Origin of the sequence: Mesorhizobium marinum (assembly GCF_040813675.1) — a bacterium.
Lineage (GTDB): Bacteria > Pseudomonadota > Alphaproteobacteria > Rhizobiales > Rhizobiaceae > Mesorhizobium_K > Mesorhizobium_K marinum.
In genome coordinates, this window is sequence record NZ_JBFOCI010000001.1 from 395830 (window position 1) to 511172 (window position 115343).

General features: G+C 67.2%; 89 protein-coding genes (2 of these 89 only partly in view). 43 read left to right on the plus strand and 46 right to left on the minus strand.

Translation table 11 applies throughout. The annotated features are described in order from the left end of the window. From ABUE31_RS01970 to ABUE31_RS01980, 3 genes are all read right to left on the minus strand, one after another. A protein-coding gene (locus tag ABUE31_RS01970) for a Glu/Leu/Phe/Val family dehydrogenase (RefSeq protein WP_367721804.1) crosses the window boundary here: on the minus strand, positions 1–114 show its 5' end (the start). Its footprint begins 1152 nt before the window's first position; 114 of the gene's 1266 nt are visible here — the first part of the coding sequence; it begins with the start codon at positions 112–114; the stop codon falls past the left edge of the window. 73 nt (positions 115–187) lie between these two features. Further along, positions 188–1441: a D-amino acid dehydrogenase gene (locus ABUE31_RS01975; RefSeq protein WP_367721807.1), complete on the minus strand. Its 1254-nt coding sequence runs from the start codon at positions 1439–1441 to the stop codon at positions 188–190. Then, positions 1438–1959 carry a GreA/GreB family elongation factor gene (locus ABUE31_RS01980; RefSeq protein ID WP_367721808.1) on the minus strand — a complete coding sequence of 174 codons (522 nt, stop codon included), beginning with the start codon at positions 1957–1959 and terminating at the stop codon, positions 1438–1440. The genes ABUE31_RS01975 and ABUE31_RS01980 overlap by 4 nt, the downstream gene beginning before the upstream one ends. A gap of 363 nt (positions 1960–2322) precedes the next feature. Between ABUE31_RS01980 and ABUE31_RS01985 the strand changes: the two genes are divergently transcribed. Next, on the plus strand, positions 2323–3936 hold the full coding sequence (locus ABUE31_RS01985) for a GMC family oxidoreductase (protein WP_367721810.1): 1614 nt from the start codon (positions 2323–2325) through the stop codon (positions 3934–3936). A 47-nt stretch (positions 3937–3983) separates the two neighbouring features. Here ABUE31_RS01985 and amaB read toward each other — a convergent pair whose 3' ends face one another. The 9 genes from amaB to ehuB form a co-directional block, all read right to left on the minus strand. Then, positions 3984–5510 (minus strand): L-piperidine-6-carboxylate dehydrogenase, encoded by a 1527-nt coding sequence (gene amaB / locus ABUE31_RS01990; protein WP_367721811.1) that lies wholly within the window; start codon positions 5508–5510, stop codon positions 3984–3986. Between the two features lie 77 nt (positions 5511–5587). Beyond that, positions 5588–6193 carry a dihydroxyacetone kinase subunit DhaL gene (gene dhaL / locus ABUE31_RS01995; RefSeq protein ID WP_367721812.1) on the minus strand — a complete coding sequence of 202 codons (606 nt, stop codon included), beginning with the start codon at positions 6191–6193 and terminating at the stop codon, positions 5588–5590. A 5-nt stretch (positions 6194–6198) separates the two neighbouring features. Next, positions 6199–7158, minus strand: coding sequence for a dihydroxyacetone kinase subunit DhaK (locus ABUE31_RS02000; RefSeq protein WP_367722503.1), 960 nt, complete (start codon positions 7156–7158; stop codon positions 6199–6201). Between the two features lie 209 nt (positions 7159–7367). After that, on the minus strand, positions 7368–8360 hold the full coding sequence (locus ABUE31_RS02005) for a cyclodeaminase (RefSeq protein WP_367721814.1): 993 nt from the start codon (positions 8358–8360) through the stop codon (positions 7368–7370). Beyond that, entirely contained in the window at positions 8350–9357 is a 1008-nt protein-coding gene (eutB, locus tag ABUE31_RS02010; protein WP_367721815.1) for a hydroxyectoine utilization dehydratase EutB, read from the minus strand. Before eutB ends, ABUE31_RS02005 begins: the two co-directional genes overlap by 11 nt. After that, on the minus strand, positions 9354–10175 hold the full coding sequence (ehuA, locus tag ABUE31_RS02015) for an ectoine/hydroxyectoine ABC transporter ATP-binding protein EhuA (RefSeq protein ID WP_367721816.1): 822 nt from the start codon (positions 10173–10175) through the stop codon (positions 9354–9356). The genes eutB and ehuA overlap by 4 nt, the downstream gene beginning before the upstream one ends. Beyond that, on the minus strand, positions 10175–10843 hold the full coding sequence (gene ehuD, locus ABUE31_RS02020) for an ectoine/hydroxyectoine ABC transporter permease subunit EhuD (protein WP_367721817.1): 669 nt from the start codon (positions 10841–10843) through the stop codon (positions 10175–10177). The genes ehuA and ehuD overlap by 1 nt, the downstream gene beginning before the upstream one ends. 3 nt (positions 10844–10846) lie before the next feature. Then, the gene (gene ehuC / locus ABUE31_RS02025) at positions 10847–11512 is read right to left on the minus strand and encodes an ectoine/hydroxyectoine ABC transporter permease subunit EhuC (RefSeq protein ID WP_367721818.1); all 666 of its coding nucleotides are present in this window, start codon (positions 11510–11512) and stop codon (positions 10847–10849) included. A 111-nt stretch (positions 11513–11623) separates the two neighbouring features. Beyond that, on the minus strand, positions 11624–12472 hold the full coding sequence (gene ehuB, locus ABUE31_RS02030; RefSeq protein ID WP_367721820.1) for an ectoine/hydroxyectoine ABC transporter substrate-binding protein EhuB: 849 nt from the start codon (positions 12470–12472) through the stop codon (positions 11624–11626). A gap of 193 nt (positions 12473–12665) precedes the next feature. On the opposite strand from ehuB, the gene doeA reads away from it, so the two are divergent. Genes doeA through ABUE31_RS02045 form a run of 3 tightly spaced genes read left to right on the plus strand, consistent with a single transcriptional unit; the run spans position 12666 to position 15795 of the window. Further along, complete coding sequence (gene doeA, locus ABUE31_RS02035; protein ID WP_367721822.1) at positions 12666–13850, plus strand: ectoine hydrolase DoeA; 1185 nt, start codon at positions 12666–12668, stop codon at positions 13848–13850. A 2-nt stretch (positions 13851–13852) separates the two neighbouring features. Next, complete coding sequence (gene argE / locus ABUE31_RS02040; RefSeq protein ID WP_367721823.1) at positions 13853–15016, plus strand: acetylornithine deacetylase; 1164 nt, start codon at positions 13853–13855, stop codon at positions 15014–15016. Next, complete coding sequence (locus ABUE31_RS02045) at positions 15013–15795, plus strand: GntR family transcriptional regulator (protein ID WP_367721825.1); 783 nt, start codon at positions 15013–15015, stop codon at positions 15793–15795. Before argE ends, ABUE31_RS02045 begins: the two co-directional genes overlap by 4 nt. A 10-nt stretch (positions 15796–15805) precedes the next feature. Here ABUE31_RS02045 and lpdA read toward each other — a convergent pair whose 3' ends face one another. The 4 genes from lpdA to ABUE31_RS02065 are packed head-to-tail and all read right to left on the minus strand — an operon-like array spanning position 15806 to position 20737. Then, a complete protein-coding gene (lpdA, locus tag ABUE31_RS02050) occupies positions 15806–17203 on the minus strand; it encodes a dihydrolipoyl dehydrogenase (RefSeq protein WP_367721827.1) in 1398 nt (465 codons plus the stop codon). Positions 17204–17207: 4 nt separating this feature from the next. Continuing rightward, entirely contained in the window at positions 17208–18485 is a 1278-nt protein-coding gene (locus ABUE31_RS02055; protein WP_367721829.1) for a dihydrolipoamide acetyltransferase family protein, read from the minus strand. 1 nt (position 18486) lies between these two features. Beyond that, complete coding sequence (locus ABUE31_RS02060; RefSeq protein WP_367721831.1) at positions 18487–19500, minus strand: alpha-ketoacid dehydrogenase subunit beta; 1014 nt, start codon at positions 19498–19500, stop codon at positions 18487–18489. Position 19501: 1 nt separating this feature from the next. Continuing rightward, on the minus strand, positions 19502–20737 hold the full coding sequence (locus tag ABUE31_RS02065) for a 3-methyl-2-oxobutanoate dehydrogenase (2-methylpropanoyl-transferring) subunit alpha (RefSeq protein WP_367721832.1): 1236 nt from the start codon (positions 20735–20737) through the stop codon (positions 19502–19504). Between the two features lie 428 nt (positions 20738–21165). Between ABUE31_RS02065 and ABUE31_RS02070 the strand changes: the two genes are divergently transcribed. From ABUE31_RS02070 to ABUE31_RS02090, 5 genes are all read left to right on the plus strand, one after another. Further along, positions 21166–21990, plus strand: coding sequence for a cytochrome c oxidase subunit II (locus ABUE31_RS02070; RefSeq protein WP_367721834.1), 825 nt, complete (start codon positions 21166–21168; stop codon positions 21988–21990). 82 nt (positions 21991–22072) lie between these two features. Further along, positions 22073–23845, plus strand: coding sequence for a cytochrome c oxidase subunit I (gene ctaD / locus ABUE31_RS02075; RefSeq protein ID WP_367721835.1), 1773 nt, complete (start codon positions 22073–22075; stop codon positions 23843–23845). Then, positions 23842–24546 carry a cytochrome c oxidase subunit 3 gene (locus ABUE31_RS02080; protein ID WP_367721836.1) on the plus strand — a complete coding sequence of 235 codons (705 nt, stop codon included), beginning with the start codon at positions 23842–23844 and terminating at the stop codon, positions 24544–24546. The genes ctaD and ABUE31_RS02080 overlap by 4 nt, the downstream gene beginning before the upstream one ends. 12 nt (positions 24547–24558) lie before the next feature. Next, entirely contained in the window at positions 24559–25275 is a 717-nt protein-coding gene (locus tag ABUE31_RS02085) for a heme-copper oxidase subunit III family protein (RefSeq protein ID WP_367721837.1), read from the plus strand. 32 nt (positions 25276–25307) lie between these two features. Continuing rightward, positions 25308–25664, plus strand: coding sequence for a cytochrome C oxidase subunit IV family protein (locus tag ABUE31_RS02090; protein ID WP_367722504.1), 357 nt, complete (start codon positions 25308–25310; stop codon positions 25662–25664). A 70-nt stretch (positions 25665–25734) separates the two neighbouring features. On the opposite strand, the gene ABUE31_RS02095 is transcribed toward ABUE31_RS02090, so the two are convergent. Then, positions 25735–26541 carry a DUF2189 domain-containing protein gene (locus ABUE31_RS02095; RefSeq protein ID WP_367721838.1) on the minus strand — a complete coding sequence of 269 codons (807 nt, stop codon included), beginning with the start codon at positions 26539–26541 and terminating at the stop codon, positions 25735–25737. 416 nt (positions 26542–26957) lie between these two features. On the opposite strand from ABUE31_RS02095, the gene ABUE31_RS02100 reads away from it, so the two are divergent. After that, a complete protein-coding gene (locus ABUE31_RS02100; RefSeq protein WP_367721839.1) occupies positions 26958–27344 on the plus strand; it encodes a c-type cytochrome in 387 nt (128 codons plus the stop codon). A gap of 65 nt (positions 27345–27409) precedes the next feature. Here the strand turns inward: ABUE31_RS02100 and ABUE31_RS02105 are convergent, their stop codons facing one another. Beyond that, positions 27410–28336, minus strand: coding sequence for a heme o synthase (locus ABUE31_RS02105; RefSeq protein ID WP_367721840.1), 927 nt, complete (start codon positions 28334–28336; stop codon positions 27410–27412). 143 nt (positions 28337–28479) lie between these two features. On the opposite strand from ABUE31_RS02105, the gene ABUE31_RS02110 reads away from it, so the two are divergent. Continuing rightward, positions 28480–29934, plus strand: a complete 1455-nt coding sequence (locus ABUE31_RS02110; protein ID WP_367721841.1) for an amidase — start codon at positions 28480–28482, stop codon at positions 29932–29934. On the opposite strand, the gene ABUE31_RS02115 is transcribed toward ABUE31_RS02110, so the two are convergent. Beyond that, positions 29913–31583, minus strand: coding sequence for an amidohydrolase (locus ABUE31_RS02115; RefSeq protein WP_367721842.1), 1671 nt, complete (start codon positions 31581–31583; stop codon positions 29913–29915). The genes ABUE31_RS02110 and ABUE31_RS02115 overlap by 22 nt on opposite strands. Before the next feature lie 131 nt (positions 31584–31714). Between ABUE31_RS02115 and ABUE31_RS02120 the strand changes: the two genes are divergently transcribed. From ABUE31_RS02120 to ABUE31_RS02160, 9 genes are all read left to right on the plus strand, one after another. After that, on the plus strand, positions 31715–32830 hold the full coding sequence (locus tag ABUE31_RS02120; protein ID WP_367721843.1) for an ABC transporter ATP-binding protein: 1116 nt from the start codon (positions 31715–31717) through the stop codon (positions 32828–32830). Positions 32831–32832: 2 nt separating this feature from the next. Further along, a complete protein-coding gene (locus ABUE31_RS02125; protein WP_367721844.1) occupies positions 32833–33756 on the plus strand; it encodes an ABC transporter permease in 924 nt (307 codons plus the stop codon). Then, on the plus strand, positions 33749–34552 hold the full coding sequence (locus ABUE31_RS02130) for an ABC transporter permease (RefSeq protein ID WP_367721846.1): 804 nt from the start codon (positions 33749–33751) through the stop codon (positions 34550–34552). The genes ABUE31_RS02125 and ABUE31_RS02130 overlap by 8 nt, the downstream gene beginning before the upstream one ends. Positions 34553–34578: 26 nt before the next feature. Further along, positions 34579–35613, plus strand: a complete 1035-nt coding sequence (locus ABUE31_RS02135) for an extracellular solute-binding protein (protein WP_367721847.1) — start codon at positions 34579–34581, stop codon at positions 35611–35613. Positions 35614–35852: 239 nt separating this feature from the next. Then, entirely contained in the window at positions 35853–37088 is a 1236-nt protein-coding gene (locus tag ABUE31_RS02140) for an NAD(P)/FAD-dependent oxidoreductase (RefSeq protein ID WP_367722505.1), read from the plus strand. Between the two features lie 69 nt (positions 37089–37157). Then, on the plus strand, positions 37158–37490 hold the full coding sequence (locus ABUE31_RS02145) for an ArsR/SmtB family transcription factor (RefSeq protein WP_367721848.1): 333 nt from the start codon (positions 37158–37160) through the stop codon (positions 37488–37490). Positions 37491–37533: 43 nt separating this feature from the next. After that, positions 37534–38049: an arsenate reductase ArsC gene (locus ABUE31_RS02150; RefSeq protein WP_367721849.1), complete on the plus strand. Its 516-nt coding sequence runs from the start codon at positions 37534–37536 to the stop codon at positions 38047–38049. Further along, positions 38046–38735, plus strand: a complete 690-nt coding sequence (locus ABUE31_RS02155) for an aquaporin (protein WP_367721850.1) — start codon at positions 38046–38048, stop codon at positions 38733–38735. The genes ABUE31_RS02150 and ABUE31_RS02155 overlap by 4 nt, the downstream gene beginning before the upstream one ends. A 74-nt stretch (positions 38736–38809) precedes the next feature. Beyond that, a complete protein-coding gene (locus ABUE31_RS02160) occupies positions 38810–40171 on the plus strand; it encodes a Xaa-Pro aminopeptidase (RefSeq protein WP_367721851.1) in 1362 nt (453 codons plus the stop codon). Here ABUE31_RS02160 and ABUE31_RS02165 read toward each other — a convergent pair. After that, positions 40168–41211 (minus strand): Gfo/Idh/MocA family protein, encoded by a 1044-nt coding sequence (locus ABUE31_RS02165; protein ID WP_367721852.1) that lies wholly within the window; start codon positions 41209–41211, stop codon positions 40168–40170. The two genes, ABUE31_RS02160 and ABUE31_RS02165, sit on opposite strands and share 4 nt — an antisense overlap. A gap of 257 nt (positions 41212–41468) precedes the next feature. Here ABUE31_RS02165 and ABUE31_RS02170 point away from each other — a divergent pair, with 257 nt between their 5' ends. Together ABUE31_RS02170 and ABUE31_RS02175 are read left to right on the plus strand one after the other, a co-directional pair. Further along, a complete protein-coding gene (locus ABUE31_RS02170) occupies positions 41469–42170 on the plus strand; it encodes a GntR family transcriptional regulator (protein WP_367721853.1) in 702 nt (233 codons plus the stop codon). 93 nt (positions 42171–42263) lie between these two features. Then, complete coding sequence (locus tag ABUE31_RS02175) at positions 42264–42881, plus strand: DJ-1/PfpI family protein (RefSeq protein ID WP_367721854.1); 618 nt, start codon at positions 42264–42266, stop codon at positions 42879–42881. Positions 42882–42891: 10 nt separating this feature from the next. Here ABUE31_RS02175 and ybaK read toward each other — a convergent pair whose 3' ends face one another. The 4 genes from ybaK to ABUE31_RS02195 all read right to left on the minus strand — a co-directional run bounded on the left by ybaK (position 42892) and on the right by ABUE31_RS02195 (position 47097). Continuing rightward, entirely contained in the window at positions 42892–43371 is a 480-nt protein-coding gene (gene ybaK / locus ABUE31_RS02180) for a Cys-tRNA(Pro) deacylase (RefSeq protein ID WP_367721855.1), read from the minus strand. Next, positions 43372–44541: a cystathionine gamma-synthase gene (locus ABUE31_RS02185; RefSeq protein ID WP_367721856.1), complete on the minus strand. Its 1170-nt coding sequence runs from the start codon at positions 44539–44541 to the stop codon at positions 43372–43374. It abuts the gene before it with no gap. Next, positions 44538–45956, minus strand: a complete 1419-nt coding sequence (locus ABUE31_RS02190) for a pyridoxal-phosphate dependent enzyme (protein ID WP_437344057.1) — start codon at positions 45954–45956, stop codon at positions 44538–44540. The genes ABUE31_RS02185 and ABUE31_RS02190 overlap by 4 nt, the downstream gene beginning before the upstream one ends. Positions 45957–46074: 118 nt before the next feature. Continuing rightward, a complete protein-coding gene (locus tag ABUE31_RS02195; protein WP_367721857.1) occupies positions 46075–47097 on the minus strand; it encodes a LacI family DNA-binding transcriptional regulator in 1023 nt (340 codons plus the stop codon). 172 nt (positions 47098–47269) lie between these two features. Here ABUE31_RS02195 and ABUE31_RS02200 point away from each other — a divergent pair, with 172 nt between their 5' ends. Genes ABUE31_RS02200 through ABUE31_RS02220 form a run of 5 tightly spaced genes read left to right on the plus strand, consistent with a single transcriptional unit; the run spans position 47270 to position 51786 of the window. Continuing rightward, a complete protein-coding gene (locus tag ABUE31_RS02200) occupies positions 47270–48346 on the plus strand; it encodes a fatty acid desaturase family protein (protein WP_367721858.1) in 1077 nt (358 codons plus the stop codon). Between the two features lie 39 nt (positions 48347–48385). Next, positions 48386–48700 carry a MocE family 2Fe-2S type ferredoxin gene (locus ABUE31_RS02205; RefSeq protein ID WP_367721859.1) on the plus strand — a complete coding sequence of 105 codons (315 nt, stop codon included), beginning with the start codon at positions 48386–48388 and terminating at the stop codon, positions 48698–48700. Between the two features lie 51 nt (positions 48701–48751). Further along, a complete protein-coding gene (locus ABUE31_RS02210; RefSeq protein WP_367721860.1) occupies positions 48752–49552 on the plus strand; it encodes a 3-methyl-2-oxobutanoate hydroxymethyltransferase in 801 nt (266 codons plus the stop codon). A gap of 39 nt (positions 49553–49591) precedes the next feature. Further along, positions 49592–50668: a Gfo/Idh/MocA family protein gene (locus tag ABUE31_RS02215; RefSeq protein ID WP_367721861.1), complete on the plus strand. Its 1077-nt coding sequence runs from the start codon at positions 49592–49594 to the stop codon at positions 50666–50668. Next, positions 50665–51786 carry a Gfo/Idh/MocA family protein gene (locus ABUE31_RS02220; RefSeq protein WP_367721862.1) on the plus strand — a complete coding sequence of 374 codons (1122 nt, stop codon included), beginning with the start codon at positions 50665–50667 and terminating at the stop codon, positions 51784–51786. Before ABUE31_RS02215 ends, ABUE31_RS02220 begins: the two co-directional genes overlap by 4 nt. Before the next feature lie 4 nt (positions 51787–51790). Here ABUE31_RS02220 and ABUE31_RS02225 read toward each other — a convergent pair whose 3' ends face one another. Further along, positions 51791–52879 (minus strand): hypothetical protein, encoded by a 1089-nt coding sequence (locus tag ABUE31_RS02225; protein WP_367721863.1) that lies wholly within the window; start codon positions 52877–52879, stop codon positions 51791–51793. A gap of 229 nt (positions 52880–53108) precedes the next feature. On the opposite strand from ABUE31_RS02225, the gene ABUE31_RS02230 reads away from it, so the two are divergent. The 5 genes from ABUE31_RS02230 to ABUE31_RS02250 all read left to right on the plus strand — a co-directional run bounded on the left by ABUE31_RS02230 (position 53109) and on the right by ABUE31_RS02250 (position 58959). Then, on the plus strand, positions 53109–54296 hold the full coding sequence (locus ABUE31_RS02230) for a Gfo/Idh/MocA family protein (RefSeq protein ID WP_367721864.1): 1188 nt from the start codon (positions 53109–53111) through the stop codon (positions 54294–54296). Between the two features lie 80 nt (positions 54297–54376). Further along, positions 54377–55402, plus strand: a complete 1026-nt coding sequence (locus ABUE31_RS02235) for an ABC transporter substrate-binding protein (protein ID WP_367721865.1) — start codon at positions 54377–54379, stop codon at positions 55400–55402. 70 nt (positions 55403–55472) lie between these two features. Beyond that, on the plus strand, positions 55473–57005 hold the full coding sequence (locus ABUE31_RS02240; protein WP_367721866.1) for a sugar ABC transporter ATP-binding protein: 1533 nt from the start codon (positions 55473–55475) through the stop codon (positions 57003–57005). After that, positions 57005–57976, plus strand: coding sequence for an ABC transporter permease (locus ABUE31_RS02245; protein WP_437344058.1), 972 nt, complete (start codon positions 57005–57007; stop codon positions 57974–57976). Before ABUE31_RS02240 ends, ABUE31_RS02245 begins: the two co-directional genes overlap by 1 nt. Further along, positions 57973–58959 carry an ABC transporter permease gene (locus ABUE31_RS02250; protein WP_367721868.1) on the plus strand — a complete coding sequence of 329 codons (987 nt, stop codon included), beginning with the start codon at positions 57973–57975 and terminating at the stop codon, positions 58957–58959. Before ABUE31_RS02245 ends, ABUE31_RS02250 begins: the two co-directional genes overlap by 4 nt. A 39-nt stretch (positions 58960–58998) precedes the next feature. On the opposite strand, the gene ABUE31_RS02255 is transcribed toward ABUE31_RS02250, so the two are convergent. Genes ABUE31_RS02255 through ABUE31_RS02265 form a run of 3 tightly spaced genes read right to left on the minus strand, consistent with a single transcriptional unit; the run spans position 58999 to position 62171 of the window. Beyond that, positions 58999–59868 carry a MurR/RpiR family transcriptional regulator gene (locus ABUE31_RS02255; RefSeq protein ID WP_367721869.1) on the minus strand — a complete coding sequence of 290 codons (870 nt, stop codon included), beginning with the start codon at positions 59866–59868 and terminating at the stop codon, positions 58999–59001. Between the two features lie 27 nt (positions 59869–59895). Next, entirely contained in the window at positions 59896–61389 is a 1494-nt protein-coding gene (locus ABUE31_RS02260; protein WP_367721870.1) for a mannitol dehydrogenase family protein, read from the minus strand. Beyond that, a complete protein-coding gene (locus ABUE31_RS02265) occupies positions 61386–62171 on the minus strand; it encodes an SDR family oxidoreductase (protein ID WP_367721871.1) in 786 nt (261 codons plus the stop codon). The genes ABUE31_RS02260 and ABUE31_RS02265 overlap by 4 nt, the downstream gene beginning before the upstream one ends. A 132-nt stretch (positions 62172–62303) precedes the next feature. Between ABUE31_RS02265 and ABUE31_RS02270 the strand changes: the two genes are divergently transcribed. The 6 genes from ABUE31_RS02270 (at position 62304) to ABUE31_RS02295 (ending at position 75900) form a co-directional block, all read left to right on the plus strand. Further along, positions 62304–64541, plus strand: coding sequence for a CHASE2 domain-containing protein (locus ABUE31_RS02270; RefSeq protein WP_367721872.1), 2238 nt, complete (start codon positions 62304–62306; stop codon positions 64539–64541). Between the two features lie 135 nt (positions 64542–64676). Then, complete coding sequence (locus ABUE31_RS02275) at positions 64677–66065, plus strand: TolC family outer membrane protein (RefSeq protein WP_367721873.1); 1389 nt, start codon at positions 64677–64679, stop codon at positions 66063–66065. A gap of 50 nt (positions 66066–66115) precedes the next feature. Beyond that, positions 66116–68302 carry a type I secretion system permease/ATPase gene (locus ABUE31_RS02280; protein WP_367721874.1) on the plus strand — a complete coding sequence of 729 codons (2187 nt, stop codon included), beginning with the start codon at positions 66116–66118 and terminating at the stop codon, positions 68300–68302. Then, complete coding sequence (locus ABUE31_RS02285; RefSeq protein WP_367721875.1) at positions 68295–69599, plus strand: HlyD family type I secretion periplasmic adaptor subunit; 1305 nt, start codon at positions 68295–68297, stop codon at positions 69597–69599. Before ABUE31_RS02280 ends, ABUE31_RS02285 begins: the two co-directional genes overlap by 8 nt. Before the next feature lie 174 nt (positions 69600–69773). After that, positions 69774–74483: a VCBS domain-containing protein gene (locus tag ABUE31_RS02290; RefSeq protein ID WP_367721876.1), complete on the plus strand. Its 4710-nt coding sequence runs from the start codon at positions 69774–69776 to the stop codon at positions 74481–74483. A 31-nt stretch (positions 74484–74514) separates the two neighbouring features. Continuing rightward, positions 74515–75900 (plus strand): L,D-transpeptidase scaffold domain-containing protein, encoded by a 1386-nt coding sequence (locus tag ABUE31_RS02295; protein WP_367721877.1) that lies wholly within the window; start codon positions 74515–74517, stop codon positions 75898–75900. Here the strand turns inward: ABUE31_RS02295 and ABUE31_RS02300 are convergent. The 11 genes from ABUE31_RS02300 to ABUE31_RS02350 form a co-directional block, all read right to left on the minus strand. Further along, positions 75888–81437, minus strand: coding sequence for a GAF domain-containing protein (locus tag ABUE31_RS02300; RefSeq protein ID WP_367721878.1), 5550 nt, complete (start codon positions 81435–81437; stop codon positions 75888–75890). The genes ABUE31_RS02295 and ABUE31_RS02300 overlap by 13 nt on opposite strands. A gap of 296 nt (positions 81438–81733) precedes the next feature. Continuing rightward, positions 81734–82213, minus strand: coding sequence for a copper chaperone PCu(A)C (locus ABUE31_RS02305; RefSeq protein ID WP_367721879.1), 480 nt, complete (start codon positions 82211–82213; stop codon positions 81734–81736). Positions 82214–82316: 103 nt separating this feature from the next. After that, entirely contained in the window at positions 82317–82688 is a 372-nt protein-coding gene (locus ABUE31_RS02310) for a DUF2946 family protein (RefSeq protein ID WP_367721880.1), read from the minus strand. Between the two features lie 99 nt (positions 82689–82787). Beyond that, entirely contained in the window at positions 82788–83666 is an 879-nt protein-coding gene (locus ABUE31_RS02315; protein WP_367721881.1) for a transglutaminase family protein, read from the minus strand. Between the two features lie 20 nt (positions 83667–83686). After that, positions 83687–86080, minus strand: a complete 2394-nt coding sequence (locus ABUE31_RS02320) for a circularly permuted type 2 ATP-grasp protein (RefSeq protein WP_367721882.1) — start codon at positions 86078–86080, stop codon at positions 83687–83689. Positions 86081–86205: 125 nt separating this feature from the next. Further along, on the minus strand, positions 86206–89574 hold the full coding sequence (locus ABUE31_RS02325; RefSeq protein ID WP_367721883.1) for a transglutaminase family protein: 3369 nt from the start codon (positions 89572–89574) through the stop codon (positions 86206–86208). Positions 89575–89688: 114 nt separating this feature from the next. After that, on the minus strand, positions 89689–90423 hold the full coding sequence (gene hutC / locus ABUE31_RS02330; RefSeq protein WP_367721884.1) for a histidine utilization transcriptional repressor HutC: 735 nt from the start codon (positions 90421–90423) through the stop codon (positions 89689–89691). A gap of 44 nt (positions 90424–90467) precedes the next feature. Beyond that, positions 90468–91823 (minus strand): formimidoylglutamate deiminase, encoded by a 1356-nt coding sequence (locus ABUE31_RS02335; protein ID WP_367721885.1) that lies wholly within the window; start codon positions 91821–91823, stop codon positions 90468–90470. A 160-nt stretch (positions 91824–91983) separates the two neighbouring features. Further along, on the minus strand, positions 91984–92790 hold the full coding sequence (locus ABUE31_RS02340; RefSeq protein WP_367721886.1) for a class I SAM-dependent methyltransferase: 807 nt from the start codon (positions 92788–92790) through the stop codon (positions 91984–91986). Between the two features lie 108 nt (positions 92791–92898). Then, positions 92899–93789: a DUF930 domain-containing protein gene (locus tag ABUE31_RS02345; RefSeq protein ID WP_367721887.1), complete on the minus strand. Its 891-nt coding sequence runs from the start codon at positions 93787–93789 to the stop codon at positions 92899–92901. A gap of 49 nt (positions 93790–93838) precedes the next feature. Continuing rightward, complete coding sequence (locus ABUE31_RS02350; protein WP_367721888.1) at positions 93839–94315, minus strand: hypothetical protein; 477 nt, start codon at positions 94313–94315, stop codon at positions 93839–93841. A 224-nt stretch (positions 94316–94539) separates the two neighbouring features. Between ABUE31_RS02350 and ABUE31_RS02355 the strand changes: the two genes are divergently transcribed. Then, positions 94540–95334, plus strand: a complete 795-nt coding sequence (locus ABUE31_RS02355; RefSeq protein ID WP_367721889.1) for a BA14K family protein — start codon at positions 94540–94542, stop codon at positions 95332–95334. Between the two features lie 15 nt (positions 95335–95349). Here the strand turns inward: ABUE31_RS02355 and ABUE31_RS02360 are convergent, their stop codons facing one another. Then, on the minus strand, positions 95350–96006 hold the full coding sequence (locus ABUE31_RS02360) for an MliC family protein (protein WP_367721890.1): 657 nt from the start codon (positions 96004–96006) through the stop codon (positions 95350–95352). A 180-nt stretch (positions 96007–96186) separates the two neighbouring features. Here ABUE31_RS02360 and ABUE31_RS02365 point away from each other — a divergent pair, with 180 nt between their 5' ends. Continuing rightward, complete coding sequence (locus tag ABUE31_RS02365) at positions 96187–97275, plus strand: hypothetical protein (protein WP_367721891.1); 1089 nt, start codon at positions 96187–96189, stop codon at positions 97273–97275. A gap of 52 nt (positions 97276–97327) precedes the next feature. Here ABUE31_RS02365 and hutU read toward each other — a convergent pair whose 3' ends face one another. The 4 genes from hutU to hutI form a co-directional block, all read right to left on the minus strand. Beyond that, a complete protein-coding gene (gene hutU, locus ABUE31_RS02370) occupies positions 97328–99010 on the minus strand; it encodes a urocanate hydratase (RefSeq protein WP_367721892.1) in 1683 nt (560 codons plus the stop codon). Positions 99011–99097: 87 nt separating this feature from the next. Continuing rightward, on the minus strand, positions 99098–99910 hold the full coding sequence (gene hutG / locus ABUE31_RS02375; protein WP_367721893.1) for an N-formylglutamate deformylase: 813 nt from the start codon (positions 99908–99910) through the stop codon (positions 99098–99100). A gap of 3 nt (positions 99911–99913) precedes the next feature. Further along, positions 99914–101449, minus strand: coding sequence for a histidine ammonia-lyase (gene hutH, locus ABUE31_RS02380; protein WP_367721894.1), 1536 nt, complete (start codon positions 101447–101449; stop codon positions 99914–99916). Then, positions 101446–102606: an imidazolonepropionase gene (gene hutI, locus ABUE31_RS02385; protein WP_367722507.1), complete on the minus strand. Its 1161-nt coding sequence runs from the start codon at positions 102604–102606 to the stop codon at positions 101446–101448. Before hutI ends, hutH begins: the two co-directional genes overlap by 4 nt. A gap of 261 nt (positions 102607–102867) precedes the next feature. Here hutI and ABUE31_RS02390 point away from each other — a divergent pair, with 261 nt between their 5' ends. Together ABUE31_RS02390 and ABUE31_RS02395 are read left to right on the plus strand one after the other, a co-directional pair. Next, positions 102868–105288, plus strand: a complete 2421-nt coding sequence (locus ABUE31_RS02390; RefSeq protein WP_367721895.1) for a cupin domain-containing protein — start codon at positions 102868–102870, stop codon at positions 105286–105288. 7 nt (positions 105289–105295) lie between these two features. Continuing rightward, complete coding sequence (locus ABUE31_RS02395) at positions 105296–105868, plus strand: HutD/Ves family protein (RefSeq protein WP_367721896.1); 573 nt, start codon at positions 105296–105298, stop codon at positions 105866–105868. A 45-nt stretch (positions 105869–105913) separates the two neighbouring features. Here ABUE31_RS02395 and ABUE31_RS02400 read toward each other — a convergent pair whose 3' ends face one another. Further along, a complete protein-coding gene (locus ABUE31_RS02400) occupies positions 105914–107764 on the minus strand; it encodes a CHASE2 domain-containing protein (protein WP_367721897.1) in 1851 nt (616 codons plus the stop codon). A 6-nt stretch (positions 107765–107770) separates the two neighbouring features. Next, entirely contained in the window at positions 107771–108295 is a 525-nt protein-coding gene (locus ABUE31_RS02405; RefSeq protein WP_367721898.1) for a FecR domain-containing protein, read from the minus strand. A 318-nt stretch (positions 108296–108613) separates the two neighbouring features. Between ABUE31_RS02405 and ABUE31_RS02410 the strand changes: the two genes are divergently transcribed. After that, positions 108614–115343: the 5' portion of a glycoside hydrolase family 94 protein gene (locus tag ABUE31_RS02410; protein WP_367721899.1), read on the plus strand. Its footprint extends 1832 nt past the window's final position; the window shows 6730 of its 8562 coding nt (coding positions 1–6730); the start codon lies at positions 108614–108616; the stop codon falls past the right edge of the window.

The following is a 115343-nucleotide window of genomic DNA, read 5'->3' on the forward strand; positions in this document are numbered from 1 at the left end:
CGTGGTCTCGCGCGCGTATTTCAGCTTCTCGATCACATCTGCGTCGATGTTGAGATGGGCTGCCGCATCGTCCAGCCGGACAAGGGCGTCTTCAAGCAGTGTGTGATCGGACATTGTGTCTCCTGGTTGAGTGGTTGGTGAGTGGATCGCCCCTGCGATCGCAGGGGCGTCGTTCAGCGCCGGGCGTTCAGTTTTGATATCTCCCGATGCCCAGTTGCCTGACGTCGATGTCCGGCTTGGCGCCGGAAACGATGTCGGCCAGCACGCGGCCCGAGCCGCAGGCCATGGTCCAGCCGAGCGTGCCGTGCCCGGTGTTGACGTAGAGGCCGCCGATCGGGGTCGCGCCGATGATCGGCGGCCCGTCCGGTGTCATCGGCCGCAAGCCGCTCCAGAAGGTCGCGCCCTCGACACGTCCGCCGCCGCCGAAAAGGTCGGTCACGGAGTGTTCGAGCGCTGCTCGGCGCGATGGCCGCAGCGACAGGTCGTAGCCGGCGATTTCGGCGGTGCCGCCGACTCGGATCCGGTCGCCAAGGCGGGTGATCGCGATCTTGTAGGTCTCGTCCATCACGGTCGAGACCGGGGCGCGGGACTCGTCGACGATCGGCAGCGTCAGCGAATAGCCCTTCACCGGGTAGACCGGTATGCGGATGCTGAGCGGCTTCAGAAGGCGCGGCGAGTGGCTGCCCAGCGCCACGATCACCGCGTCGGCCTCGATCGTGCCGCCGTCGGTGCGCACGCCTTGCGCGCGCCGTCCGTCGTGGACGATGTCCCGGATCGTCACACCATAGCGGAATTCGACCGTTCCGGACGCCAGCGCCGCCAGCTTCGTCGTGAAGGCGTGGCAATCGCCGGTTTCGTCGTCCGGCAGTCTCAGGCCGCCCACGAACTTGCCGGCGACGTTTGCGAGGGCGGGTTCGGCGCGAACGCACCCGGCGCGGTCGAGCACCTCGTACGGCACTCCGTACCGCTCGAGGACGTCGACGTCGCCGCCGATGCCGTCGAGCTGCTTCTGCTTGCGGAACAACTGCAGGGTGCCGAGGCTGCGTTCGTCGTAGGCGATGCCAGTCGCCTCGCGCAGTTCGCGCAGGCAATCGCGGCTATACTCGGCGATCGGGACCATGCGCGACTTGTTGATCGCATAGCGCGACGACGTGCAGTTGCCGAGCATGCTGAGCACCCACGACCACATCGCCGGGTCGAGAGCCGGGCGCAGCGCCAGCGGCCCGTGCTTCATGAGCAGCCACCTGATCGCTTTCACGGGCACGCCGGGTCCCGCCCAAGGCGAGGCGTAGCCGGGCGAAATCTCGCCTGCGTTGGCGAAGCTGGTTTCCAGCGATGGGCCGGACTGACGGTCGAGAACCGTCACGTCGTGGCCGGCCTTGGCGAGATACCACGCGGAGGTGACGCCGATCACGCCGGCGCCGAGAACGAGGACCTTCATGTGCCCTTCCTCCGGATCGCTGCATCCCAGGCCGGGGCGTGGTCCCTGTCCTCGCGGGCCGTCTGCAGGCTGACGACGTCGGCAGACGCGTTGCCCGTCCGCGCGGCCGGGCGCCGGCCCAGGCGCGCGGCCTGCGGCTGGTACGGCACGTTGCGAACGGTGACCGTCCTTGTCCGGCCGTTCTCGTCGAACGCGAACGACTGTCCGGCGCGCAGGCCGAGCATGGCCATGCCGCGCGCCGTGGTGATCAGCAGGGTCAGGCCGACCAGTCCGTTGCGGAATCCGTTGCGGACGAGGATGCGCGTCTGAGGCGCCTCATCGTCGATCTGGAATTCGACGCGGCTGCTGATGGTGACCAGCAGCGGGTCGATGTCGCTGTCGGCGGCCGGCGTGGCGTGGCGCAGCTTTCTGAGGATCAGGCGCTCTAGGGCGCTTCCGGGAGGGGTCTCTTTCAGGATCGCCTGGCAGGCGTGGTAGTCGGCGGCAGCCATCGGGCTGCCCAGGATCAGTACCGTCATCATGCATCTCCACCGGGTCAGCGGTGGCGGACCCGGAAATCAGAACCGAATGTGAGCTTGGTTTGGATTTCCGGCCCCCGGTCGACGGCCTTGCGGCCGCGCCAGGGCTAGATGCATGCGATGAGGCTGCCCGCGTGGTTCATGAACCGAACGCGACTCCTCTGAACGACGTGAAATGCGGGGGATGAATGCAAGATGTTGGCCTGAAATGTGTCAGGCGGCACAATAGCGTTCCCTGCGCGACATGCAAGACAGCCGCCGGGTCTCCGGTGTCGCGCTTGCGCCTCGCTCCGATGTTCAGCATGGTCGTCTGGCGCGGCAGGCGGATGCTTGCCGCCGAGGCGCCGGAGGAGAATGCGCGACATGACCGAGGCGGTCGTCGATGAAGGCCGGTACGACTATGTGATCGTGGGTGCGGGCACTGCCGGGTGCGTGCTCGCCAACCGCCTGACCGCGGACGGATCGAAGCGTGTTCTGCTGCTCGAAGCCGGCGGCAGCGACAACTACCACTGGGTCCACATCCCGGTCGGCTATCTCTATTGCATCGGCAATCCGCGCACCGACTGGATGATGAAGACCGCTGTCGAACCAGGTCTCAACGGTCGCTCGCTCATCTACCCGCGCGGCCGGATCCTGGGGGGATGCAGTTCCGTCAACGGAATGATCTACATGCGCGGCCAGGCCGCCGACTACGACGGCTGGCGGCAGATGGGCAATGTCGGCTGGGCCTGGGACGACGTGCTGCCCTACTTCATCAGGTCGGAGGACCACCACGCCGGGAAGGGGCCGCTGCACGGCGCCGGCGGCGAATGGAAGGTCGCGAGGCAGCGACTTTCCTGGGACATCCTCGAGGCGGTCCAGGACGGCGCCGCCGAATTCGGCGTCATGCCGCGCGAGGACTTCAACGACGGCAACAACGAAGGGTCGGGCTTCTTCGAGGTCAACCAGAGCGGCGGGGTGCGCTGGAATGCGGCGAAGGCGTTCCTGCGCCCGGCGCTCGGCCGGCCGAACCTCCGTCTCGTCACGCAGGCGATGACCGAGTGCCTGGTTCTCGACGGAAAGCGGGTCGCGGGTGTGCGCTACCGGCAGGCCGGCGCGCTTCGCGAGGCACGCGCGGACGGCGAAGTCCTGCTCGCCGCCGGTTCGATCAACTCGCCGAAAATCCTCGAGCATTCCGGCATCGGCCGGCCCGATGTGCTGCGGGACCTCGGCATCGAGGTCCTGCACGAAAGCACCGGTGTCGGCGAGAACCTGCAGGATCACCTGCAGATACGCACGGTCTTCAAGGTCACCGGCGCCACGACGCTGAACACGATCGCCAACAGCGCGTTCGGCAAGGCGAGGATCGCTCTGCAGTACGCCTTTGCGCGATCCGGGCCGATGTCGATGGCACCGAGCCAGTTCGGCATGTTCACAAAGTCCGATCCGGCCCTGGAGACGCCCGATCTGGAATATCACGTCCAGCCGCTTTCGACGGACAGGCTGGGCGCCGGCCTGCACCCCTATCCTGCGATCACGGTGTCGGTGTGCAACCTCAGGCCCGAAAGTTCGGGCAGCGTACATGTTCGTTCCCGAAGCCCGGACGAGCAGCCCGAGATCAGGCTCAATTACCTCTCGGCCCCGCGCGACCGGGATGTTGCGGTCACGGCGGTCCGCCAGGCGCGTCGCATCATGACGGCGAAGGCGCTGGAGCGTTACCGGCCGGAGGAGATCCTGCCCGGACCGATCCACGAGACGGACGAGGCGCTGCTCGAGCGGATCGGCGATATTGCAACGACGATCTTCCATCCGGTGGGGACCTGCCGGATGGGCGCCGACGACGCCTCGGTCGTCGCGCCGGACCTGCGCGTGCGCGGGCTTGGCGGGTTGCGCGTCATCGACGCGTCGATCATGCCGAGGATCGTCTCCGGCAACACGGCCTCTCCGGTCGTGATGATCGCCGAAAAGGCGGCCGACATGATCCGCAACGCCGCCTGACCCGCCGCTGTGATTGGCGAGCCGCCAGCCGTCGTCCGGTCTTCTCGCTACCCGATGTCGAAGGAGACGCCCTGTGCGAGCGGCAGCGCCTTCGAATAGTTCACCGTGTTGGTGGCGCGGCGCATGTAGGCCTTCCAGGCGTCCGAACCGCTCTCGCGGCCGCCGCCGGTCTCCTTCTCGCCGCCGAAAGCTCCGCCGATTTCCGCGCCCGAGGTACCGATGTTGACGTTGGCGATGCCGCAGTCCGACCCTTCCGCGGAGAGAAACCGTTCCGCCTCGCGCATGTCGAGCGTGAAGATCGACGAGGAAAGCCCGGCGGAAACCGCATTGTGCTGCTCCAGCGCCTCGTCGAGGCTGCCGTAGCGCATCACGTAGAGGATCGGTGCGAAGGTCTCTTCCAGCACGGGTCCGGTCTGGACCGGCATCTCCACGAGCGCCGGTCGCACATAGTACGCCGTGTCGGCGCCGGCGTCCGCAACGCGGTCGCCGCCGGTGATGGTGCCGCCGGCGGCCTTCGCCGCTCCGAGCGCCTTCTGCATGCCATCGAACGCCGCCTTGTCGACCAGCGGCCCGACCAGCGCGCCGGTCTCCAGCGGATTGCCGATGGAAACGCTGGCATAGGCCTTCTTCAGGCGGGGGACGAGGTCGTCATAGACACTCTCGTGCACGAACAGGCGGCGCAGCGTCGTGCAGCGCTGTCCCGCCGTGCCCATCGCGCCGAATGCGATCGCCCTGAGCGCCATGTCGAGATCGGCCGAGGGGCAGACGATGCCTGCATTGTTGCCGCCGAGCTCGAGGATGGAGCGTGCGAAACGCTTGGCGAGGCGCGGGCCGACCTCACGGCCCATGCGGGTCGAGCCGGTGGCCGACACCAGTGCCACCCTCGGGTGGTCGACCATCGCCTCGCCGACATGGCGGTCGCCGATGAGCACCTGGGAGAGGGCCTTGGGGGCGTCGCCGAAGCGGGCGAGCGCGCGGTCCAGTATGGCCTGGCAGGCCAGCGCCGTGAGCGGCGTCTTCTCGGAAGGCTTCCAGACGACGGCGTTGCCGCAGACAAGCGCGAGCGCGGCGTTCCACGACCAGACCGCGACCGGGAAGTTGAAGGCGGAAATGATGCCGACGACGCCGAGCGGATGCCAGGTTTCCATCATGCGGTGGCCGGGGCGTTCGGTCGCGATGGTCAGGCCGTAGAGCTGGCGCGATAGCCCGACCGCGAAATCGCAGATGTCGATCATCTCCTGCACCTCGCCGAGGCCCTCGGATTCGATCTTGCCGGCCTCGATGGAGACAAGCCGGCCGAGGTCCGCCTTCGAGGCGCGCAGTTCCTCGCCGAGCAGCCGCACCAGTTCGCCGCGCCTCGGGGCAGGCACGTTCCGCCACTGGCCGAACGCGTCGTGGGCCGCATCGATGATCTTGCCGACCTCGGCGGCTTGCGTCGTTTTCAGCCTGGCGATTTCTTCGCCGGATACCGGGCTGAAGGAAGCCATGTCGCCGCCGGTCCAGGCGCTGCGCGCGACACCCAGCGCATCGAGGATGCGCGCCGCTTCCACCTTCACATCGACTTTCTTGGTCATGGTCAGATCTCCTCAGAACTAGGGCGCGCCGGGCGTTCCGGCCGGCGCGCGACGGCGGCAAGCCGCCGGCCAAGCGCTCAACCGCGCATCGCGCGGCCGATTTCTTCCACCAGCATCGAAGCCGAGACGGCGCCGGGATCGGGATGCCCGACCGACCGGTCGCCGAGGCGGGCGGCGCGGCCGAGCGTCGCGACCATGGCGCGCGTCGATTCGGCACCGGCCCTGGCGGCTTTTGCGATAGCGTCCGGTCCGGCGCCGGAGGCGGCGGCTTCCGCCGCCGGCGCCCAGGCGTCGAGCATCGTCTTCTGGCCCGGTTCGGCCTTGCCGCGCTGCACGATCCCGTCGCGGATCGCCACGATGAGCTGGCGCAGTTCGTCGCGCGGCATCGACTGACGCGGCCCTGCCGCCTTGCCGGCGCGCAACAGGCCCGTCGCGTAGAGCGGCCCCGAGGATGCACCGACCGCGTTCAGGAAGGCCTTGGCAGCTGCATTGATGACGTCCTGCAGCGTCCCGTCGGCGGCTTCGGCGGCTTTTGCGGCAGCGCTCATGCCCTGTTCCATCGCGATGCCGTGGTCGGCGTCGCCGATCACCCCGTCGAGCGCGCAGAGTGCGTCGCGTTCTGCCTGCATCCGCGCGGCGAGGGCGGCAAACAGCGCCTTGAGGTCGTCGGTCGTGAAATCCATGGCGTTCACCCCTGCCGGAACATCGCGCAGTCGCACGGATGGTCGAGCATCCGCTGCAGTTCGTCGTCGAGATGCATGACGGTGATCGATGCGCCCGCCATCTCGAGCGATGTGCAATAGGGCCCGACCAGCGTCTTGTGCACGACGAGCCCTGCATCGGCCAGCCGCTGCGCGATGCGGGCGTTGAGGATGTAGAGTTCCATCAGGGGGGTGGACCCCAGCGAATTGACCAGCACGGCCACGCGCGAGCCGGCCGGCGCGGCCATCTCGGCCAGGATCGCGTCCATCAGTTCGTCTGCGACCTCGTCGGCGGGGCGCAGCGGCCCGCGCCGCACCCCCGGCTCGCCATGGATGCCCATGCCGATCTCCATCTCGCCGGCGGGCAGGTCGAAGCTCGGGCGGCGCGTCTGCGGCAGCGAGCAGGAGGACAGCGCAACGCCCATGGTGAAGGTGCGGTCGTTGGCGTGCCTTGCGATACGCTCGACCTCGTCGAGCGGCATCATCATGTCGGCGGCGGCGCCGGCGGCCTTGAAGATGAAGACGTTGCCGGCGACGCCGCGGCGCTTCTCGCGCTGGTCGCGCGGCGCCGAAGCGATGTCGTCCGTCGACAGCACGGTCTTCGCCTCGACCCCTTCCATCTCGAGGAGTTCCGAGGCCATGTCGAAATTCATCACGTCGCCGGCATAGTTGCCGTAGAGGAACAGGACGCCGGCGCCGCCATTGGCGGCCAGCGCTGCGTCGACGGCCGGCTGCGGGGGAGGCGAGGCGAACACGTTGCCGATCGCCGCGGCATCGGCCAATCCCTTGCCGACGAAGCCCAGGAATGTCGGTTCGTGCCCCGAGCCGCCGCCTACAACCAACGCGACCTTGCCTGGACGCGGGCCACGCTTGGCGACTACCGCGCGCGGCGCATTCTCTGGTCGCCACAGGTGGTCCGGATGCGCAGCAATGATGCCCGTCAACATCTCGTCGACAGCGGCGTTGCCGTCATTGATCAACTTCTGCGCAAGGTTCACACGTTCCTCCCTGGGTTACTCGCGGTCGGCAACCTATAGTCGGCTGCGCCGCGTGGGCAAGCGCTTTGCCGGCCCACGCACAGGGCTGTCGCGCCAGGCGGCGGCGGAAACCACCCGCGCGCCTGTTCGAAAGGTCGGAAAACGGCGGGCGATGAGCGCTAGGTCGCTATCGTCGATCCGATGCCCGCGCGCCGCGCCGCCGCGAGCGCTTGGGTGGCGATCGCGGTATCCTGCGCACCGGTGCCGGTCAGGTCGCAGATCGTGACCTGGTCATCGCTGGTGCGGCCCGTCCGTGTCCCGGCAACGATGTCGCCGAGCTCCGGCGGTGCGCCGCGGGTCCAGATGCCGGCGGCGATGGCGCTGCGCAGCTCGCCGAGGATTTCGCACTGGCTGGCGCGGTCGGCGACGTAGAGATCGCATGCGGCAAGGGCCCCTGGTTCGATCTCGTTCTTGCCGGCCTGGTCGGAACCCATCGCCGTGACGTGCAGGCCCGGATGCAGCCATGCGGATTTCAATACCGGTTCTTCCGCCGGGGTCGTCGTGACCACCAGCTGGCTTTCCGCGACAAGCCGCGCGGCGTCGGGCTCGGCTCGCACCGGAATTCCGAGCGACGACTGAAGGTCACTTGCGCAAGCGGCGGCTCTGGCGGCGTCGCGCCCCCACACCAGGGCATGTTCGAACGGGCGCACCAGATGGGCGGCCTGCAGTTGCAGGCGCGCCTGGGCGCCGGTGCCGATGACGCCGGCGGTCCGCACGCGCGACGGCGCAAGGTGCTTCGCGGCGACTGCGCCAGCCGCAGCCGTCCTGACGTCGGTCAGGTAGCCGTTGTCGAGCAGCAACGCCTCGACAAGCCCGGTTTTTGCCGAAAACAGGATCATCAATCCGTTGAGGCTGGGCAGGCCGATCTTCGGGTTGTCGAAGAAGCCTGGACTGACCTTGATGGCGAAGCCGTCGAAGCCGGGAATGTAGGCGGTCTTGACGTCCACCTCGCCGTTCGCCTCGGGGATCGCCATCGACAGGATCGGCGGCATCACCACCTTGCCCGAGGCGAGCGCCGCGAAGGCGCGCTCCACCATTTCGACGGCGTCGGGATCGAGACGCACGACCTGGCGCAGATCAGCCTCCGTGAGGATCGATACGTCACGAACCATAGGCTGACCCTTTCACAAGATAGTCGCCGAGCTGGATGTCGCGGCCGCACACCACATCGGTAAACGCTGCCATGTCGACGTTGCGCCCGGTGACGATGGTCGCGACAGGACCCGAGAAGGCGGGCAGCTTTCCGGCAAGCAGCGCGGCCGCGCCGACGACGCTGGCTCCTTCCGCGACCAGGCGGTCCTCGAAATAAAGCGCCTGCATGGCCCGGTAGATCTCCTCCTCGGTGACGAGGACGACGCCTGCCAGATGGTCACGGCAGATCGGGAAGGACAGCCGGTTGTCCATGCCGATGCCGCCGCCGAGCGAGTCGGCGAGGCTCGGGACCTCCTCCACTTCCACAGGCCGGCCGGCGCGCATCGCTTCGTGCATAGCCGCACCGCGGTCCATGGAGATGCCGAACACCCTTATATCCGGCCTTATCGCCTTGGCGGCGAGCGCGACGCCTGCGGCGAGGCCGCCGCCAGACAGCGGCACCAGGATGGCGGCGAGATCGGGCCTGTCCTCCATCAGTTCCAGCCCGATGCTGCCCTGGCCGGCGATCACCAGCGGATCGTCGAAGGGTGAGATCTCAACCAGACCTTCTTCCTTCGCAAGCCGGCGGCTTTCGGCATGGGCGTCGTCCTGGCTGCGACCGGCAATCCTCACTTCGGCGCCAAGCGCCCTGATCCCGTCCACCTTGGCGCGCGGCACCAGGGACGACATGCAGACCACCGCGCGCAGTCCACGTGCCCGCGCCGCATAGGCGACGCCGCGGCCATGATTGCCGGTCGAGCAGCATGTGACGCCGTTCGCCTCAGCCGGCAGGCCGAATACGGCGTTGACCGCCCCGCGCAGCTTGAAGGCGCCGATGGGCTGGGTGTTCTCCAGCTTCAGCAGGAAGTTTTGGCCGCAGCGCGCCGACAGGAAGGGCGAGGGCACGAGCGGTGTGTGCACGGCGACGCCCGCCATCCGGCGCCGCGCCGCCAGGACATCGGCAAGCGAAAGGCTCAAATCGCCTCCTTCACCGCGCTGAGGAACTGCTGGGTGCGTTCGCGCTGCGGGTTGCCGAACAGTTCTTCTGGCGTCCCCTGTTCCTCGATGCGACCACCGAAGAAGAAGCAGACGCGGTCGGAGATGTCCTTGGCGAAACCCATCTGGTGGGTCACCATCAGCATCGTCAGGTGGTGCTCGGCCACCAGCTTGCGGATGACGTTGGTCACCTCGCCGATCACCTCCGGGTCGAGCGCGGAGGTGACCTCATCGAACAGCATGACCTTCGGCCGCATGGCCATCGCGCGGGCGATGGCGACGCGCTGCTGCTGGCCGCCGGACAATCGCGACGGATGCTGGTCGCGCTTGTCGCCCATGCCGACCATTTCCAGCAATTCCTCGGAGCGCTCGCGCGCCTCCTTCCGGGAGAGGCCCAGCACGTGAACCGGCCCTTCCATGCAGTTCTCGAGGGCGGTCATGTGCGGAAACAGGTTGAAGTGCTGGAAGCACATCCCGATCTTCGACCGCATCTGCCTGAGGTGGCGGCTGTTGGCCGGCACCAGGCCGCCTTGGCCGGGCATGTGGGTGAGTGGCTTGCCGTCGACATAGATGACGCCGTCATTGATCGTCTCGAGCGTCATCAGCATCCTGAGCACGGTCGTCTTGCCCGAGCCGGACGGCCCGATGATGGTGACCATTTCACCCTCGGCGACGTCGAGGTCGAGCGAATCCAGCACGACCAGCGAGCCGTAGCGCTTGCTGACCTTCCTGAACCGCACCATCGGCGTGTCGTCGCCTTCGAGGGCGAGGGGGAAATCCTGGAGGTTTTCGGCGGACATCAGATCATCCCAAGTTTCCGGCGCACCCAGGCCTCGAAGAGGCGGATGCCGGCGGCGGTGGGCAGCGAGATGGCGAGAAAGATGAGCCCGACCAGCGTGTAGGGCTCGAGGTAGCGGTAGGTCTCCGAGCCGATCGCGGTCGCCGTATGCATCAGTTCGGCGACGCCGATGACCGACAGCATCGGCGTATCCTTGAAGATGCCGACGAGGTAGTTGCCCATGCCGGCCAGTGATGGCGGCAGCGCTTGCGGAACGATGACGCGGAAATACGTGCGCGTCGTCGACAGGTTGAGCGAGGTGGCGGCCTCCCACTGGCCCTTCGGAACGCTGTCCAGCCCGCCGCGATAGACCTCCGACAGGTAGGATGCGTAGTGGAGGCCGATGGCGATCATGCCGGCCGTCCACGGCGACAGCCTGAGCCCGAACTGCGGCCCGACATAGAAGACGAAGAAGATCTGCAGGATCAGCGGCGTCGAGCGGATGAACTCGACGGCTTCGCGCACAGTGGCCGTCAGCAGGCGGGAAGGGGTGCGCTGCGCCAGCGCGATGACGAGGCCCAGCACCACGGCTATGGCATAGCCGAGCGTCGCCGCCAGCAGCGTATTGCCGGTGGCCACGAGAAGCCGCGGCAGGATTTCCCAGGTGAAGTCCCAGCGCCAGTCGAACACAGCTCAGGCCCTCCCCATCTTGCGCATCATGAACGCTTCGAGCCAGCGCATGAAAGGCGTGATCATGAACCGCGCGAGGATGTAGTAGATGATGAGCGCCGTCCCGAACGCCTGGGCGGAGAGGAAGGTTGTGCCGTTGATCTGCTTGACCTGGAACATCAGGTCGGCGACGGCGATCAACGCCACCAATGCTGTTCCCTTCAGAAGTTCGATCAGCAGGTTGCCCCAGGAGGGCAGCATGATCAGCACGGCCTGCGGAAGGATCACGCGCAACATGCGCTTGGCTGGCGACATGTTGAGGGCAAGCGCCGCCTCCCACTGGCCCTTGGGCACCGACAGGATCGCCCCGCGCACCAGTTCCGCGCCGTAGGCGCCGAGGTTCATGCCGACGGCCACGAACCCCGCGGTGAACTTCTCCAGCGTGATTCCGAAGAGCGGCAGCACGAAGAAGATCCAGTAGAGCTGGACCAGCAGCGAGGTGCCGCGAAAAATCTCGATATAGACGGTGGCGACGCCGCGCACCAGTACGTTGGGGGACAGCCGCATCAGGCCCGAGACGAGGGCGATCGCAATCGCCAGCAGCGAGGCGAGGACGGTCAGGACCATCGTGACCAGCGTGCCGCTGAAGATGCGGTCGCCGTACTGGACGAGGAATTCGAACAGGGACATCCCGCTCAGGCCTTTCCCTCGATGCAGCGGAAGGGGAGAAGGCGGGCGCCCTCATGACGGAGCGCCCGCGTACCGATGTCTGCCGGACCGGCCGGCTCGCAAACCGTCATGCTAGCGGTTGGCGCAGACCCATTCGGTCGTCTTGTCGCCCGGCAGCGATGCTTCGGCGTAGCCGTACTCGGCCACCGCCTTCATCATCTCTTCCGAGCCGAGATATTCTTTCATGGCGGCGTTGAACTTGTCGAGGAAGTCCTGGTCGTCCTTGCGGAAGCCGATGCCCGCCCAGTTGAAGGAGTCCTCCGGCATCGCGTTGGGATCGGTCACCTCGACGGAGCCGCCCGAACTGTCGGCCAGCTGCTTCATCGTGAAATAGGTCCCGGCGCCGGCGTCGGCGCGGGCCGCCTTCACGGCAGCGAGAATCTCGGTCGGCCCGGGCACCTGCATGATGTTGGCCTCGGTCACGCCCGCGGCCTTTGCCGCCTCGATGTTGGAATAGCCGGCGCCGGTCACCATGACCGCACCGCCATCGGCGAGGCTCTTGTAGTCGCCGATCTTCTTGGGGTTGCCGGGCGCGACGATGAACGCGTCTCCGACCTTGGTCATGGGCTCGGAAAAGGCGATGTTCTCGCAACGGCTGGCCAGGATGTTCATGCCGCCGGTCACGATGTCGAACCGGCCCGCGTTTAGGCCCGGGATGAGACCGCCCCATTCCGTCTGCACGGGCTCGATCTTGTCGTAGCCCATCTTCTTCAGCACGCCGATGGTGAAGACGTTGACGAAGCCCTTGGGGCTGCCGTCCTCGGCCGGGTAGGCGAACGGAATCTCGTTGGCGAAGCCGATGCGAATGGGCTCGCCGGCGGCGACGCGATCGGCCAGCGGACCGGCGTTCGCGGCGATGCCGCCGAGGGCAAGAAGGCCGGCACCGGCCGCGATCATGGACTTCAAGAGTTGGTTCTTCATCGTCATTCCCCTGCTTGATTAGGATTGAGCGGTTGTCATCCTTGTTTATGTTGTGCACAACAACAGCAGGCGAATACGGTGTCAACCCGAATTTTGGCTGAATGTTTGCAGAATTCGGCTTTTCAACCTGCCAAATGGACTCTAGATGTACACAATGAGCCACCAAATGGTGTGCCTGCGCTTGGAGGAGAACATGCCTGCATCGAAACCGCCGTTCAGCCGCGGCGAATATGACCGCCGCCTCGAAAAGGTGCGCAGGTCGATGGAGGCGAAGGGGCTCGACGTGCTGTTCGTCGAGGATCCCTCGAACATGGCCTGGCTGACCGGCTACGACGGCTGGTCGTTCTACGTGCACCAGGGGGTGGTTGTCTTCCACGACGCGGACCCGGTCTGGTGGGGCCGTGTGCAGGACGCGAACGGCGCGGTCCGCACCGTCTGGATGGAGGACGAGCGGGTCGCCGGCTACAACGACCGCTACGTCCAGTCGACCGTGCATCACCCGATGCAGGATCTGGCGCACCGCCTGCGCGAGTGGGGGTATGCAGGAAAGCGGATCGGGGTCGAACTCGAGAACTACTATTTCTCGGCGAAAGCCTATCTCGTGCTGCGCGAGGAACTGCCCGATGCCGAGTTCGTCGACGCGACGGCGCTGGTAAACTGGCAGCGGGCCGTGAAGTCGGCGGAAGAAATCGCCTTCATGCGCAAGGCCGCGAGGATTTCTGAGCGAATCGTCGACGGCATCGCGGCGCGCGTCGAGCCCGGCGTGAAGAAGAATGAACTGGTGGCCGAAATCCTCGGCGACGCCGTCCGCGGCGTCGACGACGCCTGGGGCGACTATGCCGCGATCGTGCCGCTGCTGCCGTCGGGAACCGACGCCGCGGCGCCGCATCTCACCTGGGACGGGCGGCCATTCAGGACCGGCGAGGCGACGTTCTTCGAGATCGCCGGCTGCTACCGGCGCTACCACGTTCCGTTCTGCCGCACCGTGTTCCTGGGAAAGCCGCCACAACAGATGATCGACGCGGAGAAGGCGCTGGTCGAGGGGCTCGAAGCGGGCCTTGAGGCCGCCCGCGCGGGCAACCGCGCCGGGCAGGTGGCGGACGCGCTGTTCAGCTCGCTGGAACGGGCCGGCATCGCCAAGGAGGGACGCTGCGGTTATCCGATCGGGCTCTCCTATCCGCCTGACTGGGGCGAGCGCACCATTTCCTTCCGCCGCGAGGACGAGACGATCCTCGAGCCGGGCATGACCTTCCATTTCATGCCCGGCCTGTGGATGTCCGACTGGGGAATGGAGATCACCGAAAGCATCCTGATCCGCGACAGCGGTCCTGCCGAATGCCTGTGCGACCGGCCGCGCAAGTTGATCGTGAAGGACTGATCTTGCCGTCGGACACGCTTTCCCGGACGCGAGAGATCCTCGCCGATCTCATCGCCTTCCCCACCGTCTCGGCGGACAGCAATCTCGCCCTGATCGACTACGCGGCGGGTCGCCTGCGACAAGCAGGAGCCACCTGCATGGTCACGCGCGACCCGAGCGGGACGAAGGCGAACCTGTTCGCCACGCTCGGTCCCCGGGCGGATGGCGGCATCGTCCTTTCCGGGCATGCCGACGTGGTGCCCGTCGAGGGGCAGGACTGGGCGACCGATCCGTTTCGCATGGTCGAGCGGGACGGGAGGCTCTACGGGCGCGGCGCCTGCGACATGAAGGGCTTTATCGCGGCCTGCCTCGCCGTCGCCCCCGAATTCGACGGTACGGCGTTGCGCCGGCCACTGCACTTCGCCTTCACCTATGACGAGGAGGTGGGTTGCCTTGGCGCGCGCGCCCTGGTGCAGGAACTGGCGCGGTCCGGCATCCGCCCGTCGGTTGCAATTATCGGCGAGCCGACGGAAATGCGCGTCATCGAGGGGCACAAGGGCTGCTATGAGTACACGACCGAGTTCGTGGGGCTGGAGGGGCACGGGTCGCAGCCGGAACTGGGCGTGAATGCCGTCGAATATGCCGTGCGCTACGTGTCGCGGCTGCTGGAAATCCGCGAAGGAATGAAGGATCGTGCGCCTGCCGACAGTCGGTTCGTGCCGCCGTGGACGACCCTGCAGGTGGGTTGCTTCAACGGCGGCGCGGCGCGCAACGTCATCGCCGGCCACTGCGCCGTCGAGTGGGAGTTCAGGCCGGTGCAGGCGCCCGACGTAGATTTCATTAAGACCGCGATGGCGCGGCACGAAGAGGAGCTGCGGCGGGAGATGAAGTCGATTTCGCCAGGCGCCGACATCGTCACCCACACGATCGGTGAGGTCGAGGGCCTCGCCGTCGTCGAGCAGTCGGAAGCCCGCGATATCGTCAACGAACTGACGGGCGCCAACCACGCCGACGTCGTCGCCTTCGGCACCGAGGCCGGGCTCTTCCAGCAGGCCGGCGTGTCCGCCGTCATCTGTGGCCCCGGATCGATCGCGCAGGCGCACAAGCCCGACGAATATGTCGAGATCGGCCAGCTCGCGTCCTGCATCTCCATGCTGGACGGCCTGCGCCGGAAGCTGACGGCATGACGCGGGACGCCGGCCATGAGGACGCCCCCGCAGCCAGGCCGGCTTTCGACGAGGGCGCGCGCGAGCGGTTCGACCGCATCTACCGTGCGCTGCGCACCCGCATCTGCCTGCTCGACCATCCTCCCGGCGAGCGCCTGCGGGAGGAGGATCTCGCCGAGGAGTTCGGCGTCAGCCGCACGCCGATACGCCGCGTCCTGGTGAAGCTCGAGGCCGAAGGGCTGCTGCGCTCGATGCACGGCGTCGGCACGATCGTCACGGACATCGAGGTCGGCGAACTGGAGCAGGTCTATCAGCTCCGCGTCGAGCTGGCCGAACTGATCGGCAAGCTTTCGCCGGTGCAACCGGGGGAGGCGAAGAGGGCCGAGTTCCGCATGCTGCTCGCGCGCTGCGAGAACCTCATCTCGAACCCGGACGCCCGCGAGTTCGCGCGCATCAACATGGAGTTCTTCCACCTCCTGAACTCGCTCACCGGCAACGAGCCGCTGCGCGAGATCAGCGAACGGCTCTACTACCAGACCACGCGCATCTGGCTGAAGACGGCGTCCCGCCTCGGGCACTACCAGGAGATGCTGAAGGACGAAATCCTGATCTTCCACCGCGAGGTCTCGGACATCGTCGCCGCCGTCGAAATCGGCGACCTCGAGGCTGTCGGTCACATCCGCCGCTCGCACATCTCGATGAGTTTCCAGCGCCTGCGCATCGGAGCGCACCGCGCGCTTGCCGGTCACGATGCAAGCGAAAAGCCTTCCGCCGTTAGCGGCGGGCCGGGGCCCCGCTGACGGCGGCGCTTCAGGCGTGCAGCGCGAGGCCGAGCGCCTTCATGCAGGCTTCCTGGAAGCTCTCGCCGAGCGTCGGATGGGCGTGCACGGTTCCCGCGACGTCCTCGAGCCTGGCGCCCATCTCGATCGCCAGCGAAAAGGCGGCGGCAAGCTCGGAGACGCCCGTCCCCACCGCCTGAATGCCGAGCACGACGTGGTTGTCCGCGCGCGCCACCACGCGCACGAAGCCCATGTCACTCCCCAGCGTCATCGCGCGCCCGCTGGCGCTGAAGGGAAACTGGCCGATCTTGAGCGCTTGGCCTGCCGACCGGGCGGCTTCGGGCGACAGCCCGGCCGAGACGATCTCGGGATCCGTGAAACAGATGGCCGGGATGCATCGCTTGTCCCAGGCGCGGCTATGGCCCGCCACAATCTCGGCGACCATCTCGCCCTGAGCCATCGCCCGATGCGCGAGCATGGGCTCGCCGGTCACGTCGCCGATGGCGTAGACACCCTGCATGGAGGTCCGGCACTGGTCGTCGATGCGGATGAAGTGGCCGTCCATGTCGAGCACCAGTTCGTCCCGACCCCAGCCGTCGATCACCGGGCGGCGCCCGACCGTCACCAGGACCTTGTCGGCGGCGATGCGGGCTTCGGCGCCATCCGCCCTTTCGACGAGCAACGTTCCCGGCCCGGAAGCCAGGCCCCGCGCCTTTGTCGACGTGAGGATCTCTACGCCGAGTTCGGCCAGTCGGCGCGCAATCGGACGGGTCAGGTCGGCGTCATAGTGCGGCAGGATGCGTTCGGCCGCCTCGACGACGGTCACGCGGGCGCCCATCTTGGCAAATGCCGTCCCGAGTTCGAGGCCGATATAGCCGCCGCCAACCACCGCAAGCGTCGCAGGCACGCTGGTCATCGCGAGCGCCTCGGTCGAGCCGATGACGTTTCCGCCAAACGGCAGCGACGGCAGCTCGACCGGGGTCGAGCCCGTTGCGATCACGACATGTCGCGCGCGGATCAGCTGCCGGCCGGTCTCCGTCGCCACCTCGACCGTCTTTCCGTCGCGAAATGCCGCGCTGCCGGCCACCATCTTGACGCCGGCCTTCTTCAGGAGACCGGCAACGCCGTTGCTGAGCCGGCCGACGATGCCGTCCTTCCAGGCCATGGTGCGCACAAGGTCGATCCTCGGGTCGGCTACCGATACGCCGACGTGGTTCTTGCCGCTCGCCATCGCGGTTGCCGCCGAAAACTCCTCGGCAGCGTGGATCAGCGCCTTGGAGGGGATGCAGCCGATGTTGAGGCAGGTGCCGCCGGGCCTGGCCATATCGACGATCACGGTGTCGAGGCCGAGCTGTCCGGCGCGGATCGCGCAGACGTAGCCACCAGGCCCGGCGCCGATGACCAGCAGGTTGCAGGCGATCTCCTTCACGGACCTAGTCCTCCACAAAGATCATCGCCGGGGTCTCCAGGAGCGTCTTGATGCGCTGGATGAATACCGCGGCGTCCCAGCCGTCGATGACGCGGTGGTCGAAGCTCGAGGACAGGTTCATCATCCGGCGCGGGATGAACTGCGCCCCATCCCAGACCGGCCGGACCGCGATCTTGTTGACCCCGACGACCGCCACCTCGGGGTGGTTGATGACAGGCGTGGTCACGATCCCGCCGAGTGCGCCGAGCGAGGAAATGGTGATGGTCGACCCGGACAGCTCATCGCGCGTGGCGGTGCCGGCCCGCGCCGCCTCGGCCACCCGGGCGAGTTCCTCGGCGCAGGACCAGAGATCGCGCGCCTCCGCGTGACGCACCACGGGTACCACCAGCCCGGCCGGCGTCTGCGTGGCGATGCCGATGTGAACGCCGCCGTGCCGGTGGATGATCCCGGCCTCGTCGTCGTAGAGCGCATTGATTGGCGGTTGCTCTGCGATCGCCTTGACCATGGCGCGCATCAGGAACGGCAGCAGCGTAAGCTTTGGCTGGTCCGGCCGCTTGCCCTTGTTGAGTGCCGCGCGCAGGTCCTCGACGGCGCCGACGTCGACCTCTTCGACATAGGTGATGTGCGGGATTCGCGACTTGGCGCGCGCCATCTTCTCCGCGATCCGGCGGCGCAGCCCGACGACCTTCACGTCCTCGACGGCGTCGTTGCGCTGCAGCCGGGCGGCGCGTGCTGATTGCGGGCCGTGGGCGACGAACGCGTCGAGGTCTTCGTGAGTAATCCGGCCGGCCGGCCCGCTGCCCGGCACCTGGCGCAGGTCGATGCCGGCCTCGCGGGCGCGCAGGCGCACGGCCGGCGACGCCAGCGGCTTTTCACCGGCATGCCGCCGGCCAATCGCGACCGGCTTTCGCGCCTTCGCCGTCGGCGAAGTCTCGCTTGCCTGCAGCGCGGGCGCCATCGGAGGCGGCGCGGCGGGGATCACGGCGCCTTCCGGGGCCGCTTCGGCTTTCTCGGGCTCGGCCTCCGGCGTCGCCCCGCCGCCATCGACCTTCAACCGGATCAGCGGCGCGCCGACGGCGAGCGTCTCGCCGACCTCGGCGCCCAGCCATGCCACCTCGCCATCGACGGGGGAGGGGATTTCGACCGTCGCCTTGTCGGTCATGACTGCCGCCAGCACCGCGTCCTCGCGCACCAGGTCGCCGACCTTGACGTGCCACTCCACCAGTTCGGCTTCCGCCACGCCTTCTCCGACGTCGGGAAGGTTGATGGTGTGCTCAGCCATCTCAGGCCTCCATCACGTCGCGCAGAGCCTGTCCGACCCGTGCAGGGCCGGGGAAGTAGTCCCATTCCTGCGCATGCGGGTAGGGCGTATCCCAGCCGGTCACCCGGGCGATCGGCGCCTCGAGCTGGTAGAAGCAATGTTGCTGGACCAGCGCCGCAAGCTCTGCACCGAAGCCCGATGTCAGCGTCGCCTCGTGGACGATCACGCAGCGGCCGGTCCGGCTGACCGAGGCGACGATGGCGTCCAGGTCGAGCGGCAGGAGGGTGCGCAAGTCGATGATCTCGGCGTCGATCCCGGTCTCCTCGGCTGCCGCCTCCGCCACATAGACCATGGTCCCGTAGGCCAGGATGGTGGCGTCCGACCCGTGCCGGCGGATTTCCGCCTGGCCGAGGGGCGTCGCATAGTGGCCGTCCGGCACCTCGCCGAGGCTGTGCCTCGACCAGGGCGTCACCGGACGCTCGTGGTGGCCGTCGAAGGGGCCGTTGTAGAGCCGCTTGGGCTCGAGGAAGATGACGGGATCTGGATCCTCGATCGCCGCGATCAGCAGTCCCTTGGCGTCGCGCGGGTTGGAGGGGACGACCACCTTCAGCCCGGAGACGTGGGTGAACAGCGCTTCAGGGCTCTGGCTGTGCGTCTGGCCGCCGAAGATGCCGCCGCCTGTGGGCATGCGGATGACGATCGGGCAGGTGAATTCGCCGTTCGAGCGGTAGCGCAGCCTGGCGGCTTCCGAGACGATCTGGTCGTAGGCGGGATAGACGTAGTCGGCGAACTGGACCTCGACGCAGGGGCGCAGGCCGTAGGCCGCCATGCCGATCGCCGCGCCGACGATGCCGAGTTCCGAGATCGGCGTGTCGAAGCAGCGACTGCTTCCGTACTTCTGCTGCAGGCCTTGCGTGCAGCGGAACACGCCGCCGAAATAGCCGACGTCCTCGCCGAAGACGACGACATTGTCGTCGCGCCCCATGGCGACGTCCATGGCGCTGCGGATCGCCTCGATCATGGTCATGCGCGACATGCTAGACCCCCGCCTGCTGGCGCTGGCGCCTGAGATGCGGCGGCATCGTCTCGTAGACGCCTTCGAACATGTCGCGGGTGGAGGGTTTGCCGCCGGCATGCAGGGTGCCGTGCTTCTCCGCCTCCTTCTGCGCCGCCAGAACCGTGTCCATCACTTCGGCTTCGGCCTGCTTGTGGCGTTCCTCGGTCCACAGGCCGCGCCTGATCAGGTGGTTCTTCAGCCGGATCACCGGATCGCCGAGCGGCCAGGCGTCCGATTCGGTCTTCGGCCGGTAGGCGGAAGGATCGTCGGACGTCGAGTGCGCGCCGACCCTGTAGGTGACGTATTCGACCAGCGTCGGCCCGAGGTTGCGGCGGGCCCTTTCCACCGCCCACTTCGCGACGGCGTGCACGGCCAGGTAGTCGTTGCCGTCGACCCTCAGCGCCGGAATGCCGAAACCCAGGCCGCGTGCCGCGAAGGTTCCCGAACCGCCGCGCGCGATCCCCTGGAAGGTCGAGATGGCCCACTGGTTGTTGACGATGTTGAGCACGACCGGCGCGCGGTAGGTCGAGGCGAACACCAGCGCGGCGTGGAAATCGCTTTCTGCGGTCGCGCCGTCGCCGACCCAGCCGACGGCGATCCTGGTGTCGTTCCTGATCGCCGACGCCATCGCCCAGCCGACCGCCTGGATGAACTGGGTCGTCAGGTTGCCCGAAATCGAGAAGAAGCCGTGCGCCTTCGAGGCGTACATGACGGGCAGTTGACGCCCCTTCAGCGGGTCGGCCTCGTTCGAGTAGATCTGGTTCATCATGTCGACCATCGGGTAGCCGCCGGCGATAAGCAGGCCGGCCTGCCGGTAGGTCGGGAAATTCATGTCGCCAGGCGCGAGCGCGCGGCGGAACGCGCAACTCACGGCCTCCTCGCCCATGTGCTGCATGTAGAACGACGTCTTGCCCTGCCGCTGCGCCATCAGCATGCGCGCGTCGAAGGCGCGCAGCGTCATCATGTGCCGCAGCCCCTGCGCCAAATCCTCGTCGGTCAGAGTTCCCGCCCATTCGCCAACGGCCTCGCCTTCGCGGTTGAGCACGCGGATGATGGAATAGGCGAGGTCGCGGATGTCCTTCGGGTCGACGTCGACGGGAGGGCGCGGCACCGAACCGGCCTTGGGGATGGTTACGTTCGAGAAGTCCGGGTTTCCGCCCGGACGAACCTCCGGTTCGGGAACGTGGAACCTGAGGACAGTGTCGCCTCCCGCCATCGCTCATTCCTCCTTCCGGCACGCCGCGATCGCAATGCGGGCAGCCGGCAGTCACCAGATGCGTGATCGAACCTTACTACGAGCGCCTTCCTGCTGCGAGCGTCCGGGGTCGCGCTGTTCGCCAGAGGCAGGTCGTCTGTCGCCTGGCTGTGACAAACTGACGCGCCCTGTCGCCGGAATGCCGCCGGAGTGCGACGGTCGTGACGCCGATCCCTATCCGGCAAATCATTCTTTTGGCTGCCGGATTTTCCTCGAACACCTTCCGTAGGGGCAATTGCGCGGTCGCGAGGTCACCGGTCGGGTCTCGCCTAATGCTCGCCGGGCGGGCGGCGCATCTGGAAAGTCGAGCCCGAAGCAAGCTATGGTGACGCCGTCACGGGAGAGAAGAAACAGAACCAGCTCTCCTGGATGCCGGGGAGGAACGCGGCATGGCCATCGTGCTTGTACTCGTTCTCGTCGTCGTGGGCTCCGTGCTCTTTCACGTTGTCAGCCCATGGTGGTGGACGCCTATTGCGTCCAACTGGGACTACATCGACCACACGCTCGTCATCACGTTCTGGATCACCGGCGTCGTGTTCGCCGCGGTCGTGCTGTTCATGGCCTATTGCGTCTTCCGCTTCCGCCACAAGGAAGGGGTCAAGGCTCACTACGAACCCGAAAGCAAGAAGCTGGAGACGTGGCTGACCGTCGTCACCGCGATCGGCGTCGCCGCGATGCTCGCTCCCGGCCTCTATGTGTGGGCCAAGTTCGTGACCGTGCCCGACGACGCGACCGACGTCGAGGTGGTCGCCCAGCAGTGGCAATGGAGTTTTCGCCTGCCCGGCGCCGATGGAAAGCTCGGCACTTCCGACAGCCGGCTCATCGGCGGCGACAACCCGCTGGGGGTGAAGCCGGACGACCCCAACGGACAGGACGACGTCATCGTCGAGGCGGCCGATCTCCACCTCCCGGTCGGAAAACCGGTCAAGATGCTGCTTCGCTCGATCGACGTGCTGCACGACTTCTATGTGCCTGAATTCCGCGCCAAGATGGACATGGTGCCGGGCTCGGTCACCTATTTCTGGTTCACGCCGACGCGGACCGGCACGTTCGAGGTGCTTTGCGCGGAACTCTGCGGCACCGGGCACGGCTTCATGCGCGGCATCGTCATGATCGACACTGCCGAAGAATACCAGGCCTGGCTTCAGGAGCAGTCGACATTCGCACAGCTGTCGGTGCCCGAGCAGGTCGGTCTGGCCGATATCGAGCAATGAGACGGGAGGCGGCATAGCAGAGCATTTGACATGACGGGGTCCGGGCCGCCTCTGGCCCCGCCGGAAATCTGGAGGTGACGTGATGGTCGATATCACGCCTCGCGCGGTCGATGCGATCTCGCCCGCGGAAGTCCCGGATGTCGAGCTCTACCACCCGCACAGCTGGTGGACGACCTATGTCTTCTCGCAGGACGCAAAGGTCATCGCCATCCAGTATGCCGGTACGGCGATCGCCATCGGGCTGGTGGCGCTCGTGCTGTCCTGGCTGATGCGGCTTCAGCTCGGCTTTCCCGGCACCTTCGATTTCATCACGCCCGAGGCCTACTACCAGTTCGTCACCATGCACGGCATGATCATGGTGGTCTACCTGCTGACGGCGCTGTTCCTGGGCGGCTTCGGCAACTACCTGATCCCGCTGATGGTGGGGGCCCGCGACATGGTGTTCCCCTATGTGAACATGTTGAGCTACTGGATCTACCTGCTCGCCGTGCTGGTGCTGGTAGCGAGCTTCTTCGCGCCCGGCGGACCGACCGGCGCCGGCTGGACCCTCTATCCGCCGCAGGCCATCCTCGGCGGCACGCCGGGCGGCCAGCAGGCCGGCATCGTGCTCATGCTGGTGTCGTTGATCCTTTTCATCATCGGCTTCACCATGGGCGGCCTGAACTACGTGGTGACGGTGCTGCAGGGCCGCGCGCGCGGCATGACGCTGATGCGCATGCCGCTGACGGTGTGGGGCATCTTCACGGCGACGGTGATGGCCCTGCTCGCCTTCCCGGCGCTGTTCGTGGCCTCCGTCATGATGCTCTTCGACCGCTTGCTCGGGACCAGCTTCTTCATGCCGGCGCTGGTCGAGATGGGCGAGCAGCTGAGCTACGGAGGCGGTAGCCCGCTCCTGTTCCAGCACCTTTTCTGGTTCTTCGGGCACCCCGAGGTCTACATCGTCGCGCTGCCGGCCTTCGGCATCGTCTCCGACCTGATCAGCACGCATGCCCGCAAGAACATCTTTGGCTATCGCATGATGGTCTGGGCGATCGTCGGCATCGGCGCGCTCTCGTTCATCGTCTGGGCGCACCACATGTATGTCAGCGGCATGCATCCCTATTTCGGCTTCTTCTTCGCCACGACGACGCTGATCATCGCCGTGCCGACCGCCATCAAGGTCTACAACTGGGTGCTGACGCTCTGGCGCGGCGACATCCACCTGACCCTGCCGATGCTGTTCGCGCTGGCCTTCATCGTCACCTTCGTGAACGGCGGCCTGACGGGGCTCTTCCTCGGCAACGTGGTGGTCGACGTGCCGCTCTCCGACACCATGTTCGTGGTGGCGCACTTCCACATGGTGATGGGCGTGGCGCCCATCATGGTCGTGTTCGGCGCGATCTATCACTGGTACCCGAAAATCACCGGGCGGATGCTCAACGAGGCGATGGGGCAGTTCCATTTCTGGGTCACGTTCGTCGGAGCCTACCTGATCTTCTTCCCGATGCACTATGTCGGGCTGGTCGGCGTTCCCCGGCGCTATCCCGAACTCGGCGAGACGGCCTTCATTCCCGACTCCGTGCACACGCTCAACGCCTTCATCAGCGTGGCCGCGTTTGTCGTCGGCTTCGCCCAGCTGGTCTTTCTCTTCAACCTGTTCTGGAGCCTGCGTCACGGCAGGGAGGCCGGCGGAAACCCGTGGCGGGCGACGAGCCTCGAATGGCAGACGCCGACGACGCCGCCTCCGCACGGCAACTGGGGCAAGCACCTGCCGGTCGTCTATCGCTGGGCCTATGACTACAGCGTGCCCGGGGCGCCGGAAGACTTCATCGCGCAGAACGATCCCGGCCCGATGCGTGCGGCGGCGCAGCCATGAGCGTCATCCTCGTCTTCCTGCTGGTGATTGCCGGCGTGGCGGCGTGGTGGCTCAGCAACCAGCGCATCATGTCGAAACCCTGGCTCGAGCAGGGCACGCTTGATGCGCTTGATGCCGCCGGAGCGCCCGGCATGCCGACGGCCAAGATCGGGCTCGGGGTGTTCCTGGCGGTGGTCGGCTGCCTGTTCGCGCTCTTTGCCAGCGCCTACTTCATGCGCATGGAGCTGTCGGACTGGCAGTCCCTGCCGGTGCCGCGCGTGCTGTGGGTCAATACGGGCATCCTTGTCCTGAGTTCCGTCGCGCTCCACGTCGCGCTTCTGGCCGTCCGCAAGGATCAGATCGAAACCACCCGGCTTGCTCTGGCGACAGGCGGCCTTACCGCTCTGGCGTTCCTGGCGGGGCAACTGATCGCCTGGCGCGAGCTCTCCGCCGAGGGATACGGGCTCGACACGAATCCGGCGAACAGCTTCTTCTACCTGCTCACGGCGGTGCACGGGCTGCATATCGTCGGCGGCCTGGTCGCGCTCGGTCGCACGACCGTCCGGGCATGGGCTGTCGGGCCGCGCGACCGGCTGCGCCTCAGCGTCGAACTCTGCGCCATGTACTGGCATTTCCTGCTCTTCGTCTGGCTGGCGGTCCTCGTCCTACTGGCCGGATGGGCGGGCGACTTCATCACCATCTGCCGCCAGCTGCTGACCTGAGGGAGGACGCGAATGGCCGACACCACCTTGACGCACTCCGGCCATGGTCACGGCGGCGGGCTGAGCGGCATCGCTGCCGACCTCTCGTCCGACCAGCGGGCGTTCAAGAACGTACCCTGGGGGAAGGCCATGATGTGGATCTTCCTGCTCAGCGACACCTTCGTGTTCGGCTGCTTCCTGCTGTCCTACATGACGGCGCGCATGTCGACGACCGTGCCCTGGCCCAATCCGAGCGAGGTGTTCGCGCTGCATATCGGTGGCCAGAACGTGCCGCTTATCCTGATCGCCATCATGACCTTCGTGCTGATCTCGTCGAGCGGCACGATGGCGATGGCGGTGATGCAGGGCTACAGGCGCAACCGCAAGGCGGCGGCAGCGCTGATGCTGGTGACGGCGGTGCTCGGCGCGACCTTCGTCGGCATGCAGGCGTTCGAATGGACCAAGCTGATCAGCGAGGGCGTGCGGCCCTGGGGCAATCCCTGGGGCGCGGCGCAGTTCGGCTCATCCTTCTTCATGATCACAGGCTTCCACGGCACCCACGTCACCTTCGGCGTGATCTTCCTGGTCATCCTCGCCCGAAAGGTTTGGCGCGGCGACTACGACACGGGGCGGCGGGGGTTCTTCACGAGCCGCAAGGGCAACTACGAAAGCGTCGAGATCATGGGCCTCTACTGGCACTTCGTCGATCTCGTCTGGGTGTTCATCTTCGCATTCTTCTACCTGTGGTGAGGACCGACATGGCTGAAGCAAGCACGCACGGAATGGCTCACGCGGAGGCACATGACGCGGCGGCCGTCGCCGCCGATGCCCACCAGGAGCATCCGATCAAGCTCTACCTCGTCGTCTGGGGCTGGCTCTTCATCCTCAGCGCCGGCTCCTACATGGTCGACTACCTGCACGTGCAGGGCTATCTCCGGTGGTCGCTGATCCTGATCTTCATGATGCTGAAGGCCGGCCTGATCGTCGCGGTGTTCATGCACATGGCCTGGGAGCGGCTGGCGCTGGTCTATGCCATCCTCGTCCCGCCGATCGCCGTGCTCGTGTTCGTCTGGATCATGGCCATCGAATCCGAACACACGCTCTGGACGCGGCTGACCTTCTTCGGGCTGAACCCGTGACTGCGATCTATCATGGCCGGCCGAAGGCCTGCCCCGCGACGGGGCAGGCGCAACTGCTGCGCGATGTCGGTCAGGCCTGCCCGACCGGCTCGACGAGCTTCCTGTAGAGATGCCACGTGGCATGGCCGAACACCGGAAGCACGACGGCGAGACCGGCGAAGAGCGGCAGCGAGCCGAGCATCAGGCCGACCGTCACCATGATGCCCCAGACGACCATGGGGATGGGATTGGTCAGGAAAGCGCGTACCGACGCATGGACCGCCTCGTAGGCGCCGACGTCGCGGTCGAGCAGCAACGGAAACGCGATGACCGTGGTGCACAACACCAGGAGCGCGAAGACGAAGCCGATGGCATGGCCGACGATGATCAGCGTCCAGCCGCGTTCGGTCGAATAGATCTCGTGGATGAAGGCGCTGACGGATTCCGGCGGTATGCGGCCGAACAGATTTTCATAGAAGGCCTGCGCGGTCAGAAGCCATGCGAGGAAGATCACGAAAAGCATGCCCCCGACCGCTGCTATCGACGGCAGCGCCGGCGACTTGCGGACATCGAAGGCGTGCCGCCAGGAGGTGTCCATGCCGAGTTCCCGCCGGCGGCTGATTTCATAGAGGCCGATGGCTGCGAACGGGCCGATCAGGGCAAAGCCGGAAACCAGCGGGAACATCAGGGGAAGCGCATTGTTGCCGGACGTCCAGGCGGCGAGGAATACGCCGACGATGGGGTAGATCAGGCACAGAAAGACGAGGTGGGACGGCTTCACCATGAAATCGTCGATGCCTTGTCGCAGGGCATCGAAAAGGTCGGAAACGCTGATCTTGCGGACGCGGATATGTTCCTGCGCCTCGTTTGCTCCTGCGATGACATGAAAAGTCGCCATGACCGTTCCTCCGAGGACCGTGTTCGGCCGAAGTCGCGGTTCGCGGTGCCATGTTCATCGACGAGGGTCAGCGAGCCTGCGACCAAACACCGCAGGCAGAATACTCCCTTGCCGGAGAATTTCCACCTCGGATTTGCCGTGGAGACGAACGTCTCGGGGCAGCCGTACTGGTGCGCGGATCCCAGCTTGGCTAAGCTCTGGACAGGAGGCGCGTCACCGGGAGGAGGACGCTTTGCCGTCCTTGATCGGGCGCGGCGCCTCGAAGCCCGACGCCGATCCGGGATCAGGATAAAGTGAGGTGTCTTTCGCCGCCTGGAGCGGCGGTTCCCGCCGGGCAAGCGGCGGGAAAAGATTGTTCTGCAATGGGCAATCGATGGCCTTTTGGCCGGGTTTGCCCGCATCGGAGGAGACGTTGCATGAAACCGATTGCACTGTTGGCGTTCGCCGCTCTTCTGTTCCCTATCGCCGCCCACGCGGACGGCGATGCCGTCGCCGGCAAGAAGGTCTTCAACAAATGCATGGCGTGCCACGACGCCAAGACCGACAAGAACAAGGTCGGCCCGTCGCTGCTTGGCGTTGTCGGGCGGACGGCCGGAACGTACGAAAGCTACCTCGGCAAGTACTCCAACAACATGAAGGAGGCCGGCGCCGGCGGTCTTGTCTGGGATGAGGCCAACCTCTCGGCCTATCTCAAGCACCCGAAGGAGATCGTTCCCAATGGCAAGATGGCGTTCCCGGGGCTCAACTCGGACGAGGATATCGCCAACGTCATCGCCTATCTGAAGGCCGACCCGAAGCCTTGAGCGGAATTTCCTGCAGGCTTGGCTAAGGTGCCTTTCGGACAAGGCGCCTTGCCTGGGCCAAAACCTCAGGCGAGGCCGATCGCGTGCCGGGTCAGCGCGTCGAGTAGCAAGGCGGCGAAAATCGCGAAGAGATAGAGGATCGAGTAGGCGAACAGCGCCTTTGCCGGCCGCCTGTCCTCGCTCTCGAAGGCCAGTACTTTCCAGGCGTGCCAGATGAAACCCGCGCCGAGGATCGCCGAGGCGGCTCCATAGAGGCCGCCGGCGAAGCCCATTGCCCATGGCAGCACGGCAGTCGGCGCAAGCAGCAGCGAATAGACGAAGATCTGCCGCCGCGTCGCCGCCTCGCCGGCGACGTTGGGCAGCATGGGAATGCCGGCCCTGGCGTAGTCGCCCACCTTGAAGAGGGCGAGCGCCCAGAAATGCGGCGGCGTCCACAAGAAGATGATGAGGAACAGGACGAGGCCCTCGATGCCCACGCTTCCGGTCGCGGCCGCCCAGCCGATGACCGGCGGCAGCGCGCCCGCCGCGCCGCCGATGACGATGTTTTGCGGCGTCGAGCGCTTCAGCCACATCGTGTAGACGACGACGTAGAAGAAGATGGTGAAGGCGAGCAGCAGGGCGGGCAGCCAGCCCGCCAGAATCTCGAGCATCATCACCGACACGGTCGCCAGCAGGAGCCCGAAATTGAGGGCGTCGGCCGGCGCCACCCGGCCGGCCGGGATCGGCCGCTGCGCGGTGCGCGACATCGCCGCGTCGATGTCCATGTCGTACCACATGTTGAGGACGCCGGCGGCCCCCGCGCCGAGCGCGATCGCGGCGGTCGCCGCCAGCGCGAATGCCGGATTGACGGGCGCTGGAGCGCAGAGCATGCCGACGAAGGCGGTGAAGACGGCCAGCGCCATGACGCGCGGCTTCATGAGCGCAAGGAAATCCACGGCCATCGCTGCAGGAAGGCCGTCGCCTGTGCTGACGATGCGAGTTCTCCACGGCATGCGGCTGCAGCCTAGCCAGCAAGGCGATCTTTGGCAACGCGGCGTTGCCCTCGCCGTTTCGCTCGGCCTATGCTGCGGCCGCTCGTCGAACCGGCTGCCGGGACGGCTCGGGCATCCTGCAGGTGATCGAGAATTTCTCCCCCATGAATGATATCTATGAATCGTACGACGCCGTCGGGCTGGCCGAACTCGTGTCGCGGCGCGAGACCACGCCATCGGAACTGCTCGACGAGGCGCTGAAGCGCGTCGAGGCGCTCAATCCCGCGATCAATGCCGTGACCATGATGCAGGAAGGCGTCGCCCGGCGGCTGATCGAGGAAGGCCTGCCGGACGGCCCGCTGCGGGGCGTGCCGTTCCTGCTCAAGGACCTTGGGGCAGAGGCAATCGATTTCCCGACCAACAGCGGCTCCAGGCTCTTCGCCGGCACGCGCTATGCCCGCGACTCGACCATCTATGCGCGGCTGAAGGCGGCCGGCCTTGTCACCTTCGGGCGCACGACGTCGCCGGAAGGCGGCATAGGCCCGACCACCGAGGCTGCCGTCTACGGCGGTCCGACCCGCAACCCGTGGAATCTCGGGCGCACGCCGGGCGGTTCGTCGGGCGGCGCCGGCGCCGCCGTCTCGGCGGGCATCGTCCCGGCTGCGCACGGGTCGGACGGCGGCGGCTCGGTGCGGATCCCGGCCTCGTCCTGCGGCCTGTTCGGCTTCAAGCCGACCCGCGCCAGGCTGCCCGACGGCCCCTATGTCGGCGAGGGTTGGGCCGGCATGGCGATCGACGGCTTCCTGACGCGCTCGGTTCGCGACACCGCTGTCCTGCTCGACGCGACGCACGGTTCCGACCTCGGCGCCCCCTATGCCGCGCCGCCGCTGAAGGCCAGTTTTGCGGACGCGCTGAACCAGCGTGGACGCCGGCTCAGGGTGGCGTTCTCGACCACCAGCCTCACCGGGCAGCCCATCGATCCTGAATGCCGGGCCGCCGTGATCGCTGCGGCCAAGCTGCTGGAGGATCTCGGCCACCACGTGGAGGAGGCCCTTCCGCAGGCGGACACCCCCGGCATGATGGCGGCCTGGACCAGGATCGTCGCCTGCGGCACCGCGCTGGCCGTGGATGCGACCGTGGCCAAACGCGGCCGTCCGCTGGCGGACGGCGAGATCGAAGGCATTTCGCGCGGCGCAATCGCCTTTGCGCGCACGCTGAGCGGCGCCGATTACCTGGAGGCGGTCGGCAAGATACATGCCTACGGCCGGGAAATGGCCGCCTTCTTCCAGGACCGCGACGTCCTGCTCACCGCGACGCTCGCCGAACCTCCCGCGATGATCGGCCGTTTCGACCATCGCCCGGAGGACTATGTCGACTATCGCATGGGTCCGGGGCGCGTGTTCGACTACTCGCCCTTCGCCGCCGCCTTCAACGCGTCGGGGCAGCCGGCTGCGTCGCTGCCGCTGCACTGGACGACCGACGGGCTTCCGGTCGGCGTCCAGCTGGCGGTGGCTTTCGGCGAGGACGAACTGCTGATGGGGCTTTGCGCCCGCATCGAGGAGGCTGCGCCCTGGTTCGCAAGGCGGCCGCCCTTGCGCTACGTGGCTCCGCGTTCGTAGGTGATCCTGCCGTCGCAGATCGTGGCGGCGACCTTCAGCGTGTCGACGTCACCCGGCGGGGTCGACTCGATATCGCCCGACAGAACCACCACGTCGGCCATTGCGCCCGGCTTCAGGATGCCCTTGCGCGTCTCCTGGAACTCGCTGAAGGCGCCGTCGATTGTGAAGCCGGCCAGCGAATCCATCAGCGACTGCCGTTCGTCCGGGTCGCCTTCGAAAGCCGGCTGGCGGACCAGTGCAGTCCTGATGCCGAGCAGCGGGTCGAGTGGCGCGACCGGCCAGTCGCTGGAGAAGGCAAGCCGCGCGCCCGACTGCCTGATGGTCCGCCAGGCGTAGCCCGTCTTCATCCGCTCGCGCCCGACCATCGAGAGGATCGGTTCGATCGGGTAGGCGCCCCCCGGGGCGTGCGTCGGCTGCATCGAGGCGATCACGCCGAGCTCGGCGAAGCGGGGCAGGTCCGAGGGCGACAGCATCTCAATGTGTTCGATGCGATGGCGGCTGTCGCGCGGCCCGTTTGAGCGCCGCGCCGCCTGGTAGCCGTTCAGCGTCCGGTTGACGGCGGCGTCGCCGATCGCATGCACGGCGATCTGCAGGCCGAGCCGGTCGCATTCGATGCTGATCGCGTCGAACTCGTCCTGTTCGAAGTATGAGAAGCCGCTCACGCCGGGCGTCCCGTTGTAGTCCTCGAACATGTCGGCGGTGGTCGATTCGATCACGCCGTCCATGAACATCTTCACGAAGTCGGCGGTCAGCCGGTCCGACCGCCAGCGCCGACGCATCTCCACCGCCTTGTCGAGTTCGGAAAGCGCCATCCCCGGCAGCATGCGGAAGGGGACGCGTCCGCGCACGATGAGACCTTCGGAGCGGTCGATCTCCTCCAGCAGCTCGAGCTGGTAGAAGTTGCCGTCCATGTTGTGGAAGCTCGTGACGCCGAGCGAGGCGCAATAGGCGAGCCCCTGCTTGATGATGCCGATGTCGGCGGCCCGCTGCGCGGCGTTCGGCGGCGACTTCGGCTCGTGACCCATCAGGCCCAGCATTTCGCGGCCGCCGGTCGGGGTCAGGTCGGTTATCGGCGCGAACGCCTCGAATTCCCGCAGCTCGCCGGTCGCAAGGCCGTCCGGCCCGACGACGATCTCGCTTCCGGCGGGCGTCTGGCGGCCGTGCAGGATGCCCCCCGCCTCGAGCGCCGCCGTGTTCGCCCACATCGTGTGGTGATCGCCGGCGAAAAGCGCCAGCGGGTAGTCCGGCAGGATCCTGTCGAGCAGCTGGCGAGTGATGGTCTCGCCATCGCCGAACATCTGGTAGGCGGCCTGTTCCGCAACCAGAACGCCCGGGTCGATCTTCTTCACGGCCCGCTCGCGCACCGCCTTGGCGATGGCCTCGAAACCGGTGACGCCTGCAAGCGACAGGCTGCGCAGCTGGGCGCCGCCGGCAAACAGATGGATGTGGCTGTCGATGAAGCCGGGAAGGACGGATGCGCCGGCCGCGTCGATGCGTCGTGTCGACGGAGCGGCGAAGCCGGCCATGTCGCCGCGGCTGCCGACCGCGAGGATGGTACCCCCCGCCAGCGCAATCGCGTCAGCGCGCGGATTGTCCGGGTCCATCGTGAGAATGCTGGCGTTTTCGATGATGACGTCGGCTGTGGCCATGCTTGTTGCTCCCCTGTGCAGACTTCATAGCGATGCACCTTGCCGGAAGCCAAGCCGTCAAATACGCTGTTCGCAAAAGAGAATGCTGACGCTTGGGCACGGCTCCGCTGCAGCACACCAGGGGAGCATGAATGCATCTAGTGCCGGAGCCCCAGCAGGCAGGGGGCGCAAGCGTCGCGATTGAAGCCAGGAGTATCGTCAAGACGTTCGGTCAGGGGCCGACCGCCCTGCGGGCGCTCGACAATGTCTCGGTCGCCATCCGCGAGAACGAGTTCTTCACCCTGCTTGGACCGTCAGGCTGCGGCAAGACGACGCTGCTGAGGCTCATCGCCGGTTTCGAGTATCCCACCGAAGGGGCGATCCTGCTCCACGGCGACGACATCGCCGGGCTGCCGCCGTTCAAGCGCCCGGTGAACACGGTCTTCCAGAGCTACGCGCTGTTTCCGCACCTGACCGTCGCCGAGAACGTCGCCTTCGGTCTGGAAATGCTCGGTCGGCCGAAGGACGAGATCGCCGGGCGGGTGTCGACAATGCTCGACCTCGTCCACCTCAGGGAACTCGGGAACCGGCGGACCGACCAGATTTCCGGCGGCCAGGCGCAGCGCGTGGCGCTCGCGCGCGCGCTCGCGCCGAGCCCCAAGGTGCTGCTCCTGGACGAGCCGCTCTCCGCGCTCGACTACAAGCTGCGCAAGGAGATGCAGATAGAGCTGAAGCGCATGCAGCACGAGACCGGCATCACCTTCGTCTTCGTCACGCACGACCAGGAGGAAGCGCTGACGATGTCGGACCGCATCGCGGTGATGTCGAAGGGCAAGATCCTGCAGATCGGGTCGCCCTGGGACATCTACGACAAGCCGGCCGATCGCTTCGTTGCCGACTTCATCGGCGAGTCGAACTTCCTGGCCGCCACCGTCGTCCGCGCCGACGGCGGCGCGGCGACCGTCAGGCTCGGCTCGGGAAAGGAGATCGTGGCCAGCGTCGCCGAAGGCCATTCGCCTGCGGCGGAGGTGACCGTCGTCGTGCGCCCGGAGCATGCCAGCGCCGTGAAGGGAGGCGGCCAGCTTTCCGGAACCGTCGAGAACGTCGTCTATTTCGGAACGGACACGCATATCCACGTGAAGCTGGACGGCGGAGGCGCCTTCACCGTGCGCCAGCAGAATTCGAGAAGCCAGTCCTGCGGCTTCGACGTAGGGGATCGCGCCGGCATCGAGATTTCCGACGACGCCGCGCAGGTGCTGAGGGACTGACGGTGGCGAGCGCGGCAGAGATCGCCAGGCAGGCGCAACGCGACGAGGTTCGCAGGCGGTGGCTTCTGTCGTCGCCGGCCCTCGTCATCATCTTCGTGGCCGCGATCGGCCCGCTTTTCGTGATGCTCGCCTATTCGTTCATGGTGAAGGGCGACTACGGCGACGTGAAATTCGGGCAGTACTCTCTGGACGGCTGGTTCTCGGTGCTGTTCCAGCGCGACATCTTCGACGACACGTTGGCTTTCGCCGATGCGCACCTGTCGATCTTCTGGCGGTCGCTCAGGCTTTCCTTCATCACCACTGCGGTCACGCTCCTGCTCGGCTTTCCGACCGCCTATTTCATCGCCACGCGTCCCCGCCATACGCGGGAAATCTGGGTCTTCCTGGTCACCATTCCGTTCTGGACCAACCTGCTGATCCGCACCTTCGCGATGCAGCAGGTCATCCGCAACGAGGGCATCCTCAATTCGCTTCTGCGCGCCGCCGGCATCATCGACGAACCCCTGCAGATCATGCACACCGACTGGGCCATCCTGTTCGGCATGGTCTATGTCTATCTGCCGCTGATGGTGCTGCCGCTCTATGCCAGCATGGAAAAGCTGGACTTCCGGCTCGTCGAGGCCGGCTACGACCTTTACGCCGGCCGCTTCAGCGTGCTGCGCCGCGTCATCATCCCGCTCGTGAAGCCCGGCATCGTCGCCGGCTCCATCCTCGTCTTCATCCCGTCGCTCGGGGCCTACGTCATTCCGCGCGTGCTGGGCGGCGGCAAGAACATGATGCTCGGCAACCTGATCGAACTGCAATTCGGGGCCGGCCGCAACTGGCCGCTCGGCGCGGCGCTCTCGATCACGCTGATGGCGCTGGTCATGGTCGCGCTGCTCTTCTATGTCCGCAACGCCTCGCGCTCTGGGGTGCAGCATGGCTAGGCGGCATTTCGACATCAGGGCGCAGACCGGCTTCGGAACGATCGCGCTTTTCACCTTCGCCGCGCTCTATCTGCCGATCGCGACGCTGGTCGCCTATGCCTTCAACGCCAGCGAATCGGTCAGCAACTGGGAGGGGCTGTCGTTGCGCTGGTTCGTTTCGGCGTCGAACAATGTCGCGGTGCAGGACGCAGCCTGGCGTTCTCTGGTCATCGCCGTCTGCGCGGCGACGGTTGCGACGGTCGCCGCCACCATGGCGGCGATCGCCACAACCCGCACACCGCGCTACCGCGGGCTCGGCTTCAAATACGCGTTCATCAACCAGCCGCTGATGGTTCCGGAGATCGTGACGGCCGTCGCGCTGCTGATCGTGTTCTCGCGCATCAAGGTGTGGACGGGCTATTCCGGCCTCGGCTACCTGGTCCTAGCGCACACGGCCTTCTGCATCCCGTTCGCCTACCTGCCGATCCGCGCCCGCCTGGAGAACATGGATCTCACGCTCGAGCGCGCGGCTGCCGATCTCTACGCGACGCCCTGGATGACGTTTCGCAGGGTGACCCTGCCGCTTCTCAGGCCCGGCATCATCGCAGGCTTCATGCTGGCCTTCGTCATCTCGCTCGACGACGTCGTCATCACCGAGTTCGTCAAGTCCGGCGGACAGGACACGTTGCCGACCTACATGCTCGGCCAGTTGCGCCGGACCGTCACGCCCGAGGTGAACGCGATCGCCACCGCCTTCCTGGCGCTGTCGGTGGTGCTCGTCACAGTCTTCTTCTTCATCAACCGCAAAAAGAACTGAAACCAAGGAAGCCAGAGGAGAATGTCATGAACTGGAAATTCGCGGCTGCAACGACGGCCATCTCGATGCTGGCCTTCGTCGGAAGCGCCGCCGCCGAAGGTGAACTCAACATCTACAACTGGGGCGACTACACCAGCCCCGACCTGATCAAGAAGTTCGAGGAAGCGAACAACGTCAAGGTCACCATCACCGACTACGATTCGAACGACACCGCGCTGGCCAAGGTGCGCGCCGGCGGTCACGGCTTCGACATCGTCGTCCCCTCGGCCAACTACGTGCCGATCTGGGTGAAGGAAGGCCTGCTGCTCGAGGCGCGGCCCGACCAGATGGAGAATTTCAAGAACGTCGACGAGCGCTGGGTCAACGTTCCCTGGGACGAAGGCCGCCACTACACCGTTCCGTGGCAGTGGGGCCTGACCGGCATCGGCGTCAACAAGAAGGTCTATGGCGGCGACATCAACACATCGGCGATCTTCCTCGATCCGCCAGCCGAGCTGGTCGGCAAGATCAACGTCGCGCCCGAGATGAACGACGTGCTCTTCGCCACGATCAAGTATTTCGGCGGTGAGTGGTGCACCCAGGACAAGGAACTGCTGAAGAAGGTGCGAGACAAGCTGGTCGAGGCCAAGCCGAAGTGGCTCGCGATGGACTACAGCGTCACCGAGAAGCTCCCGGCCGGCGACTATTCCGCGGTCTACTACTGGAACGGCGCCGTGATGCGCTCGCGCCTTGCCAATCCCGACATCGCCTTCGGCTATCCGAAGGAGGGCTTCCCGTACTTCATGGACAGCGTGGCCATCCTGAAGGACGCGCAGAACGTCGAGAACGCCAAGCTGTTCATGAACTTCATCATGGAGCCGGAAAACGCGGCGCTGATCTCGGCCTTCGCCAAATATGCCAATGGCATCAAGGGCTCGGGCGAGTTCATGCCGGAGGAGATGAAGACGGCTCCGGAACTGGTCGTGCCGGCGGAGTTCGAAAAGGCCGGCGAGTTCCTCGTGACCTGCGCGCCTGAGGTGAGCGAGCTCTACACCCGCATCTGGACCGACGTGAACAAGTGACGGTCAGGCGCGGGCGGTTCGCCGCCCGCGCCGCTTGCGTTCCGGTTGGAGCGCAAGCCACGCTGGTCGCGCCGTTGCGGTTCGCGGGCGCGCCCTGTAGGAGCGTTGCCTCCTGACGGAGGATGAAATGGACCACCCCGGGATCGACATGTTTCTGGCCGCGGCGGCATGCGTCGATGCTGACAGCCGACCGGCTCGTGCGAACGTCGGTTGCGCGCAGAGCGGCCGCGCCTGACGCCATGCGGGAGCCGGGCGCGGTCATTGTCGGGGCTGGCGAGTGCGGCGCGCGCGCCGCCTTTGCCCTGCGCGAGGAGGGCTTTTCCGGCCCGGTCGCCCTGATCGGCGCCGAACGTCACCTTCCCTACGAACGGCCGCCACTGTCGAAGGACGGCATGGCGGTTGCCGACGCGCCCGGCATGAAGACGATCGCGGATGCGGCCCGCTTCGAGGCCGCCGGCATCCGGCTGATGCTCGCGACCGACGTCGCCGCGATCGACCGCCATGCCCGCGCAGTCGTGCTCGGCAGCGGCGACAGCATCCCCTATGAGACGCTTCTCCTTTCGACCGGTGCGCGGCCGCGCCGGCTCGCGTTCGCGGAGGGATCCAGGCACTGCCTCTATTTGCGCACGCATGACGATGCCCGCGCCATCGCGGCCCGGTTGCAGCCGGACGCTCGGATCGCCGTCGTCGGGGGCGGCTTTATCGGGCTGGAACTGGCCGCGGCGGCAAGGGGCAGGGGCTGCCGCGTGACCGTCGTCGAGGCGCTTCCGCGACTGCTGTCGCGGGCGGTTCCCGCGGAGATTGCCGCCGTCATCGAGAATGCGCACCGCGCCCGCGGCGTCGAGATATGCTGCGGCGTATCGATCGCCGGCATCGCCGATGCCGGGGAAGGGGTCGAGATTCGGCTGGCCGACGGGGCCTCGATCGCAGCCGACCTGTGCATCGTCGGGATCGGTGCGGTCCCGAATGCCGAACTGGCGGCCGATGCCGGGCTGGCGGTCGACAACGGTATCGCCGTCGACCGGTGTCTCCGTACGACCGACCCGGCGGTCTTCGCCGCCGGCGACTGCTGTTCCTTCCCGCTCGACGTCTATGGTGGCCGGCGCGTGCGGCTGGAAGCCTGGCGCAACGCGCAGGAGCAGGGCACCCTTGCCGCCCGGAACATGCTCGGCGCCGACGAGCCGCATTCCGCGATCCCCTGGTTCTGGTCGGATCAGTACGACCTCACGCTGCAGATCGCCGGTCTGCCGGACGAGGGCGCGCATGTCGTTCGCCGCGATCTCGGGGGGGACGCCTTCATTCTCTTCCATCTCGCCGCCGACGGGCGACTGGTGGCGGCCGGCGGTATCGGCGTCGGAAACGCCGTCGCCCGCGACGTCAGGGTCGCCGAGATGCTGATCGGGCGCCGAGCGTCCCCCGCGCCGGAACAACTGGCGAGCTCCGACACCAAGCTGAAATCCCTGCTCGCGGCCTGAAACTTCGCCTGTCATCTGCCTGTCACAGGCGTCGGCCATATACAGCCAAATATCCGGATTGGCAGATATATGGACAAGAAATCGGCATTGGATGCGCTGGCGGCGCTCGGTCAGGAAACTCGCTTGGACGTGTTCCGGCTGCTGGTCAGCGCAGGCGCCGGCGGCGTGCCCGCCGGCGAGGTCGCGGCCAGGCTTGGGGCGGTCCAGAACACGGTCTCGGCCCACCTCAAGGTGCTCGCGCAGGCCGGGCTGGTCCGGCCGGAACGCGACGGGCGCGTCGTGCGCTACGCCGCCGACATGACCGGCTTTCGCGACCTGCTCTCCTATCTCATCGAAGATTGCTGTGACGGGGCGCCCGAACTGTGCCGGCCGGTTATCGACGCCGTGACCTGCCAATGTTGATCGACGTGCCTTTGCAACAAGCCTGCGCGACATGGAGAGTGTGATGAGCAGCCCAACCTACAACGTCCTTTTCCTCTGCACCGGAAACTCCGCCCGCTCGATCCTTGCCGAGGCGATCCTGAACCGCGTCGGAGTGGGGCGGTTTCGCGCCTTCTCCGCGGGGTCTCAGCCCAAGGGCGAGGTGCACCCCTATGCCCTCGAACTGCTGAAGAGCCTCAATCACGATACCGCCTTCGCCCGCTCCAAGAGCTGGGAGGAGTTTGCCGGTCCCGATGCGCCGGTCATGGATTTCGTGTTCACCGTCTGCGACAACGCCGCGAACGAGGCCTGCCCCGTCTGGCCGGGCCAGCCGATGACGGCGCATTGGGGCGTGCCTGATCCCGCGGCGGTGGAAGGCACAGAGGCCGAGAAGCATCTCGCCTTCGCCGACGCCTATCGCATGCTCAACAACCGCATCTCCATCTTCGCGTCGCTTCCGATCGTTTCGCTGGACAAGCTGACGCTGCAGAACCGGCTTCGCGAGATCGGCGGCGACCTTTCGAAGGTAGGCCAGGCGTGAGCTTCGACCTGCCGCGCCGGCTTGCCGCAGAGGCGCTGGGAACCGGTATTCTCGTCGCTACCGTGGTCGGCTCCGGCATCATGGCCGACAGGCTGACAGACGATGTCGCGCTGGCGCTCCTGGGCAACACCCTGCCCACAGGAGCGATCCTGGTCGTACTCATAACGATCCTCGGTCCGCTTTCGGGCGCGCATTTCAACCCGGCGGTGACGCTGGTCTTCGCGGTGCGGCGCGAGATCGCGGTTGCCGATGCGGTCGGCTACGTGGCGGCGCAGGTGATCGGCGGCGTCGCGGGCGCGCTTCTCGCGCATCTCATGTTCGAACTGCCTATGCTGCAGGCTTCGACGACCGTGCGCAGCGGCATGGCGCAGTGGCTGGCCGAAGCGGTCGCCGCGTTCGGCCTCGTCTTCACCATCCTCGCCGGGCTCCGTTTCCGGGCGGACGCCATCCCCTGGCTGGTCGGCCTCTACATCACCGCCGCCTACTGGTTCACCGCCTCGACATCCTTCGCCAATCCCGCCGTCGCGGTCGCGCGCGCCTTTACCGACACGTTCTCGGGCATCCGCCCGGTCGACGTGCCGGGCTTCATCGTCGCCGAACTGGTCGGCGCGCTCGCCGCGGCGGTCGTCGCCGGCTGGCTGCTCGCCACGCCCGAAGCCATCGCCCGCGCGAAGGCCGCGGAATAAACCCGGCGCGGTCCTAGCTTCCCCGCGGCGCATGCGGATACCATGCGGCCTCTTTCAGGCGATCGAGGCTGTTTATGACCATCGGGCTGCGTGACATCGAGATTCCGGATTTCGGCCTGCCGGTCGAGCGGCCGGCCATCCCGGCAGAAACCTACGAGGCGCGTTGCGCCGAGGCTTTCCGGCGCGTCGGCGTGGACTGGCTCGCCGTCTATGCCGACCGCGAGCATGCCGCCAACGTCGCCTTCCTGACCGGCTTCGATCCGCGTTTCGAGGAGGCCATCCTGCTGCTCGGCAGTGGCGGCCGGCGAATCGTCATCACGGGCAACGAAAATCTCGGCTACACCCCGGTCGCCGGTCTGCCCGGCCTTGAAACGGTGCTGGCCCAGTCGCTCAGCCTCATGGCGCAGGACCGCACGCTGAAACCGGACCTGATCGGGGTCCTGCGTGAGGCTGGCCTGCGCGCTGGCGACAGCGTCGGCCTGGTCGGCTGGAAATATCTCGAGGCCGGGGAATGGGCAGGGCCGCGCGCCACCTTCTTCGTGCCGGCCTTCATCGTCGATGCAATCTCAGCCGTCGTCGGGCGGGAAGTCCTGTCCGACGCGACGGCCGTGCTGATGCATCCGGCTGACGGGCTGCGCGCGGTGGTGGACGCCGACCAGATCGCGGAGGCGGAATGGGGCGCGGCGCGCTCCGCGGCGGCGGTCTGGCGCATCGTCAGCGGCTTCAGGCTCGGCGACAGCGAACTGCAGGCGGCTTCGCGCATGGGCTATGCCGGTGAGCCGATGAGCTGCCATCCGATGCTGGCGTCCAGCGATCGTTCGGGGCCGGTGATCGGCTTGCGCAGTGCCACCGCACGCGTGCCGGGGCGCGGCGACGGCGTGACCACGGCCGTCGGCTACTGGGGCGGCCTGACCGCGCGCGGCGGACTTCTGGCCGAGCATGACGACGCCTTCCTGGCGGTCGCCAGCGCCTATTTCCTCGGGCTCGCCGCGTGGTACGAAACGGCGGCTCTGGGCGTTGAAGGCGGCGCGGTCAATGAAGCGGTCATCTCGACGCTGGCGCGCGGCGGCCTGCGCCCGGCCCTTAACCCGGGGCACCTCGTCGGTCTCGACGAGTGGGTGCATTCGCCGATCCGCCCGGGTTCCATGGAGCGCATCGTGTCCGGCATGCCGTTCCAGGTCGACATCATTCCGGTGCCGATGCCTGACGGCTGGACGCTGAACTGCGAAGATCCCGTCACCTTTGCCGACGCAGGTCTGCGGGCGACGCTCGCCGAGCGGCATCCGGCGCTAGCCAGCCGCTGCGAGGTGCGCCGGCGCTTCGTCGAGGATCGGATCGGCATCGCGGTTCGCGACGACATCCTGCTGCTCTCGGCGATTCCGCTCTGCCTGGCGCCCTTCTGGCTGGCAAGCGGCCGGCTTCTCAGCCGGGCCTAGGCGCGCCAACTCTCTGGCGCGACCGAGCGATGTTCCGCTGCTGCGCGGTAGGCGGCATCCACCAGTGCATAGGTCTTCAGGTTGTCCGCTCCTCGCGTCTCGGCAGGCACGCCGCGCTGCAGGCAGTCGAGGAAATGGCGGCAGGCGCCGAGCGCTCCCTCCTGGCTGACATGCCAGGGATGCGAGGTCCATGGCAGCAGCGGGGTGCCGATGTCGGTCTCGCTCGCCTCGCCTTCGCTGGTCAGCTTCATGCGGCATCCCCGCGAGACGACGATCGACCCGCGGCCCCCCTCGATCTCGAGCATCGTCTCGGGGAAGGGGTCGTCGGCGCGGCGCGATTCGTAGGTGCACTCGACAAGGCTGACCGCGCCGCTTTCATGCCGCAGCATCATGGTGGCGGTGTCCTCGCCCTTGACCCGCGGATTGCGGCGCTGCGTCTCGCAGGAGATGCGTGCGACGTCGCCGAGCAGGAAGCGGGCGACGTCCAGAACATGAACGCCGACATCGGCGATCACGAACCGCTCTTCATCGTAGAAATAGGGCTGCGTCCTGTAGACGTCGAAGCCGGTGCGGAAGGCGATCCGCGCCCAGTTCGGCTCGCCGATCGCGCCGCTGTCTATTGCCTTGCGGACGGCGCGCAGCGGCGCCTGGTAGCGGAAGTTCTCGTGCACGGCGAGCCAGACGCCGGCCTTGTCGGCGGCCTCGACGATCGCTGTGGCGTCCTCCCAGGTCGGGGCGAAGGGTTTCTGCACGATTGTCGAGACGCCGCGCGCGATGGCCGCCTCCGCGATGGCGCGATGCGTATCCTGCCGGGTGACGATGTCGACCGCGTCGAGCGGCCCGGCGTCCAGCATCGTCTGGACGTCGGTGTGCCAGGACACGCCGAACATCTCGCCCGCCGACCTTGCCTTGGCCGGGTCGAGGTCGCACACGGCGGCCAGCACGGCGCCGTCGGCAGCAAGGTCGCGCCAGGCGTTGAGATGGTTCTGGGCGTAGAAGCCGCAACCGATGACGCCGATGCGGATGGTCCTGGCCGTCATGGTTCGCGCCGCCTGCTCAAGGTTGTTCTGAATGCCGTCATGCGGCGGCGCATGATTGCCGATCCGGTGCGCCACCGCCAGTCATTTCGGCTCGCTCGGTTCGAGAACACCGGATGCCGCCACGGCCGCGGGCCGAGTTGCTCATGATGCGCGTTCGACGCGCAGACGCCGCACCGCCATATGAGATCAAATCGTATAGGATATCGAATTGACGGTCATGGGCCATCGCTATAAGCATGGACGTTCGAGGTGCGGTGATGAACAGTCTTCTTGCGTCCGAACTGGCGACCGATGCGCGGCCGCATCCCGGTATCAATCGGCACAACGGACTGGCCGAGGAGGCCTACGAGGCGATTTTCGCGCAACTGATGGCGTTGAAGATCGCGCCGGGGTCGCGCATCACGGTCGACAATCTGGCGCGCGAACTCAACGTGTCGCAGACGCCCATCCGCGAGGCGCTCGGCCGTCTCGAGGGTGAGGGGCTGGTCGTCAAGACGCACCTGATCGGCTACAGCGCCGCGCCGCAGATTTCTCGCCGCCGCTTCGACGACCTCTACGATCTGCGGCTCCAGCTGGAGCCGGAGGCGGCCTCGCGCGCCGCCAGGTCGATGGACGCGACGCGGCTTTCCGACCTCCGGCAGGTCGCGGGCGTCATGTCGCGACGGCAGGGCGGCGACGAGCGGCAGCGCTATTCGGCGTTTGCGCGCCAGGATGCGCTGTTCCACGACCGGGTCCTCGAATTCGCCGGCAACGAACTGACGCGCCAGACGCTGGCGCACCAGCATACCCACTTCCACATCTTCCGGCTGATGTTCCATTCCCGCGTCACCGAAGAGGCGCTGGACGAGCACGAGGCCTTGCTCGTCGCCTTTGCGGCCGGGGACGGCAAGGCAGCGAAGCGGGAGATGCGCCACCACATCGAACGGTCGAGGGACCGGCTGCTGCCGGCCTTCGAATGAAGGTTGAGAGAAAGGCGGCGCGCCGCCCAGCAAGGACGCGAGACTAAACCCGGGGGCATGCCCCGCTTTAAGACACCAGGGAGGATGGGAGTCATGACTGGCAAGAAGATCCTGATGCTGACCGGCGAATTCACCGAGGAATACGAGATCTTCGTGTTCCAGCAGGGCATGGAAGCCGTCGGCCATACCGTGCATGTGATCTGCCCCGACAAGAAGGCCGGCGAGAAGATCCAGACCTCGCTGCACGATTTCGAGGGGCACCAGACCTATATCGAGCGCTTCGGGCACCTCGCCGACATCAACAAGACCTTTTCGGAGGTGAATCCGGCCGACTACGACGCCGTCTACTGCGCCGGCGGCCGCGGCCCGGAATACATCCGCACCGACAAGCGCATCCAGGCGATGGTCAAGCACTTCCACGACGCCAGGAAGCCGATCTTCACGATCTGCCACGGCGTCCAGATACTGGTCGCCGTGGATGGCGTGGTGCGCGGCAAGAAGGTCGCTGCGCTCGGCGCCTGCGAGCCGGAAGTGACGCTGGCCGGCGGCACCTATATCGACGTCAAGCCGACCGAGGCCTATGTCGACGGCACGATGGTGTCGGCCAAGGGCTGGACCGGCCTTGCCGCCTTCATGCGCGAATGCCTGAAGGTGCTCGGCACCGAAATCAGGCACGGCGAGACGCTGGGCGGAACCAAGGCCGCCGCCTGAGGGCGCGGCCTCAGTCCTGGGCTACGATCGATGCGGCTGTGGCCTTTGCCGCCGCCTGCAGGTCTTGCGGGCTGAGGCGGATCTGCAGCCCGCGCTGGCCGCCGTTGACGTAGACGCGGTCGTGCGCCAGCGCGCCCGCCTCGACCACGGTCGTCACCGCGCGCATCTGCCCGAACGGGCTGATGCCGCCGACCTTGTAGCCGGTCAGGCGCTCGGCGTCCGCCGGCTTCATCATCTCGGCCGACTTGCCGGAGACGGCCGCCGCCAGCTTCTTTAGCGACACTTCGCGGTCGGACGGCGCGATCACGCAGACCGGCTTGCCGTCGACCTTGGTCATCAACGTCTTCAGGACGCGGTCCGGCGGCTCGCCGAGGGCGGCGGCGGCCTGCAGACCGATGCTGTCGGCGTTCGGGTCGTAGTCGTAGACGCGGACGTCGAACGCGACGCCCGCCGCCTCCAGCGCCTTCGTGGCGCGTGTGGACTTCGACATCTAGGCCGCCAGCGCCTGGTCGAGATCGGCGATCAGGTCGTCGGCGTCCTCGATGCCGCATGACAGCCGCACCAGCGCATCCGAAATGCCGATCGCGGCGCGCTGCTCGGCGGGGATCGAGCCGTGCGTCATCAGCGCCGGATGCTCGATCAGGCTCTCGACGCCGCCGAGGCTTTCGGCGAGCGTGAAGAGCTGGGTGCGCTCCAGGAAGCGCTTGGTCCCGGCAAGGTCGCGGTCGAGTTCCACGGAGATCATGCCGCCGAAGGCAGACATCTGCCGTCTTGCGATGGCATGCTGGGGATGGCTTTCGAGGCCCGGATAGATGACGCGCCTGACATCCCCGCGGCCCTCCAGCCAGCGCGCGATCTTCAGCCCGTTTTCCGAGTGCCGCTGCATCCTCAGCGCCAGCGTCTTCAGGCCGCGCAGCGCGAGGAAGCTGTCGAACGGGCCGGATATGGCGCCGACCGCGTTCTGCAGGAATTTCAGCTGGTCGAGGATTTCGCCGTCCTGGCGCACCACGGCGACGCCGCCCACCATGTCGGAATGGCCGTTGAGGTACTTCGTCGTGGAGTGCACCACGATGTCGATGCCGAGTTCCAGCGGCCGCTGCAGGTAGGGGCTGCAGAAAGTGTTGTCGGCGACCGTCAGCACGCCCTTGCGCCTGGCGAGGGCGACGACGGCTTCGAGGTCGACGATCTTCAGCAGCGGATTGGTCGGCGTCTCGATCCACAGCATGCGCGTCTCGGGCGTGATCGCGGCCTCGATGGCGGCGAGGTCGGTGAAGTCGGCGAGGCTGACCTTGAGGCCGGCGCTTCGCTGCCTCACGCGGGCCATCAGCCGGTAGCTGCCGCCGTAGATGTCGTCGGTCGCCACCACATGCGAGCCGGCGTCCAGGAGTTCGAGGACGTTGGCGATCGCCGCGAGCCCCGAGCCGAAGGCGAAGGCCGCGGCCCCGCTTTCCAGGTCGGCCACGGCGCGCTCGAAGGCGAAGCGCGTCGGGTTCTGGCTGCGGGCGTACTCAAAACCCTTGTGCACGCCTGGGCTCTGCTGGCCATAGGTCGAGGTCGCGTAGATCGGCACCATCACCGCGCCGGTCGTCGGGTCGTGGCTCTGGCCGCCATGGATGGTGCGCGTGGCGAAGGCCAGGCGGTTCTTGCCGGTTGCGGTCATGTCTTGGATCGCCTCAGGTGGTTGATCAGGTCGATGCGGGTGATGAGGCCGAAGAACTCGTCGCCGTCGTAGACGATGGCAACCTCGTTGCGGTCGAACACCGGCAGCAGCGCGTCGAGCGTCTGGTCTGCCTGCAGCGTGTGGAGGTCGGCCGTCATCGCGGTCTTTACCGGCGCGTTGAAGCGCTCCCAGCGTCCGTCATAGGAACCCTCGACGCGCGAGAGGATGTCGCTTTCGTCGACGATGCCGATGAGCCTGCCGTCCTCGATGACTGGAAGCTGCGAGACGTCGGCGCGGCGCATGCGCCCATAGGCGTTGATCAGCGTGTCGCCGGGACCGACCGTGATGGTGCCGCCCTCGCGGTGCGATCGGGCCACCAGGTCGCGGAGGTCGCCGTGCTGCACGCGTTCCGACAGGCCCTGCTCGGCCAGCCAGTAGTCGTCGAACACCTTGGAGAGATACTTGTTGCCGGAATCGCAGACGAAGGTGATGACGCGCTTCGGCGTCTTCTGCTCGCGGCAGTATTTCAGCGCGGCCGCCAGCAGCGTTCCCGACGACGAACCTGCGAGGATGCCTTCCTTCGACAGCAGTTCGCGCGCGGTCGCCATGCTCAGCCGGTCGGGGATCGCATAGGCCTTCTTGACGAAGGACAGGTCGGCATTGGGTGGCACGAAGTCCTCGCCGATGCCCTCGACCGTCCAACTCCCGGCCTCGATCATCTCGCCGGTCTTGATGAGCGGCGCGAGGACGGAGCCGATCGGGTCGGCGAGCACCATTTCGGTCTTCGGCGAGTGCCTCGCGAAGAAGCGGCCGAGCCCGGTCAGCGTGCCGCCGGAGCCGACGCCGACCACCACGGCGTCGACGTCGCCGCCAAGCTGCTCCCAGATCTCGGGGCCGGTCGTCTCCTCATGGGCCTTCGGATTCGCGGGATTGGCGAACTGGTTGACATAGAACGCCCCCGGCGTTTCCGCGGCGATGCGCTCGGCCATGTCCTGGTAGTATTCCGGGTGGCCCTTGCCGACGTCGGAGCGCGTCAGCCTGACGTCGGCGCCGAGCGCGCGCAGGTGCTGGACCTTTTCGCGCGACATCTTGTCGGGAACGACGAGGACGATGCGGTATCCCTTGGGTATGCCGACCTGCGCGAGGCCAAGCCCAGTGTTTCCGGCGGTCGCCTCGACGATCGTGCCGCCCTTCTTCAGCCGGCCGTCCTTCTCGGCTGCGGCGATCATCGACAGGGCGATGCGATCCTTGATCGATCCGCCAGGGTTCTGGCTCTCCAGCTTGATGAACAGCCGGCACGGACCGGTGTCGAACCGCGTCAGTTCGACGATTGGCGTCTGGCCGATCAGGTCGAGGACCGATGCATAGGGCGGCTGCAGCCGCGTCATCGCGCTTTGGGTTTTCGTCTCGCTCATGCTCGGCTCCAAGACACTGTCGCGCCGTCCGGCGGAGATATGGCAAATATGCGCGGCCTTCACGAGGAATAACAGTCCGTGCGCTTGCCCGGTTCCGGTCGAAACGTGCTGGCGTGCGCTACTGCGCCGGTATGTTCTCCCTGAAGATCAACCTGGGTTCGATGTAGCGGTTCGGGATCACCGGCTCGGACGACGCGATCGAGCCGAGCAACTGTATGACCGACTGTTCCGCGGTCAGGCGCGCGTTCTGGTCGATCACGACGTCGGCGAGATCGTCGACGAGGTAGCCGCGCGTCAGCGGTGTCAGGTCGTGGCAGATGAAGACGGGCTTGGGCGCGGCCGTTCGCTCCTTGAGCGCGCGTGCAACGCCGAAACGACCTGCGCCGACACAGTATATGCCTAGCAGGCCCGGCTGTTCGCGCAGCAGCATCTGGGTCTCCGCATAGCTCGCTTCGCCGTCCTCGTTGATATCCACCGATGTCGTGACCGCGAGCTCTGGAAAGTCCTCGCCGAGGACGGCGCGGAAGCCCATCTCGCGTTCTTCGTGGCCGCGATAGGATCGCGAGCCGGTGACGATCGCGATGTTGCCTGACAGCCCGCGTAGCAGCCGCCCCATCAGCAGCGCGGCGGTGCGCCCCGCGGCGCGGTTGTCGAGGCCGACATAGGCCGAGCGCGGCGCCGCCGGGACGTCGGAGGCGATGGTGATGAGCCTGATGCCGGCATCGGCCATGCGCTGCATGACGCCGCGCGTGCGCGGGTGATCGACGGCGATGACGCCGACGCCCTTGGTCTGAAGGCCGAGATCGTCGACGGCCGTCTGCAGCGACGCCGGCGAGATGTCGTCGAGGTCGTGGATGCGGCACGAGGCCACCAGCGGCATGTGGCTGGCATAGGCCCTGATGTGGTCCGCCAGTTCCCCCATGAAGACGTTCTGCCGGATCGGCAGGAAGAACTCTAGCGCGGCCGGGCGGGAGGGCAGGGGAACGGCGCCGGCGGTCGGCAGGTAGCCCAGGCGCTGCGCCGCTTCCATCACGCGCTGGCGGTTGGCGGCGCTGATGCCCGGCCGGTTGTTCAATGCGCGGTCGACCGTCGCCGTCGAAAGACCGCAGCTTTGCGCAATCGCCGCCACTGTCACTTTCATCGAATTTCCCTCGTTGCCGCCGGCCAAGTCTTAGGGGTTGCCCAAGCCCATCGCAATGATTGAATCTGATGGGAAACCTGATTGTTCGCCATCAGCGATCTCATTAGCGTTGCGTGAAATGGCCCAAGAAGCCTGTACTGCGGACGAAACGCTTCCCGCGAGAGCGATCCCGATGGAAAAACGCGACTACGACCTGATGGGTGAAAGCGGCCGGCGCGCGGTGGAAACCGGGCTCGCGGCCGCCGAATGGTACCACACCGACATCCCCCGCAAGCAGATGAAGGAACTGATGCGCCGCTCCGACGGGCCCGCGATCCGCGACACGCTGATCTGGATCGGGCTGCTCGCCGTTTCGGCCGCCGGCGGCATCTGGTTCTGGGGCACCTGGTGGTGCGTGCCGTTCTTCTTCGTCTACGGCACGCTCTACGGCTCGTCGGGCGACTCGCGCTGGCACGAAGCCGGTCACGGCACGGCGTTCAAGACGCGCTGGATGAACGACGTCGTCTACCAGATCGGCAGCTTCATGATCATGCGCAACCCGGTGACGTGGCGCTGGAGCCATGCGCGCCACCATACCGACACGATCATCGTCGGGCGTGATCCGGAAATCGCCGTCATGCGGCCGCCCGACCTGTTGCGGGTGGTGCTGAATTTCGTCGGAATCGTCGACGTCTGGTATTCGATGGGCGACCTTCTGCGCAACGCCGCCGGCAATCTCAGCGAGGCGGAAAAGAGCTTCATTCCCGAGCAGGAGCGCTACAAAGTGGTGCGTGCGGCGCGCGTCCACGTGGCGATCTACCTGGCCACGGTCGTGGCTGCGGTTGCGATGCGTACCTGGCTGCCGCTGATGCTCGTCGGGCTTCCCCGCATGTACGGCGCCTGGCACGGCATCCTGACCGGCCTGCTGCAGCATGGCGGGCTGGCCGACAACGTCACCGACCACCGGCTCAACTCGCGCACCGTGCTGATGAACCCGGTCAGCCGCTTCATCTACTGGAACATGAACTACCATGTGGAGCACCACATGTTCCCGATGGTGCCCTATCATGCGCTGCCGAAGCTGCACGAACTGATCAAGCACGACCTGCCGGCGCCCAATCCCTCGATGCTGGACGGCTATCGCGAGATGGTCCCGGCCTTCCTCCGCCAGCTCCGCTACGAAGACTATTTCCTCAAGCGCGAACTGCCGGCGACGGCGAAGCCCTACCGCGACGAATTCCACGACCTCACGGTCCAGGCGGCCGAATAAGGCCACCCGAAAAACCACCGGAACAGGCAGGCAAGCAACATGGCGCAATGGATCGAAGCGTGCGGTGCGGACGAGATCGACGAAGAGGACGTGGTCCGTTTCGACCATGAGGGCAGGACCTTCGCCATCTACCGATCGCCCGACGACGAGTTCTTCGCCACCGATGGCCTCTGCACGCATGAAAAGGTGCATCTCGCCGACGGGCTGGTGATGGACGACATCATCGAGTGCCCCAAGCACAATGGGCGCTTCAACTACAAGACGGGTGAAGCCAGGGGAGCGCCGGTCTGCGTCGCGCTGAAGACCTACCCGACGCGGGTCGAGGCCGGAAAGGTCCTGATCCAGCTCGACTGACGCAGCATCCGCGCCAACCGCGCAACACCACAGTTCTCGGGGAGGAGAACCATGCGATCAAACCGGCCGACGGTCGCCGATCTTCGGGCGATGAAGGGGAAGAAGCAACTCGCCAAGATCCGCGTCTTCACGATGGAGGAGGTCGAGGCAGCGGCGCGCGCCGGCGTGGAGATCCTGTCCGTCACCCCGGAGCTGATCTTCAATCCTGCCTTCCGCGACGCCGCTCCCGACGTCTTCGCCATTCCGGGCAGCGTCAACTCCTTCTTCGCGTCGCGCGAGGACGTCATGCGCGACGCCTTCCGCTTCATGCGCGCCGGAGCCGATGCGGTCTATTGCGCGGCGAGCCTCGATACGATCCGCGCGCTGGCCGACGAGCATGTGCCCGTCTGCGGCCATTCCGGCCTGATCCCGCATCACTCGACCTGGACCGGAGGGTTCCGGGCCGTCGGCAAGACCGCCGACACCGCGATGTTCGTCTGGAAGCAGGTCAAGGCGCTGGAGGATGCCGGCGCTTTCGCGGCCGAGATCGAGGTCGTGCCGGTCGAGGTGGCGAGCGCCATCTCCAGGCGAACCTCGCTGTTCCTGATCTCGATGGGCGCCGGCGGTGGCTGCGACGCGCAATACCTCTTTTCCGAGGACATCCTCGGCTACAACCGCGGCCACTATCCGCGCCACTCCAAGGTCTACCGCAACTTCGCCGCCGAGTATGACCGGCTGCAGGCCGAGCGGGTGGCAGCCTTCGGCGAATACGTCGCGGACGTGCGCTCCGGGGCCTATCCCGAGCCGCGGCATGTCGTCGGCATCGAACCCGGCGAACTCGCGCGGTTCCTGGACGACCTGTCGAAGGCGTGACGCTGATACACTGACGCGAATTTTCCGGGAGGATACTGCATGACGAAATGGAAAGTGGCCGGCATCAATTTTGATCACTTCCACATGGGCGACCTGCTCAGGGAAGCTTTCGACCGTCCCGATGCCGAGATCGTCGGCATCTGCGATGCCGACCCGAAGCGGATGCAGGGCGCGATCGACAATTTCGGCATTCCGGCCGAGCGCGTCTACACCGATCCGGAAAAGTGCCTCGCCGAGACGAAGCCCGATCTCGTCATCCTCTGTCCGGCGACCGCCGAACATGCGGTGTGGGTCGAGCGCGTCGCACCTGCAGGCGTCAACATCCTGATGGAAAAGCCGTTCGCGGCCTCGATCGCCGATGCCGACCGCATGATCGCCGCCGTGCAGAAGAGCGGCAAGCTGCTTGCCATCAACTGGCCGCTCGCCTGGTACCGCTCGCACAACACCGCCAAGCGCCTGATCGACGAGGGCGTCGTGGGCGACGTCGTCGAGGTGCATTTCTACGACGGCAACCGCGGCCCGCTCTACCATCTCGCCGACAAGGTCGAGGTGAGCGACGAGGAGGTGCAGGCCGGCAAGCCGAATTCCTGGTTCTACAAGAAGTCGGCCGGCGGCGGCAGCCTGCTAGACTATGTCGGCTATGGCGTCACGCTGGGCTCCTGGTTCATGGACGGCGAGAAGCCCATCGAGGTCACCTGCGTCATGGACGAGCCGCAGGGGCTGGAGGTCGACGAGCACTCCGTCACCATCTGCCGCTACAAGCGCGGCCTGTCCAAGTTCGAGACGCGCTGGGGCACCTTCACCGACCCGTGGACGACGCAGCCGCAGCCGAAATGCGGCTTCGTCATCGTCGGCACCGACGGCACCATCGCCAGCTACGACTATGACGACCACGTCACCGTGCAGACGGGGGCGAAACGCGAGCAGCATGTCGTGCCTTGCGACGCGTCCGTTGCGCCGCGCCGGGGGCCGGTCGAATACATGCTGCACCTGATCGCCACGGGCGAGAAGATCTCGGGGCCGCTCGACCCGAAGCTGTCGCGCATCGGCCAGCAGATCACCGACAGCGCCGTGCTTTCGGCGCGCGAGAAGCGCACCGTGGAACTGCTGCCATGAGCAAGGACGATCTTCCTTCCGAGAGCGACTACGCGCTGGTCGGCAAGACGCTGCCCGAAATCGCCGCTCCCGAACTGCCCTACAGGCCGCCGATGCCGAAAAGCTACCGGCCGAAGATCGCGCTGGTCGGGGCAGGCGGCATATCCTTCGCCCATCTCGACGCCTACCGGCGCGCCGGCCTCGACGTCGCCGCGGTGATGTCGCGCTCGCTGGCGCGCGCCACGACACGCCGCGACGAGTTCTACCCCGAGGCGATCGCCACCGACGATTTCGACAGCCTGTTGCGTCGCGACGACATCGAGGTGCTCGACATCACGCCGCATCCGGCCGAGCGGACGCCGCTGGTCGAGGCCGCGCTCAAGGCCGGCAAGCACGTGCTGTCGCAAAAGCCGTTCGTCACCGACCTCGACGCGGGCGAGCGCCTGGTCGAGCTGGCCGACCGCAACAGCGTCAAGCTCGCGGTCAACCAGAACGGTCGCTGGGCGCCGCATTTCGCCTATATCCGCGAGGCGGTGCGCGCCGGGTTGGTCGGCGACGTCATCTCCTCGCACACGGCCGTCCACTGGGACCACAGCTGGATCGTCGGCACCCCCTTCGAGAAGATCGACGACCTGATCTTCTTCGACTTCGCCGTGCACTGGTTCGACTTCCTGTCGAGCCTTATCGGCGCGAAAGGCACGAGCGTCTATGCCACCCGCGCCAGGGCGGCCGGCCAGCAGGCGAAGCCGCCGCTGCTGGCGCAGGCGCTGGTTGCCTTCGACGGCGGCCAGGCCTCGCTGGCGTTCGACGCGGCGATCAGGCATGGCCCGCTCGACACCACCTTCGTCGGCGGCACTCTCGGCAGCCTTGCCAGCACCGGGCCGAATCTCGGCGAGCAGTCAGTGACGCTGACGACGGCATGGGGCGTCGCCCGCCCAAAGCTCGAAGGCGCCTGGTTCAACGACGGCTTTGCCGGCACGATGGGCGAGCTTCTGGTGGCGGTCGAGGAAAAGCGCGAGCCGCTGAACGGCGCGCGCGGCAATCTCGACAGCCTGGCGCTCTGCTTCGCGGCCATGGCGTCCGCGCATACCGGCATGGCCGTGCAGCCGGGAACGGTGCGCAAGGCGCCCGGGATCTGAGGGGTCAGCCTTGCAGGAAAGCCAGGTCGCAGGCGATCGACACGGCGTCCCCCGACGTTGCCGTCACCGCGATGCCGCTTTCGGTCGGCTTGATGCTTTCGATTCGGCCTCCGCCGGTCCAGGGCACCGAGCCGATGACGTGCCGCACCTCGGCGACGCCGTCGGGGTCGAGCGCCAGACCGGTCGGTATGCCCGCCGCGTCGAGCGGGTTCGGAGCGCTGCCGAGCGAATGGCCGAGCATCGCCCGGTTGAGGCCCTCTTCGACGCCAAGGCATCCCAGATGGCGTCCGTTCCAAGGTGCATAGTCGCGGCCGCCGTTGGAAAACCAGAGCTGCGTCATCGGCAGGCGCGCCGGATTGCGCAGGCTGATGAAAAGGTCGCCCTCCTGCTCGCGGGCGACCGTGGTCCAGCCGAGCGTGCTGCCCTCGGCCTCGACGCCGGCGATGAAGTCCTCGTGGCGCTGGGCAAATGGGTAGCGCGTGATGTCGGCCTCACCGCCGGCGGCGAGCGGAAAATGCGTCGGATCTGCCGACTTCGCCGGGCAGGCCAGCAGCGAGCGGCCACGTGCCGGGTCTGGCTCGAGCGGAATCCGGGGCGTCTCCCACCAGCGCTTCGGCGAGAAGCTCAGCCGGCCGCCGTTGAGCAGCGAGACCATCGCGTGATTGGCGACCGCCATGCAGTCGGCGCTGCCTCCGGTGAAGATGTGGCGCTGGTAGAGGAACGGATGGCCGTCGACGAGCCGCAGTTCCTTGACGAGGTCGGCGCCCATCGCCTTGTGGTCGAGCCGGAAGCGCGCAACGGTCTGGCCGTCCTTGCTTTCGGTCCCGAGGTGCGTCCACGTCGTGTTGGCCGGCCAGCCATGGCCGGGCGCGCCGTCGGCGGCCGCGTCTCCGAAGGGCGCGCAAAAGAAGTCTCCGGCGAGGCCGCCGAGATGCGGCGCGGCGTCCGCTGGCATCGCCTCGTTGAGCCACGGCGCCTTGTGAAGCATCGAGATCGTGCGTCCGTCACGCTCGACTGCGAACTCGGAGATCATGCCGAACAGCAGTTCGAGCCGTGCCCTGACACCCTTCGCTTCGATCTCGACATGCTGCATGGGCAGTGGCTCCTCCAGTTGCGTGTCCGTTCCGGGAAACGGCCGATCCTAGCGCGTCCGGCCATGGATTCGGAAGGCTTCGCATCCAATTTTGGAACGAAATTTTCGTTTCTTGACTGTTGGAAATTTATGTGCGGTAGTCGATCCGTGCAGTTGGTGGAGGGCTTCATGCGCGCAGTTTTCTTGCCATGCGCGGCTGTCGCGCACCTCCCGAAATTGAAGGCCTGACATGGTTTACGCAACCGGCGACAGCATCGGTCCGCGGCGCCTGCGCATCGGCATGGTGGGCGGCGGCCGCAACGCCTTCATCGGCGCCGTGCATCGCATGGCGCTGAGGCTCGACGACAAGGCTGAACTGGTCGCGGGCGCGTTGTCGTCCGACGCCGACAATGCGAGACTGTCCGGCATCGACATCGGCATCGCCGAGGACCGCGCCTATTCCGACTACCGCCTGATGGCCGAGGCCGAGGCGAGACGCGCCGACGGCATCGAAGCCGTCGTCATCGTCACGCCCAACCATCTCCACGCGCCTGTCGCCCGGGCCTTCCTCGAAGCGGGCATCGACGTCATCTGCGACAAGCCTCTGTCCGCCTCGCTCAACGAAGCGGAAGAACTTGCCGCGCTGGCGAAGCGGTCCGGGCTGGTCTTCGCCGTGACGCTGAACAACACCGGCTACGCCATGGTGCGTCATGCGCGCGAACTGGTCGCCTCGGGCGCGCTCGGCGCCATCCGCATCGTTCGCGCCGAATACATCCAGGACTGGCTGACGTTGCCGATCGACGCCGACGGGCAGAAGCAGGCCGAGTGGCGTACCGACCCGGCGCGCGCCGGCCGTTCCGCCTGCCTTGCCGATATCGGCGTCCACGCTTTCAGCCTCGCGCAGTTCGTCTCCGGCATGGTCCCTTCCGAGGTTGCCGCCGACCTCACCACCTTCGTTCCGGGCCGCCGGCTCGACGACAATGCGCATGTCCTGATGCGCTATGCCTCCGGCGCGCGCGGCGTGCTGGTCGCCAGCCAGGTTTCACCAGGCAACTACAACCGGCTGTCGATCAAGGTCTACGGCGAGAAGGCGGGGCTCGAATGGCACGGCCATGAGCCGGAATACCTGCGCCTCTGCGAATTCGGCAAACCTCACGTGATTCTGACCAGGGGTGGGGCCGAGGTCGGCGGCGAGGCGGCACGCGTGTCGCGCATGCCCGCCGAGCATCCGGAAGGTTACGTCGAGGGCTTCGGCAACCTCTATCGCGATGCCATTGCGCTGGTTTCTGCGCGGCGGCGGGGGGAAGCGGTCGATGCCGGGCTTGCTCGGCTGGTGCCGTCGGTCGAAGACGGCCTGATTGGAATGCGCTTCATCGAGGCATCGGTCGACAGCCACGAAGCGGGGGGCGTCTGGACACCCGTCGCGACGCATCTATAGAACTTTGCCTCAACGGACCGGTGCGCCTGACGGCTCGTTTGGAGGACCAGGCGCAGACATCATCGAACAGGGAGAAGACGATGAGGAACTGGACGAAAACGGGTCTTGCCGCGATCGGCGTCGCCTTGCTGGCGACGGCCGCCCATGCGCAGGACTACACCATCGGCGTGTCCAACACCGTGCAGGGCAACGGCTGGCGCGAGGAGATGATCTGCGCGATCAAGGCGCAGGCGCTCGCTTCCGGCAAGGTCAAGGCGCTCAACATCGCCCACCGCAACACCGACGCGGCCGGCCAGCTCGAAGACCTGCGCAACCTGATCAGCGCGAAGGTTGACGCGATCGTCGTCAACCCGGCGGATCCGGCCGGCATCCAGGCGGCGCTCGCCGAAGCCACCGCCGCCGGCATCACCGTGGTCGCGGTCGACCAGACGGTTACCGAGCCGTCGGCCTACATCATCTCCAACAACCAGGAAGAGTACGCCTATCTCGGCGCGAAATGGCTGTTCGAGACGATCGGCGGCAAGGGCAGCGTCGTCTACATGCGCGGCGCAGCCGGCGCGTCGGCTGACAGCGATCGCGACAAGGGCTTCAAGCGCGCACTTGCCGAGTTCCCCGATGTGAAGGTCGCCCAGGAGACGTTCACCGGCTGGCAGCAGGATCAGGGCAAGCAGCAGATCCTCGACTACATCGCCACCGGCGTTCCGTTCGACGGCATCTGGACCTCCGGCATCGACAACGTGATCGTCGACGCGCTGGTCGAGAGCCAGGCGACGCTGGTGCCGGTCGTCGGCGCCGACAATGCCGGCTTCGTCGGCCAGCTCAACTCGGTCGAGGGCCTGAAGGGCGCTGCCGTCACCAACCCGGGTTCGATCGGCGGCGCTGGCGTCACGCTGGCGCTGCAGATCCTCGAGGGCAAGAAGCCCGCCGAGCAGACCGTGCTGGTGCAGCCCGAGATCTGGGAGAACGTCACCGACGCCGGCAAGGAGAAGCTCAAGGCCGCGGCCGATCCGTCGCTGTCGCCGGAATGGCCGGTGTCCATCTCCATCCCGGACTGGACCACCTACACCAAGGAACAGATCGTGGCCTGCAAGGGCCCCGGCGAATAAGCCTCCGATCTGAAAGGTTGGCGGGGACGGCGGATTTGTCCGTCGTCCCCGCACGTCAACTGGAACTTTCATGACCGACCAACCGCTCCTCGAAGCCGCCGGCGTCGCCAAGAACTATGGCGCGGTGGCCGCGCTGAAAAACGCGTCGCTGAGCGTCCTGCCGGGCGAGGTGCATGCGCTGATGGGCGCCAATGGCGCCGGCAAGTCGACGCTGGTCAAGATTCTCACCGGCGCGATTCCGTCGAATGCCGGCCGCATCCTCCTGCGCGGCCAGGAGCGCGACATCCGCACGCCGGCCAAGGCCAGGCGGGCCGGGCTCGTGCCGGTCTACCAGGAACCGTCGCTGATCCCCGATCTCGACGTCCTCTCCAATCTCAGGCTGACCCAGACGCCGGTCGAGCCGTTCCGCGCCTGGGTCGCGGAACTCGGCGTTCCCGATCTCGACCTGCGCGATCTCGCGCGCGACGTGCCGCTGGCGATCCAGCGGGTGCTCGACCTGGCGCGCGCGCTTGCGGTCGAGCCCGACGTCATGCTGCTGGACGAGATGACGGCGGCGTTGCCGGCCAACCTCGCCGAACGCGTCCTTGACGTCGTCAAGCAGCAGAGCAGGACCGGGCGCTCGGTCATCTTCATCTCGCACCGCTTCGTCGAGATCGCTGCGCTCTGCGACCGCGCGACCGTGCTGCGCGACGGCGAGACCGTCGGCGTGGTCGATATCGAAGCAGGCGTAGAGGAACGCATCGTCGAACTGATGCTGGGCGCCAAGGTGGAGAAGCGACGCGTCTCCGTCGCCGCGGCGGCCGACGGCGAAGCAGCCGCAGCGGCGACCCGCGTCGCCGTGCGCAACCTTCGCGTAGGAACCAAGCTGCACGACGTCTCCTTCGACCTGAAGGACGGAGAGGTCGCCGGCGTGGTCGCGCTCGAAGGGCAGGGGCAGGACGAACTTTTCGCGGCGCTTGCAGGCTCGATCCGACCGGACGGCGGGACGATCGAGGTGGACGGCAAGGCCGTCGCCTTCCACCATCCCGTCGACGCAATCAGCGCAGGCCTTGCCTATGTGCCCGGCGACCGCACCGAAGCGCTCGCAATGCAGCAGTCTGTGCGCGAGAACATCGCGCTGCCGTTCTCAGCGGCGTTCCGGAACTGGGGGCCGATCCGTCGGCGCCAGGAAAGCGGTCTCGTGCAGAGCGCCATCGAGCGCCTGCAGATCGACACGCGGGCGCAGCGGGAAGTGCAGCGCCTGTCGGGCGGCAACCAGCAGAAGGTCACCATCGCGCGCTGGATCGCCGCCGACGCGCGCACGCTGCTCTGCTTCGACCCGACGCGCGGCATCGACGTCGGCACCAAGCAGGAGATCTACAAGCTGCTGAGGCAGCTGGCGGGGCAGGGGAAATCGGTCCTGTTCTACACCTCCGAGCTCGAGGAGGTGCAACTCGTGTGCGACCGGGCCATCGTCATCTTCGGCGGCCGCGTCGTCGACATCCTGCCGGTAGAGATCGCCGACGAACCGGCGTTGACGCGCGCCGCCTATGGCCTGCCCCGCGATTCGGCGCCCGATGTCGGCGTCCTGGCTGCTTCCCACGCCGGCGAGGTCCGCCCGTGATGCGCCTTCTTCGCCAGCATGGTTGGGTCGTCGGCCTGTCGGCCCTGCTGATGGCCCTCTTCGTTCTCACCAAGCTCATCCAGCCGAGCTACGGCGCCGGCGATTTCGGCTCGCTGGTGCGCGCCGTCCTGCCCTATGCCTTTGCCGTCGCCGCGCAGACCGTCGTGGTCATCGCCGGCGGCATCGACCTGTCTGTCGCGGCGATGATGGCGCTGACCAGCGTCACCGCCGCCGCGATGATGGCCGGCGCGAGCGAGGAATACGCGCTGTTCGTAGTGCCCTTCGTGCTTGCGCTCGGCTTTACCCTCGGCGCGCTCAACGGCATCCTGATCGTCGTCAGCCGGGTGCCCGACATCGTCGTCACGCTGGCGACGCTGTTCATGCTGCAGGGGGCAGCGCTGCTTGTCCTGCCGGCGCCGGGCGGCGGCGCGGCGGAATGGCTGAAGAACCTGATAGTCGGCACGGTGCCCATCCCGATCCTTCCCGACGACGCCACCGACTGGTTTCCGAAGGCGCTGTTGCTGCTCGTGGTTCTGCTCTGCGCCGTCTGGATACCGCTCAAGCGCTCGCGGCTCGGCCTGTCGATCTACGCCATCGGCTCCAGCCAGCTCGCGGCCTTCCGTTCCGGCGTGCCGGTCGCCCGCACCAAGATCCTTGCCTATGCGATCGGCGGCCTGTTCGGCGCGATGGGCGGCCTGTCGCTGACCATGAGCACCGGCATCGGCGCGCCGATCCCCGGCCCATACCTGATGGCCAGCGTCGCGGCCGTGGTGCTCGGCGGCGTCGTGCTGGGCGGCGGCAAGGGCGGCCTGCTAGGGCCGATCATCGCGGTCTTCGTGCTGCGCCTGGCGCGCACCATACTGACGCTTCTCGCCATCGATCCCAACGTCACGGCGATCGTCGAAGGGTCGATCCTGGTCGCGGTCGTCATGTTCGGCGCCTTCATCGCCATGCGGAGCCGTTCGAAATGAGCATCAGCGCAGCCGCCCCCCAACAGGCGCCGCTCGGCCGGCGCATCAAGCGGTTCATGAGCGACTATCCGCTCGTGCCGCTGCTCATCCTCCTGATCCTCCTGGTGCTGGTGCTGAACATCCTCAGCCCCGGCATCGTCAATCAGCGCTGGATCGCCAACACGGTGAAGTTCGCGATCCCGCTTGCGCTGCTTGCCGGCTGCCAGACCATGACCATGCTGACCGGCGGCATCGACCTTTCGGTCGGCACGGTGGCCACCATGGCGGCCTTCATCGTCGCCACGCAGGGCGTCGACAATGCCGCTCCGGTGGCGATGGCGATCGCGCTGGTCCCGGCGCTTCTGATCGGCTTCGCCAACGGCATCGGCGTCGGCGTCTTTCGCGTGCATCCGCTCATCATGACGCTCGGCACCAGCCTGATCGGCGTCGGCTGCCTGCAGGTCTACCAGCGCACGGTCATCGCGACCGGTGCCAAGGTGCCGGATTTCCTGATCTGGCTCGGTACCGGCGTCACCTGGGGCTTTCCGAACGCGCTGCTGCTCTTCGTCCCTGTCGCCGCGCTGCTTCTGTTCGTGCAGAAGCGCACCGGCTTCGGGCGACTGCTCTACGCCATCGGCGACAACGAGCGCGCGACCCGGCTTGCCGGCGTGAAATACTGGCAGGTGATCCTCGCGCTCTACATGTTCTCCAGCGTGCTCGCCGGCATCATGGGCCTGCTCTACATGGGCCTGATCCGCGCGCCGTCGCTGTCGCTGGCCGAACCGCTGGTGCTGCCCTCGGTCGCCGCCGCGGTCATCGGCGGAACCTCGATCTTCGGCGGCAGGGGCAGCTACACCGGCACCATCGTCGGCGCGCTGATCCTCACCGTCCTGACCACGCTGCTGACCATCCTGCAGATGCCCGAGGGCGCGCGCCGCATCCTGTTCGGCGCGATCATCCTTCTTGTCACCGCCGCCTATCTCAGGATCATCGAGGACCGGTAGCGTCTCGGGCTGTGGGGGTCACCCTCAACGGTTCGCGACCTACCGCCGCCTGGCAGCTGCTTCCGTCCGGTACCCCAGGCTCATCACCAGCGCCTGGCAGAGCACCATGGCCGGCACCTGGCTGCGGAAGTGGCCGAGCCTGGCTTCCTTCACATAGAGCACGTGGCCCGCAAGCGGCGCGACGGGGCTCAACTCGTTGTCCGTGATGGCGAGCACCGTTCGGCCGGCGGCGTGCGCCTTCTTTGCCAGATCGACCGTTTCGGGCGTGTAGTCGTCGAAGGTGATGACCAGCAGCGCATCGCCCTCGTCCATGGCGGCCAGTTGTTCGGCCCGCATCGCGCCCAGGTTGTCGATCAGGAAGGTGCGCTTGCCGATGCGCGAAAGGCCGTAATAGGTGTAGCTGCCGACCCCGTAGGCGCCGCGCGCCGCAGCGATGTGCACGGCCTTGGCATTTTCCAGTGCATCGACGAACGGGATCAGGGCGGCGTTGGCGACATCCTCGCGCAGCCTCAGCAGCGCGTCGAACGCCGCCTGGATGAACGTCTCCGCCACCTGATGCGGATCGCGCGGGTCGTCGGGATCCGCCCGGCCCGATGGCGCGACTTCGCGATTCACCGCCTGAACGCGCTCGGCGTAGGACATGCGGGGGCCGAGCAGCCGCTGCTTGAACATCGCCTGCAGTCCTGCGAAGCCGTCGAAGTCGAGTTCCTTGGCAAAGCGCGTGATCGCCGAGGGCGGCACGCCGGCGCGCCTGGCGATCTCGACGATGGTGAAGATCGCCGCGTCTTCGGGATTGTTGAGGAGATAGTGCGCCACCTGCTGCAGCCGACGGCTGAGCGCGGGCCTGCGCGCCGTCAGCGTGGCGACGAATTCGCTGTAGTCGCGCCTGCCGTCGGCCTCTTCGCTCAAGCCGTCCTCCTGGTCCCGCTCTCCAGCCTATCCCCGCGGCGGAGCTTCCGCCATGGCGCGACCGAGCGCCGTCCTGACGCCGTCCGCAAGCATCGCCTTTGCTGTCCCGGCGATACGGTCCGCCAGCCCGTCGTCCGCAGCCAGGCTGTCGCCGAATATCGCGCGGTTGCCGATGAATAGTTTCGTGAAAACGTCGATGTCGCCGGAGGATCGTGTCGCGATGTCGGCCACCAGCGGCATGATCTGGTCGTGTGCGTGCCATGCCCCGCCGAAAGCCGGCTGCGACTTCGCCAGATAGGCTACCCAGCCAGCGATCGCCGTCTCCAGCAGCGGCGATGCAAGGCCTAGCGCACGGCGGTCCCGCAAAGGCTGCAGGATGCGCTGGTTGATCTTCTGCGAGCCGTCGGTCGCGATCTGGTGGTTGGTATGGCGGATCGCCCGATTGCCGAGCCGCGCGAGCGTCAGGTCGAGATAGGGACCGACCTGCATGCCCGGCATGTCGGGGAGCACCGCCGCGGCTTCCGATAGGATCATCCGCCGCACGAAATCCCTGAGTTCAGGATCGTTGACGTCGTCGCAGGTGGTGCCTAGCCCCGTCAGTGCGCCGACATAGGAAAGCGCGCTCTGGCAGGCGTTGAGCACCCGCATCTTGATGAACTCGTAGGGTTCGACATCGGCAACGAACTGCGCGCCGGCGACATCCCAGCGCGGGCGAGGGCGGTTGAAGTCGTCCTCGATGACCCATTGCCGGAATGGCTCGCCGACCACCGCGCCGTCATCGCGCAGGCCGGTCAGTTCTTCGACCTGCTTCAGGTCTTCCGGCCGCGTCGCCGGCACGATGCGGTCGACCATGGTCGAGGGGAAGCGCACATTGTCGGCTATCCAGCCGGCGAGCGGCTTGTCGGCCGCCTCGGCGAAGCCTAGAACCACGCCCTTCAGGATCTGGCCGTTGCCCGGGATGTTGTCGCAGGAGATCAGCGTGACCGGTGCATTGGCCGCCATGCGCCTTGCCAGCATCTCTGCCAGGAAACCCGGCAGCGACGTCCGCCCGGAGGATCGCGCAAGATCCCCGGCGATTTCCGGCCGCTCCCAGTCGAGCGCCCCGCTCGCCGGCACGTGGCAATAGCCCTTCTCCGTCACCGTCATGGTGACGACGTCGATCCCGGGATCGGCGAGCGCGGCCAGCGCCCCTGCCGGTTCGCGCTCGGCGTCGAGGACGCGCCGGATCGAGCCGATGACGCGCGCCTCGGCTCTGTCCCCCTCGACCAGCAGGCGGGAATAGAGGCCGTCCTGCGGCGAAAGCTGGTCCGCGATCGACGGCGGCCTGAGGTTGACGCCGATTTCGGCGCGGTCGTCGGCGCCGGCTTCCAGCGCGTCTTCGGTGTACTCCGCCTGGTGGCAGCGGTGGAACGCGCCGACACCGACATGGGCGAAGCCGATCCGCGTCATTTCGCGATCGTATCCCGGTCTTCGCACCTCTGACGGCAGGAGTGGAATGCTGCCGGCGTTCAGCCGGTTCATGCGTCCCTCGGGCCGATGGCCGACTGTTCCTGGTCGATCACCGAACCGGTCATCGGCTCCGACGCCGGCGACAGCAGGAAATGCGTCAGCCGCGCCACGTCTTCCGGAGCCAGCAATCGGCCGAACGGCTGCACTGCCGCCTGCTCGGCCAGCCAGTCCGGCCCCTTGCCCAGGGTCTCGGCGTGCATGACGCGCTCGGCCGGCGTGTCGGCCCAGCCCATGTTGATGCCGTTGATGCGGATGCGGTCGAAGCGATGCGCCTGCGCCGCGTTCCTGGTCACCAGGGCAAGCGCCGCCTTGCTCGCGGAATAGACCGTGAGGTCGGTGGCGCCGCCATGCACGTTGATCGACAGGATGTTGACGATCGCGCCCGGCTTCTTCCTCGCGCGCATGTCATTGATCGCCCGCTGCATCAGGAAGAAGGGCGTCTTTGCGTTGACCACGAAAAGCTTGTCCCAGAGCGCCGGGTCGGCCGAGACCATCGAGCCCCGGTCGGTTAGGCCGGCGGCGTTCACCAGTGCATCGATGCGCCCGAAACGCCGGATGGCGGCGTCGGCGATCATGTCCGCCGCACCTGCGTCGGCGAGGTCGACTGCGGCGAAATGGGCTTTCGCGCCAAGCGCCTCGGCCTCTGCGACGACGGCTGCGCCGCGCGCCGGGTCGCGGCCGGTGATCAGCAGCGCTTCCACGCCGTTCGCTGCCGCCTCGAGGGCGACGGACCGGCCGACGCCCTGCGTCGATCCGGTGACGACAAGCACTTGGCCGGCAAGGGAGAGGTTCATCGTCGCGCAACTCGATTTCTATCTCAGGAAAAATAGAAAAATCGTTCCGCTCGGTCAATCCGGCAAAGCCGTGCATTGACAGCCATCCCGCCAGAAAAGATCAATACGTATGAGCAGGGGGCCTTGCCGGGGATGCGACTCTTCCAGTCAGCCGGATCGATGGGGATTGCGCTTGCCCGCCTTGCGGGGTTGGCGCTGCTTCTCCTCTTCCTCGGCCTGCGCGTCGCCGACCCGCTGGTCGTCTCCTCGATCCGCAACCAGGGCTTCGACATCCTCCAGAGGCTGCATCCGCGCCCTGCGGCCGCGCAGCCGATCGCCATCGTCGACATCGACGAGAAGAGCCTGGAACTGGTCGGCCAGTGGCCCTGGCCGCGCACCGAGGTGGCGCGCCTGATCGACCGGCTGACCGCTATGGGTGCGGTGGTGATCGGCTTCGACGTCGTCTTCGCCGAGCCTGATCGCCTGTCTCCCGACCGGGTCGCCGAGGACAATCCCGACCTGCCGGAGACGGCGAGGACCGATCTCCTGAAGCTGCCGTCGAACGAGACCGTGCTGGCCAACGCCATCGCCCGCTCGCGCGTCGTGGTCGGCGAGACCAGCGTTCGCGTCGATGACGAGACGCTGGCGGGCGGCGACCGTCCCATCCCCGACGTGCCCTATGCGGCGCTCGGCGGCGACGCGACGCCCTACCTCCTGAAATTTCCGCGGCTGGTGCAGAACCTGCCGGTCATCTCGGACGCCGCCGCCGGGCGCGGCCTGTTCACAGTCGAGCCGGATCCCGACGGCATTTTCCGCCGCATCCCCCTGGTCATGATGGTTCAGGACCACATGCGGCTCGCGCTGTCGGCCGAGATGCTGCGCATCGCGACCGGCGGACAGGCCTTCGCCACGCGCGCCGGCGACGCCGGCATCGAGGGCATCGTGGTTGGCGGGGTCTTCGTTCCGACCGACGGCAACGGGCGCGTCTGGCCGTGGTTCAACGCCTCCTCGCGCGACCGCTATGTTTCGGCGGGCGCCGTGATGTCGGGGGAGGCGCCGGCCGAACGCATTGCGGGCCATCTCGTTGTGATCGGGACGTCGGCCGTAGGCCTCGAGGATTTTCGCGCGACGCCCGTCGCCAATTTCATGCCCGGCGTGGAGATCCACGCGCAGATCATCGAGAACATCCTCACCCAGCAGTTTCTCCAACGGCCGGCCTACGCGATCGGGATGGAACTTCTCGTGACCTTCGTGGTGGGTGCCTTCATCGTCTGGCTGGTGCCGCGCATCGGCGCCTTCTATTCGTTTTTCGCCGCAGTCTCGGTGCTTGGACTGGTCGCGGCCGGCGTCTACTGGGCCTTCCTCGCCGACCGGATGCTGATCGACGCCACCTTCCCGGGTGGCGCGCTCGCCGCCGTCTTCATGGTCATGGCGACCGCCAACTACATGCGCGAGGAACGCCAGCGCCGTCAGATCAGAAGCGCTTTCGGCCAGTATCTCTCGCCGACCCTGGTCGACCGCCTCGCCGACCATCCCGAGCAACTGGTCCTCGGCGGCGAAACCCGCGAACTGACGCTGCTGTTCACGGATGTCCGCGGCTTCACCACCATCTCGGAGAGCTTCAAGGCCAATCCGCAGGGCCTCACTCGGTTGATGAACCGCTTCCTCACAGCGCTTTCCGGAGCCATCCTCGATCGCGACGGCACCATCGACAAGTACATGGGCGACGCCATCATGGCCTTCTGGAACGCGCCGGTCGACTTGCCCGACCATCCGATGCGCGCCTGCCGAGCCGGGCTCGATATGGTGCGTCGCGTCGAGGAACTGAACAGCCAGCGCCGGCAGGAGGTGGAGCGGGATCCGGGCGAGCCTTTCCACGAAATCCGGATCGGCGTCGGCATCAACAGCGGTCCCTGCGTGGTCGGCAACATGGGAAGCGACATGCGCTTCGACTACACCGCGCTTGGCGATACCGTGAACCTGGCGTCGCGGCTGGAGGGCCAGTCGAAACCCTACGGCGTTTCCATCGTGCTCGGCGACGCCACGGCGGCCGCGGTCGCCGACACGCTGGCGCTGATCGAGATCGACCTGCTCCGCGTCAAGGGCAAGAACGAGCCGGAACGCATCCACTCGCTGCTCGGCGTCGAGGACATGGTTGCCGATCCGACCTTCCAGGCGCTCAAGCAGGCCAACGGGACGATGCTCGAGCGCTACCGCGCCTGCGACTGGGACGCCGCCGCCGCCGCGCTCGCCGAGATGGCGCCTCTCGCCAAGCGCCTCGGCGCGGCGCTCGACGGCTATCTCGACCTCTACGCGTCGCGCATAGTGTATTTTCGCGATAATCCGCCGGAAGACGGCTGGGACGGCGTCTACACCGCATTAACCAAGTAGATTCGTGGCCCAAATAGCACAGTGGGCCCCGGAAAAACATTCGATCGATCGCCAATTCCTTTGCACTGCAACATCAAACCTGTCCTTTTGGCGTTGTTTCGTGTATGAGCAAAGCCTGTGCGAGGGGTCGAGCGTATGAGGGGTACGAGCGTCGCGTTCATTTCGGCTGCCATTTCATTGGCGGCCCTGACCGGCAGCGTCCATGCCACTTCGCTTCGCGAAGCCGTCCAGCAGGCAGTTCTCACAAATCCCAGGATCGACGCGGCACAGGCCAACCGCAGGGCGAGCGAATACTCGTTCAGGCAGGCCAAGGGACGCTTTCTGCCGGAGGTCGAACTCAACGCGGACGCCGGTCAGCAGCGGATCGACCGGCCACAGGGCCTGGGGCCCGCCGTCAACGACAACTGGCAGGACCCGCGGCAGGCGACGATCAGCATCCGCCAGGTGCTTTTCGACGGCTGGGAGCGCGCCAACGACATCTATCGTACGCAGGCGAGCATCTCCGCAGCCTCCCACAGGGTGATGGTGCGCTCCGAGGCGGTCGGTCTCAACAGCGTCGAGGCCTATATCGACGTCGTTCGTCATGACGACCTGCTCAAGCTGGCCAACCAGAACGTCGCGCGCCACCAGAAGCTGCTGCGCATCATCCGCGAGCGCTATGACGGCGGGCGCGCGCCCATCGGCGATCTCGAGCAGACGATCGAGCGCGTCGAAGCCGCCAAGGCGCTGGTCGCCCAGATCACCGTTGCGCGCGAAACGGCCAAGGCGAAATACAAGAACGCCGTCGGCGTTCCGCCTTCCGGGCTGAAGCAGGTCGCCTATGCGTCCGGGATTCCCAAGACGGTCGCCGAGGTGACCAACCGCGCGATCCGCAACAATCCGCGCGTCAGGGAAGCAGCGGCGGAAGCCGAGGTTTCCTACTTCGACAAGCAGCAGTTCAGCTCGACGCTCTACCCGCAGGTCTTCCTGGAAGGCAACGCGACGCGCGGCGAGGATCTGGACGGTACGCCTGGCCGAAACGACGAGCTGGGAGCGAGGGTCGTGCTGCGCTGGAAGCTGTTCGACGGTGGCGTCAGGCGCAACCGGACGGCCGAACTCAGCGAGCGCTACTCCGAAAAGGTCGCCGAGCAACTGATCCTGCTCAGGGAACTGACCCAGGAAGTCGAGACGTCCTGGGCACGCCTCGTCGATGGTCGTGCCGAGGTTGCCGCGATCCAGCGCGAAGTCGGCCAGAACCGGAAGGTGTTTGCCGCCTACCAGGACGAGTACAACGCCAACAAGCGTAGCCTGCTCGATGTGCTCGATGCGGAGAACGCGCTGTTCGCTAGCCAGTTCGAACTGTCCAACGTGACCGCGCTGCATGTCTTCTCGAGCTATGAGCTGCTGGCACAGATGGGTACGCTCCTGGTGACGCTCGGGGTCCAGGCGCAGCAGATTCCCGACGTGCCTGCCAATCCTCTGCCGACATTCCTGCGCGGCCCGTCGCAGAAGCCCTTCGACATTCCGCCGCTCGGTCAGCAATGACCCCCCGCGCGGACATATCCCGAAGTGATGGTCCGCGGGGTTCCTGACCGGTGGACCAGAGGGTTGGATCGTCTGGTGAAAGCGTCCCGCAGACCGGCCATGCCGACGTCTACGATCCGCTTCTAGCTGCGCTCGAACATCTTGCCGGCCTGCATGGCCGACCGTTCTCGAAGGCGGCCGTCCTGCAGGGCCTGCCGCTCTCCGGCGGCCGGCTGACGCTGGACCTTTTCGCGCGCGCCGCCGACCGGCTGGGCCTCGACGCACGCATCGTCGAGCGACGCCCGTCGGAAGTGTCCGGCCTTGTCTGCCCCTTCGTTGCGCTCCTGAAGAGTGGCGACACCGCGATCGTGGTCGAGAAGCGGCATCGCGCGCGCAAGGCGACCGTCGTGGTTCCGGGATCCGACCCCCGGACGATGCGGCTCAAGGATCTCGACCGCCAGTCCTTCGACAGCGTCATCTATGTCGCCGATCGCCGCCAGCAGGACGCGGTCGCATCGGATTCGGCAATGCTGCGGCGCGCGCAGGGACACTGGTTGTGGTCGGTCGTCTGGAGGCTGTGGCCGACCTGGACCTACGTGATCCTCGCGGCGCTCGTCATCAACCTGCTCGGGCTGGCGTTGCCGCTCTTCGTGATGAATGTCTACGACCGCGTCATCCCCAACAACGCGATACCGACGCTTTGGGCGCTTGCCGCCGGCGTGACGATCGCGCTCGGCGCGGATTTCGTCCTGCGCATGCTGCGTTCCGGTGTCATCGAGAGTTCCGGCAGGCGCGTCGACATGAAGGTGTCGGCCGCGCTGTTCGAACAGGCGCTCGACGCGACGATGGCGAGCCGCTCTTCGCGCGCCGGCGAATTCGCGAACCACATCCGCGAGTTCGAGAACGTGCGCGACTTCTTCACCTCGTCGAGCATCGTCTCCGTCATCGACCTGCTGTTCATCGGCGTCTTTCTCGGCCTGCTCTACATGATCGTCGGCGAACTGGCGCTGGTGCCGCTGGCCGCGGTGCCGTTGGTGCTGGTCGCCACCCTCTTGATCCAGATACCGCTGGCGCGCGCGGTCAACGCCGCGCAACTCACCAAGACCAACCGCAACACCATCCTTGTCGAGTCACTGGTCGGGGTCGAGACGGTCAAGGCGGTGGCCGGCGAGGGCGCGCTGCAGAAGAAGTGGGAAGACGCCGTCGCCGGTTCGGTGCGGGCGAGTTCATCGCTTCGCTTCTGGTCTTCGCTGGCCATGTTCTTCAGCATGTTCGTGCAGCAGGGCGTCAGCGTCGTGCTGATCGTCCTCGGTGTATACCTGGTGGCCGCCGGCGACATCACGATCGGCGCGCTGATCGCCTCGAACATCCTCGCAGGACGCGTGCTGGCGCCGCTCAGCGGCATCGCAATGACCCTGGCGCGCGCCCAGGCATCGTTCGCCGCCCTCAGGCAACTCAACCGCATGATGCGGCTCGATCGCGACCACAACACACCTCACGATGGCGGTGGCGGCATCGACGAGGGCAGGCTCGAGATTCGCGACGTCGCCTTCGCGTATCCGGGCCAGGCCACGAACGCGCTCGACGGGCTTTCTCTCAGGATAGCGCCGGGCGAGCGCGTCGGCGTCATCGGGCGCGTGGCGTCCGGCAAGTCGACGCTCGGCAAGCTCCTGTGCGGCCTCTATGCGCCGCAGCAGGGCGCCGTCCTTGTCGACGGCACCGACATCAGGCATCGCTGGATGGCCGATCTGCGCAAGGCCGTCGCCTATGTCGGCCAGGATCCCGACCTTTTCGCCGGCACGCTGAAGGAGAATGTCCTGTTTGGGAGGCGCGCCGACGACGTTGCTTTCGAGGAAGCGGCTGTTGCCACCGGCATCGCCGCGATCGCGCAGGCCAGTCCGCTCGGCTATGCGCTGCAGGTCGGTGAGCGCGGCCGCGCCGTCTCCGGCGGCCAGCGCCAGGCCGTCGCGATCGCCCGTGCGCTCGTCGGCAATCCCCGCGTGCTGGTGCTGGATGAACCGACCAGCGCCATGGACAATCTGACGGAGGCCGCCTTCATCCGCAGTTTCCGCAACTGGCTGAAGCCGGACGTCACGCTGATCCTCGCAACCCACCGCGTATCGATGCTGGAGCTTGTCGATCGCCTCGTCGTGCTTGAGGACGGCCGCGTCGTGGCCGATGGTCCCAAGGACAAGGTGCTGGCCTCCCTGGTCAAGCGCCGGATCGTTGGCCGGGAGCAAGGGGGCGCCGATGGCTGACGTCGACCTCGACTTCGCCAACGACCCGCGCGCGGCGATCGAATCCTCGGTCACGCCGGGCGCCTGGCGCATCCTCATCGTCATAGGCACGCTTTTCGTGCTGTTCCTGCTCTGGGCATCCGTGGCGCATGTCGCCCAGATGGCCTCCGGCGTCGGACGGGTCATTCCGTCCAGCCAGGTGCAGGTGGTGCAGAGCCTGGAGCCCGGCATCGTCGCCGAAATCCTCGTCCGCGAGGGCGACCGCGTCGCGGCCGGGCAGAACCTCGTGCGCATCGACGATACCGGCGTCGCCTCCAGGCTCGGCGAACTGCGCCAGCAGCAACTGGCACTTGCCGCCGAGCTCGACCGGTTGAACGCCCAGGCGCGTGGCGACGAGACGTTTGCGCCGCCGCTACAGGCCGAGGCCGGCCTCGAACTCTTCTACCGCGACCAACTGGCGATCTTCCTTGCCGACCGGCGCAAGCTCGACGAAAACATCCTGATCCGCGAGCAGCAGCTCGTGCAGCGCCGCCAGACGCTGCGCGAAGCCGAGGCGACCGCGGCCAAGCAGGCCGAAGCGCTAGCACTCAGCGAACGCGAACTGGAGCTGACGCGCGCCCTGTTCGATCGCAAGGCGGTTCCCGAACTCGAGTTCCTGCGCATCCAGCGCCAGGTGGTCGAACTGCGCGGCGAACTGGCGATATGGCAGGCAGGCAAGCTGCGCCTGGAGGCAGAGGTGGCCGAGGCCGAAGCGCAGGTCGAGGCGGAGCGCTCCGCCTTCCTCGCCGACGTGCAGGCCCGCATCTCGCGCGTCAACGCCGAGATGTCGGTGGTCCAGGAAAGCCTGCGCGGCGCCGACGACCGCGTGCGGCGGGCGATGCTGAAGTCGCCTGTCGCAGGCATCGTCAACGCTCTCAGCGTGGCGACCATCGGCGAGGTCATCGCGGCGGGCGTCAACGTCGTCGAGATCGTGCCGGTCGATGATCGCCTGCTGGTCGAGACGCGCATCCGCCCGCAGGATGTCGCCTTCATCCAACCGGGCGCGGAGGCGACGATCCGCCTCACCGCCTACGACTACACGAAGTACGGGACGCTGAAGGGCGCGGTCGAGCGCATCGGCGCGGACACCATCACCGACGAGAACGGCGAGACCTTCTACCAGGTCATCGTCGGCACCGGGGACGCCGGCTCGAATATGCGCGTCATTCCGGGAATGGTCGCCACCGTCGACATCTTGAACGGCGAGCGGACGGTTCTCGAATATTTGCTGAAGCCGGTCCTGAGGATTCGCGACCAGGCATTTCGCGAGGCGAGATGAGGGGGCGGGCGATCGATCGGGGCCGTTTTACTGCGTTTACCGCCTGTTTACTGTGTTGCCGCGTGGGCATGTTCAGATGACCTTGCGGCAGCCTCGGTAGACTCGGCGGATATTGAGCGTTATGCTGCGGTGCGAATGGGCTGACGGCATTCCGTCAGGGGAACCTTCAGGCGAATGGCATCAACGGGCGCAGTCAGCGACGGATTGCCCGTCGCTCCAGTCAAACTGCATTCTGACGCATCGGGCTCCGTACAGGTTGCGGATCCGGAGGCGCTGTTTCTTGGCGACTATTCCAGGCAGGGCCACGACCTTGTCATCCGGCACGGCGACACCACCCTGCTGGTCGAGGACTATTTCGCCGGTGCCGGAGCCAATCTGGTCGGCCCGAACGGCGCGTTTCTGACGCCGGGCGTCGTCAAGGCGCTCGCCGGACCGATGGCGCCGGGGCAATACGCGCAGGAGGGAGGCGCAACCGCCGGGCTCACCGAGATCGGCAAGGTGGTGTCCATCGAGGGCGCGGCGACCGCCACCCACAAGGACGGCGTGACCGTCGACCTCGCCAAGGACGCCCCGGTCTACCAGGGCGACGTGATCAGCACGGGCGAAGGTTCCAAGCTCGGCGTCGTCTTTATCGACGATTCCGTCTTCTCCATGTCGGCAAGCGCCCGCATGGTGCTCGACGAGCTGATCTTCGATCCGGCCAAGGCCGCCGACAGTTCGATGGTCATCAACCTCGTGCAGGGCTCGTTTGTCTTTGTCACGGGCAAGGTGGCGCCTGCCGGCGACATGAAGGTCGAGACGCCGGTCGCCACCATGGGCATCCGCGGCACGACGCCGACCGCCGACATCGACGCCGGTCTCGGCGTCATGACGTTCGGTATCCTGCCCAATCCCGAGGACGGCAAGATCGGCAGCTACCTGCTGCTCGACAAGGTGACGGGCGAAATCCTGGGCACCGTCGAATCCGTCGGCGACAAGTGGGTCATCACGTCGCTTTCCGGCGAAGCGGTCAAGGTCGCGAAGTCGGGCGTCGACCTGCTCGAGGACGAGGCCCTGATGGCCGACATCCGCGACGCGGTGTCGAGCGCGCTGGGCGACCGCACCCAATACAACGGGTCGAACGCCTACAAGCAGGTCGCCTACGATGCGTCGGCTTCCGCCGGAAGTCACGGCGATGGAACCGGCGACGACGGCGGGAGCGGCGGCCCCGGCGGCGGAGGCGCTATCGTCGATTCCAATCCCGACACGGACGACCCGCCCGACGCGCGCGATGACGCGTTCTCGACCAACGAGGACCTGGGCATCGTCGCCAATGTGATCAATGCATCGGGGGGCGGGCCTGATTTCGATCCGGAAGGCTTTCCGGTCACGGTCATTCAGGTCAACGGCAGTACGCTGACCTTCACCCTCAACAATGCCTATGTTCCCCTGCCGGTCGATTGGCCCCGCCAGACTGTCAGCGCGGACCTGGTGATTTCCAAGACCGGCGGCATCACCTTCGATCCGACAAGCGCCTTCGATTTCCTGGCGGTCGGCGAGCAGGCGATCGAGACCTTTACCTATACGATTTCCGATCAGTTCGGCTTCACCGACACGGCCACCGTCAGGATCACGGTCGACGGGCGCAACGATGCGCCGGTGATCACCGACGGCCCGGTCTCGACCACTCTGGCGGAATCGAGCGAGGCCGGCGGCGTCGGCGGCGCCTTTTCAGGTGGCCCGACGACGGGGACGATCGCCTTCAACGACGTCGATATCTCCGACACCGGCCATACCTACCAGGTCGTATCTGTCGTCGAGACGCCGACCGGCGGGGCCCCGCCCAACCCGCTCGGCGGTGCCGCCCTGCAAGGCATGCTTAGTCTCGCCGGCTCCTCGGACTCAGGATCGACGGGAACCGCGGGTACCATCGTTTGGACCTTTGTCGGAACTGAAGACCAGTTCGACTATCTCGCCCTCGGGGAGACCGTCACGCTCGTCTACACCGTCCAGGTGACCGACCCGCATGGGGCGACAGACACGCAGACGGTGACGGTCACGATTATCGGCGCCGCCGAAGACGGTTCAAACGACGAACCGGTGATTCTGGCCCCAACCGACGTTTCGGAGACGCTGGCCGAGACCGAATTGTCGCTGACCACGTCCGGTTCCTTCGACGTCGGCGACGTCGACATCACCGATGTCGTGTCGATCACCGGCGTGACGGTGGCGACGTCCGGCGATGACGGCGATGCGACGCTGCCCTCGAACGCCGCGCTGCTGGCGATGTTCTCGCCGCAGTCGGGCGTGGTCATCGACGGCGTTTCCACGTCGGGCACTGTGAACTGGAGCTTCGACGCGGGAACCGACGCGTTCGACTACCTGGCGGTCGATGAGAGCCTGACGCTGACCTACACGGTGACGCTCGCCGACGACAACGGGGCGGAAGTCACGCAGGACGTGACGATCACCGTCACCGGCACCAACGACCAGCCGCAGATCACCGCCGCAACCGACGTCTCGGAGACGCTGGCCGAGACCGAGTTGTCGCTGACCACGTCCGGTTCCTTCGATGTCGGCGATGTCGATACGACCGACGTCGTGTCGATCACCGGCGTGACGGTGGCGACGTCCGGCGATGACGGCGATGCGGCGCTGCCCTCGAACGCCGCGCTTCTGGCGATGTTCTCGCCGCAGTCGGGCGTGGTCATCGACGGCGTTTCCACGTCGGGCACTGCGAACTGGAGCTTCGACGCGGGAACCGACGCGTTCGACTACCTGGCGGTCGATGAGAGCCTGACGCTGACCTACACGGTGACGCTCGCCGACGACAACGGGGCGGAAGTCACGCAGGACGTGACGATCACTGTCACCGGCACCAACGACCGGCCGGTCATAGAGACGTCGTCGGTGCTGGCCGACAGCATCACCGAGCAGGCGGCTATGACGGGGTCCGCGACGCCGTTGACGGCGGCCGGCACGATCGTCTTCAGCGACGTCGATACGACCGACGAGCACAGCGTGGTGACGCCGGTCTTCGTGTCGGCCGTTTGGAGCGATGGGACCGACCCCACAAGCGATCCGGGTTCTTTGGAGATCGGCACTGTCGACCAGGTGACCAACAGCGCCACCTGGACCTACACCGTGGCCGACAGTGCACTCGACTACCTGGCGGCCGGCGAGACGCTGACCATCACCTACAACGTCTCGGTTCGCGACGACAGCGCGGCTGGCAACGACACCTCCACGACGCAGCAGATCGTTGTCACGATCACCGGCGCCAACGACGCGCCTGTGATCAGCGCCGCCGCCGGCGAAGATGCCGGGGCGGTCATCGAAGGGGTCGGCGTACAGAGCGACAGCGGCGTACTGGACTTTGCCGATGTTGACCTGACCGACACGCCGAGCCCCAGCAAGGCCCTCGACACGATGACGGCGTTGGCCGCCGACGGCGTGACGGAGTTCAGCCTGACGACGGAGCAGGCCGAGGCGATTGAGGCGGCGTTCAGTGTCGCGCTCGGCAGCGGCAGCGCCAACAACGGGACGATCGAGTGGAGCTTCAACCTCGACGGCGTCGACCTGTCCTATCTCGGCGAGGGGGAGACGGTGACGGCTGTCTTCACCGTCACCCTGGACGATGGCAACGGCGGCACGGCCAGCAAGGACGTCACCGTCGTCATAAACGGCGTGAATGGCGGCGACCGCGACGACATTCTGTATGGCACCGCGGGCCAGGATGCACTGGTAGGCAGGCTCGGCAACGATACGCTCTACGGACTTGGCGACAACGACTACCTCGAGGGTGGAGAGGGCGACGATACCCTTGATGGCGGTGAAGGCGACGACTGGCTCGTCGGCGGTGAAGGAACCGACACCTATGTCGGCGGCGGCAGCGGACCGGACCAGTTTGACGCGATCAGCTTCCGCGACGAGACCGGTACCTTGGGCGTCTATGCCAACCTGGCCACCGGCGTCATCACCGACACCTATGGAAATGTCGAGTCCGCGACGGGAATCGAGGAGGTCGATGGCTCCGCCAATGACGACACCCTGATCGGCAACGAAGCCGACAACTTCTTCCGGGGTGGCGACGGCGCCGATAGCTATGACGGCGGCTCCGGCGGTTTCGATCAGGTCTCGTTTGATAACGAGACCGGCGGCAGCGGCGTTGTCGTTAACCTTGCCCTGGGAACCGGCACCGATACGTGGGGCAATGTCGAGAGCTTCACCGGTATCGAGGTCCTGCGTGGCTCGCAGTGGGGCGACACCCTTGTCGGTGACGCCAACGACAACACGTTCCGCGGCATGGCCGGCAACGACACGATGGACGGGGCGGGCGGCAACGACACCGTGCGCTACGACCGCGACGTCGACCGGGGCGGCACGGGCGGCGTCACCGTCGATCTGGCCACCGGAACCGCGACCGACGGCTTCGGCGACAGCGACATGCTGATCGACATCGAACACGCTCGAGGTACCCAGTTCGCCGATTGGCTGTCGGGAGATGGGGACTCCAACCGACTTATGGGACTGGCTGGCGACGATCAGTTGTTTGGCGAGGCTGGCGACGATCAACTGTTCGGCGGCGATGGCTCCGACGAACTGACCGGTGGATTGGGCAGCGACGAATTTTTCTTCCTCGCCGGGGAGACGGGCGTGGATACGATCCTCGACTTCAACGCCGCCGAAGACGTCATCAACCTGGATGAGCTTCTGGATCCCAGCTTCAATCCCGGTGCGCCGATCGAGATCAACCTCGCCGACGACGGGTTCGGCAATGCGATCTTGAGTGTCGGCGGGCAGGACATCGCGACGCTGGTCGGCATTTCGGACACGGCCACCATCAACATCGTCTACGACGATGCCGAAGCCGCGCTTGCCTTCTCCAATTCACTGAATGCATGACGAACCGGCGCCTGCAGCGAGCGTACCGACCATGACGAACGGAATCCGTTTCGCTTGTTCGGTTCTATTGGCCGCTGCAGTGGCGGCAAATGGCGTCGCGTCCGCCGCCGAAGACAATGCCATCGTGGCGGAATCGCTGCGCGCCGCCTTCCACTCCGGAGCCGCCGACACCGGTTCGGACGAGGCCAATGCCGGCCTCGACGCAATCCGCGACATCTATGTCGTGCGCGATTTCAAGCCGATCTGGGTTCGCGACAACGGGCCGAAGACGAAGGCGAGGGCGCTGCTCGGCGAACTGAAGATATCGGGTGTGCACGGCCTCTCGCCCGAATTCTACCATGCCTCGGAGATCGAGGCGCTGATGGGTTCGCCCGCGCCCGACGACCTCGCGCGGCTCGACATGCTGTTGTCCGGCGCGGCGGTCGACTTCGGCGGCGATCTCGCCAACGGACGCCTCGGACCGGATACGGCGCCGTCGGAAAATGCGGTCCCTCCGATTCCGCTGGCGCCGGCCGACTATGTCGCGGCGGCGGAGGCCGCCGAGAACCTGCGCGACTTCGCCGGCGCCATGCTCAGCGAGGACTATCGCTATGTCAGGCTGATCGCCAAGCTCGGCGAGTTCAGCCGCATCGAGGCGTCCGGCCGCTGGCCGGCGATCGACGCAGGCGGCGCCGCGATCGCCGCCGGGGCCGAGGATGCGCGCATGCGCGATATCCGCCGGCTGCTGGCGCTGGCCGGCGACCTGCCGATCGCCCTGATGGACGGATCCGCGGTGCATGACGAAAAGACGGTCCAGGCCGTGCGCTCCTTCCAGACGCGGCACGGGCTCGACCCGACCGGGACGATCGATGGTGCCACCCTGGCCGCGATGGCGGTGCCGATCTCGACCCGCATCCGCCAGATCAAGGTCAATCTCGAGCGTCGCCGGTGGCAGAACCGGGACCTCGGCGAGGACAACATCTACATCAACCTCGCCGACGCCAATGTGAAGATCGTCCACGGCGGGCGGCCGGAGCTTTTCGTCGAACTGCTGAATGCGCCGGATCTGGCGCTGCTGCCGACATTCTTCGGCGAGATCACCGGCGTCGAGGTTCGACCGTCAGCGGCGTCGCCGCTCGCGCTGACGGTCCGTTCGCCATTCGTCGAAAGGATCGCGGGCGAGGGCGGCGAACGCACGATCGCCGTTTCCGACCTGTCCGCTCTTCTTGCGGAACTCGTCGCCGCCCGTGCGCCGGCGGGAACCGCCACCGATGCGCTGCTTTCCGCGAATGCGCCGGCGACGGTCGCCTTCGAAACGCCGCTGCCGCTTTTCGTCACCTTCGTGACGGCCTGGGCGAACCGCGACGGCACCGTGCATTTCCGCGGCGACGGCAGCGGCCGCGATGCCGTCGTTGCAAGGCTGCTTCAGCTCGACTGAGCCGCCTGCGCCGGCTTCTCGCCGCCCTGGCCGGCCAGCGCCGCGCCGCCGCGCGGCAGCACGATGCGGAACTCGGTGAACGATCCGGGCTGCGTTTCCACCTCGATCCGGCCGGCATGCTGGTTCACGATGATGTCGCGGCTCTGCGACAGGCCGAGCCCGGTTCCTTCGCCGGCCGGCTTGGTCGTGAAGAAGGGATCGAACATCTTTTCACGGACGGAAGCGTCGATGCCGGTCCCGTTGTCGCGGATGGTGATCTCGACGGCGTCGCCCAGGTTCCGGGTGGAGGCCGTCAGCGTCGGCTCGTAGGACCCGCCATTGGCGGCCGCGCCGCGGCGCTCTGTCGCGTCGAGGCCGTTGGCAAAGACGTTGGTCAGTGCGCGCGTAAGCTCCTGCGGGTAGAGATCGACGGTGCCGGCCTTGGGATCGAACGTCTTCTCCAGCGCGACACGAAAATCCTCGCGTCCGGCGCGGGCGCCCTGGTAGGCCAGCCCCAGGCTTTCGTCGACCACCGCGTTGATGTCGACGGGGCGGTGGCTGCCGGGGCCGTCGAACGACTGGAGCAGCGTGCTGCGGACCACCGATTCGGCCCGTTCTCCGTTCCAGACCGCCTTGACGAGTTGCTCCTTCAGCGTGTCGCCGAGTTCTTCGACCTCGGCCCTGGTGCGGCCGTCGATGACGGCGGCCTCCAGCACCATGCGGATGTCGTCGACCAACCGGTTGGACCGCCGCGAGACGTCGTTGACCTCGGCAAGGCGATGCTCGATGTCGTGCCCGATCGCCGGGATCAACTGGCCGAGCGACGCGAGCCGGTCCGCTTCTGCGAGCCGCGACCTTGCGGCGTGCAGGTCGCGAAGCAGGTCGGTGCGTTCCCGGTTGCGCGCCTCCGTCTCGTCCGACCGCACCGCGCAGTCGATGGAGAGGACCGCCTCGTCGGCGAAGATCCTGGCCAGCGCCACCTGGTGTTCGCTGAACGGTTTCGCCTCGTGCCGGGTCAGCACCAGAACGCCCGCGACCTTCCCGTCGCGCAGCAGCGGCACGCACAGGATAGCCGCCAGCCCGCTGATCCTGGCAATACCGGCGTCCTCGGCTTCCATATCCGTGTCCGACACGTGCAGCACCGTGCCTTCGGATGCTGCGAGGCCGATCCAGCCGTCGCGGTCGGCCGGTTGCGGGCGCACCAGTTCCGAGGGCATCGCGCCGGTCGCCGCGGCGACGCGGTAGGCGTCGTCCTCGAGCAGATGGATCGCCGCGCCGCCGGCCTCGCAGGATGATGCCGCCGCCGCCGTCAGCGCGGTCAGCACGCCGTCGAGGTTGAAGGGCGGTCGGCTGACCTGTTCCAGGACAGTGGCGATGGCCGCCTGCTGGCGCAGCAACGCGCGACGGTCTTTTTCGCGGGCCGCCACATCGTCGGACAGTCGAACCTGCTCGATCGCGACGACCGCCTCGTCCGCCAGCGTCTTCGCCAGTACGACCTGCCGGTCGGCAAAGGGCGTCGCTTCCGCCCGCGTCAGCGTCAGCACGCCGATCGCGGTTCCCCGATGCACGAGGGGAACGCACAGAAGGGCAGGGACCTGGCCGAACCGCTCCGCGTCGGGCGCAGCCGCGCTCCCCGCGCTCCCCGCGCTGTCGGCATGCTGAACGATCGTGGTTTCCGAGGCCGCGCGTCCGGTCGCGGTCCTGCGGTCGATCGGCTGCGGGTTGGCGATCTCGAAGGACCGCTGATCCTCTGTGAGGCCCGCGCCCACCGCAAATTCGAGCCTTTCGCCGTCCCTCAGGTAAAGGCGCGCGGACGAAGCCGCGGCCAGCCGCTGCGCATGGTCGGCCAGGGCGGCGAGCGCGTCGGGCAGGTCGAAGGCCGCGTCGTTCAGGACGCGCAGCACGTCGGCCGTTGCCATCTGGTGCGCGGTCGCCTCATCGAGTTCTCGCTGGGTGTCGTCGAGGCGCACGCCGCGCTCCTCGAACCGGCCCGCGAGCCGCGCGCTGGCGATGGCGACGCCGGCCTCCGCCGCGAGGATGCCGGCCAGTTCCACCTCGTCGCGGCCGAAGGCGCCGGCCGACGCGCGCGACAGCGCCAGGACGCCGATCGTTTCCTCGCCGATCGTGATCGGCACGGCGAGTTCTGCCTTGGGTGCGGCGTCCTCGAAATTGCCGGCGACCTGCACGGCGCGGGTCTCCGCCAGCGCGCGTTCGGCGAGCGAGTTTTCTCCATCCGGTGAACCGTCCGACGCGGCCAGGTGGAGAACGCCGCCATTCAGAAGCAGCAGCTGGGCCGATCCGGCCCGGCAAAGCGTCAGCGCCGCGGCCGCGGCCGCGTCGAGCATCCGTTGCGGTTCGCCCTCGACATCGGCGAGCAGCCGGAGCGCGTGCGTGGTGGCGCTGCGAACCTGCTCTGCATCGTCGCGGTCCTCGATGTGCTGCTTGCGCGCTTCGCCGATTTCCGCCGCGTGCAGCTGATGGACCTGGTCGAGTTCCATTGCATGGTTGGTGCGCGCTTCGTCCATGGCGTCCGCATGCTGCTTGCGCGTGTCGTCAAGCTCGGTCGCATGCAACTGGCCCGTGTGCTCCAGTTCGGCGGCATGCTGGCGACGGATCTCGTCCAGCTCGGCCGTGTGCCCCTGCCGCATCGCCTCCAGCGTCCGGCTGGCCTCGTCGATGTCGGCCTGGTGCAGGCGCCTTGCCTCGGCCAGTTCGTCGGCGTGGCGCTGCTCCGTGGCCTGAAGCGTCAGGCCGGCTTCGTCGATGTCGGCCTGGTGCAGGCGCCGCGCTTCGGCCAGTTCTGCCGCGTGACGCGCTTCGGTGGCTTCGAGGGTCTGGCGGGCTTCGTCGATGTCGGCCTGGTGCAGGCGCCGTGCCTCTGCCAGTTCGACGGCATGGCGCTCCTCGGTGGCTTCGAGCGTCTGGCGCGCTTCCTCGACGTCGGCCTGGTGCAGGCGCCTTGCTTCCGCCAGCGCGGCGGCGTGCTGCTGTTCGGTGGCCTCGAGGGTCAGGCGCGCCTCTTCGACGTCGGCCTGGTGCAGGCGCCTGGCTTCCTCCAGTTCGGCGGCATGGCGCTCCTCGGTGGCTTCAAGCGTCTGGCGGGCTTCATCGACATCTGCCTGGTGCAGTCGGCGCGCTTCCGCCAATTCGGCGGCGTGGCGCTCTTCGGTGGCCTCCAGGGTCTGGCGCGCTTCGTCGACGTCGGCCTTGTGCAGCCGCCTGGCTTCCTCCAGTTCGGCGGCGTGCCGCTTTGCCCCGGCCTCGAGGTCGCCGGCGTGGCGATTGCGCCAGTCGTCACGGTCGGCCGTGCGTTCGGCAAGCTGTCCGAGGGTGCTCTCCAGCTCCGACCCGCGCGTTGCAAGCTCTTCGGAAAGACGCGCATTGTCGAGCGCGACGACGGCTTGGTCGGCGAAGGTGCGCAAGAGGGCGAGACGACGCTCCGGAACCGCATTCGGTTCGGGGTCGGCGACCGTCATCACGCCGATCGCCTGATCGCCCCTGACCAGGGGCACGGCCACCAGCGAGCGGATCGCGAGCAGGCGCGTCAGGTCGTCGGCAGACATGTCCTGCGCCTGGAGGTCGGCGACGCGCACGGTTTCGCAACTGCCGAGCGCCTTTTCGGCCGGTCCGCCGGCGACCGGCGCGGCGGGCGTGGCGATCAGTTCCTCCGCATCGCGGGGCAGCCCGCGATGCGCCTTGACGCGCAGCAGCGATCCGTCGAGCAGCGCGATATGGCAGTAGCGCGCCTTGCAGAGGCGCGCAGCGTTCTCGGTAATGGCGTCCAGCGCGGCCTGCACGTCCGCCGGTCCCCGGCCGACCGCGCGGGCGATCGTGCGGGTCGCCGCCTGTTCGTCGAGCGAATCGGCGAGGTCGCGGTCCTTGCCGGCGATCGTCTCCGTCAGGCGGACGGTGCGGATGGCGATCAGCGCCTGGTCGGCGAAGTCCTGCGCCAGCGCAACCTGCCGGTCGATGAAGGGGATCGGGTCGGCGCGCGACAGCGAAAATACGGCTTCGACCCGGTCGCCGTTCTTCAGCGGAATGGCAAGTGCGGCGCGCTCGTCGCTGTTTGCCGGGCGTTCGCCGTACTCGCCCATGAAGCGCAGGTCGCGCGTGATGTCGTCGATGTTGATGACCTGCCCGGAATAGGCGGCCGCAGCCGCCACCGCATGGGCGTCGGTATCCTTCGTGAACGGCGCCTCGCGTGCGGCAGCGACCCAGTCGCTGGAATGTCCAAGCTGCGCGGCGAGCCGGAAGGCGTCGCCGTCCCGCAGCCACACGGCGCCGACATTGGCTTCGGAAAGCCGGACGGTCGAATCGATCAGCGTGTTCAAAACGCGCTCGAGGTCGTAGCCTGACCGGCTGATTGTCCGCACCATGTCGGTGCTGATCGACTGCTGCTGCAGGGCGACATCGTAGCCCACGGCGCTGTCGTCGATCTTGGCGACCAGGCCCTTCTGGCTCTGCTGCAGCCGGTTCGCCATGATGTTGAACTTGTCGGCGAGGCTGCCGATCTCGTCGCGCCTGCTGACGTTCACGCGCTGCGTCAGGTCGCCCTCGCCAAGCAGTTCGGCGCTGGCCTGCAGCTTCCTGATCGGCGACGTGACGCGACGGGCCAGCGAGACGCCGACCATCGCCGCGAGCAGCAGGCCGCCGCCAATCAGCAACGCCGTTTGCCAAAGCAGCATCTGGAAGGGCGCCAGCGCCGCTTCCCTGGATGTCTGCGCGATCGCCGTCCAGCCGACGCGGGGGATCTGCGCCCAGGCCGCAAATGCGGCGGCCTCGTCGCCATCCATCATCGTCGCGGCGGTACTTGTCCCTCTGCCGCCCGCGGCGAGCGCCGCCGCCACCTGGGGCAGGGCGGAAAGGTCGCTGTCGCTGGTGGCGGGATTGCGGTCGGGATGGGCGACCAGGCGGCCGGCGCGGTCGATCACGAACGCCTGCTCGCCTTCGGCGACGATCGCTTTCAGGGGATCGGCTAGGAAGGAGAGGTCGATTTCGGCGACGGTGACGCCGCCATCCGCATGCGCGATGCCGATCGTACCAGCCATGTCGGTGCCGTTGCGCACATAGACGGGGCCGATCCATGTCCGGTTCGCAACAGTCTCGGTGAAGCGGGGCTCGTTCCGGTGCACCGTCATGCTGGCGACCGATTCCGGGGCCAGGCGCGACAGCTTCAGCTGCTCGAAGCCCCGGCTGTCGATGTAGAACAGCTCGGTGATGGCCGGAAACTGGCCGAGCAGGCGGGAGAAGTCAGCTCGTTGCCTGTCGATACCGCTGGCGCGCCAGTCGGGCTGCGCCGTCCAGGCCAGTTGGGTCTCCAGCGTCGACATCAGGCCGTCGATCCTGGCGGCAATCGCCTCGGCCTTCTGCTGTTCCACGGCAAGGGCGCCGCGTTCGGCCTCCTGGTAGCCCTGCCAGAGGCTGACGGCAGCCGCCGCCGCCAGCAGCAGGCCCACCAGCAGCACGAGCGCGCTGGCGAACTTCAGGATAAGCGGAACTCTCAGCCGGCGGGCCGGCTGGTCCGAAGCAGATTTCGAAACCTTTGCGGCCTTGGCCATGGGTCAGGCGCGCCGTGCGCGCGCAAGGCGAGGCGGAACCCCGCAAAAAACTGCGATTTCGAGCTGTCCGACCATGGGCTTTCGTAGGCTGTTGGCTGAGAGACCGGCAACCTAGAGCCTTTCACGGTGGGATGGAAGCGCGGGGGCCGCAAAGATCGGCCGCAAAAGCCAGGTTTTCCAAAGCAAAACGGCCGTTCGGCCGGGCTTTTTTCGCAGCCGGGCGCAAGTGATCGCCGGTTGGCCGCGCATCCCCCTCCCGCTTGGCGGGAGAGGGGCGTCGGCGTGACTTGCTGGCGTCAGCCGCCGTGCGCGGAGTGATCGGCGCCGCCGGCCTTTTCGACCGCGAACTCGACCTCGACCGTGCCGGCCTTCTCGAAGGTCAGCGAGCCCGGGAACTTTTCGCCGGCCACGGCCGGGGCCTTCAGGTCCATGAACATCAGGTGAAACGAGCCCGGCTCTAGCTTGATCTCGCCGCCGGCCGGGATTTCGATGCCGCCCGCAACAGGCCGCATGATCATCACGCCATCCTTCATGGACATTTCGTGGATCTCGCCCTTGCCGGCGATCTCGGCGCCGACCGCGACAAGGCGGTCGGGCTCGGTGCCGCCGTTCTTGACGATCAGGTAGCCGGCGGCGACCTTGGCGCCCGGCAGCGTGGCGCGCGACCAGGGATGATCGATCTCGAGGTTGCCCAGCTTGTACTCATGCGCGGCCGCCGGGGCTGCGATCAGGATGGCCGCCACCAGGGCTGCCGCGGCACGGAAAGAATAGGTCATGACTTTGCTCCGATGATTGCGTCCGCGCCGCATGGCGGTCTGCGAACGGTATGCTGCTTGTCTGGTCGTCTTGCCATGCCTTCTCAAGGCACGGCGTCCGAGTTCAGGCAGCAGGCGGAGCGCGCGGGTTCGCGGGGCTGCGCGTCGGAAGCACCGTTATGGTCTTGGGCGTGGGCACCGTGATTGCCGCGGCCGCGGTCTCGACAGCCGGCCACACCGGCGCTGCCGGCAGGTCCGCCACGGGCTGGAACAGGCCGCCGCAGGACAGCAAGCAGCAGTCCGGCATGTGACCACCGCCGTGGCCGCCGCCCCTCGGGCTTTGTCCGGTGCTGCCATCGACGCAGATGATGTTTCCGAAGATGTCGCGCTGGACCGGCGGCGCGGCGAAGGCGGCTGCCGACTGCAGCACGAGCGCCAGCACCGCGACGAATGCCGCGATGCGTGCCGTTCCTGCTTTGAAAGTGCTTTGCCGCATGGACTGCCCCGGAAGACGCGACAAGACCTAGCATGCCTGCCGGCCGGCGCATACCGGAGCCGGTGTCATGCGGCGACTTGTCTCCGCTGCCATGGCGGCTCAACCCACCGGGATCACGTCCACGGCCTGTTCGCCGGCCTGGCTGCCGGTCGTCCTCAGCACGCCGACGATCGGGGCCACGTCGGCATAGTCGCGGCCGCAGCCCGCGGTGATGTGGTCGTTCGAGGCCCGCATGCCGTTGGTCGGGTCGAACTCCAGCCAGCCCGTCTCCAGTCCGCACCACACCATCACCCAGGCGTGCATGGCGTCTGCGCCTTCGAGCCGGTCCTTGCCGGGCGGCGGGATGGTGCGCAGGAAGCCGCTGACATAGCCGGCCGGAATGCCGAGCCCCCTCAGCCCGGCGATCATGACATGCGAGAAGTCCTGGCAGACGCCGCGCCGCAGCGCGAAGGCGTCGGCTGCCTTGGTCGCCACCGTCGTCGCCTCTCCGTCATAGGCGAAATCCCGGTAGATGCCGTTGCAGAGATCGTCGGCGATGGCGGCCACGGAAGCGTTGCGGCCGGCGCTTTCGCGGGCATAGGCGGTGATGGCGTCGTCGATATCGACGAAGTCGCTCGCCGCTGCAAAATGATGCGGTGAGTCCGGGGCAAGCGACCGCACGGAGGCGATCTCGCCGAAGAGCGTGCCGAGGCCGGGCGAAACGTCGAGGCCCGGCTCGGGCCGGGACACCGAGACGCGCGCGCTCATGCGGATGTCCAGCGCTTCATAGACGCCGCGGAATGCCGCCGAGGTCACCGCATTGCCGAAGAAGTCGACAAAGTCGGAGCGCTCCGTTGGCGTCGGCTCGAAGGAAAGCGATGAAGCGATGACCCGCTGCACACCGGCGATCGTTCGCGGCGTGACCTGTACGTGATGGCGGCTGCCGCCGGCGGCGTCGTGGTAGTCGTAGTGCAGGTGAAGGCGGATGTCGTAGAGCATGCGGCGGCTTCTCTATCGGGTCAGGCAAAATAGGCTCGCGCCAGGCTGCTGTAGAGCCCCGCGATGTCGTCGGCCAGTGCATCGAGCGTGTCGGTCGACAGGTCGGCCGGGTCGTCGGTCGCAAGCGCCGTGTGCAGCCGCAGCACGTCCTTGGCCGCCGGAGACAGATGCCCCCGGTCGCTGCTCTCCGGCAGGTGTGCGATCTCCTGCTTCATCCGGTCGAGCTGATAGAGCACCGAGCGCGGGTTGAGCGGGTCGAGCGCCAGCAGGTCGATCAGGCTGCGCCGTCCGGCGCTCGCATATTGCCGGCGATGGGTCATGACGCTGTCGCCGATCTCCAGCATCATGTCGAGCGCGCCGTCGGGTGCGTCCTCGCGCGTCAGCCAGGCCAGCGATCGCGCGATCTGGATGGCGCGTTCGAGCCTGCGCCCGATTTCGAGGAAGCGCCATCCGGTGAACCGGTACATGTTTTCGCTGAGCAGTCCGGAGAAGCCGGCCAGCTTGCGCAGGATGACGGTCATCGCGCGGGTGGCGTCGTCGCCGGGCTGGACGGTGCCGGCGAAGCGGTGCACCGTGTTCGAGAGGTCGCGCAGGGCGAGCCATCCGTCTGGCGAGAACCGGTCGCGCACCTGGCCGGCGCTGTAGGCCGCGCTGTCCAGGGAGCCGATCAGCGCCTCCGGGATCGCCGCCTCGGCCTCGATCCCGTAGCGGGCGAGATAATCGCGCATGTCGGCGAGCAGCGGCATGTCCGGGTCCGACGTCTCGGCGAGCCGGACATGATAGGCGCGCAGGATGCGCGCGGTGTCCTCGGATCGCTCGATATAGCGTCCGAGCCACATCAGGTTCTCCGCCGCGCGGCTGGGCAGCGTTCCCGGCAGGCTGCGCTTGAAAGCGTCGCGTTCGCCGGGCAGCAGCGTCTCGTGGCGGACCGGGCTGCCGCTGACCACCCAGACGTCGGCCGCCTGTCCGCCGCGCTGCATGGCGATCGCGGTGTTGTCCAGCGAGAAGCCGACGCGGGCGAAGCCGCCGGGCATTGCGGTCCACCCGTTGGCGGTGCGCGCGACGTAGACGCGAAGGCTGGCCGGCCTCGGTTCGAGGACGCCGCCGACGAAGACCGGCGTCGTCGACAGCGTCACCGCCTCCTGTCCGACGAAGGCTGCGCCGTCCCTTTCGATCCGCGCTACCAGCGCCGTGCGCTCGCTCGCGGCGAGGCGGGAGCCGAGAACTGTGGCGTCGTCGTCCTCGAAGGGCAGGCGGGTCGACAGCGCCGGCCCGACCATCATGCGGTCCAGATTGTCGATCACCGTTCGGCGGTCGGCGGCGCGGCCGCACCACCATGTCGCGACCGCCGGCAGGTCGAGCGGCCTGCCGTTCAGCGCCTGCGCGATCGCGGGCAGGAATGCCGAAAGCGCGCGCGTCTCCAGTATGCCCGAGCCGAGCGCGTTCACCGCGGTCACCGAGCCGGCGCGCAGCGCTTCGGTCAGACCGGGCGTGCCGATCCTGGAATCGGCGCGCAGTTCGAGCGGGTCGGCGAAGGCGGCGTCGAGCCGCCGCCACAGCACGGTCACCGGCTGCAGTCCCGATACGGTGCGCACCATCAGCCGCCCGTTGGTGACCGTCAGGTCCCCGCCTTCGAGCAGCATGATGCCGAGGTAGCGGGCGATGTAGGCGTGCTCGTAGTAGGTTTCGTTGAGCGGTCCCGGGGTCAGGATGGCGGCGCGCCCGGCCGGCTCGCCCGCCATGCCGGTCAGCGCATCGCGAAACCGGCGGAAGAAGCCGGCGAGGCGCAGCACATCCATGTCGCCGTATATGTCGGACAGGGCGCGCGTCGTCGCGACGCGGTTCTCCAGCGCGAAGCCGGCGCCGGAAGCCGCCTGCATGCGGTCGCCGAGCACCCACCAGCGCCCGTCCGGTCCGCGGCCGAGGTCGAAGGCGCAGAAATGCAGGAAATGTCCGCCGGCTGGCCGGATGCCGGCGAGCGGCCTCAGATATTCCGGGCTCGACGCGACCAGCCCCGGCGGCAGCAGGCCCTGCCGGACCAGCCGGTTCTCGCCGTAGATGTCGGCGCAGATCGCTTCGAACAGGTCGGCGCGCTCGGTCAGCCCGGCGCTGATCGCCGTCCACTCCGTCTCGTCGACCAGCATCGGCACATGCGCCAGCGGCCATTCGCGCTCATTGGCGCCGTCGCGGTCGTAGACGCGGTAGTAGACGCCGGCGTCGCGCAGGTACTGGTCGGCGCGGGCAAAGCGCGCCTGCAACTCCTCCGGCCCCAGCGCGTCCAGCGCGGCGACGAAGTCCGTCCAGGCGGGGCGCGGCCGGCCGGCCGCATCGACCATCTCGTCGAGCACGCCCTCGATGGGACGGTAGGAATCGAGCAGGAGGTTTCGCGGCGGCTCCGTTCGCGGGGCCTTCATCGGAGAAGTCCCCCCTCCGCCAAGGCGGCCCGTTGCGAGAACCTGCGCGACCGCACGCCTCCTCCTTCGAGGGAGGGGCGTCCGGCAGGCCGGGAGGACGTGAATCGGAAGCCGATCATGACCGATCAGATGCCCGCCGGCCTCCTCAGGTCAAGCGTGAGCGGAAACTCTCCAGAGCCTTGTTCGGCCTTCAGTTCGTAGCTTCCCGGCGTATAGCCCTCGGCCTGGAACCGCGCGAGGCGGCGCGCCTCCGCTTCGTTGGCGTTGACCGGGAAGGTCTCGTAGTTGCGGCCGCCCGGATGCGCCACGTGATAGACGCAGCCTCCCACCGCGCGGCCGGACCAACGGTCGTAGATGTCGAACACCAGCGGCGTGTTGACCGGCAGCGCCGGATGCAGGCCCGAAGCCGGCTGCCAGGCCTTGTAGCGCACGCCGGCGACCGCGATCTCGCGGTTGTCGGTCTGCTTCAGGGGCACCGGCCGGCCGTTGCAGGCGACCGCGTGTCGTTCCGGGTTCAGCCCGTGCGTCTTCACCTGCAGGCGCTCGACGGAGGAATCGACGAAGCGCACGGTCCCGCCGATCGCGCCCTGTTCGCCCATGACGTGCCAAGGCTCCAGGGCCTGCCTGAGTTCAAGGCCGATGCCCTGCGTCCGGATTTCGCCGCAGAAGGGGAAGCGGAATTCGAGCTGCGCGTCGAACCATTCCGGGCGGAAGGCAAATCCGTTCCGATAGAGGTCCATGAGCACGTCGAGAAAATCCGCCCAGACGTAGTGCGGCAGCATGAAGCGGTCGTGCAGCGTCGTGCCCCAGCGGGTGAAGCCGCCGTCGAGCGGCGCGCGCCACAGCCGCGCGATGATGGCGCGCACGAGAAGCTGCTGCGCCAGGCTCATGCGCGCATTGGGCGGCATCTCGAAGCCGCGGAACTCGACGAGGCCGAGCCGGCCGGTCGGCCCGTCCGGCGAGAACAGCTTGTCGATGCAGATTTCCGAACGATGCGTGTTGCCGGTGACGTCGGTCAGAAGGTTGCGGAACAGCCGGTCGACCAGCCAGGGCAGGGGCGCCTTGCCCTCGTCGGGCAGGGGCACCTGCGCCAGCGCGATCTCCAGTTCGTAGAGCGAATCGTGTCTCGCCTCGTCGATCCGCGGCGCCTGGCTGGTCGGGCCGATGAACAGGCCGGAAAACAGGTAGGACAGCGAGGGGTGACGCTGCCAGTACAGCACCAGGCTCTTCAGCAGGTCCGGCCGGCGCAGGAACGGGCTGTCGTCGGGCGTCGCGCCGCCCACGACGACATGGTTGCCGCCGCCGGTGCCGGTGTGGCGGCCGTCGATCATGAACTTGTCGGCCCCGAGCCGCGACAGCCGGGCTTCCTCGTAGATCGCCTCGGTCGTCGCCACGCAGTCCTTCCAGGTCGATGCCGGGTGGATGTTGACTTCGATCACGCCGGGGTCGGGCGCGACGCGGATGACGTTGAGGCGCGGATCGTGCGGCGGCGCGTAGCCTTCGATATGCACCGGAAGGCCGGTCTTCTTCGCGGCGTTTTCGGCAGCCGCGACCAGTTCCAGATAGTCTTCCAGCGCCTCGACGGGCGGCATGAACACGCACAGCCTGCCGTCGCGCGGCTCGACCGAGATCGCCGTGCGCACGGCGCCGCCGATCTCGCCCAGTTCCTGCTCGACGCGTTCCTGCCCGGCGGTCGCCGCCGTGAAGGAGGCCGCCGCCTGGTGTCGCCCGAACTCGTCCGCGTTGTCCGCAGCCGGCGTCTCCGGCAGGATGTCGGCGCGTGGCGCCAGCCCGCCGCGCGGCGTCGAAGGGTCGACGGGCACGACATAGGGATAGCGCGCCGGCGGAACGTAGGGCAGGGTGCCGAGCGGCAGACGGTAGCCGACCGGGGAATCGCCCGGAACCAGGAACAGCCGGCCGCGCCGGGTCTGCCACTTCTCCGAGCGCCAACGGCGGGGGGATGCCGCCGCCTGGCTCTGCCAGCGCTGCACCGGCAGCACGTAGCCGGAAGGTTGCGTCAGGCCGCGCTCGAAGACGCGCGCCATGCGGCTGCGCTCCTCGGGATCGTCGAGCTTCGAGTTCGAGGGATCGACGTTGTCGGGCAGCTTGCCTTCCTTGAGCAGCCATTCCGCGGGGTCTTCATAGGCCTCGGCCACCATCGCGGTTTCCACGCCGAGTTCCTCGGCCATCGTCGAGAGCAGCCGGCTGGCGTCCTCCGCGGTCACGCGGGCGTCCGACGTCTCGCGCGCGATCAGCTCCGGGTCGGACCAGACCGGCTCGCCGTCGACGCGCCAGTAGAGCGAGAAGGTCCAGCGCGGCAGGCTTTCGCCCGGGTACCATTTGCCCTGGCCGTAGTGCAGGAAGCCGTTCGGCGCGAAGCGCTCGCGCAGCCGCCGGATCAGCGCATCGGCCTTTTCGCGCTTGGTCGGCCCGACGGCGGCCGTGTTCCATTCCTCGCTGTCGAAGTCGTCGATGGAGACAAAGGTCGGCTCGCCACCCATGGTCAGCTTCACGTCCTCGGCCGCCAGCACCGCGTCGACCCGTTCGCCAAGGCCGTCAAGCGCCTGCCAGCTCTCGTCCGAAAACGGTTTCGTTATTCTGGGATGTTCGGCGACGCGGTCGACCCGCATGTCGAAGGAGAACTCGGTCCTGGTCTCGGGCGAACCGGAAAAGCCGCCTGAGATCGGCGCGGCGTTGCGGTAGTGCGGTGTCGCCGCCAGGGGCACGTGGCTTTCGCCGGTCAGCAGGCCTGAGGTCGGGTCGAGCCCGATCCACCCGGCGCCGGGAATGTAGACCTCGCACCAGGCGTGCAGGTCGGTGAAGTCGACCGACGTTCCCGGCGGCCCGTCGAGCGCGACCAGGTCGGGTTTCAGCTGGATCAGGTAGCCCGAGACGAAACGCGCCGCGATCCCGAGGTTGCGCAGCGCCTGCACCAGCAGCCAGCTCGAATCCCGGCACGAACCCTTGCCGACGGCCAGCGTTTCCTCGGGCTCCATCACGCCGGTCTCCATGCGGATGATGTAGCCGATCTCGCGCTGGACCTGCGCGTTCAGCGCAACGATGAAATTGACCGTGTTGGCCTCGGTACGGTCGACGCGTCCAAGGAACGCCTGCAGCAGCGGTCCGGCCGGCTCCGGCGTCAGGTAGATCTTGAGATCGTCGGCGAGGTCTTCGGGATAGTCGAACGGAAAGTTCTCCGCCGACGGCTCAACGAAGAAGTCGAACGGGTTGTAGACCGTCATGTCGGCGATCAGGTCGACCTCGATCCTGAATTCGGTCGCCGGTTCCGGGAACACGAAGCGCGCCAGGAAGTTGCCGTAGGGGTCCTGCTGCAGGTTGACGAAGTGTTTTGCCGGCTCGACCTTCAGCGAGTGGCTCAGCACCTTGGTGCGCGAATGCGGCGCCGGCTGCAGGCGGATCACCTGGGGTCCGAGCATCACCGGCCGGTCGTATTTGTAGTGCGTCAGGTGATGGACTGCGGCGAGGATTGCCATCGAGGCTCCCGGAGATCGTGGACGACCGCAGTTTTCACGACTTCTGGCCGCTCGCCAAGCTCTTATTGCAGTGCGGCATCAATCGCCTTCGCGACCGTGTCGCCCTGTCGGGGCCTATCCGTCCTTCGGCGCGAAGCGCGCCACCAGCGAATGCGTCTCGCCGGGATAGGTCAGCACCACCTGCGTCACCGGCAGGTCGCCGCTCCAGGTACGCCGCTGCACGACAAGGCATGCGGCGTTGCGGGCGACGCCGAGCATCGCCGCGACGTGGTCGTCGGCGGGCATGGCGCGGATCCTGTGTTCGCCCGCGCTCCAGGGTATGCGGGCGACCAGCCAGGGGCTCGGCGCGACCGTCTCGAAGCTTTCCGACGCCGCTTCCGGCACGGCGGCGAGGCTGATCGAGCGCTGCTCCAGGCAGAACGGGGCAGGGCCGGCTATGTGCCGGCAGACCAGGTCGACGATCCCCGTTCCCGCCGCGAAGCCGGTGTCGGCCTCGTCCTTTCGGTTCGCCTCGCGCAGCTTGCGTGAGACGCGTTCGTAGCGATAGGGCAGGCCGAGCGCCTCGACCTCGGCGCGAATGTCCTGGATTTCCAGCACCGCCGCCTGGCTTTCGGGCATCCGCACGAAGCTGCCGCTGCGCCGCCGCCGCTCGATCAGGCCGGCGCGCGCCAGTTCCGACATCGCCTTGTTCACGGTCATGCGTGAGCAGCGGTATCCGTCGGCGAGTTCGTGCTCGAACGGGATGCGGTGTCCCGGCGGCCACTCGCCCGACAGGATGCGGTCGCGGATGTCGTCAAGGATGCGCAGGTAGAGCGCTCCGCCGCCGTCCTTGCCTGCCTCCGTGTCCATCGCCGCCCCCAGGGATCAGGCCGGCCTGGGCCGGCTGCTGCCGGCTAGCCGCCGGTCAGTTCCATCATGACCTGCCGGAACCGCTTGGCAACGGCTTCGGCGCGCCTGTGGCGGCCGCCCTCGACGAGACGCTTGCCGCCCACCCAGGCGCTGTCGACCCTGGCGCCGTTGGCGAAGATCCAGGCGTCCAGGATGGCGTCGCCGCTCTTGCCGGCGAGCGAGGGATGCGAGGGGTCGAGCGCGACGAAGTCTGCCGGCGCGCCCTCCGCGAGCCCGACCGCTGGTGTGCCGAGCGCGGCGGCGCCGCCCGCAAGCGCCGCGTCGAACAGTGCGCGCCCGTTGGACTGGCCGGGCTTCGCCAGCACGTTGCGCTGCTGGCGCAGGAGGCGCTGCGAATATTCGAGTTGGCGCAGTTCCTCGGCGACGCCGATCAGCACGTTGGAATCCGAGCCGATGCCGAAGCGTCCGCCTTTCGCCATGAAACGCCGGCCGGGGAAGGTGCCGTCGCCGAGGTTGGCCTCGGTGATCGGGCACAGCCCGGCGACTGCGCCGGCCTTCGCCATGTCCTTGGTCTCGGCCTCGGTCATGTGCGTCGCGTGGATCAGGCACCAGCGTTCGTCAACATCGGCGTGCCGAAGCAGCCATTCGACAGGGCGCGCGCCTGACCACGAGATGCAGTCCTCGACCTCGCGCATCTGTTCGGCGGCGTGGATGTGTATCGGGCCGCGGGGCGCCATCGCGGTTACTGCGGCCATTTCCGTTGGTGTCACGGCGCGCAGGCTGTGCGGCGCGACGCCGACCACCGCATGCGGCAGGGCCTTCGCCGCGGTGCGGCTCGATTCCATCAGGCGGGCGAAGCTGTCGACGTCGTTGATGAAGCGGCGCTGTCCCTCCGACGGGTTCTGGCCGCCGAAACCGGAATGCGCGTAGAACACCGGCAGAAGCGTCAGGCCGATTCCGGTCTGCGCCGCCGCGGCGGCGATGCGCTGCGCCATCTCGCCAATGTCGGCATAGGGGCGTCCGTCGATGTCGTGGTGCAGGTAATGGAACTCGCCGACGCGCGAAAAGCCGGCCTCCAGCATCTCGACGTAAAGCTGCGCGGCGACCGCCTCGACCTGTCCCGGAGTCATCGACAGCGCGAAACGGTACATCACGTCGCGCCACGACCAGAAGCTGTCGGCGCCGGGTCCGCGCGTTTCGGCCAGCCCCGCCATGCCGCGCTGGAAGGCGTGGCTGTGCAGGTTGGGCATGCCCGGCACGAGGATCGCGCAGCGCTCGTCGTCGGCCCTGGCCGGTTCGCCCGCCGCAACCGACGATATGATGCCGTCATTCGTCTCGATGCGGACGTCGCTCGCCCAGCCTTCCGGCAGCAGGGCGGTCTTCGCGACAAGCGAGGTCATTGGATATGCATCTCCACCTTCAACTCCCGCCGCCATCGCTCCGAATGGATGGGAACGGACGGCTGCCCGGCTTCTCCGTCCAGGCCGTGCGGCTATAGCACGTCGATGCCGGTCCACGCAGCCAAAGTCGCGCGATTTTCCACCGTTTGCACTTGCCCGGTCACGCCGCTTTCGCGGTGACGGCCCAGGCGCGCGCCGCCAGGGCGATCTGCCCGTCCGGCTGGCGCGGCAGCGCATGCGCCAGCGCATCGCGCAGTCCGTCGCGGGCCTCTTCCGTCAGGCTCGCGACATAACCCGGGGCGGGTCCGGCGCCGAGGGTGAACGGCCGCCAGTAGTCGTCGAAATCGGCGAACACAGTCGGCGTTTCGAGGGGCCGGCATTTCACCTTGAGCAACCCCGCCGCCTTCGCCTCATTCTCCAACTGGTCCGCCGTGCAGAAGGGAAAGCGCCTGTCCTCGGCCAGGTCGCCGGCCTTCGGGTCGCGGGCTGCCGCCGCCGACCAGAAGGCGCGGAGGAACTGCAGGCCGCCGCCCGGATAGTCCCAGACGTAGAAGGCGACGGTGCCGCCCGGCCGCGCCACGCGCCGCATCTCGGCCAGCGCCTTTGCCCGGTCGGGCACGAAGTTCAGCGCCAGCGCCGAGACGACGACATCGCGACTTGCGTCCGGCAGGTCCAGGGCCTCGGCGTCGCCGCGACGGAAGTCGGCGCGCGGGTCGGGCACGCCGGCGCGCGCCTTTTCGAGGAACCCTTCGGAGGGATCGATCGCGATCAGGCTGCTGGGATCGCAACGCGCCAGGATCGCGGCGGACAGCGCGCCCGTGCCGCAGCCGATTTCGAGCCAGTCGAGTTCCCGCGGCAGCGAAAGCAGGTCGAGAAACAGCGGCGCGATGCGCCGGCTCCACCGCCCCATGTAGATTTCGTAGGAATCGCCGGCCTGCCAGGCGTCATGTCGGGAAGTGCCGCTCATCGCGCATCCTCCTGCCCCGTTGGCCCACGTTAACGCCCGGGCGCCGCGCAGTCGAGCCTCTGGGGAAGGGCTGCGAGGTCGCGCAGGGCCAGGGTCCGGGCGTGGCGCCTAGCGCAGCGGGAGGCCGCGGCGCGCCGCTTCTCCGGGCGGCACCCGGCCGCCGACCTGGTAGACGAAGGACAGCACCCTCGTCGCGTCGTCGTCGACTTCGCACCGGTAGCTCAGATTGTACCACTCGCCATTCATGCGGAAGGCCGCCTTCTGGGCGTCGATGGTGGTGCCGGTGGTCAGCCGGTAGGAAGGCAGGAGATCAGGATAGTAGGGCGGCAGGGCGTTGCGCATCTGCTCGCGAAGCTCGGTGACGCAGAGCCGCCCGGCGCGGACGCCGCGCGGCACTTCGTTGATCGCTGTCGTCGCGACGATGTCGCCGGTCGCCGCGTGCGAGGACAGGGTCCCTCCCTCCTCGGGCTTGGCTTCCGCCGCCTTGTCGGCTTCGTCCGCGGGTGCGTCGGGCGATTGTTCCGCCTTTGGCGCCGGCGCTTCGGGGGCCTGTTGCGTCTGTTCGTCGGCGTTCGCGGCCGCCAGCGCCTGCGGCGCGGCGGCCTTCTGTTCTTCCGCGGCGCGTTCGGCCGGCGACGGGGCTTGGCCTTCGCGCGCGCTGTCGCCTCCTGGCGACAGCTTTGGCCCGGCATCCTTTTCGCCGAACTGGAACACCGGCCTCAGCACGGATTGCGGCGGCGGTTCGGCGTTTCCCTCGGGCGGCGGCGCTTCCTCGGCCTTCGCCTCGGGCGGCTTTTCCGGCTCCGGCGGCGGGGCCTTGGCCTCTTCCTGCGGCTCGGGCGGCACCAGGTCCACCGAGATCGCCTGCTCCTGTTCGGCTTCGAACGGCAAGACCGGCAGCCCGAAGATCAGCAGGAAGGCGGCGACCAGATGTGCGGCGAGCGAGGCCGGGAAACCCCACCCGAACGTCCTCTTCTGGTCGCGGCTGCTGTCGCTCATGGGCAGGATGTGGAACGAAAACCGGGCGGTATCAAGTTTCGCGGCCGGCTTATTCCATCCCGATGACGTCGCCGGCCTGGGTCACCGTGCAGTGCGAGGTCCGGCCGCTGGTGTCCATCGTCAGGATCCAGTTCTCGCCCGAACGCCTGGCGTGCTTGACGATACTCGATCCGTCCGCCACCTCCTGGTAGTCGTCGGCGCCGTTCATGCAGGCATCCATCGCCGCCTGCGAGGGCGAGCGTGGCGCGGCGGCATCGCTCTGCTCGGCGGCTTTGCGGCCGCAGTCGCGGTCCGGCAGCATGTCGATCGCCTTGTAGCGCCCCTGCGACACCTGCACCTTCACGCATATGCCGGTCTTCTCGTTCCACCAGATGTTGCCGCTGCCGGCCTCGGCATAGCCGCGCGCCTGCATCTGTGTTTCCGCGCCGGCGGCGCGCGCGCCCAGAAGGTCGAGGATGTCGTCTGGCGTGTCGGCCAGCGCCGGCAACGCGATGAGCGACAGCGCCATGGCAAGCTTCCGTTTCACCCCGCCGCCTCCCGTGCCGCGGGCTTGGCCCGCATCTCGATCGTGGCAGGATATCAGCGCCTCTCGTCATGCGATACCGGAACCAAATGCGTCCGCAAAAGTTTGTCTGCCAGTGACAACGCAGAGGGTAACGACATGCTTCGTGGTGGATTGCTTTGGCTGATCGGCATACCGATCCCGGTCATCATCATTCTCTGGTTCCTCGGTTACCTGTCGTAGACGCCATGTCCGTCGACGCCAGCAAATCCGTGACGCCGCTCATCGGTCTGGCCGGCATTGCCGGGGGAGCCGTGGCATCGCTTGGCATGTTCGCCATGGGCACGGCCTTCGCCGTCTGGTTCCTCGCTTCGGAGCCGGCCGGCGAGCCGTTCTACAGCGCCGATGTCACCGACCTCTGGAGTTCGACGCCGCGCCATGTCGATCTCGCCGACCAGCACCTGGAACGGCTTCCGGCGCGCCAGGCTGAACCTTTCGCTTCACCGACCCAGGCGCGTCTGGCCGAAGGGCAGCCATCCTTTGAAACCGTCAGCACCGGTCTGGACATGGCCGATCGTGTCGATCCGATCACGACTTCCTCGCTCGCGACCGACGACGCCGACATGCCGGCCGGCCTCTCGCCGCTGCACGAGCAATGGTGCGCGGACCACTACCGTTCCTATCGGCCGCACGACGACAGCTACACGTCCTATGGCGGCGAGGTCCGCAGGTGCGTCTCGCCCTTCTCGCGCGCCGGCGACGCCGAACCGCTTGCCGTGGACGCCGTCCCCGGCGATGACCTTATCGTGGAGGACGCCGTGGACGTCCGCGCCTATGTCGAGGAGGATGAGTTTCTCGGTGCGCCCGTCCAGCGCTTCGTCGCGCACGACGAACCGGCGTCCATCCGCTATGCGCTCGATACCGGCGGCGGATGGAACGCCTCCGAGCACATCGCGTCCTGCTTCGACCGCTACCGCTCCTACCGGCCCGGGGACAACAGCTACCAGCCCTATGGCGGCGGGCCCCGCCGTCAGTGCCACTGACGCCGGGGAGATCCGTCAGCCGGACTTTCTGCACACGTACTCGACGCCGTCGGGGTCCGGGTCGCGATAGGTGGCCTCGTCGCCCTTGATCCAGATGGAGCGGCCGAAGCTGCCCGCATAGCGTGAGCCCGATCCTGTCGGCTCGAGCGTTCCGGTATCGATGGAATCGCCGCGCTCGAAGCGCACGCTCGGCAGCTTCGTCTCGAAGAAGGAGGTGACCACCTCGTTGGACGGGTTGCCGCCACAGGACCAGAAGACCGTGGCCGAAGGCTTCTCCAGCATGAACTGCGTCACCAGTTCGGCCTCGCGTCGCTCATACTGCCATTTGACGCAGGCGCGCGGGTCGTCGTCCTTCCAGCATTCGTCGCGTCCCTTGATCCAGCCGCGCTGATACGCGAGCAGTTCCTTTTCCGCCTTGTCGGCGCCGGAATCGAGGCCGCGCGCGACCGCGAGCGCGGCGGCGAAACGGTCGGCCACCAGCCGGTCGAGCCCGGTGAGTTCGGCGTCGCCGCAGACCAGCTTTTCGGCCGAACTTTCGGCCTTGGCGCAATCGAAGGACGGGCCGTCCTCCGCCAGCGAGACGCCGCCGACGACGGCGAGCGCCGAGGCCGCGAGACATCCGGCGACGAGCCTGCGGCGGAGCGTTCTCGGGAGCGGAAGGATCTGGGGCACGGTATCGGTCCTTCGGGTTGAGAGGTGAGGGCTTTGTCGTCCCGCTTCGATGCTACGCGGCGGTCGCGCGGTCGGCAAGAATGCCGCCATTTTCGCCGCATCGCCTTCGACCGCGCGCCGACGTGCGCTCCCGTCCGGACCGTGCTATGCTGTCTGCGCGTTCATCTTCGGGGACGGCTGATGACGGACAATGCCGCGGCATCGAGCGTTCCAGCGGGCCTCTGGGCAGTCCGCCTCGGCGCTATCATCTGGTTCCTTCTGATCGTCGGCTGTCTGATGGCGCTTCCGGTGATGCTGGACGCGACCTGGCTGCTGGTCGCGGCGGCTGTCGTGCTCGCATTGCTGGCCGGCGCCTTGTGGGCGTTCCTTCGCCGCCTGATTTCGTCGCGCCACGGTCGCTTCGGTCACGACTGGCTGAAGGGCGGGCTCGCCGCCTTTTTCGTCCTGTGCATCGCGATTGCCGCGCCGATCTACTACATCGCGGTCAAGACCGAGACCGACCCGGCCCTGCTGCCGCGCGCCGTGTTGACCAACGGCGAGAAGACCGTGGTCTACCAGGGCATGATGCATATCGGCACGGAACGCTTCTACAAGCAGGTCGTCTACGACGCCGAAAAGGCGCTCTCCGACGGCTACGTGCTTTATTACGAGGGCGTCCAGCCCAATCCCGAGGGCGACAAATGGTTCGCCGACAACCTTGCCGGCGGCGGAGACCTCTCGGACAACTACAGGAAGCTGGGCGAAATGTGCGGTCTGCAGTTCCAGCTCGGCTATTTCGATCTCCTGGAAAAGGACAAGGCCGTGCATCCGCAATCGCACGTCACGGCCGATGTCGACACGCTGCAGATGAAGCAGGAGTACGACCGTCTGATGGCCTCCGATCCGGAGTTCGCCGCGGCTTTCCAGGCCGAGCAGGCGGCGCAGTCGAATGCCGGCGGCGACATGGCCGGCGCGATGGGCTTCCTCGACAACCTCACCGAAGGCCAGAAGAAGCTGTCGGGCTATGTCTGCCGCTTCATGATGAGCCGGGTGGCCAAGGGCAACGGCGAGGCGCGCCAGATCGACAAGGTGATCCTCGACTTCCGCAACCGCAAGCTGGCGGAGCGCATCCTGGCCGACCCGCACGACAAGATCTACATCACCTACGGCGCGCACCACCTGGAAGGCATCCTGCCGCTGCTGCAGCAGGCCGACCCGCGCTGGCGCGTCGAATCGGTCTCATGGATCCGACCGGTCGAAGCCCCCGAGCAGTTCGAGGCCTCGCTGTAGCGAGGGAGGTTTCGGGAGAGTTGCAACGCGCCGTATCGGCGCGTTCGCTCGCCTATGATCCAAGCACCCCCGGCAGGTTCAGCCCCTTTTCCTTGGCGCACTCGATCGCGATGTCGTAACCGGCGTCCGCATGGCGCATGACGCCCGTCGCCGGGTCGTTCCACAACACGCGCTCCAGCCGTCTGGCCGCTTCATCAGTGCCGTCGGCGACGATCACCATGCCGGAATGCTGCGAAAAGCCCATGCCGACGCCGCCGCCATGGTGCAGCGACACCCAGGTCGCGCCGGACGCGGTGTTCAGAAGTGCGTTGAGCAGCGGCCAGTCCGACACGGCGTCGGAGCCGTCCTTCATCGCTTCCGTCTCGCGGTTGGGCGAGGCGACCGAGCCGCTATCCAGATGGTCGCGGCCAATCACGACGGGCGCCTTCAGTTCGCCCTTGGCCACCATCTCGTTGAACGCGAGGCCGAGCCTGTGGCGGTCGCCGAGGCCGACCCAGCAGATGCGCGCCGGCAGGCCCTGGAAGGCGATGCGCTCGCGCGCCATGTCCAGCCAGTTGTGCAGGTGCGTGTTGCCGGGCGTCAGTTCCTTCACCTTGGCGTCGGTGCGGTGGATGTCCTCGGGATCGCCCGACAGCGCGGCCCAGCGGAACGGGCCGATGCCTCGGCAGAACAGCGGGCGGATATAGGCCGGCACGAAGCCGGGGAAGGCGAAGGCGTTTTCGAAACCCTCGTCCTTGGCGACCTGGCGGATGTTGTTGCCGTAGTCGAGCGTCGGCACGCCGGCATCCCAGAATTTCACCATCGCCTCGACATGCTCGCGCATGGAAGCCCGCGCGGCCTTCTCCACCGCATGCGGGTCGCTCACCCGCTTCTCGCGCCACTCGGCCATCGTCCAGCCCTTCGGCAGGTAGCCGTTCAGCGGGTCGTGCGCCGAGGTCTGGTCGGTCAGCATGTCCGGCCGGACGCCCCGGCGGTAAAGCTCCGGCACGATTTCGGCGGCGTTGCCGAGCAGGCCGACCGACTTCGCCTCGCCGGCCTTGGTCCAGCGCTCGATCTTCTCCAGCGCTTCCTCGATGGTCTCGGCCTTCTCGTCGAGATATCTGGTGCGCAGCCGGAAATCGATCGAATCCGGGTTGCATTCGATCGCCAGGCAGCATGCGCCGGCCATCACGGCGGCCAGCGGCTGCGCGCCGCCCATGCCGCCCAGACCGGCAGTCAGGATCCACTTGCCCTTGAGGTTGCCGCCATAGTGCTGGCGACCGGCCTCGACGAAGGTCTCGTAGGTACCCTGGACGATGCCCTGCGTGCCGATATAGATCCAGGAGCCGGCCGTCATCTGGCCGTACATCATGAGCCCCTTCTTATCGAGCTCGTTGAACTTCTCCCAGTTCGCCCAGTGCGGCACGATGTTGGAGTTTGCGATCAGCACGCGCGGCGCGTTTTCATGCGTGCGGAAGACGCCGACCGGCTTGCCGGACTGCACCAGAAGCGTCTCGTCCTCCTTCAGCGCCTTCAGGGTCGAGACGATGGTGTCGAAGTCGTTCCAGGTGCGCGCCGCGCGCCCGATGCCGCCATAGACGACGAGTTCGTTCGGGTTTTCCGCGACGTCGGGGTCGAGATTGTTCATCAGCATCCTGAGCGGCGCTTCCGTTGTCCAGGAAAGCGCGTTGAGTTCGCTGCCCCGGGGGCTGCGGATCTCGCGGATGTTGTGTCTCGGATTGGCAGGGCTGCTCATGGTCTCGTCTCCCGCGAAAGGTCGCGTTTCGGTCTATCGTCCGGCAAGGCGCGGCCATCGCGCCGGCCGGGGTGGTGTCGAACCCGATCAGCCGCCCCTGCGGGCGGCGATCTCGAATGCAAGTGCTTCAAGTCGCTGCAGTATTTTCTTGAGAACGTCGCGCAGTCGCGCCGCATTCTCCACGTCGTAGTCGAAGGGCGGCGTTTCGCTCTTCAGGTGCGTCGCCTGGGTCAGTTCCATCTGGATGGCGTGCACGCCTTCCTTGGGGCGTCCGTAGTGCCGCGTCGTCCAGCCGCCGCGGAAGCGCCCGTTGACGACCGTCGAGAAGCCTTCGGCGGCCATGCAGATCGCGCCGACCTCCTGCTCCATCAGGGGATCGCAGGTCCGGCCGTTGTCGGTGCCGATGCTGAAGTCGGGCAGCACCCCTTCGAACAGGAACGGGCAGACAGAGCGGATGGAGTGGCAGTCATAGAGCACGGCGACGCCATGCCGTGCCTTCACCCGTTCGATCTCGGCCGCAAGTACCTGGTGGTACGGCGCGTGAAAGCGCTCGACCCTCCGCGCGATCTCGTCGGCGTCCGGCGCGCGGCCTTCGATCCAGAGCGGGTTGTCGTCGAAATCCGTCAGCGGCACGAGGCCGGTGGTGTTCTGGCCGGGATAGAGGCTGGTTCCGGCCGGGTCGCGGTTGGCGTCGATGCAGTAGCGGTGGAAAGTCGCACGCACTGTCGTCGCCGCAGGCAGCAGCCCCCGGTAGAGCTCGTGGACGTGCCAGTCCGTGTCGCGCAGCTTGCGGCCTTCTTCGTTCAGGTTGGCGCGGATGTCGTCGGGCACCCAGGTTCCCGTGTGCGGGAATGCGAGGATGACGGGCGACAGGCCGCGGCTGAGTTCGACCAGTTCCAAGGCTCAGGCCTCCAGCACGGGCAGGATGCCGGCGCTCACGCTGGCGTTGAGGGTGCCGTCGAGCACGATCGCGGCCGCCGCCCTCAGGTCATCCGCCATGTAGCGGTCGACCTCGAGATCGGGCACCACCGAGCGTACCGCGCGGTACGCCTTGAGCAGTTCTTCGCCGGTCTTCAGGGGGCTGCGGAAATCCACGCCCTGCGCCGCCGTCACGGCTTCTATGCCAATGATTCCGCAAAGGTTCTCAGTCATCTGCAGGAGGCGCCGCGCGCCGTGGCAGGCCATCGACACATGGTCCTCCTGGTTGGCGGAGGTCGGCGTGGAATCGACCGAGGCCGGATGCGCCATCTGCTTGTTCTCGCTCATCAGCGCGGCGCTGGTCACCTCGGCGATCATCAGCCCGGAGTTCAGTCCGGGCTTCTTGGCGAGAAACGCCGGCAGGCCGAAGGACAGCGCCGGGTCGACCAGCAGCGCGATGCGGCGTTGCGCGATCGCGCCGATCTCGCAGACGGCGATCGCGATCTGGTCGGCTGCGAAGGCAACCGGCTCGGCGTGGAAGTTGCCGCCCGACACCACGGACCCGTCGGAAAACACGAGTGGGTTGTCGGTGACGGCGTTGGCTTCCGTCTCCAGCGTCTTCGCCGCCATCCTGAGGAGGTCGAGACAGGCGCCGTCGACCTGCGGCTGGCAGCGGATGCAATAGGGGTCCTGCACGCGCTCGTCGCCCTCGAGATGGCTGTCGCGGATTTCTGAGCCCTTCAGCAGGGCGCGCAGGGCCTGGGCCGTGTCGATCTGGCCCTTGTGGCCCCTCAGCGTGTGGATTTCCTCGTGGAACGGCGCAGACGAACCCATCGCCGCGTCGGTCGACAGCGCGCCGGTGATCAGCGCCGCGTTCGCCGCGCGGTGCGCCCGGAAAAGACCGGCCAAGGCGAGGGCGGTCGACACCTGCGTGCCGTTGATCAGAGCAAGGCCCTCCTTGGCGGCGAGCGTGATGGCTCTGAGCCCGGCCTTATCGAGGCCGGCCTGCGCGGACATCCGTTCGCCCCGGAAATAGACCTCGCCGACGCCGAGCATGGCCGCGGTCATGTGCGCCAGCGGCGCGAGGTCGCCGGACGCCCCGACCGATCCCTTCTCGGGGATGACCGGCACGACGTTGCGGGCGAGCATCGCCTCGATCATGGCCACCGTGGCCGGCCTGACGCCCGACGCGCCGCGTCCGAGCGATATCAGCTTCAGCGCCATCACCAGCCTGACGATTTCGGCGGGCAGGGGCTGGCCGACGCCGCAGCAATGCGACAGGATCAGGTTCCTCTGCAGCGTTTCCACGTCGGCCGCGTCGATGCGGACGCTGGCGAGCTTTCCGAAGCCGGTGTTGATGCCGTAGACCGGGTCGCCTTTGTCGACGATCGTCTTGATGACGCCGGCCGCCGCGGCGATCTTCTCGCGGCAGCTTTCGTCGAGCGACGGCAGAGCGCCTTCGTGGATCTCGCGCAGTTCGGCGAGCGTGACCTGTCCGGGTTTGAGAACGAGCGACTTCATTTGCCTCTCCAGACGCGGCGATGAAGGGGGTTGAAACCAATGCGGTAGACGAGTTCGGCGGGGCTCTCGACGTCCCAGATCGCGAGGTCGGCCCACTTGCCGGCTTCCAGCGTCCCGACCTCGTGTTGCAGCCCGAGCGCCTGCGCGGCGCGGCATGTGACGCCGGCTAGGCATTCCTCGACCGTCATGCCGAACAGCGTGGCGCCCATGTTCATGGTGAGCAGCAGCGAGGTGAGGGGAGAGGTGCCGGGATTGTTGTCGGTCGCCAGCGCCATCGCCACGCCGCGCTCGCGGAAGAGCTCGACCGGCGGTTTCCTGGTCTCGCGGATGAAATAGAAGGCGCCGGGCAGGATGACGGCAACCGTGCCGGCCTGGGCCATCGCGGCCGCGCCGCCTTCGTCGGTGTATTCCAGATGGTCGGCCGACAGCGCGCCGTAGCGGGCAGCAAGGGCTGCGCCATGCAGGTTGGACAACTGGTCGGCGTGCAACTTGACCGGCAGGCCGAGCGTTTTCGCCTTGTCGAACACGCGCGCGATCTGCTCCGGCGAGAAGGCGATGCCTTCGCAGAAGCCGTCTACGGCATCTGCAAGCCCCTGGCCGGCGATCGCCGGCAGCATCTCGTCAGCGACCTTTGCGACATAGGCGTCCTTGTCGCCCCTCGCTTCCGGCGGCATTGCGTGCGCGCCGAGGAAGGTGGTGCGGATGGCGACGTCCCGTACGGTTGCCAGCCTGCGCGCGGCGCGCAGCGACTTTGCCTCGTTGTCGAGGTCGAGACCGTAGCCGGACTTTACCTCGACGGTCGTCACGCCTTCGGCGATCAGTGCGTCCAGCCGCGGCAGCGACTGGCGCACCAGTTCGTCCTCGCTGGCGGCCCTCAGCGCCTTGACCGAGGAGACGATGCCGCCGCCGGCTCTTGCAACCTCTTCATAGGTCGCGCCGGCCAGCCGCATCTCGAACTCGTTGGCTCGGTTGCCGGCATGGACGAGATGGGTGTGGCAGTCGATCAGGCCGGGCGTGACCAGCCGTCCCTCGCAGTCGATCGCGGCGGCGCCGTCGAATCTGGCAGGCAGGTCGGCTTCGGGGCCGGCGAAGACGATCCGCCCGGCTCTCGACGCGACGCATCCCTTTTCCACAAGCCGTGGTGCGGCGGCGGCCATCGGGGCGAGCCGGGCATTGCGCCAGATCGTGATCCGATCCTCGTCAGCGCCTGACAGGAAAGCTCCAGTCAAATTCGTTTCCTCCTGAACGTCTAATATGTATATACATATTTTAGGTCGAAGGCAACTCGACTGCGGTGTCCCGGCCGGTGATGATATCCCTTTCGGGAACAATGCTGTCGTTTCCGGCGGCAGACATCTGTTACATCGGTTGCGGTAGTCTAGCGTTTCCGGCCAGGCACAACAGGTATCCGAACAGACATGGAAGACGTGACCCGCCTCGACATCAAGAGGGACGAAAGAGCCTGTGTCTACACGGTCCTCACAGGCGGCTACGAGGTTCTAAACGAACAGCCGGTCGCCGGTCGGTCGGACCTCCCCTTCATCTGCTTCACCGATGATCCGACTTTGACGAGTCCCACCTGGCAGATCAGGGTGGTGAAGCCGCTGTTTCCGGCGGATCCGGTCCGCAGCCAGCGCGCGATCAAGCTGCTTCCCCACAAGTTTCTGCCGGACTTCGACGCGTCGCTCTACATCGACAACAGCGTGCTGCTGAAGGTTAAGCCCGAGGAGATACTCCAGAGATATCTCGCATCGTCTCCCTTTGCTCTTTTTTGGCACAGCGATCGTCCGACGCTGACTGAGGAATTCCACGCGGTCGCACACGCCGGCTACGACGACGTGAGACGCGTTGCCGAGCAATTCGCCCACTACTCGGCAACGTTCCCCGAACTGCTGGACAACAGGCCGTTCTGGGCCGCCATCCTGTTGAGACGCCATGCCGATCCCTTGGTGCGGCACACGATGGAGATTTGGCGCGACCATGTCCTGCGCTATTCGCGTCGCGACCAGCTCTCCTTCAACATCGCCTGTGCGATCACGCAGATGTCGCCGAACACCATCATTGAGGACTGCCGGGATTCCTGGATGCACTCCTGGCCACATGTCGTGGATCGCAAGCGGGTCCTCGCCTATGGAGGCGGCGAAGCCTGGATGCAGCCGTTTGAACAGTATCTTCCGGCGTCGCAGGTGGGCGGCGTCAGAGATGGCATGTCGGCCGCGCTGTCGGCGATGGAAGCGGAGATCGCGGCCCTCAAGGCATCGAAGAGCTGGCGCGTCACGGCGCCGATGCGCAGTGCGGCGACCGCGGCCCGCAGGGCGGCAGCGAGTATCCGGTCGTTGCCGGCCAGGCGACGGGCTCCACCCCGACGCGTCCGGGGGGCAGAGACCCTCGCCCCGCCGGAAGAGGCGGCTCAGTTCGCGCGCGAGGGCTATGTCGGGCCGAGGCAGCTCCTTACGGCCGAGCAGTGTCGCCTGATACTCGACCACTATCGACATGGAGGCATCCGCGCCAATCCGCAATGGCCGAAGGACCTGGCCGACAGGGATCCCTTGTTCTACGATCTCGCCAACCGACCCGCCATCGTCGCCACCGTCGAGAGGCTGCTGGGGCACCGCGCGGTAGTTTGGGGCGCCAGCGTCATCGAGCGCGAGCCGGGCCAGGTCCATCGAATTCACACCGACATCGAGAGCGCGGCGCCCGAAGGTGGCCACGTCTCGGTGTGGATCGGCCTTGAAGGCACGTCGCGCGACTCCGCGCTGCAGCTCATCAGTCGCTCGCACACTTTGGGAACTCCTGTTCAGAAGGAGTTCTTCGATCGCAAGCAGGACAGGGCGAAGACGGCCGACGCGACCGTTCTCGAATGGGCCAGGTCGAAGAACCCGGATGCGAAGCTGGTGCAGCCTTCGATGGCGGACGGCGACGCGCTGTTCTTCGACGGGCGCCTCTGGCACGGCTCGCGCAACACCGGCTCGGACAAGCGCACCGCCTTGCTCCTGCAGTACGCCAAGGCAGGCACAAAAGTCGCCATACAGGAAGTGGGTGCCAGCGACTGGCCGTTCCGCATGTCAGGCGAGACCGCCCGGTGCCTTCCCGTGGACGGGTCGAGCGCGCCCGGCAACGCGTCGAACCCGCACAACGGTCGGCCGCTCGCTTCGGTGCTCGATGCAGGAGACCGGTTCGTGCCGGTGGCCGAGGGGTTCAAGCCCTATCACTTGCTTCGAGGCGCAACGCCCAACGTGTCCGACATGGAATCGCACGTCTCGGTGCTGAGCCCCGGACACTCGCCGCATCCCCCGCACCACCATGTCGAGGAGGAGTTGCTCATCGTCCTCGATGGGGAAGCGGAACTGATCATCCCCGACACCGCCGATCCCGCCGGCGCGCGTGTCGAGCGGCTGACCGCCGGCGGGATCGCCTACTACCCGGCCTACCAGTACCACACGATCCGCAACGTCTCGTCCCGCCCGGTCACCTACCTGATGTACAAATGGCGGGCGGCGCCGAAGGAAACCAGCGGCCAGCTGGGCACGACGATCCTGCACACGAACCAGGTGCAGATGCCGGACCGGCCGATGGCGGTGTCCGGACTGATGGAATCGCCGACCGGCTACCTGTCGAAGCTGCATGCGCATCTGACGACCATGAAGCCCGGCGCCGGCTACGACGACCATGTCGACGACCATGACGTGGCGATCATAGTCTTCGACGGTACGGTCGATACGCTGGGCAAGCGCATCGGGCCGATGGGCACCGCGTTCAGCCCGGCGGGCGAGCCGCACGGCCTCAGGAATTCGGGCGACGTGGACGCCCGCTACCTCGTCTTCGAGTTCCACGCCTGAGGCCGCGATGCACATACTGAAGGCAGACTCCTATCGCCGGACGCCGTGGAAGAACGGCGGCGGCGAGACATCCGAGATCGCGGTCCATCCTGAGGGCGCTGGCTTCGACGATTTCTCGTGGCGGGTGTCGATGGCGCGTGTCGCGGCCGACGGACCGTTCTCGGCGTTTCCCGGTATCGACCGCACGCTTTCGGTGCTGGAAGGAAAGGGCATTGCCCTCGACATCGACGGGCGCGATCCCGTCGTGCTGACGGCGGATTCCGAGCCGCTGCGCTTCGCCGCCGATGCGACGACGTTCGGCCGCCTCGTCGACGGGCCGATCAGCGACCTCAACGTGATGACGCGCCGGGGCCGTTTCGACCACCGGGTGACGCGCCGCGACGTCGACGGCCGGATCATGCTCGTCGTCTCTGGCGCCTCTCTGTTGTTCTGCGCTGGACCCGAGCTGCAGCTTGCCGCGGAAGGTGTTGCGGAAAGGCTCGGCCCATGGGACGCAGCGCTGTTCGAAGGGCCGGCTCGCAGCGTCGCGGTCGAAGGAAACGGCCGGCTGCTCGTGGTCGAGCTCCGGGATATCGACTAGGCTGGCTGCCGCCGGTTTTCCGGCAATGCGAGGCGGCCGGATGGGTCAGCCGCACCGCCAGAACCAGACCGTCATCATGCCTGAACGGCCGCGGATCGCGGTTTCGGCCGGCCCCTGCAACGTTCCGCCTTCCAGCGGGTTCTGGCCCGCTGCGCGGTAGAGCTCGCCGCTCAGGGCGAGCTCGGCGCCATTCCTCGCGGCAACCTCCATCAGGCGGCTCGCCACGTTCACCGTGTCTCCGGTCGCGGTGATGGTCTGCTGGCTGCCGCCGCCGAGGCGCGAGGCGACGATCGAGCCGCAGTGAGCGCCGAGCTTTATGCCGATGCTGGCAGCCTGCGCGGCGGGCTGGCCCGCAAGCCAGTCGCGCGAACGGCGGGCGAGCGCCGTGGCGCAGGCCAGTGCGTTGGCCGGATCGTCGGGCGTTGGTCGCGGCAAGCCGAAGACGATCATCGCGCCGTCCCCCATGAAGCTGGTGATGATGCCCTTGCGCGGTTCCGCCTCCTGTTCGACCAGCCGGTAGAAGTCGTCGAGCAGGTCGCGCATCACCCCGGCAGCGGCGATCTCGCTGAAACCGGTGAAGCCGGACAGGTCGATGAACACGATGGACGCCTCCTGGCGGACCGGGATGGCGAGGAAATCAGGATTCCGGGCCAGCCAGTCGCGCAGCGCCGGCGCCTGGAACCGCCGCAGCAGCGCGTTCTGCTGGGCGAAGCGCTGCGCGCGTCGGCGGTCGAGCCAGATCTGAGAGGCGCCGAACAGCATGGCCGGCGGAACGGTCGCAGCGATCGGCAGCGCGGCGCTCAGCCAGATACCCTGGGCGAACAGGATCGTTTCGGCGGCAAGCCAGAGCGTCGCCAGCAAGGCCAGCGCGGCGAGCCCGAGCAGGCTGCGACGCCAGGCAAGCAGGGCGACGACGGACATCGGCAGGAGCACGGCAATCACGGCGTCGGCGAGGCGGGTCCGCTGGTCGCGCACCATGCCGCCGCCGCCCGTCAGGTGGGCGATGGCTGTCGAGACGACCTCGACGCCCGGCAGCACCGCGTCGAACGGCGTTGGGTAGACGTCGCCGCTGCCGATCACCGTCGCGCCGATGACGACGATCTTTCCGGCGACCTGCTCCTCCGTCAGCCTGCCGGCAAGGACGGCTGCGGCGCCGACCGTGGCGATGGTGCCGCGCGGCCCGTAGTAGCTGATCGGCAGTCGCTGCCCGAGGTCGGTGCGCACGACACGGTCGCCGATCGCGACGCTGCCGTCTTCGAACACCGGTGCAGCGTCGAGAGCCAGCGACGCCGCCTGCAGCGCGAACGACGCTTCGACGCGCTCGCCGGATCGGAAGATCAGAGGCGCCAGCCGGGGCGATCCGGACGAATCGGTCGCGACGTTGACGACGCCCACCGCCGCCGCCTCGGCGAAGCGGTCGAGCGGCAGCACAAGGGCATCGGCGACGGGAACCCCGTCGAAAGCGCTTCCCGAGGCCGGCGGGGCGTTCTGCCGCTGCTCGCCGAACACGGCTGCCGCGGCGACAAGGCTGCGGTTTCTGGCCAGCGACGCGGCCAGCGCCCGGTCGCCATCCTCCTCGCCGGGATCGAGGAGAAGGATATCCAGCGCCACGACCTTGGGGCCGAGGGCTGCGACGGCGTCGACGATGCGGGCGAGCGTCGCCCGGCTGATCGGATAGGCACCTTCCTGGGTGGCCATCTCGTCGTCGATGGCGACAATCAGGAGGGTCGACGGAGGTTCGCGCACGCCGCGGAGGACCGTTCTCAGGTCGACCGTCGTCGCTTCCATCCGGTCGAGCAGCCATGGTTCGCCGCGCAGGTGGGGAGCGGCGAGAAAGGCGCCCCAGAGGCCGGCCAGCACCACGCCGACGATGGCCTGCAGCCTCCTCCCGCTCATCGATAGCTATTCACCGAAGCGGGCCAGCAAGGCGGCGACCCTTGCCGCGCCCCATTGGCGGACGGCGAGCGGTTCGGTCCCAGTTTCCACGTCGACCCCGTCGCCGTGGCCCAGTTCCACGACGGGTGCCCCTGCTTCGCGGCTGACCGCGACCCGCCCCTCCGCGACGAAGACCGACGTCTTGCCGTTGACGACATCGACCGCCCATTTGGTGCCGCGCACCGCCGCGATGGCCTGCGGCGTAATGACCTCGAAGCCGCCCTCGACGGCGCCGGGCGTCACCTCGAGCATCAGCGCCTGGCCCTCCAGCCGCACGGCCTCCGGGCCTTCCGCGGCTGTTCGGTCGACCAGGCTGAAGCGCGTTCCGTCCTCGGCGACGATCCGCACGCCGTTGGGGCAGGTCAGCGCCGTCCGCTCCGGATCGTGCAGCGTTTCCGCGCGGCAGCCGACCGAATTCGACTGGGCAAGCGCCGACACGGTGAGGAAGATGCAGACGGCGCCGCTTGCGGGCCACAAACCTTTGAGATGCATGAAAGTCCTCCTTGCCGGCCTTAGCCGGGAAGCGTGTCCGTCGCCGCAGTGCGGTGGTTCATGCGGACTACCGCTTCAGGTCGCGTGGAACACCGGGATCATGACACGAAAAAGCCTCAATCCCTACGTTGTCACGAGCCGGTATCCGCGCTTTTATCGAATCCGCGCCACCGGTTCCGCGAACATGTCTTTCCGACCAAAGACGGAGAGAAGCTAAACCATGCTGCGTTGCAACCAAATGTCGCCGAAACGGTTTAAGTTCGGGCCTGCGGTTACGCAGATGGCCTGCCGCCGATTTTTGCCGTGGACGGATTTTATATGAATATTCAAACCGATCCCGAGCGACTGAAGCAGGCCGCGCATCAGTTTCCCGCTCCGCCCGAAGAGCCGATCCGCGACCAGTTCCTGCATGAGGACCGGCTTCGTGCGCTTGGAGCGCGCCTTGCGCGAAACGAAGTCCCGTCGCTGCCGGGGATGGAAGCATTCGACTTCCAGAAGCGCATTCGCGAGAACGCGGCCAAGATCCTCGACGTCTATCGCTCGACCAACGCGGCGCAGTCGCGCGGCGAACTGGTGACGCCGGCGGCCCAGTGGCTTCTCGACAACAACTATCTCGTCGAGGAGACGAGCTTCCAGATCAAGCGCGACCTGCCGCGCCGCTTCTACCGCGAACTGCCGACCATGACGCTGCCCGACGGCACGACGGTGCCGCGCGCGCTGGCGCTCGCGTGGATCTACGTCGCCCATTCGGACAGCCAGATATCGGGGCAGACGTTCAAGGCGGTCGTCGAGGGCTTCCAGTCGGTCGAGCCGATGAAGATCGGCGAGTTGTGGGCGCTGCCGTCGCTGCTGCGATTCGTCCTGATCGAGAACCTGCGACGCATCGCGGTGAGGGTGAACCGCGCCCGGCGCATGCGCCAGATCGCCAACGAGGTGGCCGACCGTGTCCTGGCGACGCCGGACGGCGACGAAGACCTCGAAGTCCTGGCACCCTATGCGGCGCATGCGCGCGACACGACCTTCGCGACGCAACTGCTCTACCGCCTGCGCGACGGCTCCCAGAATTCCGGCAAGGCGCTGAACTGGCTCGAAGTGGAACTGGAGGGGTCCGGTTCCGACGCCGAAGAGATCATCATCCGGGAACACCAGACGCTGTCGGCCGGAAACGTTACGACCGGCAACATCGTGCGCGGGCTCAGGCTGATCAACGACATCGAATGGACCGACTGGTTCGAGGGCGTCAGCCGTATCGACGCGCTGCTGCGGGAGCGGTCGGACGTGGCGTCGCTCGATTTCGCCTCGCGCGACCAGTACCGCCAGGCGATCGAGGACCTGGCGCGCCGGTCGGACCTTAGCGAGTTCGAGGTTGCCGAGAAAGCGATCGAACTCTCCGGATCCGCCGCCGGGGATGCCCGCGTGGCCGCCGAGGCGGCGGCGTCGAACGACAATGTCGGCTTCTTCCTGGTCGGCTCGCGGCGCGAGGAACTGGAAGCTGCGATCGGCTACCGGCCGGGCTTCGGCATGCGCCTGGTGCGCGCCTTCCGCGCGTCTGGCTGGGCTGGGATCGTCGTGCCGGTGTTCCTCATCACGCTCCTTCTGGTGGTCATGGCCGGCGCGGCGCTCAAGGCGATCGGCCTGGACGACTGGGCGGTAGCCCTGCTGCTCGTCCTGTTCGCCGTGCCGGCGAGCGAAGGCGCGCTCGGCATCTTCAACACGGTCGTCCTGCTCTTCCTGAAGCCGACGCGGCTGGTCGGCTACGAGTTCCGCGAAGGCGTGCCCGCCGAAGCCCGGACGCTTGTGGTCGTGCCGACCCTGATCGGCTCGCGCGACGACGTCGAGGACGCCGTGCGCAAGCTCGAGGTGCACCATCTCGCCAACATGATGGGCGAGGTGCACTTCGCCGTGCTGTCCGACTGGACCGACAGCAAGGTCGAGCAGGACACGGCGGATGACGAGATACTCGCCTTCGCCCAGGCCGAGATCGACAAGCTGAACCAGCGCTACCCGGTCAGCGGCGCGCCGCGCTTCTACCTGCTGCATCGGCGCCGCCTCTACAATCCCTCGCAACGCTGCTGGATGGGCTGGGAGCGCAAGCGCGGCAAGCTGCACGAGCTGAACCTCCTGCTGCGCGGCGATCCCGACACGACCTTCCTGCCGCCGCAGGCGCCGCTGCCGGAAGGCGTGGTGCACGTGATGACGCTCGACGCCGACACGCGGATGATGCGCGACGCCGTCGACCGCCTGGTCGGCAAGCTCTGCCATCCGCTCAACCGGCCGGTCATCGAGGCCGGATCCGGGCGAGTTGTCGCCGGCTATTCCATCCTGCAGCCGCGCGTGACGCCGTCGCTGACCACCGGCGACGAGGCCTCGTTCCTGCAGCGCGTTTTCTCGGCCAACCGCGGCATCGACCCGTACGTCTTCGCGGTGTCCGACCTCTACCAGGACGTCTATGGCGAGGGCTCGTTTACCGGCAAGGGCCTCTACCACATCGACGCCATGGAATCGGCGCTGGCCGGCCGCATCCCCGAGAACACCGTGCTCAGCCACGATTTGCTCGAAGGGGCGCTGGCGCGTTCGGCGCTGGTGACCGACGTCGAAGTGGTCGAAGACTATCCGACGCGCTATTCGGTCGACGCATCGCGCCAGCATCGCTGGGCCCGCGGCGACTGGCAGCTGCTCGGCTGCATCTTCGACCCGAAGTCGGGCGTGCCGGCCCTGTCGCGCTGGAAGATGGTGGACAATCTGCGCCGTTCGCTGACCCCGATCTTCTGGGTGATGGCGACCATCGCGGGCTGGGCGCTGCTGCCGTTCACGCAGGCCGCGCAGTGGCAGGCGCTGCTCCTTCTCGCCCTGTTCATGGCGCCGACCTTCGAGCTCGTCGATGCGATTCTGCCGAAGGGCAGGGAAGCGACCGTGCGCGGGCATTTCACCGCGCTCGCCCGCGACGTCGCCTTCGGCACCGCGCTGGTGGCGCTGCGGGTCGTCCTGATGGCGCACAACGCCTGGATGATGGGCGACGCCATCGTGCGCACGCTCTACCGCATGTTCGTCAGCCGCCAGAACCTGCTCGAATGGCGCACGGCCTCGCAGGCCTACAAGGCCGGCGACAACAGCCTCGGGTCCTACTACCGCATGATGTACGGTGCCGTCGTCATCGCCGTTGCGGGGCTCGCGATCGCGGTGCTCGCCGATTCCACCGGCGCCTTCGTCGGCTTCTTCTTCCTCGTTTTCTGGGCGGGTTCGCCCGCCTTCGCCTGGCTGATCAGCCGCTCGGCCGAGACCGAGGACAGGCTGTCCATCACGCCCGATGACAAGGCGCTCCTGCGCACGGTAGCGCGGCGCACCTGGGCCTATTTCGAGACCTTCGTCACCGCCGAGCACAACCATCTGCCGCCGGACAACTTCCAGGAAAGGCCGCTGCCGGTGGTGGCGCCGCGCACCTCGCCGACCAACATCGGCGTCTACGTGCTCTCGGTGGTCTCGGCGCGCGACTTCGGCTGGATCAGCCTGGCCGACGCGGTCTCCCGCATCGAGGCCACGATGGACACCATCGAGGGGATGGAGCGCCACCGCGGCCATCTCTTCAACTGGTACGACACGATGACGCTGCGCCCACTGCATCCGCTCTACGTTTCGAGCGTCGACAGCGGCAACCTGGCCGGCCATCTGGTGGCGGTCGCCGCGGCCTGCTCCGAATGGGCCGAGGCGCCGTCGGTGCATCTCCAGGGCGACTTCGACGGCATCCTCGACTGCGTCACCATCCTCGAGGAAAGTCTGGCCGAGCTGCCGGACGACCGCAGACAGCTGCGGCCGCTTCGCCAGCGGCTCCTGGACCGCATCGTCGGCATGCGCCGGGCGGTCGAGACCATCAAGACGCAACCCGAAATGGCGTCGATCCGGACGATCAACCTGACCGTCCAGGCGAGCGAGGTGCGCAAGCTTGCCGCCGCGATCGACACCGAAGCCAAGTCGGCGCGCAGCGCGGTTCTCGCCGACTGGGCCGACCGCCTGGCGGCGACCTGCGAGGCGCATGTCCAGGACGCCCACGGCGACGACCACGCCGTCGCCGCGCTCCGAAAGTCGCTGCTGTCGATCAGCCGGCGCTGCCGGCAATACGCCTTCGAGATGGACTTCTCGTTCCTGATGCGCGTCGAGCGCAAGCTGTTGTCGATCGGCTACCGGGTCGAGGCGCACCAGCTGGATGAAAGCTGCTACGACCTGCTCGCCTCCGAGGCGCGGCTCACCAGCCTGTTCGGCATCGCCAAGGGCGACCTGCCCACCGAACACTGGTTCAGGCTCGGCCGGCCGCTGGTCGAGATCGGCTTCCGCGGCGCGCTGATGTCGTGGTCGGGTTCGATGTTCGAGTACCTGATGCCGCCGCTGGTGATGAAGGAGCCACAAGGCGGCATCCTCAACCAGACCAGCCATCTCGTCATCAAGCGGCAGATGCAGTACGGGCGCCAGAAGCGCATCCCCTGGGGCATTTCGGAAGCCGCCTACAACGCGCGCGACCGCGAACTCACCTACCAGTACACCAATTTCGGTGTACCGGGCCTCGGGCTGAAGCGCGGGCTCGGCCAGAACACCGTGATCGCGCCCTACGCGACCGTGCTTGCCGCGCAGTTCATGCCGCGCGAGGCGGTGGTCAACCTCGAGCGCCTCCGAGACGCCGGCGCGCTCGGCCGCTACGGCTACCACGACGCCGTCGACTACACGCCCGCGCGGGTGCCGGAAGGTACCGACCACCAGGTCGTCTACAACTACATGGCACACCATTCCGGCATGTCGATCGTGGCGGTCGCGAACGCCGTCTTCGAAGGCCGCATGCGCGACCGCTTCCACAGCGATCCGGTCATCGAGGCGGCGGAGCTGCTGCTGCAGGAGAAGGCGCCGCGCGATATTCCGGTGGCCACCGTGCGCACCGAGGCCGACGAACGCGTCAAGGGCGTCGCCGTCGAGGAGAGCGCGGACACGCGGCTGGTCCTGAATCCGGCTCTGGCGCTGCGCTCGACCAGCCTGATGTCGAACGGCCGCTATTCGGTGATGGTGACGGCGGCAGGCTCCGGCTACAGCCGCTGGGGCGAGCAGGCCGTCACGCGCTGGCAGCCGGACCCGACGGAGGACCGGCTCGGCGCCTACATCTTCCTGCGCGACGTGGCGACCAACGACTGGTGGTCGGCGACGGCCGATCCGAAGGCCGCGCCGGGCGAGACCTGCCAGACGCTGTTCTGCGACGACAAGGCGACCTTCATCAAGTCGGTCGGCTCGCTGCGGAGCGAGGTGGAGTACATCGTCGCCTCCGAAGCCAATGGCGAGGCGCGCCGGATCACCATCATCAACGACGGCGCCACAGACCGCATGATCGAGGTGACGTCGTTTGCCGAACTCGTGCTCGCGCCCGAGGCGAGCGACAATGCCCACCCCGCCTTCTCAAAGATGTTCGTCGAGACGGAAATCGCGCCCGACCGCAACGCGATCTACGCCGAGCGCAGGAAGCGCGCCGCCGGCGACCCGGACATTGCCGCCGTGCACTTCGTCACCGATCCAGCCGGCGTGCGCGATCCCGAGGCCGAGACCGACCGGCGCGCCTTCATCGGGCGCGGGCGCACGATTGCCGATCCGGCGGCCTTCGACCCCGAGGCGAAGCTGGCCGGCAATCACGGTTTCACGCTCGACCCGGTGATGTCGCTGCGCCGGCGCGTGCGGGTGCGGGCGAACAAGAAGGTTTCGCTGACGTTCTGGACGCTGGTGGGCAGCAACCGCGCCGAGCTCGAATCCGCCGTCGGCCGCTTCGACCACCCCGAAGGATTCCAGCGCCAGGCGATGCTGGCCTGGACGCGCAGCCAGGTGCAGACGCGCCACCTCGGCCTCAGCCTGGCCGACGCGGCGAACGTGCAGAAGATGGCGTCCTACCTGATCTATCCGGATCCCTTCCTGCGCCAGCCGCCCGAGACGATCGCGGCCGGCCTCGGCCGGCAATCGTCGCTGTGGCCGATGAGCATTTCGGGCGACTTCCCGATCTTCGTGCTGCGCATCGGCGACGTCGCCGACCTCGAGATCGTGGCGAGCGCGCTGCGCTACCAGGAATATCTGCGCGCGAGGGGCCTGATGGCCGACTTCGTCATCGTCAACGAACAGGCGTCCTCCTACGTGCAGGACCTGCAGCAGGCGATCGAGCAGCTGTGCGAGAACAGCCGCCTGCGCGGCACCGAACTCGGGCCTCGCCAGCACATCTTCGCGGTGCGCCGCGACCTCATGGACGACCATTCCTACAAGACCCTGCTCGCCGTGGCGCGCGTCGTCCTGCATACCCGCAACGGCAGCATCTTCGACCAGGTCGAGCGGGCCGAGGCGGCGGCGCTCGCCGCCCGCGACCAGGCGAAGGCCGCGGTTGCGGAAACGGCCGAAGCGGCCGGGCAGGGCGCGCCACAGCCAGTTGTTCTGCCGCGCCCCGGCAATGCCCCGGCACTGGATGGCGGCGGTCTCGACCGCTGGAACGGTTTCGGCGGCTTCGACCGCGATGGCCGCGACTACGTGGTGCGGCTGGATGGCGGGCGCTCGACGCCGCATCCCTGGATCAACGTCATCTCCAACAGCGCCTTCGGCTTCCACACCTCCGCCGAGGGGGCGTCGTTCACCTGGAGCCGCAACAGCCGCGACTTCCAACTCACGCCGTGGTCGAACGATCCCGTCACCAACAGGCCGGGCGAGGCGATCTACCTCTACGACCATGCCGGCGGTCGGGTGTTCTCGCCGTTCGCCGCGGTGGCGCGCGACCCGTCAACGCGCTACGAGGCCCGTCACGGGCAGGGCTTCTCGAAGTTTACCGCGCGGCGCGGACCGCTGACGGTGGCGCTCACGCAGATCGTCGATCCCGCCGATCCGGTGAAGCTCTCGCGCCTGGCCATCCGAAACGCCGGGCCGGTCCCTGCGAAGCTCAGGGTGTACGGCTATGTCGAATGGGTGCTCGGCAACATTCGCGGCAGGTCGGCGCCCACCATCGTTCCCGCCCTCGACGCCGCCACCGGCGCGCTGCTGGCGCGCAACC

What these genes read in the sequence shown, in the direction of transcription:
- ABUE31_RS01975 (WP_367721807.1), bottom strand. Translation starts at nt 1,441, where the DNA reads ATGAAGGTCCTCGTTCTCGGCGCCGGCGTGATCGGCGTCACCTCCGCG.
- ABUE31_RS01980 (WP_367721808.1), bottom strand. Translation starts at nt 1,959, where the DNA reads ATGACGGTACTGATCCTGGGCAGCCCGATGGCTGCCGCCGACTACCAC.
- ABUE31_RS01985 (WP_367721810.1), top strand. Translation starts at nt 2,323, where the DNA reads ATGACCGAGGCGGTCGTCGATGAAGGCCGGTACGACTATGTGATCGTG.
- amaB (WP_367721811.1), bottom strand. Translation starts at nt 5,510, where the DNA reads ATGACCAAGAAAGTCGATGTGAAGGTGGAAGCGGCGCGCATCCTCGAT.
- dhaL (WP_367721812.1), bottom strand. Translation starts at nt 6,193, where the DNA reads ATGGATTTCACGACCGACGACCTCAAGGCGCTGTTTGCCGCCCTCGCC.
- ABUE31_RS02000 (WP_367722503.1), bottom strand. Translation starts at nt 7,158, where the DNA reads ATGTTGACGGGCATCATTGCTGCGCATCCGGACCACCTGTGGCGACCA.
- ABUE31_RS02005 (WP_367721814.1), bottom strand. Translation starts at nt 8,360, where the DNA reads ATGGTTCGTGACGTATCGATCCTCACGGAGGCTGATCTGCGCCAGGTC.
- ehuA (WP_367721816.1), bottom strand. Translation starts at nt 10,175, where the DNA reads ATGTCCGCCGAAAACCTCCAGGATTTCCCCCTCGCCCTCGAAGGCGAC.
- ehuC (WP_367721818.1), bottom strand. Translation starts at nt 11,512, where the DNA reads ATGTCCCTGTTCGAATTCCTCGTCCAGTACGGCGACCGCATCTTCAGC.
- ehuB (WP_367721820.1), bottom strand. Translation starts at nt 12,472, where the DNA reads ATGAAGAACCAACTCTTGAAGTCCATGATCGCGGCCGGTGCCGGCCTT.
- doeA (WP_367721822.1), top strand. Translation starts at nt 12,666, where the DNA reads ATGCCTGCATCGAAACCGCCGTTCAGCCGCGGCGAATATGACCGCCGC.
- ABUE31_RS02045 (WP_367721825.1), top strand. Translation starts at nt 15,013, where the DNA reads ATGACGCGGGACGCCGGCCATGAGGACGCCCCCGCAGCCAGGCCGGCT.
- ABUE31_RS02055 (WP_367721829.1), bottom strand. Translation starts at nt 18,485, where the DNA reads ATGGCTGAGCACACCATCAACCTTCCCGACGTCGGAGAAGGCGTGGCG.
- ABUE31_RS02060 (WP_367721831.1), bottom strand. Translation starts at nt 19,500, where the DNA reads ATGTCGCGCATGACCATGATCGAGGCGATCCGCAGCGCCATGGACGTC.
- ABUE31_RS02065 (WP_367721832.1), bottom strand. Translation starts at nt 20,737, where the DNA reads ATGGCGGGAGGCGACACTGTCCTCAGGTTCCACGTTCCCGAACCGGAG.
- ABUE31_RS02070 (WP_367721834.1), top strand. Translation starts at nt 21,166, where the DNA reads ATGGCCATCGTGCTTGTACTCGTTCTCGTCGTCGTGGGCTCCGTGCTC.
- ctaD (WP_367721835.1), top strand. Translation starts at nt 22,073, where the DNA reads ATGGTCGATATCACGCCTCGCGCGGTCGATGCGATCTCGCCCGCGGAA.
- ABUE31_RS02080 (WP_367721836.1), top strand. Translation starts at nt 23,842, where the DNA reads ATGAGCGTCATCCTCGTCTTCCTGCTGGTGATTGCCGGCGTGGCGGCG.
- ABUE31_RS02085 (WP_367721837.1), top strand. Translation starts at nt 24,559, where the DNA reads ATGGCCGACACCACCTTGACGCACTCCGGCCATGGTCACGGCGGCGGG.
- ABUE31_RS02090 (WP_367722504.1), top strand. Translation starts at nt 25,308, where the DNA reads ATGGCTCACGCGGAGGCACATGACGCGGCGGCCGTCGCCGCCGATGCC.
- ABUE31_RS02095 (WP_367721838.1), bottom strand. Translation starts at nt 26,541, where the DNA reads ATGGCGACTTTTCATGTCATCGCAGGAGCAAACGAGGCGCAGGAACAT.
- ABUE31_RS02100 (WP_367721839.1), top strand. Translation starts at nt 26,958, where the DNA reads ATGAAACCGATTGCACTGTTGGCGTTCGCCGCTCTTCTGTTCCCTATC.
- ABUE31_RS02105 (WP_367721840.1), bottom strand. Translation starts at nt 28,336, where the DNA reads ATGCCGTGGAGAACTCGCATCGTCAGCACAGGCGACGGCCTTCCTGCA.
- ABUE31_RS02110 (WP_367721841.1), top strand. Translation starts at nt 28,480, where the DNA reads ATGAATGATATCTATGAATCGTACGACGCCGTCGGGCTGGCCGAACTC.
- ABUE31_RS02115 (WP_367721842.1), bottom strand. Translation starts at nt 31,583, where the DNA reads ATGGCCACAGCCGACGTCATCATCGAAAACGCCAGCATTCTCACGATG.
- ABUE31_RS02120 (WP_367721843.1), top strand. Translation starts at nt 31,715, where the DNA reads ATGCATCTAGTGCCGGAGCCCCAGCAGGCAGGGGGCGCAAGCGTCGCG.
- ABUE31_RS02130 (WP_367721846.1), top strand. Translation starts at nt 33,749, where the DNA reads ATGGCTAGGCGGCATTTCGACATCAGGGCGCAGACCGGCTTCGGAACG.
- ABUE31_RS02135 (WP_367721847.1), top strand. Translation starts at nt 34,579, where the DNA reads ATGAACTGGAAATTCGCGGCTGCAACGACGGCCATCTCGATGCTGGCC.
- ABUE31_RS02140 (WP_367722505.1), top strand. Translation starts at nt 35,853, where the DNA reads ATGCGGGAGCCGGGCGCGGTCATTGTCGGGGCTGGCGAGTGCGGCGCG.
- ABUE31_RS02145 (WP_367721848.1), top strand. Translation starts at nt 37,158, where the DNA reads ATGGACAAGAAATCGGCATTGGATGCGCTGGCGGCGCTCGGTCAGGAA.
- ABUE31_RS02150 (WP_367721849.1), top strand. Translation starts at nt 37,534, where the DNA reads ATGAGCAGCCCAACCTACAACGTCCTTTTCCTCTGCACCGGAAACTCC.
- ABUE31_RS02160 (WP_367721851.1), top strand. Translation starts at nt 38,810, where the DNA reads ATGACCATCGGGCTGCGTGACATCGAGATTCCGGATTTCGGCCTGCCG.
- ABUE31_RS02165 (WP_367721852.1), bottom strand. Translation starts at nt 41,211, where the DNA reads ATGACGGCCAGGACCATCCGCATCGGCGTCATCGGTTGCGGCTTCTAC.
- ABUE31_RS02170 (WP_367721853.1), top strand. Translation starts at nt 41,469, where the DNA reads ATGAACAGTCTTCTTGCGTCCGAACTGGCGACCGATGCGCGGCCGCAT.
- ABUE31_RS02175 (WP_367721854.1), top strand. Translation starts at nt 42,264, where the DNA reads ATGACTGGCAAGAAGATCCTGATGCTGACCGGCGAATTCACCGAGGAA.
- ybaK (WP_367721855.1), bottom strand. Translation starts at nt 43,371, where the DNA reads ATGTCGAAGTCCACACGCGCCACGAAGGCGCTGGAGGCGGCGGGCGTC.
- ABUE31_RS02185 (WP_367721856.1), bottom strand. Translation starts at nt 44,541, where the DNA reads ATGACCGCAACCGGCAAGAACCGCCTGGCCTTCGCCACGCGCACCATC.
- ABUE31_RS02190 (WP_437344057.1), bottom strand. Translation starts at nt 45,956, where the DNA reads ATGAGCGAGACGAAAACCCAAAGCGCGATGACGCGGCTGCAGCCGCCC.
- ABUE31_RS02195 (WP_367721857.1), bottom strand. Translation starts at nt 47,097, where the DNA reads ATGAAAGTGACAGTGGCGGCGATTGCGCAAAGCTGCGGTCTTTCGACG.
- ABUE31_RS02200 (WP_367721858.1), top strand. Translation starts at nt 47,270, where the DNA reads ATGGAAAAACGCGACTACGACCTGATGGGTGAAAGCGGCCGGCGCGCG.
- ABUE31_RS02205 (WP_367721859.1), top strand. Translation starts at nt 48,386, where the DNA reads ATGGCGCAATGGATCGAAGCGTGCGGTGCGGACGAGATCGACGAAGAG.
- ABUE31_RS02210 (WP_367721860.1), top strand. Translation starts at nt 48,752, where the DNA reads ATGCGATCAAACCGGCCGACGGTCGCCGATCTTCGGGCGATGAAGGGG.
- ABUE31_RS02215 (WP_367721861.1), top strand. Translation starts at nt 49,592, where the DNA reads ATGACGAAATGGAAAGTGGCCGGCATCAATTTTGATCACTTCCACATG.
- ABUE31_RS02220 (WP_367721862.1), top strand. Translation starts at nt 50,665, where the DNA reads ATGAGCAAGGACGATCTTCCTTCCGAGAGCGACTACGCGCTGGTCGGC.
- ABUE31_RS02225 (WP_367721863.1), bottom strand. Translation starts at nt 52,879, where the DNA reads ATGCAGCATGTCGAGATCGAAGCGAAGGGTGTCAGGGCACGGCTCGAA.
- ABUE31_RS02230 (WP_367721864.1), top strand. Translation starts at nt 53,109, where the DNA reads ATGGTTTACGCAACCGGCGACAGCATCGGTCCGCGGCGCCTGCGCATC.
- ABUE31_RS02235 (WP_367721865.1), top strand. Translation starts at nt 54,377, where the DNA reads ATGAGGAACTGGACGAAAACGGGTCTTGCCGCGATCGGCGTCGCCTTG.
- ABUE31_RS02240 (WP_367721866.1), top strand. Translation starts at nt 55,473, where the DNA reads ATGACCGACCAACCGCTCCTCGAAGCCGCCGGCGTCGCCAAGAACTAT.
- ABUE31_RS02245 (WP_437344058.1), top strand. Translation starts at nt 57,005, where the DNA reads ATGCGCCTTCTTCGCCAGCATGGTTGGGTCGTCGGCCTGTCGGCCCTG.
- ABUE31_RS02250 (WP_367721868.1), top strand. Translation starts at nt 57,973, where the DNA reads ATGAGCATCAGCGCAGCCGCCCCCCAACAGGCGCCGCTCGGCCGGCGC.
- ABUE31_RS02260 (WP_367721870.1), bottom strand. Translation starts at nt 61,389, where the DNA reads ATGAACCGGCTGAACGCCGGCAGCATTCCACTCCTGCCGTCAGAGGTG.
- ABUE31_RS02265 (WP_367721871.1), bottom strand. Translation starts at nt 62,171, where the DNA reads ATGAACCTCTCCCTTGCCGGCCAAGTGCTTGTCGTCACCGGATCGACG.
- ABUE31_RS02270 (WP_367721872.1), top strand. Translation starts at nt 62,304, where the DNA reads ATGCGACTCTTCCAGTCAGCCGGATCGATGGGGATTGCGCTTGCCCGC.
- ABUE31_RS02275 (WP_367721873.1), top strand. Translation starts at nt 64,677, where the DNA reads ATGAGGGGTACGAGCGTCGCGTTCATTTCGGCTGCCATTTCATTGGCG.
- ABUE31_RS02285 (WP_367721875.1), top strand. Translation starts at nt 68,295, where the DNA reads ATGGCTGACGTCGACCTCGACTTCGCCAACGACCCGCGCGCGGCGATC.
- ABUE31_RS02290 (WP_367721876.1), top strand. Translation starts at nt 69,774, where the DNA reads ATGGCATCAACGGGCGCAGTCAGCGACGGATTGCCCGTCGCTCCAGTC.
- ABUE31_RS02295 (WP_367721877.1), top strand. Translation starts at nt 74,515, where the DNA reads ATGACGAACGGAATCCGTTTCGCTTGTTCGGTTCTATTGGCCGCTGCA.
- ABUE31_RS02300 (WP_367721878.1), bottom strand. Translation starts at nt 81,437, where the DNA reads ATGGCCAAGGCCGCAAAGGTTTCGAAATCTGCTTCGGACCAGCCGGCC.
- ABUE31_RS02305 (WP_367721879.1), bottom strand. Translation starts at nt 82,213, where the DNA reads ATGACCTATTCTTTCCGTGCCGCGGCAGCCCTGGTGGCGGCCATCCTG.
- ABUE31_RS02310 (WP_367721880.1), bottom strand. Translation starts at nt 82,688, where the DNA reads ATGCGGCAAAGCACTTTCAAAGCAGGAACGGCACGCATCGCGGCATTC.
- ABUE31_RS02315 (WP_367721881.1), bottom strand. Translation starts at nt 83,666, where the DNA reads ATGCTCTACGACATCCGCCTTCACCTGCACTACGACTACCACGACGCC.
- ABUE31_RS02320 (WP_367721882.1), bottom strand. Translation starts at nt 86,080, where the DNA reads ATGAAGGCCCCGCGAACGGAGCCGCCGCGAAACCTCCTGCTCGATTCC.
- ABUE31_RS02325 (WP_367721883.1), bottom strand. Translation starts at nt 89,574, where the DNA reads ATGGCAATCCTCGCCGCAGTCCATCACCTGACGCACTACAAATACGAC.
- hutC (WP_367721884.1), bottom strand. Translation starts at nt 90,423, where the DNA reads ATGGACACGGAGGCAGGCAAGGACGGCGGCGGAGCGCTCTACCTGCGC.
- ABUE31_RS02335 (WP_367721885.1), bottom strand. Translation starts at nt 91,823, where the DNA reads ATGACCTCGCTTGTCGCGAAGACCGCCCTGCTGCCGGAAGGCTGGGCG.
- ABUE31_RS02340 (WP_367721886.1), bottom strand. Translation starts at nt 92,790, where the DNA reads ATGAGCGGCACTTCCCGACATGACGCCTGGCAGGCCGGCGATTCCTAC.
- ABUE31_RS02345 (WP_367721887.1), bottom strand. Translation starts at nt 93,789, where the DNA reads ATGAGCGACAGCAGCCGCGACCAGAAGAGGACGTTCGGGTGGGGTTTC.
- ABUE31_RS02355 (WP_367721889.1), top strand. Translation starts at nt 94,540, where the DNA reads ATGTCCGTCGACGCCAGCAAATCCGTGACGCCGCTCATCGGTCTGGCC.
- ABUE31_RS02365 (WP_367721891.1), top strand. Translation starts at nt 96,187, where the DNA reads ATGACGGACAATGCCGCGGCATCGAGCGTTCCAGCGGGCCTCTGGGCA.
- hutU (WP_367721892.1), bottom strand. Translation starts at nt 99,010, where the DNA reads ATGAGCAGCCCTGCCAATCCGAGACACAACATCCGCGAGATCCGCAGC.
- hutH (WP_367721894.1), bottom strand. Translation starts at nt 101,449, where the DNA reads ATGAAGTCGCTCGTTCTCAAACCCGGACAGGTCACGCTCGCCGAACTG.
- hutI (WP_367722507.1), bottom strand. Translation starts at nt 102,606, where the DNA reads ATGGCCGCCGCCGCACCACGGCTTGTGGAAAAGGGATGCGTCGCGTCG.
- ABUE31_RS02390 (WP_367721895.1), top strand. Translation starts at nt 102,868, where the DNA reads ATGGAAGACGTGACCCGCCTCGACATCAAGAGGGACGAAAGAGCCTGT.
- ABUE31_RS02395 (WP_367721896.1), top strand. Translation starts at nt 105,296, where the DNA reads ATGCACATACTGAAGGCAGACTCCTATCGCCGGACGCCGTGGAAGAAC.
- ABUE31_RS02400 (WP_367721897.1), bottom strand. Translation starts at nt 107,764, where the DNA reads ATGAGCGGGAGGAGGCTGCAGGCCATCGTCGGCGTGGTGCTGGCCGGC.
- ABUE31_RS02405 (WP_367721898.1), bottom strand. Translation starts at nt 108,295, where the DNA reads ATGCATCTCAAAGGTTTGTGGCCCGCAAGCGGCGCCGTCTGCATCTTC.